The sequence below is a fragment of the Leptospira kmetyi serovar Malaysia str. Bejo-Iso9 genome (genome assembly GCF_000243735.2).
Lineage (GTDB): Bacteria > Spirochaetota > Leptospiria > Leptospirales > Leptospiraceae > Leptospira > Leptospira kmetyi.
On the sequence record NZ_AHMP02000003.1, the window covers coordinates 1,221,215 to 1,336,557 of the forward strand.

Consider the following 115,343-nt stretch of genomic DNA (forward strand, 5'->3'; position numbering starts at 1 on the left):
CCGGTGGACCCCGCAACGGTAACTTCAAAACCGAAAGTGTTTTTGAAAACCAGCTTTAAAGTCGTTTCCAACGGAAACAACATGCCTGTCAACGTTGCATTTCAAAACAACTGGACAAACGCGATCGTTGGAAAAGCAAAAAATATAGGCCTCTTTTCCGAAATCACGAACAACGAATTCGCAACGGACTACGTATTAGATATCGCGTTAGAAGATAACGGAGAAGCAAATCAAGCGTTAGCGATCCTTACTGGATTGACTCTATATCTTTTTCCAAGTACGGCAAGCGATCATTTCAAAATAACCATGACGGTTTATGACGGTAACGGAACAAAGATCGGCACAGTACTTAAGGAAGAAAAGGTCGTATTGTGGCAACAAATCCTCTTAATTTTCGGAATGCCATTTTACTACTTCCCATCCACCGTTAGAGAAACGCAAGACGCGTTGATCACTTCGACTTTTGCGGAAGCATATCACCAAGGATATTTTTCTAAGGCAAAACCTAAGAAAAAATAACGTCTTCGCACAAGAATCCCGTTTTCTAAAAACGGGATTCTTCATTTTGCATATCAAAACGCGTGACTGAAATCCACGAACATCTGCGTATCTTCTCGTGATTTGGCGAAATCGATCAGGATCACGGTCGCTTGATTCCAAATGATTCTGAGGCCGCTTCCCCAAGAATGTTTGTATCCTTGTAAGTTGATTCTTTTTTCGGAATTCCAAACACGGCCTATATCGTAAAAAGGAACAAGACTCAACGTAAAAAGTTCATCACCGATTTTGAATGTAGCAAATCTCCAACGAAGTTCCGCGCTTCCGAAACCGACCATAGGCGCGACAAAACGATCCTGACGATAACCGCGCATCGTCATCAAACCTCCGATCCCGGTCATCGGTCCGTCCAAACTCCACATATATCGTACTTCGGAAAAAGGAGATCCAGAAGAAGTGTAAGCCATCGCACCTCTGGTCGCAAAAACCAATTCCTCGAAAACGCTCGGAAAAAGTTTATAAAAGTATTTCGTCTGAAAGAAGATCTTATTGTAATTAAAATCCGAACCGGTGCGTTTGGAAACGTTTGCTACATTCAATTCTACTAATACACCACGATCCGGATCCGGTTCGAAATCTCTCGTATCGTAAGCGATTCCCGCGCGAAGATAGATGATCTCCCCGCCGTTGTATCCTTTGATCTTTCCGGCCTTGTAGTCTTCCGTAAGTTTAGATTCTCCATTCGGAACGGAAGTTTCCCAAATGCTTCCGGCCAAATACGGATCTTTGGAAGGATTCCAAACTCCGTCCGAATGACCGATGATGTTTTTCGAAATTTCATTCGCGATCACCCATTTGAACGCTTTCCAAAACGTATAATCGATACTGTTGAACAAGGTCGTGGAGTTGAATAGATACTGATTGTAACCCTGATCGCTTACGGTCGGAGTGATCTCGGACGCCGAGCGAGAAGGACGAATGTAAGATTGAGACGTTTCATACGCGTCGAAATTCGCATTTCCAACCTGCCCGACTCCGGGAAGATTTCGCGGACGATACGAAAGAGATTGAAGAGATGATTCTCCGATCCCGAAATACTGCGAATTCGGATTATAATCCAATCCGAGACTGCTTTTAAATCGAAACGCGGTATTTAAGATATAGGGAGAATCGAACTGGATGAAATGATTCTTCACACCTTGATTGGTCTGAAAAAGCTGAACCGTAAGTTTGCTTCGATACGGTTCGTATTCGTAATATAAATCCGTTTTTTTTCCGTTAAAGAAAAGACTGGCCCTGATTCCGCCTCCCTGTCCTCGCACGGGATCGGAGCTCATCAGAGGAACGGCAGTCATATACCAACCTTCCTTCTTTTCGGCGAGTTCTCCCGGTTCCAATCGTTTGCCCTCATCCAAAGGAATACGCGCATCCGGAAGATTCTGAAGCCCTTCTCCCCAAATTGGAAAGAAATTTCCGATCCAAATCGACAATCCGATTCGAATCCAAATTTTAAACGTATACCGCATGATGAACCGAGGCTTCCCTATTCCAAATGGGGAAAACACTCGGATTTGTATAGGCTTATTCTCCTTTGGGACCGAAGCTCAAATTACAATTTTCTCCTCAAAAATCGACAACCGGTCAATCCATCGTCTGATTCTTGATTCATAAAAAGGAGAATTCATTTCGTTTCATTTTCGATTTTTTGAATTCGTTTTTCTAAAGACTCATCTAATGACAATTCTAATTATAAAATGATTAATATTCTTTGATGAACTTTTTCTAGTTCTTTAAAAATTCCGCGCAAACGTTCTTACGTACATTTGCATATCCTTATATTTCCATTCTAAACCTATCGTATTAAGAGAGGAGTTCAATTTTCAGGAACTTGACTGGATTCATACGGATCAGATACCCATTTGCCTGTCAGATTATAACATAAAGAGATAAATACATAGGGTTCATGCTATTCTTACCGATGATTGTCCGTCGCAAAAGAGAAACAGCGACATACGTTGGAGGGTTTCGGTATGCAAAGAATGATAAAAACTATTTTAGCAATTCTGCTCATTGCAGTAAACATAGGGTGCGTGAATGGCAGTAAGACCTCGCTTCCTTTTCTTGCATATTTAGATCTGAGTAATAAATCGAATTCATTTTCGGTTTCTCAAATCACTCCGGGTTCGGGAGTGAGTGGAATTCCGTTGAACACAGCGATTCAAGTGAGTTTTAGCGGATCGGTCGACGCTTCTTCCATAAACGCTTCCACGTTTTATCTTACGCAAGGGACAACTCCGATTCCTTCCACTTTGGCAATTACGGATACGGCTTCGGTTTTAACGCCGAATTCTCCCCTTTCTGCTTCCACAATTTATACGGTAACGATTACAAAAGATATCAAATCCGCAAACGGAACCGCTTTGATCGATAATTTTACTTGGAGTTTTACGACCGCTGCGACGGTGGACTTAATCGCGCCCACCGTTTCTTTAACGACTCCGAATAACGGAACCCCTTCGGTTGCAAATAATTCATCCGTAAGCGTCGCTTTTAGCGAAAGCGTAAATTGTACCACTGTGAATGCGGCAACCTTTACGCTGGACAATGGCGCCGCAGTTCCCGGAACCGTAACCTGCGGAGGAACGGCCGCAACCTTTACACCGACCGCTCCGTTGGCTCAAAACACGACTTATACCGCGAGAATTACGACGGGTGCGAAAGATCTCGCAGGAAATTCCGTTGCAGCTCTTTATGCTTGGAATTTTACGACAGGTGCGGCGCCGGATACGACGCCTCCGAACGTTTCTTTCATCAGCCCTGTAAACGGTTCTACCGGATTCTCCATCAACGGTTCGATCAGTTTCACCTTTGACGAAGCAATGACCTGTGCTTCTATTTCAACTGCAAACGTAACCTTGGACAACGGGGGAACCAACGTGGTCGGAACGATCAGTTGTTCGGGGACTTCCGCAACCTTTACACCGACCGCCCCTTTGAATTACGGAACCACTTATACGGCTACGATTTCCACATCTGTAAAAGATCTCGCGTCGAATTATCTGAGCGCTCCGTTCATCTGGAGTTTTACGACGGGAGCCGGTCCAGATGTGACTCCTCCTACCGTCTCTCTGGTTACTCCCGCAAATGGAATTACGAATGTCGGAGTGAACACAAGCGTAAGCGCTGTTTTCAGCGAACCGATGACCTGCGCGACTTTAACCACGGCTAGTTTCACACTCACCGGCGGGGCCGCAGTTCCCGGAACCGTAACCTGTGCGGGAACGTCAGCGACGTTTACTCCGAGCGCAACTCTTTCGTATAACACAACCTATACGGCGAGAATTACGACCGGAGCAAAAGACCTCGCGGGAAATTCCGTGGCGGCTCTTTATGCATGGAATTTTACAACCGGACTTGCACCGGATACGACGGCGCCTACGATCTCTTTTGTAAGTCCTTCCAATGGATTGACTGGATTTGCGATCAACGGTTCCTTAAGCATTTCATTTAGCGAAGCTGTGAACTGCGCAACGGTAACTTCCACGAGCGTAACCTTGAGCGACGGAAGTGCCATCCCGGGAACCGTGGGTTGTTCCGGAACCAGCGCTACATTCACTCCGACTTCATCCTTGGCGTACGGAACTTCTTACACGGCTACGATCGCAACTACTGTGACTGATCTTGCAGGAAATCCTCTTGCAGTACCTTTCTCTTGGAGCTTTTCCACGGGAGCGGCGCCGGATACGACTGCTCCGTTGGTTTCTTTAGTGACACCGGCCAATTCTCTCTTAGGGGTTGGAGTAAATTCAAGCGTGAGCGCGGTGTTTAGCGAGACGATGAACTGCGCGACGATTACGAACGCAAGTTTCACTTTAACCGGAGGCGCGGCCGTTCCCGGAACCGTAACCTGTGCGGGGACCTCGGCTACGTTTACACCGAGCGCGGCTTTGGCTTATAGCACAAACTATACGGCAAACATTACGACAGCCGCGAAAGATCTCGCAGGAAATTCAGTTGCGGCTCTTTATTCTTGGAGCTTTACAACCGGTGCGGCGCCGGATACGACTGCGCCGACCGTTTCTTTCGTAAGCCCTACCGTCGGTGCGACCAACGTTCCGGTGAATAGCATTCTCAGCATCGCGTTTAGCGAGTCCTTGAACTGTGCGACGATCACAACTACCAGCGTGACCTTAGCCAGCGGCAGTGCGATCGTTGGAACCGTAGGATGTTCCGGAACAACGGCGACGTTCACTCCGTTTGCCAATTTAAGCTACGGAACCACTTATACGGCGACTCTAACCACTGCAATCCAGGATACTGCGGGAAATTCTTTAGCCGCTCCTTATACTTGGACCTTTACGACCGGAGCGACTCCGGATGTGATCCACCCTTCCGTTGCTATGGAATCTCCGATCCAAGGACAAACCGGTGTGGCGCCTAACGCAATCATCACGGTTGCTTTTAGCGAAACGATGGACTGCACGACGTTGACCACCGCTACGTTTACTTTGGGAGCGGCCACAGGAACCGTAAGTTGCAGCGGAACCACGGCTACGTTTACTCCGAGTCCGAACTTAAGCCCCGGGACAAATTACATGGCAACCATCACGGCCGGAGCTAAGGATCTTGCGGGAAATACGGCCGCTCCGTTCAGTTGGTCCTTTTGGACGGGAGCCGCGTTAGACGTAACCCCGCCGACCGTTACGATTCAAAACCTAAAAAATAAAACCGTCCTCGAAAGTGGAATGATCATCGGAACTGCCGCCGACGGCAACTCCGTCGCCGGTGTGGAAATTTCCGTGGATGCGGGAGCTTATTTCGGAGTTTCCGGAACGACCAACTGGTCTTACAAAACTCCGTCCGGTGCGAGCCAATGGAGAATAGGATCCCAACATACCATCAGCGTTCGAAGCAGAGACGGAGCCGGAAATTATTCCGCAGTGAGCACGGTAACAATCCGTCAAGGAACCAATAAGGACATCAACGGAGACGGATATGTCGACACGGTGATAGGTGCGGAGAATGAGAATATGGTTTATATTTTCCATTCTTCCGGAACCGCGGGAATTACAGCCACAAGCGCTCCTGCGGCCAGCCGTTATATCATCGGACCTTCCGGTTCGAACTTCGGTAAAAGCGTGGCCTTAGCGGATGTGAACGGAGACGGATACGCCGACGTATTAGTCGGAGCGCCCTTATACGGAGGTTCTACGGGAAGGGCTTACGTATTTCATTCTTCCGGAACGGCAGGTGTTACCATTTCTTGGTCTACCTTTGCGTCCACAATGATCGTCGGCGCAGCCGCAAACGATCAATTCGGCGCGGCAATTTTAGGAGCTGATACAAACGGCGACGGTTATGGCGAGTTGGTCGTGGGTGCACCCGGCGCTCTTACTTCCCGAGGTAAGGTGTATGTTTTCAATTCCGCAGGGAACGCAGGAATTGTGGACGTAGATACCACAACGGCGTATGCAACCCGTCAAGGAACCGCTTCCAACGATCTGTTCGGTTCCGCACTGGCTTCGGGACAGATCAACAATACCGGAGGCGATACGTATGAAGACATTGTAATCGGTTCCTACGGTTATAGCGCTCAAAGAGGAGCCGTTTACATTTATCACGGAAGCGCTACCGGAATCTTATCTGCGGGAGCCGCTGCCACAACGATTCAAAATGGAACGGGAACCGCCGGAGATAAATTCGGATTCTCCGTCTCCTGTGCCGATATCAGCGGAGATGGACACGCGGACATCGCGGTCGGAATGCCGGGTTACAGTACCATCCGGGGAAGAATTCTCACTTACAGTTCTACGGCAACTGCGGCGGGAATTACGGCCTCTACTGTGGGGGGAGCGATCCTCATCATCAATGGAAGCACCGTGAACAACTCTTACGGATATTTTGTAAAACTGAGAGACTTAGACAGCAACGGAAGTGCAGATATCGTCGTGACTGCGGTGCCACCGGCCCCGGCGCAAGGTTTAGTGTATGTTCATATGAACATTGCATCCGGATTCGTGAGCGAAACCACCGCAACCTTGACGATGACCGGGCCGCTCAGTGATTTGTTCGGTTGGGGATTGGGAGCCGGAGACGTAAACGGGGACGGATACGCAGACCTCTACGTTGGTTCCTGGGGTTACAACGGATTCAATGGAAAGAGCTATATCTTCCATTCTTCTGCGACCGGATTGACCACAAACAATCCGGCCTTGTCGAATACTACAATCCTTGGTAACCAGGTCCCTCCAGCAAGTGGATATTTCGGAGCCGCTCTCTACTGAGAGCGGTTGTATGGACACGTTTCTTGGGAAAAATCTTTCACAAGAACGTGTTCGATCGTCTTGAATTCACTTTAGTTTTTTATTATGTTTTTAAGTAAGAATAGAATTTAGAAATTTAAGAATTCAGAATTACGCACTTAGATTCTTTTAACGAACGCACTGGGCGCCGTCGCGCAAGTCCGAGTAAATCCTTCGCGCGCTTTCTTTTTTCAAAAAATTTTTCACCGCATTTTACTCTCTTTCCCTTTTTAATCCTGCAAAACGAAATCAAAAACATACGAATATTCTAAAATTCTAAATTGATTCCGGAATCACTTCGGGCTAGGCATTTCTAAAACTCAAAATTTCATTTCCACCATGTTATCAACTGAAATGAAAAATAGAATTCTTTTGCGAAAATCTCTCCCGAAATGACGGTTCCAGATGAAGATCCGGCTCAACAAAATAGGAGTGTCCGATGAAAAATCTTCCTTTCCCGATCGACAGACTTGCGTTCATAGAAGCTTACTTTTCCAGTTCGGCGTTCGGACCGATTCAAAGAAACAGCTTTGAGGAACTGAAAAATTCTCTCGAACTCCATTATGCATTGCTCGAATACGATTGGGACGGCGGCATGAAGTTCGTCCGTTGGGTCGCCGAAAGTCCGTTATGCGATCTTGGAACCGCGCTCGTCATTTACTGGAAAATGTGCCCTTCTTTTTATACTCAGTTTCAAAACGAACACGAAGCGAAACTCGAAGGAGAAAACGTAAGGGAGAATTTTATCTTTTTAAAAGAACTGGAAAGCCGGATTCTCGGCAAAGAATTCCAATCCGAAAACATACAATACGATCCGGCAAACGACGAAACGAACGATTGTTTCCTTCACGACGAGGAAACGGGAAAATGGAAAATTCCGGATCTTTTAAAACGACCGAACCAAGGAAAACCGTTTCCTCAGTTTGCGTTTTTCGAAGACGTTTATTCCACGGAGGAATTTCGCGCTCTTTTTCAAAAATACGAAAGCGAAGAACGAAGAATCAACTTTTCGGAGACCACTCTCGTTTGAAGAATTCGGATCGATTCGATCGTTTCCATCGGTTCGACCTGCGACCTCCGCTCGTAAAGAGCGAAAAAATTTGCAGGGACATCGGTTATTCCATCGGATCCAAAGACTAAAAAACCTCTTTGGAGATAGACCGAGGTACATTATGGAATTCTTATATTCCCTTAGCACGGATAGACAAAAAAAGAATTATCTGTTCGGCTATTACAATCGCCCTTTTCTTTGGTTTCAAAGAAGATTTTTGGGTCCGTTATTGCTCGTTTTTGCGGCCATCGAATTTTGGATCGGCACGGATGTTTATACGAGAACCGTGTTCACCTTCTTTTTCGGTTTTATCGGACTTTATTATATTTTGAGACCTTATATTCTTTTAAAAAGAATGAGCTTTAAACCTGCGGACGGAAAGATTCAAATCGAAACCGACACGATCCAAATTTTTGACGAAAAAGGAGAACTTCGCCTTCAAAGAGAGGACGTCCTTGACGCGATCTTCAAAAAGAATTATATTTTTCTAAAGTCCCGGATCAACTCCGTGGTTTTCTTTTTGATCGATCTCGATTCCGTGCAAGGAGATTCCGCCCGATTCGTTACGGCGTTGCGTCGTTTTATGGAAAGTAAAACTTCCTCCAACTGATTTGTTAAGCGAAATGAGTTTTGTAAAGTTTACGATGTTTCTTTGCGGCGAGAGGCGTATAACCGCGGTATATCGATGGAAACGGAAGACGCGAACTCCCGATCGTCGCGGATTTTAAAGAAATATAACTATTTCAGAATATATCACAAGGCTCACGAATGGCTCAGAAGATCTCCGTCCACGACGCGTCTCAGAATGGCGACTTAGAAATGTTAAGATTGCTAATTGAAAAAGGGGAAAATATAAACGCTAAAAATAAGAACGGATTTACTCCTTTACATTTGGCAAAAAATTTAGAAACGGCCAAACTTTTAATTCAAAGCGGCGCCGACGTAAACGCTCGCGACAAGGACTCGGGAAACACGCCTTTCCACGTAAGCATTCAATTCAATCAGACTCTAATCGCAAAATTACTGATCGAAAACGGCGCCGACATCAACGCGAAAAACGATTCTTTGCGAACTCCTATCTTTTTCGCGGACCGGGAATCCACGTTAAAATTTCTTTTAGAATCGGGCGCGGTTTTAGACGATCAAAAAGATGCGTTCGGTAGAGCTCCTTTGTATTATTCGATTCTTCATGAAAGATTGAAGGTTGCAAAACTATTGATTCAATCCGGCGCAGACATCAACGTTCGCGACGAACGAGGAATGACCCCGCTTATCTTCGCGATTCGATCTGAGCTTTTCGAATTTTCAAAACTTTTAATCGAACAAGGAGCCGATCCCAATCTCAAAGACGAAAAAGATGGAAGGACTTCGTTGATGTTTTTGCTCGGAGGAACTTTTTTAAAAAAGAATTTAGATTTGGCGGAATCGATTCTACAAAAAGGGGCCGATATCGACGCTACTTCGAATTCAGGTTCGACCGCTCTGCACTTTGCAACGTTTCACAATGATCTCGAAGCGGTTCGATTTCTCTTAGATAGAGGCGCCCAAACGAATCTTAAAAATCGATTCGATAAAACTCCGCTCAACATCGCGATCGAAAATAATCACGCAGAGATCGTCGCTCTTTTGAAAGAATTTCCCGAATCAAAAAATTCTTGATAAACGGTTGTCGTTTTATCGAGAATTCCGTTGACCGCATCCGTAGAATGCGGGATAGAATATTCAGTCTTTCAAAAATTTTAAAAACAAGGGAAAGAACGCAGATGCCGGAAAGATCCTTTCAACTTCCGTTTAAAACGGTTTCATTCTTATTTTCGCTCCTATTTTTCTTTGGATATTGTTCTTCCGCCGAAAAAAGTCGAAGTTTAAAGGCGGGTTCTGAAAACAACGATCTCTCTTCGATCGAAGATAGAATGATCGTTTATACGGCGGACTTTCAGATCACCGTTAAGGACGTAGAGGAATCGAGAAAGAAAATCAAGACCTTAACCAAGGAATGGAAGGGTTTTGTTACAAAAGACAGTTCCACGGTGTCGATCGTAAGGATTCCGTCCGAAAGTCTTGAAAAATTCATCGTTGCTCTCAGACAAATCGGGGACGTGGAAAACGAAGACATTTCCGGATTGGATATTACGGATTCTTACAAGGACAATCTGATCAAACTGGAAAGTTTTAAAAGAATCAAGACCAAGTATCAGGCCCTCATAGACAAGGCGAATAACGTGCAGGACCTTTTGGCGATCGAAAGGGAATTGGAAAGGGTCAACGTGGAAATCGAAAGATTGGAAGGAAGCAAACGTTCCTCCGAAATGCAGATCAAATATTCCACGGTTTATATAAATCTGAAGCCTAAAAAGATGTTAGGACCTCTGGGTTGGATTTTTTACGGAGTCTATAAAGTGATCGGTTGGCTTTTCGTCTGGGATTAAATCGAATACGTTCGATTGAATCCGATTCGATTTAGTGTTTATAACGTCGTCTGCCTTCGACGAGTCGGACCGAGGTTCTCGACTTGCAATTCTCTTAAAATTTTAAACGAGATCCTTTCGTTTCCATTGTGAAAAAATCAAGATCGGAGGAACCAACAGCTCCGGAGCAAGATAACCAAGCCATAACTCTGCGGGTTCCGGAAGACCGACGATCGAAATCGAAACGAGCCTTCCGATCGCCGCGATCCAAACTCCGATTGCGATCAGATATACGAGAGTTTTTTGAGTTCGAACCGTATAAGCCGCCCAAAAGCAGATCAATCCCATAGAAAAATAAATTCCGGCCATAAATCGATGAACGTTATCAAGACGAGGCGTCGTAGCCGGTTGGCCGAGAACCATTTGTATGGTTCCGCCGAGCAACGCGATGAAGGCAAAGAGGAATAAACAGATTTGAACGACGCGGGTGTTCAGTGGCATAGTAAGATCCGTTCTTTTTAGAATTCGATGATTTTTCAGTTTAAACCGAAGTGTGTCAACGCGAAATCGACCACGATCCATTTTGATCGAACGTCTTATAGAATTCTTTCAACAATGGATGGAGATCGGAAACAGGAAGAAGAACGAGAGAAACGACGATCCGATCGGCTCGAATCGCCTCGAAGATGATTCTCGCTCATTCGATTCTCGCTCATTCGGATCGCATTTGTTTGCGAGTTGATTGAAAATATTCTTTTCCATCTCGCATTCTAAATTCCGGAGGGAATGAGAATCGCTCTCCGATCACGGGACAATGCACGGCACATTCAAAAACGTTAGGATAAAATTTTAGTACCTGGAATTTCCAATACGAATTTGGAACCGAAAACTTTGCCCGGAGTCGTAAATCCCGCTTGGAATTTCCCCTTCTCCACTTTTGCGACGGCAGCGAGTGCGGACTCGATCGTAAATTCGTAACCTTCGGCGCAACGCATACGAATCGAAACCTTTTTCGAACTCGCCTCGGTCCAGGCTTCTCCCCAAAGAAGAACCGAACCTTGTTTTCGTTTTTCTCCGTCGGGTCCGCTTACGGCCAGCTCCACGAGTTTTTGCATTCCTTTGAGAATCAGAGAACTTTTTAAAAAGACGGTCGTCGGTTGCAACAGCCTTAAAATCTTCGCTTGAGAAGCGGGCAAAGATGAGTAAACCGTAATATTCGGAATTCCTGTTGAAATAAAAGCGGTAAAAACGTCTCCCCAAGGAATCGCGAAAAACTCTGCGTAACTTCCGCTGATCTCCACGATCTTTTTCAGACTCAACTGAGGAATCGTTTCGATCTTTCCGTTTCTTCTCACCTTACTTCCGTACGGAAGTTGTGCGAGCGCGCTTTTTAAAGTTCCTCTGGAAATATCCGAAAAACCGGAGAACCCGAGTTCCAGAAAATGCGCCTTGGGAAGTTTTTCCTTCAACATCACGGCGAGACAATCCGTGGGCACGATATCGAAGCCGACGCCGGGAAGAAGCATTACCTTTTTTGCAAGCGCCTTGGAGGACAAAGAATTCAGTTTTTCATAAACCGGAATCTCTCCGGTGATATCCAGATAATGAGTTCCGGATTCTATACAAGCGTTGGCCATGGGAACCGCGGTTTCGATAAACGGACCGGCACAGTGTAAAACCAAAAAACAATCCGCGATTTGATTGCGAACTTCCTCCGGATTCTCCAGAGAAAAAATCCGAAAGGGCAAATTGAGTTCTTCGGCGAGAGGACGAATCTTCGCTTCCGATCTTCCGGCAAGAATCGGTTTTTGTCCCCTTTCGACAGCCTTTCTCGCGATCAGTTCTCCGGTGTAACCGTTTGCTCCGTAAAGAAGCCAGTTCTTTTTCTTAGCTGCCATAAAGACCAGATTTTTCCCAAACGGAAGAATTAGTCAAGTTTTGACGGAAATTTCAAAGTGAAGGAGATTCGATTCGCGAAGAGAATTGACTTCGAAACGTTTTCGCTTTAATTTTTTCGATGTTCTCTTTTTGAATCGTCCGTTAAATCCAATGAATCTCAAACTGGAACCCATCCGAGAATCGCACGCGCCCTCTCTTGCGATCCATGCGAACTCTCCGAACGTATTTGCCGGTTTGAGAGGAAGTTTTCCGTTTCCGTATCAACTTCAAGACGCCCTCGATTATATCCGCGCCTGTTTGAGGGATTCGAGATCCAGAACCTTCGCGATCTTGTTCGAAGAAAACGCGATCGGAATCATCACCTTACTTTTTAAAGAGGACGTGTATCGTTTTAACGGGGAAATCGGTTATTGGATCGGGGAAGAATTCTGGAACCGCGGAATCGTAACGCAAGCGATTCAATCCATTATCAATATTGCATATACCGAACACGGTCTTCACCGGGTTTACGCGGAAGTCTTTTCCAACCGACCCGCTTCGGCGCGGGCCTTGGAAAAAAACGGATTTGTATTGGACGGCACAAACAAGGAAGCGGTCTTTAAAGACGGAGTTTTTTTGGATCAGTGGATCTATTCGAGACTGCGAGACGGCGTTTGAGAATTTTCTCCCCCATTCCTTCGGAAACATACGTCCGTTTTTTAAGAATGAACATCCATTCAAATAGATCCGAATTCTCCCTTAAAAAGAAAACATACGGTTTTGTAATGCGACATCCTACTTTAGGATGAGGAGATTTTTCATAACGTTCGTGATGGAAAAAACCCTTTCGCGAACACCGTTTTTGTTTTTGAATTGACCAAGGAAGAATTGGAAGAATAAACTAAAGTTAGAACTTTTTTGGGCGGCTTTATGGAAATCAATCTTGTCACGATCGCGATTCCGTTCTTCTTTTTGCTGATCTTTTTGGAAATGGGATTTTCCGCGTATCACAAACGTAAACTCTATCGATTGAACGATTCGATCAACGATCTTTCTGCGGGAACCGCGAGCGAAGTGGTGGGTGTTTTTAAGAAAACCGTTACCATGTTCGCTTATATTTTAATCTATGAGAAGTTTCGAATTTTCAATCTCCCTTCTTGGCCGAGCGAAGCTCTTTCCATCGTTCCGGCGGGAACCCTGGGATTAAGTTCTTTAACCTGGGCTTGGATTCTCGTCGTAGGAGTTTGGGTTCTTTGTTTTATCGGTTATGATTTGGCGTATTACTGGAATCATCGTTTGAGTCACGAGATTAATTTTCTTTGGGCGGGTCACGTGGTTCACCATCAAAGCGAAGAATACAATCTCACCGTCGCTCTTCGTCAGGCGAGTTTTCACAGTATTTTCACTTGGGTCTTTTACCTTCCTCTTGCATTGATCGGTTTTTCTCCGATCGTGATGATCTTAAACGGACAACTCAATCTGATCTATCAATTCTGGATTCATACAAAGGCGATCGACAAACTTCCCCGTTGGTTCGAAGCGATCTTCAACACTCCCTCTCACCACAGGGTTCATCACGGAATCAATCCGAAATACATCGATAAGAATCACGGCGGAACCTTGATCGTGTTCGACAAATGGTTCGGAACCTTCGAACCGGAATCCGAAGAACCGGTTTACGGAACCGTAAAACCTCTGCAAAGTTTCAACACGATCTGGGCCAATCTTCACTACTGGTGGGAAATGATCGAACTTGCTTGGCGCTGTCCTCGTTGGTCCGATAAGGTTAAGGTTTTCTTCGCGATGCCGGGCTGGAGACCGGCCGAACTCGGAGGTCAATATCCGATCCCCGAAGTTTCCGCAAAAACATTCAAAAAGTATGATATAGAACTTCCGAAAGGTCTGAGTCTTTATTCGCTGGTTTGGTTCGTCATTACCGTGGCGCTCGCATTCGGTATGCTCGTAAAAGTGAATTCACTTTCCATGTTCAATATCGGAGTGATCAGCGCGGTGACTCTGGTTTCCCTTTTGACGTTGGGCGGAATCCTGGAAAGAAAACGTTGGGCTCTTTTTGCGGAACCGATCCGTATGGCGATTCTCGTAGCGGGCGCGTACGCGCTTTCCGGAGAAGCCAATATCACGTTAGGCACTCTTGCGCTGGGCGCGATTTCCACGGTTTGGTTTTTGTCTTACAGAAATTACTTCGCTTCCGTTCAGGAAATAAATCCGGTTCAGGATATTCTCCGAAGAACCGCTTAAATCCTATGGTGAAACCAAACGTTCGGTTCCACGTATTCTCCTAAGTTTTTTTCCCGGTCGATTTCGACCGGGACCAAACCTCCCGGTATCGCAAACGATCCCGATTCCGGGAATTTCATTCGAGTCCAAGTTTCCCATTCTTCCACGCTTCCGCTCACATACATCGATCGAGGTTCGATCCGGATCTTTTTTCCTCCGGCCTTTTCGTGAACTCGAACCCAAGGATCTTCCGAAAAACCGTCCGGTCTTTTTCGTTCCAAATATTCTTCCATGCTTATAAACGGAAAGTTTTCCTTTTGATTCGGTCGAACACAGGCGAACAAATTAGAAATGTTAAGCGACATCGCGTTTTTTTTCAGTTCGACAAGAATGGAATGGGACAAACCGGTTCCTCTGAATTCTTTTTTGATTTCTATGGACCAGGCGCTCGCCGAATTGCAGACCGTTTTTGTTTTCCGATCTTCTACGCTTTTGAGAATAGCCTCGTCCCAACCCTTAGGCAATCCTTCCCAGGTTCCGTCCCAGTAAAAAGGGAGAATTTTTCCGGTTCCCGCCACCTCGTTTTCCTTCGTGACCGCCAGGCAGTGTAAATTCGAAAATTCTTTTACAATAAAAGCGTAATATTCATTTCCGATCGGATCTTGGTTGAGAAAGGTCGGCCATACGTCGAGTTCGAAATCCGATTCGGAAAAACCGGAGCGTAAGGATTCTTCAAAAGTAATGGTTCGAAACTCCATTCTCCGATTAAAACCGATCATCGAAAAATGTTGAAAGCAAAAAAAAGCCCCCGGATTCTCCGGAGGCTTTTGAAAATCAAAATCAATCTCCGTCTTAAGGAACGGTTGCGAAATTGATCGTAAGCGCGTCGATATACGCTTTTGTCAAAGTATCCCAGCTGGAACCCGCTGGAGTGGTAGTCGCGCTGGATTTTCCCACGGTTCCGACCCGATCATACAACGAATCCACTCTTGTAGATTGAATGAAGTCGGCCGGAATCGCGCTCGCAGCGACTCCTTCCGCGATAAATCCGTTGAAGTTAAAAAGTCCGTACGTCGGCGTGAAGTTTACGAACTGATTGACCGTGTTGTTGCAAGTGATCGCTTGACCCGATGTGATCGCGGTTTGTTCCAAGCCGCCTTTTGCGGTAACGTTCAAACTTCCGTCGAGTTTTTGGCTGTAAGCGAGTTTGTAGTATTCTCTTCCAGCTCCGGGACAAAGTCCGTTGTTGTGAGAATAACCGAGCGCGGTCGTTCCCGCGTTGATCGTCACGAGATCCGTGGTTCCGTTAAAGCTCACAACGGATTTAAAACAGAACACGGTGCGGTTGTCCATCTCTTCGAGGATTACTCTTCCCGTATCCACGTCTTGTCCGAGCGCATCGGATCCGAGCGAACCTTTCCAAGAATACGTTTGAATCAAACCTTGGTTTGCGAATCCGGTCACAACGGGTTGCCTAACGTAACTTTCGATGATCGCGGTCGCTCCGGACCAACGAGTCGGATCGAGTCTGCTCAATTGATATAGAAGAACGGCGCCGTCGCCCGCAACGTCTCTCGGATCATCGTCGAAGAAAAATTGAAGAGCCGCTCCGTTATCGGATGTGGAACGAAGTTCGAAAAAGTTCGTATAAGAAGCCGCGGCGCTGAGCGTCGAAGGTTGATACGAAACGTTTCCCGAATTGAGTTTCAAACGTAGAGTATAAGATTGTCCGTTAAAAAGTTGATTGGAAAGAGTGATGTTCGCCGTGGTTCCGAGTGGAAACGCTTTGCGGATCGCGAAGATCAGATCGTCCATAAAAAGAGAATTTCCTCTCGCCCAAGTCGCGGACTGACGCACAAAACCCCAACTATCCGCGTTCGCGTGTAAAGGTTGAATGAGCTCCAAGCGAACCGGAAACGGTTTGGGAGAATCTTCCCTTACGAAAAAAGAAACCCGATCCGAACGAAAACTAAGTCCCGCTCCGAGAAAAACAAGGACCGCAACAAGAATTAAAACCCATGACTTTTTCATTTTAAAATTCCTCACTGAGCGATTCCTTTGGGAACGATGATAAAAAATCCGGTCTTACTCTGTTCCACGTAAGGTTGAGTCGCCAACAAAAGGAGAAGCACATTGTCGGTATCGTTGTTGTTTTCCTTTTTCTTACAAGCTCCGGTGAACAAAACTCCGAAGACAACGACTGCGAGAATTCCCGCAGAAAGAAAATTACGAAAAATTTTCATAAACATCCTCCCTCACACAACGAGGTCTATACTAGTTTCAACATTCTCTTGAATCGCTTTTTTCAATTCCTTAGAATTTCCCTATTTACAGCGCTCCTAAAAAACCGAAATTTCGTTTACGGAAACGAGGATCGCAGTAAGATAACCCTTCTTTAAAAGAATGGTTCTTAATAAAATATCCGAATGAAAACTGCGGTCAACCAGGATTCTAATCGGCGTTACTTCGAGCGCTTTTCTTTTTATCAGAGTTAAAAATCGAATCCATGAATTCCAAAGAAGCACTCATTCTTTTTTTAAGAAACCCGGTCGCGGGACAAGTGAAAACAAGACTCGCACAAATCTTAGGCAACGAAGCGGCCTTAGCCGTCTACGAACAACTCGTGGAACTGACTCAAAAACAAGTCAACGTTTTGGATTTGCCGATCAGACTATATTTTGATTCGATTCCGGAATTCGTTTCCAACAAATGGGGAAACAAATTCAGCGCTCATCTTCAAACGGGACAGGATCTCGGTTCCAGAATGGCGAACGCGTTTTTAGAAACGTTCGAAACCGGCGCGGAAAAAACGGTCATCATCGGAAGCGATTGTCCCGATCTCGAAACCAAACACATTCGAGAAGCGTTTTCCGCACTCGATCAATCCGACGTCGTCTTAGGCCCGGCCGTGGACGGAGGTTATTATCTCTTAGGTACGAAATCGCATTCTCCGGAACTTTTCGAAGGCATCCCTTGGAGTACGGATCGTGTGTTCGGAATCACATTAGAAAAATTGCAACTATCGCGGAAAAACGTCTGGATTCTTCCCAAACTCAACGACGTGGACGAGGCGTCGGACTTGGATCCGTATCTTCGTTCGGGTAAGATTAATCTTTAGAGTCAATAAAAGGTTTCCATTTCCCGCCGTTCATGGAGAATACGTCCATGCGATTTTTTCGGAACCTGCCGATTCTTTTTTGGATTTATCTTTTTACAAACGGTCCGATCGTTTCCGAATCGATTTCGGATAAACCTTTTTCGGACGAACCGGGTGCGTATCTCAAACTCAAAAACGTCAAGTTCAGACTCGAGGATAAGATCTACTTTACGGTAAAACATCTGACCGTGATCGCGTCTTCGAACCGGAAGAATTCTCTCGTAAACTTCAACGATCCGTCTTCCTTTCATCTCGATCTTTTTCAGGGAGATACGGAGTTCGAAATCTCCGTTCTCGAATATCTATTTAACGAAAACATAAAGTCTTTTCCGAACTTTCCATTACGAAATTTGAAACTATCCACGATCGAAAAAGACGGCAAAAGAAAGATTCGGATTTTGGGAGAATACAAACTCGTTTTTTGGGTCGACGTCGAAATGATCTGCGATCTCGAACTCGTTCCAAATAGTTCTCAGCTGATCTTAAAATCGGAAACGATGAACGCCGCGGGAATTCCGGGCGCGGGAGATCTTCTATCGAGTTTGGGCGTCGGCCTTAAGGAACTTCTTCCGATTCCGGAAGGAAGAGGTCTGCGGATCGTGGATAAAAGTTTTCACATCCAATCCTTTCTTCTTCTACCGCCGCCAAGAATTCGAGGAACGATCGAAGAGATCAAACTTTTGTCCGATCGAATTCTTGTGAAATTCGATACGAAGAAAGATTCTCCATTTCCGAATCTTACGTTTCAGCCCGGTTCTCCGAATCAGATCCGAATCTCCGGCGGAGAAATCCAAGTCGGTTCGGTTTCTTTAAAAAATACGAGTCTTCTTTTGATCGATCAGGACCCGTCCGATCTGCTCGACTTTCATATGAAGAATCTTTTGGTCCAACTTTCTTTCGGAAATTTGAATCTCAACGCGAAGGGAGATCTCAAAGTATTTCTTCCCGATTACGAGGACTTAAAAAAGTAGAATTTTATTTCGTCTCCCCTTTTATAGAAAGATCCAAAAGCGAGGACAAGGCCGGATTTTATTCCGTTGACTTCCGCCTACAGATTAAGAAAGCTGTATGAAGGTTCCGACCGATTCTCCGACGGATTCGGTTTGGCGATCTACACAAACTACAAACAACAGGTATCGTGTTGTGAAAAAAATAATTTCCATCCTTTTTCTTTTTTCCCTCGTATCTCCGTCCTTTCTTTCCGCTCAAACGCAAAACGAAAGTTCCAACCCGCCCGCAACGGAAACGACCGCACCCGCTCCGAGCGAAGAGGCTCCTTCCGCGGAAGAACAAATCACTTCCGCCGTGAAAAAACTCATCGGTTTTATCCGATACAAAAAGAACGATAAGGCGCTCGCCCTTATCCACGTGAAGCAGTTCAGCACCCAACTCTTAAAATCTTCCGGTAAGATCGCCGACGCGGATCGTAAAGAATTCGAAGAAGCGATCTCCGAGTTCATCGTTCACCGCAGTTTTCCGATCGCTCACAAATACTTCGACAAGATCGACATCAATTACGAAAAACCGGTCATCAAAGGAGACAACGCGACTCTCGCTTCCTCCATCATCTGGAACGGTTCCGAAAGAATCACCTTCTCCTGGATTCTGATGAAGATCGACGGCGCTTGGTATATTACGGATTTCTTAAACGAAGGAAAATACGCTTCCGAAACCAACCGAGTCAAATCGGTGGAACCTTCCATCAAAAAGAACGGAATCAAACAAACCATCGCTTTGATCAAAAGAGAAGCAAAGAATTAAACCAGAATGAGACAGCTTCTTTCCAGACTTACAGACTCGATTCTCCTAAACCCGATCCGTTCTTGTAGCGTTCTCGCCGTATTTCTTCTTCTTTCCTTATGGCAGGCATCCAAACTTACGGTAAACAGCAACAACCTCGATCTTCTTCCGAAGGATAACCCTTCCGTCATCAAGACGCAGAAAGTGATCGAGATGATCGGCGGAAACGGATTTTATATTCTCAGCATCAAGTTCAAAGACGAAAAGGGAATGACGGACCATCTCGTTAAGGCTTTTGCCGCAAAGAAAAAAGGCCAAACCGAGATCGTCGAAAACGAGCTGAAAGAAGCCGAAAAGGTAAAACAAAAAAACGTTTCCTATTATAAGGAAAGGGAGAATGCGATCAAGAAGGCTTCGGACGTTTTAAACGAAAGACTTCTGAAGGAAAAGGATTACGTTCAATACATTTCCTATCGTTACAACGTTTCCTTTTTACAGGATCGTCTTCCCCTCTTCTTAAAGACCGAGGACTTGACCGAGGTTCGCAAACGCGTCAAAAGAAAAATCGACGAAGAAGTGGAAAGAGCCAATCCGTTCTTCATCAAACTGAACAACGAAGAATACAATCCCGACTTCAACGATATTCTCGCCAAGTATCAGAAACTTGCAAAAAGGGATATATTCGACGAATATAATATTTCACCGGACAAGGGAATGTTGATCTTTCTCATCAAACCCGCCGGTTCCTTTACGAACATAGAATTCAACATCGCACTCGATAAAAAAATCAAGGAAGTTGTCGCCGAACTCGCTCTCGATAAAAAGGGAATTCAGATCGGTTACACGGGAACGTATCGTCTTCATTTGGACGACTACGAAACCCTGATGGCGGCGTTAAAACCGATCGCGGTCGCATCCTTTATCGGAATCGCGATTCTTCTTCTGTTCTTTTTTAGAAATCCTCTTTTTATCGTGATCCTTCTCGTGTCGCTTCTTTCTGGAATCTTATTCTCCTTCGGTTTGACCACGATCGTAATCGGACAACTCAACTCCGTCACGAGTATCATCGCGTCCATTCTCATGGGACTCGGGATCGACTACGGAATCCAATTCTTGTATCGTTTCCGGGAAGAATTCACCCGCAAACAAGACATGCTTCGTTCCATCAAGGACACGATCTATCATACGGGAATCGCTTCCTTTATTTCCGCGTTAACCACAACCTCAGCGTTCGTGGTTCTCGCCTTTTCCGAGTTCCGAGGTTTCAGCGAGTTCGGTATCATCGCGACTTACGGAATTTTGATCATCGCGGTTTCGATGTACGGAGTGACCGCGCTTCAGATCACGTTGTTGTTCCGTTTGTTCCCTTCTCTCAAGAACAAGTTTTTGTTATCCGCAAAGGAACAGACGACGTCCCCCCTTCTCTATCGTTTTTATAAAAAACCCGGCCTTTTGACGTTAGTCGTCATTGCGATCGTGTTCGTGATTTCCTTTTTCAGTTTCAGTCCGGGAATCCAGTTTAATTACAACGGACGCGATCTGATGGTGGACAACCTGGATTCGGTCAATCTCTACGACGAGATCGGAGATCGTTTCGATATCAGTTCCGATCCGCAGGTCATCGTGGTAGACACTTTGGAAGAATCCGAAGCGGTGTTCGATTATATGACTCCCGTTCCCGACGAGATCGCGGGCTCCGTGGATCAGGTCGTATCTCTTTGGAATTTCGTGCCTCCGAAGGGACAACAAAGGGCCAATTTAAAAGTTCTCAAACAACTGCAAACGGATATGAAACCCGTCAAGGCGGCGTTCTTAAAACCGGAACAAAGAAAATATCTTCCCGTGGTCAAAAGATATTTGAGCGTTAAGGAATACGGACTTCCCGAGGTTCCTGTTTACTTCAGTTCTCAGTTTAAGGAAGTAAAAGGATCCAAAGAAAAAGGACATCTCGTATTTATCTATCCGAAGGTCGCGCTTTGGCACGGACAAAAACTTCTGAAGTTTTTCGACGCCGTGGGAGAATTACATTATCCTAAACTATCCAGAAGGGTTCTCAACACTCTTCTATACGATGCAAACGGAAACGTCGCAAACGATCAGATCAAAAACAAGTGGACTCCGAACGAAGAACGTCTGATCGTAAACGCGTTGAACACATATCCGGCTTCTCGATTTAAGGATCTCGGACTTTTGGAAGGAACCGTTTCCTTTATCTTAAAGACAAGACCTTTCTCGAATCTGGAACAAGCCCGATCCCATAAATACGTTTCGAACACCGCGGGAAGTTTGATTCTTTTTGCCAACCTCATCAAGATCGTTCAAAGAGAAGGAGTCGCGGCGTTTCTCATCACTTTGGTTCTCGTGGTCATCGTGCTGATTCTATTCTTTCGAGGAATCGTTCCGGCGCTCATCTCTTTGATCCCGCTCGTTCTCGGAATTTTCGTGACGCTCGGAATTATGGCGGCGTTTAAAATCCAACTCAACTTTATGAACGTTCTCGTCTTCCCTGTGATCGTAGGCTACGGAATCCAAAACGGAATTTATATCTACTATCGTTTTCGGGAGGATCACGACGTGGTTCGCGCCATGTCCATGGTCGGACCTGCGATCATCGCATCCACGTTAACCACTCTTGTAGGATGGAGTTCCCTTTTGATCGCCGATCAGAAAGGACTCAAGTCCATCGGAGTTGTTGCGAGCATCGGGATCGCGTCCTCTCTCATCATAGCTCTCACTTTGGTTCCCGCGGTATTGGAAATCGTATATCGTTCCAGAAAGGAAGAAGAAAGCGAATCCAAACCGATCGGTTTCAGCGAGGAAGAATCGGATTCTTTCACCGCGTCGGAAAGTTCGGAATTTTCGTCGCAAACCGGAACCGGAGCGCAAACTGCCGTTTCCAAAAAGAAAGCCGCTAAGAAAAAAACGGCTTCGGCTAAAAAGGCGCCCGCCAAAAAGAAAAAAGGATAATTTAGAATGTTACGATATTCTTTTATACTCGTCTCTCTGTTGTTCTCCGTTGCGAACTGTACGGTAAAATACGTAAAGGCCGGACCGGTCTGGGAAAAGGAACTGAACACCTTCAAACGACTGGCGGTTTCCGTTCCAGCGGAAAGCGTAGCCGGGGCTTCCGAAAAAAAGTTAGCCGCAAAGATCGCGGAAAACTATCTTTCCCATCATAAGGAATTTATCATATACCCGTATCGTTCCGGAAACGGAACCTGCGGAGGATCGGATAAAAAGGTCCAAGGAATCTTTCAACTGAAGATTCAGGAAAAGGAAACCGCGGATCGGGTTTCTCTGAGCGCGCTCGCAAAAGTGATCCACTGCGGCAAAGGTGAAATTCTCTGGGAAGGACTGGCCGAAAATTCCTATTCCAAAAACACGGAAGAAAACCAATCCCTCATCAATACGTATACTCAGCTTTACGGAAAGGAAATCGCCGGAAAGGTGAACGCCTACTTCTTTTTACTCCAATCCCTTTTGGATCAACTGGACAGTCCGGTCCTAACCGAAGAGGAAAAAGACGAAAAGATCGAAGTAGAAGCGAGATAAATCCGAAAAAACGGACCAAGCGCGTCTAACGCGACGCGCTTCGATTGTAGCCGAGAGATCGACGATCCGTAAAAATTCTTACTTAGATTACTTAGAGGAAGAAGGAGACGATAAGGTTTCTAGGAACGTATTGTATTCCACACATTCCGGAATCTGATACGTTACGATGGAACCGCAATCCGCGCGTTCCACGCTTTTGATACAAAGCTCGGCGTCCAATTTCAGATTGTTGCTTAGTTTTTTTAATACGATCGGCTCGGACTTATCGTAATCGTAATTGAAGTCGCTGTAACACTGCGCGTTATCGGGATACGTCAAAGCGGCTTCCTTTCTGAGTTTGCCTTCGAGGGAAGCGATATACGGTTCCTTACAACGACTCATCTGAGAACAATACGTTTCGGCGACTTTTTTGTAAACCTCTGCGGACGCGGATTGGGACACGGGACTTTTTTTTCCGCAATCGGACGCAAAGAGTCCGGCGAAAACCAATCCTAAAATTCCGATCCAAATGCCGCGCATATAGAAAGGATAAAGACCGAACTCTCACTGGCAAGTTTTTTCCGAACGCATTCGAGGGATCGAATGCACGAATTCTCCCCCGCGATCCGAGAAAAATCGGACTTCGTTTTAAATCGGGATCTTCAAAAGATGTGCGCTGTTTTCCAGAAACACCTTACGTTTTGTTTCCTTGCTCAGGGAAGAATTCAACAAATTGCAGATCGGATGACTGAGCGCGTACGGAATGTTCGGAAAATCGGAACCGAAATGAACCCGGTCCGGAAAACTTTCCAAAATCTCGAGATAGGGATCGGTTTGTTCGCCGGTCGCCAAAAAATCGACGAAGACCATCGTCGTATCCAGACGAAGTTCGGGATAAATCTTCAGAAGTTCCGCATATTCCCAAACCTCGGAAGCGCCCATGTGCGCGACTACGACCTTCAGTTTCGGATAACGTTCGATAAAGGATTTGAAATATCTAATATTCGTATACGGTCCCGGAAGCGGCGCGTCGCCGGAATGAATCACGAGAGGGATTTCCTTTTTTTCAAGATAGGAAAAAGTCTCCGAAAGTTCGGGACGGGTCAGATCCAAACGCCCCACTTCGCAATGAAGTTTAAAACCGCGAAATCCGAATTCTTCCACGGCTCGTTTCGTATATTCGTAACAACCTTTTTCAGGGAAGAATGTACCGAATAAAACGACTCCGTGTGTGTTCGTGTGATTTTCAAAAACCCAACGATTCAGACCTTCGGCCATATTCTCCTTATGCGCGTAATTCAAAGTGGTGAAGTGAAAGATCCGATTCTTCCTTAAGGTTTCCAACCTCTTCTCTTCGTTTTCCCGATACGCGATTTCCCAATGAACCCCGTCGAACCATTTCCAAATCCGTTTCATCACATACTCGGGAAAAAAATGAGTGTGAATGTCTATGATAAACGGAAGTCCGTATTTTTCCAAAAGAGGAAGATGCGCAGGAGATTCGTCGTCGCGCAGAGGCGGAAGATTCTCCGGGTTCTTCCAAGGAAAGGGAGAAGGTCCCGCATTTCGATTCGAGGAAAGAATATGATGACAACAAGGCAACATTCCTTCAGCTTCGGCCTTTACCGAAGGGAGTCAATCCATTGTCTCTTTTTTCCTTGACTGATCGGATGAAAGAGTTTCAATAACGGAAATTTTTTTAGGAACAACAAGCTAATGAATCCACTGCTACAAGCCGTCAAAATCGGAACCGTATTCTTTTGGATCGTGGTCGGGGCCGACGTTTTCGGCTTTATCCAAATGGGAGAACCGCTCGACTTCTTACTCAAAACCGTGGGATTCGGAACCTTCGTAGTACATCTTGTCGAGATCGCCTACTTCTGGTTAACGTTCAAACACAAGTCGAACAATCCGGTTTTGGATTCCCTTCAGATTCTCGTCTTCGGAGTCTTTCACATGATTCCGCTCAGAAATAAACAGGCATAACGTCGCTTAACGTTTCGATGGATTCCTCGGTTTCCGATTTCGGGAAACCGGGGAGAACGGGTAAGAATTCCCTAAATCCGAACTTCGCTTAACAAAACGAGACGGACTGAAATCGACGAGACAATCGATCGACAACTCGTTCCTTTTTTCGTTTTTTAAGGATTCGTAATCTTCAACACTTCTTCCACGAGAGTTTCACTCGGAGAATCGTATCTCCAAAGAACTTCCAGATAATTCCGCAGATGCGGATTGGAAAGAATTTGAATCGTTTCCGTCCATTCCGAATTTTGAATGTTCTTTTTCAACTCGGGCAAAAACCGATACACGTTTCGAAAACGCGCGCCGCAACGGCTCGGCGAAAGTTCGCAAATCTTCAGTTCGCTTTTTAAAACATCCAAAGAAGGATTCTTTAGAAATTTGGAATATACTTCCCGATCCTCTGATTTCGTTTCCGTTCTCATTCCCTCGTATAGAAAGGTTCCGGTAACGACCTTTCCTCCGTCCGGACAGATTTCGATCGGAGGTTTTTCGGAAGATCGTAAAACAAGACGATAATTCTTTTCAAAAAAAGAATGATTGAGTATTTTAGAATATTCGCAACTCCAAGGAAAATGAACCTCTATAACGTCGGGGCGATTCAATTCCAAATACGATTGAACCGCGGAGGGATTCTTTTTATTTTTCGCAAGAAAACGGTTTCCGAGATAACCCAAATCGAGAATATTAAATTCCTTATAAAAACTCACGGCGCCCAAATCCGCGATGGCGACGTACGGTCGAACAATTTCTTCCTTTTTGGAAACATTCAAAATTTCTAATCTTCTTTGTTCGAAAATTCCGGAGCTACAACAAAGATCGTAGGACTTGAATTTATAATTTTTATACGAGATAAAACCCGCGGCCAGCACGATGGGAAGAATCCAAATTTTTCTCTTTTCGGTCAGCGCGGAGATACGAATCAAAAACAAAACCGTTCCCACACACGCGAGCCAGGTCATCGGTCGCGCCGGATCCAATCGATAATTTCCCAAAACGAACGCGTGCAAAAGACCCGGAAGAGCGAGCGCGACGATCAAGATCGTAAACAAAATTTCCTTAGAGGAAATTCTTTTTAAGAACAGAAGCGCCAAGGATAAGGGAAGAAGCAAAACCAAGTTTTGTTTAAAACCGAACCGAAAAATTTCCCAGTTTTTCAAAAGCGCCGGATTCAAATGGATCAAGTTGTTTACGTTTTCGGAAAGAGAAACTTCCTGAGCCGTGGAAGTGTTCGGAAACAGATTTCCGAAGTATAAAATTCTTCCGAGAAAAAATAAGGCCCAAAGAGCTCCGGCGATCCAAAGAGGAAGCGTTTCTTTCCAGGAAACTCCCTTTCGATAAACGAGAAAAAGAAAAACAAAACTGATTAGAAAAAGATGATATACGCTTTCGATTCTTACGATCGTCGCCGCAAAAAGAATCAAAGCCGCAAAAACGGCGGGAATCGGATTTCCGTTTAATATCTTAAACAGAACGAGCGCATAACTTAAATAAAGAAGATGCACCCAGGAATTCTCCATTCCGGACGCGTGCCATGCGAGAAAGGTAAACGAAACGGAAAGTAAGGCGGACGCGCAAAGAACCAAACCGAGACTGCGGATTTTTTCCTTATCGTAAAACTCTTCGAAGATCGAAAAGACCACGAACCCGAATAGAAAGGTCGTCACCCACCATTGAATCGCGAAGAATACGGAATAATGAAACGTATAAACCGAAGAAAGAACGGAGAAGATCAAAAATTGAAGCGGAGACGAAAAACCCTCCACTCGTTCGCCGCTCGGATTGACTCCGATAAAACCGAAGTCCGTTAAATTTTTGGCGTGACTGAGTGTGATGATTCCGTCGTCCCGATCCAGATAAAAATTCTCGGGAAAAAAACCGAGGACAATCTTAAAAACCAAAACAGTAATCAACCCGGCGATTGCGCCGGGAAGAATCCGATTGCGATCGAGAATCTTTGAAATTTTATCTATCAAAACCATCGGCAACCCGCCCCAAAAATTAAAACTTTATAATATTCTATCAAACTCGGAACGGGCCTGAAATCAACGAGGCAATCGATCGAGAATATCCCGATATTCTTTCGCCATTCCGAGGACGACGTCCTTAGCGGGGATCAAACCCTCGATCTGAGCGACTCCGTGACCCGCGGACCAGATATCCTTCCAACGTTTGTATTCCTGATCGAGGTTCTGCGATTCTCCGCTGTGCGAAAGATCGCCCGCTTTTTCCACGGACTTCTTCAGCCAGTTGGCGGGAATTCCGGAAATCTTTTCCGTATATACGATCTCTTCGGGGCCGGAATCGATCAACATCTGCTTATAACCCTCCGAAGCCATCGCCTCGGGAGTCGCGATCAATCTGGTTCCGATGTAAACCGCATCGGCGCCTAACGCGAGTGAGGCGACCATCTGCGCTCCGCTTGAAATCGCGCCCGCCGCGATGATCGGCAAACCGGTTTCCTTTTGCAGATAGGGATAAAGACTGAACGGAGAAATGTTTCCCGCGTGACCGCCCGCGCCTTGTGCAACGGCGATTAACGCGTCCGCACCGGCCTTTGCTACTATGTTCGCGTGTTTCAACGTGGTCACGTCGCAAAAAACTTTGGAGCCTACGCTCTTCGCTTCGCTGACGACGGTGCGGGGACTTCCCAAACTCGTGATGAGAAGTTCGACCTTCGCGTCCAAAACGACTTCCAACTGCTTCGACCAATTCGGGTTATGCGATTTATGAAGGATTAAATTCACTCCGATCGGCTTCTTCGTTTTGGAACGAATTTCCTGAAGACCGTCTTTGAGTTGTTCCGGAGAACGATAATTAAGAGAAGGAAAACAACCGATCCCGCCCGCTTCCGAAACGGCCACGACCAGATCCGGATACGAGACTAAAAACATAGGAGCCCCGATGATCGGCAGATCGATTCCGAGCATTTCCGTAATTCGAGTATTGATTTTCATTCTGGGAATTCTTTAAATATCGGCGTTTTAAGCAAGGAGGATTTTTCTTCCCAAAACGAAACCGTTCGGAAATTCTGAACTTATGATCGTGATCATGTCCTCTTATAAAGTTCTGGAAGAAAGAATCGAAGATTTCAAAAAGATCAGCCACGAAATGGCGAAAGAATCTCTCGATACCGAAGACGGCGTTCTAAGACTCGACGTTCTTCAAGGCGACGGAGATCCGGGACGATTCGTATTTATGGAAGTGTATAAAAGCGAGGCCGCGAGAAAAAAACATCTCGAGACTCCGCAATTTATTTCCTGGAGAAGAGCCGTTCCCGAGTGGTTCAGCCAAGGAAGCACGTCGATCCAATATCTTCCGGTTCACATCGATCTTCTCGGTTGATAAACGAATTCAGAGATACGGTCAACCCGCTAAGAAGTAAGTCGATACGATTCCTTTTCCTTTGATGTCGACCTCCCCTCTTTTTTCCAATTGAAACAGGGGAGAAGCCGCAAGATAGAATTCTTCCGTTACGTGGATCTTGCCCGGAATTCCGTGCGATTCCATACGCGACGCGAGATTGACCGAATCTCCCCAAAGATCGTAGATGAATTTTTTTCTTCCGATCACTCCGGCGACCACGGGACCGGAATGAATTCCGATTCGAATATTCAAATTTTCGCGTACGAGTTCCTCGTTCGTATTCACTTCTTTTAATATATCCAAAGCGAGATTTCCGATCCTCTGGATATGATCCTCGCAGGGAATCGGAATTCCGGCCGCGGCCATATACGCGTCCCCGATCGTTTTGATCTTTTCCACTCCTCTGTGTTCGGCGAGTTCGTCCAATCTGGAAAAGAATCGATCCAAAAGACCCGCGAGTTCGTCCGGACTTTTTCGAGCCGCAAGAAGGGTAAAACCGACGATGTCCGCAAATAGGATCGAACATTCCGAAAAATATTCGGATATCTGAGAATTTTCGTTCTTCAGTCGATTTGCGATTTCGTCGGGAAGAATATTCCTTAAGAGATGATCGGACTTTTCCTTCTCCATTTCCAAGTCCTTGGTCTGGGTTTCGATCGTCTTTGCCTGAAGAAACAACTTTCGAGTCGTAAGTTCCAAAGTATAACCCGCGATCACCGCGAAAAACTCGGAGAACCATATTAGAAAACTATAAATCATTTTGTTCTGGGAATCCAAAGCCCCGTCCGTCAAAAGCATATATTGATACGCGGCCAGATACGAAGAGGTAGCGATAAATGCGGGAAGAGTTCTGATTCTCAAAACCAAAAAAGCGTAATACGCGATGATGATCAGAATGGTAAGAAGAATCGCGTGTTGATCCCGGATGAAAACAAAACCCACGTAAACCGCGACCAAACCCGCCATCGTATTGCTGAAAATCGAAACCGGAACCATCGCCGAACGAAATCGTTTTAACGTGGAAAAAAATAAACCGAAACCGAAAACGGCGCTTCCCTCCAAAATCCAGAGAACCCTGCGATCCCGGATCAGAAGAATATCGTAAAAAAGAAGAAAGACCGCGATATAACCGAAGACCGCGGACACCGCTCCGATTCTTACGAAGACGGCGACATGATCCCGAAGAAAGGACCTGAATTCTTTTTCCAAGTTCCGATCCAAAAACCGAAGGATATAACTCTGAAACATCGGGGTATTCTTTCCTTTTTCAGAATCGAACGCAAGTATCTTTTGGAAACAAGCTTTGACTTGACACGGATTCTCATCCTCGGTATTCTGTAACCGGACGCTTTACAGATATGACGAGTCGATTTACCGTTGCGATTCACATTCTTTCCTTACTTTCTTTGGGAGAGGGTAAAACCAGAACTTCCGAAGAACTCGCGGAAAGTGTGAACACGAATCCAGTCGTGATTCGTAAAATTCTTTCCCTTTTAAAAAGTCAGGGGATCGTCCGCAATCAAATGGGACCGAACGGCGGTTACGTGCTCGCCAAAGATCCTTCCGAAATCAATCTCAAAGAAATCTACGAAGCGATCGACGAAAAGATCTTTCAGATGCATTCCAAAACGCCGAACAAGAAATGTATCTGCGGTCATTCGATTCAGCCGATTCTTAGCAAGGTTTACGAAAAGGCTCAAAGAGTTTTGGAAGACGAACTCGGTTCCACGAATCTCGATTCGATCACTCGGGAAATTCTCAGCTTTTCAAAAAGATAAACTCCGCGCACGCTCGCGTTTCTTTTTTCACTTCGAAAATTCTTTCCAAATTTTTTATATTTTGTAACTTTATTGGATACAAATAGATTTCGTTCGGTCTAACTGCTACCGGAGGTTTTATGATTCAATGGGTTCAGTCGGATTCTTCGGAATCCAACACAGAGAGACAAGGAAGACCCTCTTCGGAAAACGAAGATCATCTGATGGACGCGTATTCTAAAGCGGTTACGAACGCGGTGGAAACCGTAAGTCCTGCGGTCGTACACTTAAAAGTCGGCGGCAATCGTATGGGCGGCGCGGGTTCCGGTTTTTTAATTTCACCGGACGGCTTTATCGTTACCAATCATCACGTTGTGGAGAATGCAACCGAGATCAACGCAGAGTTTCAAGACGGAAGAAATCTAAAGGCGATGAAAATCGGAGAAGACCCGATGACGGACATCGCGGTTTTGAAAGTGACGAGCGATCAGTTTCCTTATTTAAATTTTTCGAATCCTTCTTCCGTGAAAGTCGGTCAGCTTGCGATCGCGATCGGAAATCCTTTGGGTTATGAATCCACCGTGACCGCGGGCGTCGTAAGCGCCTTGGGAAGAAGTTTACGTTCCCGTTCGGGAAGATTGATCGAAGACGTGATTCAAACGGATGCGGCCTTAAACCCGGGCAACTCGGGTGGACCTTTGGTGAATTCGAGAGGTCAATTGATCGGAATCAACACCGCGATCATTCCTTCCGCGCAAGGAATTTGTTTTGCGGTCGGTTCGGGAACCGCGGAACACGTCATCACCCGTTTGATGAAGGACGGTTTTGTAAAACGAGGTTATCTCGGTATCGCGGGTCAGAATCAAACCGTTCCCAATCGTCTGAAAATTTTCAACAAACTTGATCAGAATTCGGGGGTTCTCGTCGTCGAGATCGAACAATCCTCTCCCGCGGCGGAAAGTCTATTAAGAAAAGGTGATATGATTCTTTCGTTGAACGATCAGGTCATCCATTCTATCGACGACATGCACAGGGCCTTGGACGAATCCACGATCCGCAAAGAACTTCCGATCCGCGTTCTCAGAGAGGGTTCTCTCAGAACGTTTCGGATTCGCAGCGGAGAAATCTAAGCTAAGAAGAGAGAAATCCGCTCCGAAACGGAACGGAACGGATTTCTTTTTAACAAATTTGTTAATACGAATTTTTATGATGGAACCGCGCGGGACCGTCATTCTCCCCATCCGTTTTTTAGAATTTCAAACAGCGCGTTTAGGGTCGCTTCCGGTCGAGCAGAATCGCTCGCTCTGTAAAACGCGTCCAAAATAAAATGTGCGATACATTGAGCTTCCACCTTTCCCAATTCTTTCTTAGCCTCTTTTTGTAGAACCTTTGCGAGAGAATTCTCGTAACGCATCGAGATTTGTCTTTCATACGAAGAAAGCTCGGGCGTGGATCGAATCAGATTTCGAAAATCCCGTACGAGTTTGCGGTTTTCCGGATGAAACGCCGGATTCATCATCCCGAAATCGCGGAGCGCGTCGAGTATGGAAACTCCCTTTTTCCGGGATACGACCGCATCCACAAGACGTTCTTCCCTTTCTTCGTCCTCGTCGAAAACGAGGGATTCCTTGTTGGAAAAGTAATTGAACAAAGTCGGCACCGATACGTTTGCAAGTTTGGCGATTTCCGCCGTCGTGACCTCGTGATACCCGCGCTCGATAAAAAGCCGAGTCGCCATATCCGAGATCGCCTTACGGGTTTGTTTCTTTTTTATTTCTCTGAGTCCCAAAACGAATCTCTCCCACAATTTTTTTTGTTGAAATTTATTCTTACTTAAAAGTTTTATTAACTTAAATATTTTAGTCAATATAATTTTAAGAATCAATACTTTTAAATTCGATCCAAGGAGATACGATATGACTCAATCAAACCACATTTCTATCGCGATCATAGGCGGAGGTTTAGGCGGACTGACTTTGGCCCGCGTCCTTCACGTTCACGGCATTCATGCAACCGTATTCGAAGCGGAATCCTCCGCAAACTCGCGCTTACAAGGAGGAATGCTTGATATTCACGAAAACGACGGACAACTCGCACTCAAAGCCGCGGGACTCTTTGAAGAAAAATTTCCAAAGATCGTCCACGAGGGAGGCCAGGCTTCTCGGGTTTTGGATCGGAAAGGAAACGTTTTATTCGATGAACCGGACGACGGATCAAGCGCGCGCCCCGAAGTGAAACGTGGAGATCTTCGTCGGATTCTTCTGGATTCTCTTCCGGCGGATGCGGTTCGCTGGGGACACAAGGTGAAAACCGTTTCTTCTTTAGGGAACGGAAAACACGAAGTGCTCTTTACGAACGGCTCCACGGTAACGACCGATCTTCTTGTGGGCGCGGATGGAGCTTGGTCCAAGGTTCGCCCTCTTCTTTCTCAGGCAAAACCTTCTTACGTAGGAACCACGTTCGTCGAAACGTATCTGTATGATTGTGATCTGCGTCACAAAGCAAGCGCGGATGCGGTGGGTAGCGGCGCGTTATTCGCGTTGTCGCCCGGCAAAGGAATCGTCGCCCATCGAGAACCGGACGGAGTACTTCACGCTTATATCGCCTTGGAAAAATCGGAGGACTGGATCGCACAGATCGATTTTTCCGATAAGCAAAACGCTTTGGCAAAAGTCGTTCAAGAATTTGAAGGTTGGGCTCCCGAGCTTACGGCTCTCATTACGGAAAGTGATACGTCTCCCATACCTCGTTCTCTTCATTCTTTGCCGCCCGATCATACATGGGATCGAGTTCCCGGAGTCACGTTGCTCGGAGACGCGGCTCATCTCATGGTTCCTTCCGGCGACGGCGCGAATCTTGCGATGTACGACGGAGCCGAACTCGGAAAGGCAATCGCCGCAAATCCGAACGATATCGAAGCCGCGCTCAAAGATTACGAAACGGATCTTTTTTTAAGAAGCGCTTCCGCGGCGAGCGATGCGAAAGAAATTTTCAAAGTGTGTTATGGAAACGACGCTCCGCAAAGTATGGTCGATTTCTTTGTGAACGTATAAGAGGCTCCGATGATTCCGACGCGCTTCAAGATCCTTTCGATCCATTTTTAAACCGAGGTTTTATTCTTATGAAAACTAAATTGGAAGAAAATTCTTCCGCACAAAATCAAGCTCCGTATGACGTGATCGTTTCCGGAGCCGGACCCGTGGGTCTTTTTCTCGCTTGCGAATTGGCTTTAGCGCGATGTTCCGTTTTGATCTTGGAAAAAACGGAACATCCAAATTCTCCACTGAAACAACTTCCTTTCGGAATCCGCGGACTTTCCGCGCCCACGATCGAAGCGCTGGATCGTCGCGGTTTGCTTGAAGAACTTGAGATTCATAAACGTCTTAAAAATCCGCATACGAACTCGGGTCAAGGCGCGAGTCGTCAAGCGGGACATTTCGCGGGCATTCCGTTTCTGGAAGGTGATATCGACGTTTCTCAATGGAAGAATCGCCTTCCGAGTTCCACACCGACGAGTTTGATTTCGGAAATGCAAGAACTTGAATCCGTTCTCGCGCGTCGCGCGGAATCCTTAGGCGTGGAAATCAAACGAGGGTTCGCGTTGACTTCGTTTCAACAAACGGCGCATAACGTGTCCGTTCGATCGGGAGATGATTCGTTTCAAGGAAGATGGCTCGTGGGTTGCGACGGAAGCCGAAGCGTCGTTCGTAAATCGGGCGGTTTTGAGTTTGCGGGCACCGAGCCGGAGTTCACCGGTTACTCCGCTCACGTGGACATCGTCGATCCCGAAAAGTTAAAGCCCGGTCGAAACATGACTTCGAAAGGAATGTATCTTCAATCGCAACCGGGTTACTTAGTGATCCAGGATTTCGACGGAGGAGAATTTCACGGCTCTGAAAAACCGATCACGCTCGAACGCGTACAAGAAGTTCTGCGTCGTATTTCCGAAACCGACGTTACGATCCGAACTTTACATACCGCGACGACATGGACTGATCGCGCGCGACAAACAACGACCTATCGCAACGGAAGAATTCTTTTAGCCGGAGACGCGGCGCATATCCATTCTCCCTTAGGAGGTCAAGGTTTGAATCTTGGACTTGGAGACGCGATGAATTTAGGTTGGAAACTCGCCGCCATCCTTCGGAAGAATGCGCCCGAAGATTTACTCGAAAGTTATCAAACGGAAAGACATCCGATCGGCGCGCAAGTTTTGGATTGGTCCCGAGCTCAAGTTGAAATTATGAAACCCGATCCGCAAACAAAAGCGCTGAACGCGATCGTACGCGATCTGATGAACACTCGCGACGGGGCCACATACTTTGCGGGAAGGGTTTGGGGAATTTTTATGCGTTATGATCTTGAAGGAGATCATCCTCTGATCGGATGCAGTGTTCCGAACTTTGAATTAGAGGACGGTAGAAAAATCGGCGAACTGATGCGAGACGGCAAAGGTCTGCTCCTTGATTTCGATCAAAATGAATCCTTACAAACATTCGCAGAAGAATATGAGGATTCCATTGGATACGTTTCCGGGAACACAATCGAAAGATTGTCCACAAGCGCCTTACTGATTCGTCCCGACGGAATCGTAGCCTGGGCTTGTAACAACGAACCCGATCGTGAAGGACTTCGAAAAGTTACGGAGCGTTGGTTCGTTCCGAATTCGAATATTCAGAATTTAAAGAATTCTAATTCTTGAATGTTCATCGACCGGAGAGCAACAATAGAACGAAACAAAGGACTTGGATCGTAATACAAGAGGAAACGGATTCGAAAACCCAGAGTTTGATCGGCTTTTCCTTCCAGATCACGTCGATGGAGCTCGAAGTGAAAATAAATCCCAACCAGATGATAAACGCGATGAATTGTCCCTGTAGAACATTGAGAACGGTTATATTTCCCAATACGATCCACAAAGAGAACGCAGTTACAATGAAGACAGAAAAATTCAGGAATACTTTGAATCCGACGTTCTGAACGGCTTCCTGTTTGGGAAAATCGAAGTATTTGGAAAGAGCGAAGTAGACCGGTCCGCTAAATACAAACGCGCAGATAAACCCCGCGATTCCGGAAACGATGGGAGCTATAAAACCTTCGTCCATACGAACTCTCCTTTCAAAACGTGCGGCTCTCGAGATGAACGTATCTAAATCGAATGTTCGCCTGAGTCAAGGTTTAATTCCGTAGACGCGGGAACTTCGAACTTAAACAAAATAATTTCATAATTTTATAAAAAAGAATTTGACTATATTTTAATATACTGTTCATTCTTTTTCCATCAAAAAATGGAAATTACTTATTTCTTAAAGGAAAATTCATGAGAAAAGTTACGTTACTGTTACTTCTGCTCGTTGCGGCTTGTGTATTCGGTTGCAAGGGAGAAAAAACCACATCGGAGGATACTCAAACTCTTTTAAACGGAAAGTGGGTATTGGACTACGGTTGCCAACAAGATCCGACTCCGAACCCGGTTGCCTGGCTGATCATCAATAATAATAATGTAATATCTTGCATGCAAGTCACTCAAGGCGCCGTAAAAGGACTCATCGTTAAAATCAGCGAAGGAAATTATAGATTCGATTGGCAGCAAGGGCCGCCTTCCACGGCGTCATACCCTGTGACAGAATGGAATCTTTTAGGCGTAAGTAATCCGTCCGGACAGAACTGTTATTCCAGAGTTCGAAATCCTGCAAACAATCCTCCGGCTTATTGTGGCGGTTGAGAATTCTTAACCGCGAAAACTTCGTTCGTCGCTTAAGGGTTCTCGGTTTTGTTCGAATTCTCCGAATCCTTAAGCGATATTGAACGTTCTTGCTTTTTATCCAAGAGAGAAAATTTGAATATTCATCATTCTTTAAATTCAATTTTCCGAATCAACTTACCGTCTCCGTAGAAATAGGCTTCGTATGAATTTTTATCGAAAGAGTAAACCGCCTCTAGGATAAGAATTTTCGCGTTTAAATCACGCTTGGTATTTAGAAGGTTCGATTGCCGTTCCGGAGTCAAATCCGTGATCGGAACGACCTGTTCGATTTCAAACCCTTCATCCCATGTGAATTCTAAACTAAAACTCGCCTGTTGCCAACCGAGTTTGGCCTCCGCTCCTTTTTGAATCGGGACAAAAGAAACGTCGGCTCGATTCGAGGAAGCAAAACCGATCGCCGATTGAGACAAAAGCAAAACTCCGGAAATCGTCATGGCAAAGTAGCCGATCTTTCTGAATAGAATCTCGTTGATCCAGTTTAAAACTTTTTTCATGCTCCAGGTCGACGCCAATGCGGCAAGAGCCACGATCGATCCGATGAGAATGGTCTTACCGTTGATAAGACCGAATAACGCGTATAAAACCAATTTGATCAGATGCAGAAAAATTTCGTTCGCGGCTCTCGTGGCTACGATCTCTTCTTTCGACATTCCGCTTCGCAAGTAGAATTTGTTGAACAGCAAACCGACCGCGCCGGTAATCCCGGAAACAAAACCGGCTAAAAATCCGATGATCGCCAGATAAAACGTTTTCGGTTTCTGATACTTCTCGGAAGAATTCTCTTTTTTAAAAAGAATCGGAAGATTGCTTATTAAAAAAATGCCGATGAACGCTTCCATAAACAACGGATTGACGTATTGAATCAACCACGCTCCGAGCCAAACTGCGGCGACAGCGGGAGGTAAAAACCATCGAACAATATCGAAACGAATCTTCTGAAAGAAAGCGAACAATCTGGAAGCGGAACTCGCAAACGTGCCGATCGACAATGCGGCGGGAACGAATTGAATCGGAAGAAAAGCTCCCAAGACCGGAATTAAAATCAGACCGGCCCCTCCGCCGCAAATAGCGCTGAGAAGAAAGGAAGCATAAGCCGTAATAAAAAGCGCTATTTCGTTGAAAAACATAAAATTAATTCTATATTCTAAAATTAGAATATTAAAATTTTAGAATCGTTCGTATTCGCTGATAAAGGTAGTCGATTTCACGGAGGTCTGAAAAAATTCGTTTCGAATCTTGAGATATTCTGGATCCGCAAAAAAAGCGTCCCTGCTCTTTCGATCTTGAAAGTAGATCGTAAAAACCCGATTGATCGGATGGCCGCTTTCGTTTTTCAAAACTTCAAGAATCTTAAAGTCGTAACGAAAACCTCCGCCATAGGTCGTAAGTAAGGGCGTCATAGCCGATCGGTAATTTGCGTATAAATGATCGTCGATCACTTCCAGACCGACGACCATTTCGAACGCTTTCGCTTGGGGAGAATGATCCGAGTCGTTTGTCATGCTCGAATCACAAGGGCGTATCGATCGCCAAAAGTTCGGATTCTTCCAAAAACTTCACTTCCAAGTTTCCGTTTACGGGAACTCCGAAACCGTCCCTGGCGGAAAGTGTTTTACCCGCAATCTCCGCAGAACCGGAAATAAGAAAAAAATAAACTCCACCATTTTCATTTTTTGGAATATAATCGATTCTTAAATCTTTTGTTCCGTGTGCGAGCGAAAAAGTCACGTTTTGATTGATCCAAACCGCGCCGTTGTCCTTTTCGGGAGAAACAACCGTTTGAAACTTTCCCTTTCTATCTTCCACGTCGAATTTTTTTTGTTCGTATCTTGGTTCGATACCGAGCTTATCGGGTAAAATCCAAATCTGTAAAAAGTTAACCGGGTCGGTGGGAGATGCGTTGAACTCGGAATGAACGATTCCGGTTCCCGCGGACATGATTTGCACTTCTCCCGATTGAATCACGGAATGATTTCCTTCGCTATCCTGATGTTGCAAACTTCCGGAAAGCGGGATCGAAACGATTTCCATATTCTCGTGAGGATGCGGCGGAAAACCTTTTCCCCCGATCACTATGTCGTCGTTTAACACCCTAAGTTTTCCGAACTGAACCCTGCTGGGATCGAAGTAAGAACTGAAACTAAAGGTATGTCTGCTCTTAAGCCAACCGAAATCGGCTTTCCCTCTGGTTTCTTGCGCATGATAGATGGCTTCCATAAATCTCCTTATGTGTTAGACTCGCAAACGGGATACAAGGTTATCGTTCTAACTTTTATTTCAAATTTTGGAATGTTTTGTCGCGGGCTCGGACCTCAAATAGAAATCCCTTTGTTTACGATCCAATTTTTCGGTCGCGGTTCGAAGAGCGATCCTGGAAAGTTTTTTTGAATGTTTATCCAAGAATGAGAATAACTTATCTTCGTCCTTTTTCCCTGCTTCTCTCATCCAACTTCCGATCGCTTTTTGTATGCCCTCTTCCGGATCTTGGATGAGAATTTCGGATATCTCAAACGTTTCATCCAAATCGTTTCTTTGAATGAAATATTGAGTGCTGACGATGGCCGTTCTTCGTTCCATCGGATCTTTGGATTTCGCCAAACGATACAAGGGTTTTCTGGATTTATCAAAAAGATATTGACAGACGACGTGGGGAGCGGACCGATCCACAAGATCCCAGTTGTTGATTCGATCGTGATGTTTTAGATACAGATCGAATATCTCCTTTCGTTTTTCCTCTTCGGTCTTTTTGTCCCGAGCGATAAAATCCAAAACGCTCACCGCCCCCATTCGAATTTCATAATATTTGTTTTGAAGAAGTTTTACGATTTCCGAAGAGGACAAGTTTTTGTATTTCTTGGCCGTTTCGAAAATTTTTCCCATCGGAATTCCGAGACAAAGATTATCCTTACCCGGGTTGTGGAGAAATTTTTGATTTTTCTCTGCGTTGATCTTTGTCTGAAACGCTCCCAACTCGCGGATGAATTCGTTTGCGGATAAGGCTTTCATTTGGATGCGTTTTTGCGTTTTAGGGCCTTTTTCGCTCGGCTCTTTTTTTTCGGAGCGGTTTTCTTCTTTTTTGCGATCATCGCTTTCTTATTTTGTTCCACACGGAACTTTACGATTCTCGCAATTAATTTTAAAGGAAGCGGTTGTCCGATCGGAAATTGAATCGCGCCCTTCGAGGTTTTGTAAGAATCCAATTCGGATAAGAATGCCTTGATCCCGCTCGAAGTCGGATAAAATCCGATATGATTTTTATAAGCCGCGAAATAAACCAAATTGCCTCCCAACGCGAACGCGGGCATTTGATAACTGATTTTTTCCTCTGCGTCCGGCGCCGCCTTAAGAATTGCCGATCTCAGTTCTTTCAAAACCGTTTGAACGTCTTCGGGGAAACAACGGATGTATTCGTCTATATTCATAAAACTTAATTTTTTATTTTCCATAAAACGCCCCCGACGCGGTTCTCCTCTTCGACTTCGGATTAAATAAAGAATCGAATCAGACCGGTTATACTTCCCAAAAAAAATCCCAAAATACTTCCGTTGATACGAATCGTTTCCAAAACGTTTCTCGTCTTCCATTCTAAGTTTTTTCTGAGATCTTTCGGATCCAGACTTTGAAGTCTTGTGGTGATCTGTCTTCCGATATAACCTGAAACGCCTTCGTCCACTCGTTTTTCCACGAATTCCAAAACGGAACGAAGAGGCGCGTATTCTTGCAGAGTTTTGATCTCGCCGATTTCCTTCAGATGCGTTTGGATCAAGGTTCCCAAAAGTCTGCTCGCTTGAACTTTTAAAAATCCCATCAGGGATCGGACGGCTTTTTCCCTTTGATCCAGATGCAGTTCGTTCCAGGAAGAGATATACGTTTCGGTGGATGCAGCCATCAGGTTGACCAATTTTTCGATGGTCTTTTCGTCCTTGGACTCGATCACAAGGCCTTGTTTGACGTGATTCCCGTATTCTTTCAGCTTTTTTGGGAAGTCGACCACCAAACTCAAAACGACCTGGGCGACTAAATTCATTTTTCCTAATATTTCTTGAAGAAGGGATTTGAACTCTTCCGTGTCCGCGACCTTGATCATGGATTCTCCGATCAAAAGTTTAATCGTGTCCATAATCTCCTTTTGTCGGTTTAATTCTTTTAATAATGCGACATCGGTTCCGCTAAACTGATAGTGAACCACGTATTGAACGATGTCCTCTTCCACCTTGGAGAAAAGCTGGTTTAAAACCTCGTTCGTTTTGTCTTCGTTCCCGAAGGTTTCGAGTAAAAGTTCGTGAACGTCGTCCCTCGTGGACGGATCTTCCAAAACGGTTCGGATTCGGGAACGGATGACTTCGTGATGTAGAAGATCTCCCGCGACCCAGTTTCCGATTTCGGAAGCGAGCGTGGAACTGTCCTCTTCGATCGCCTTATACGTTTTCCAAACGGCGAACCAATCGCAAAGACCTCCGATCAGACCTCCTTCCAAAGCGGAAAGAACGACCTTCGTAATCGAGTCTTCCGAGTTTCCGAAAAACAAGATCGAAAGAATCGCCGCCGAAAACCCGATCAAAAGAGAATTCGAAAAAAGTTGTCTTTTTCGAAAAGGGGTTCGAGTCGACTCGGACGCAAAGAACATCAATTCGAAGATTTCCTTCGCGTTAAAAATGTGGCTCCGAAAAAGGAAAGAGGAAGCAAAAGCTGAATCAAAGTGATCACGTATGATCGAATATCATAAAATACGAATTTACTCTTCGCGCTTCTGGAACAAAAATAAAATTGTCCTTCCAAAGTTCTGTAAATCCTTTCCCCGGAATCGGTTTTCCAAAGCGGAAAAAATCCGGAACGAACGAGAATCGGCGAACACGCGTTTGGTTCCGACTTCGTAACAAGTTCCCAAACGATTTCGGAATCGTTCCAAGACAAAGGATGAATTTCGGAGGAAGAAGAAACCGACTCGGTTTTATCCTTTTTAGAAGAAGGTTTTTTCTTGGATTCCTTTTCGATTTCCTCTTTTTCTTTCGTTTGAAAATAAGAATCGAGCCTGTCGACATCGTACGCGCCCGAAAAGGATTTTTCGTCCTCTTGAAATTCTTCCGGAGACAAAGGAATCAAAGAATTTTTCCATCGAAATTTAGAATCCAAAATCGACTCCGGCAATTCCTCCAAACGGAAACCGGATTTTCTTTGCGGAGAATTCTTCTCGAAAAGAAGCGCGATCGGTTTTTGCGGAAGCAGTTCCAAAAACGGATTGGAAACATTCAATTTCCAGAATGTCCATTCTCCCCTTTTTTCGATCTGCGAAAAAGATCCGGGAGACGCCGCGGCGATTCGATTCAACGCTTCGGATTTGAGAAGAACGTAGGAAACTCCCCTTTCCGATAAAAGTTCCAAGAACAACGCGGATAATTTTTCCCTTTCTTGAACCGGATGTAGATCCGCGTTTTTTATCTTAGGATTCAGTTCGGACCTAGGACCTTGCACCGGAAACAGTTGTATGATTTCATCCGCGGAGGAAGGAAAGGAATTCTTAAAACGATTCTGAAGCGTGATGTTTCGTCTAACGGCTTGTCGAACAAGCACCGATGCCCAACGCGAATCTTCGGATCTCGCTCCTCCCGTGATTTCTTCCGTAGCGATGAGCGCGCCGTACGATGTTTTTTCGAACGTACGAATCCATTCTTCCTTTTGTTTCCATACGGAGGAAGGATTTTCGTTTATACTTTCGATTCCGGTGGACGGTCCCGGAATCGTTATGATGAACCGATACATTCCCAGGATAAAAAGAAGAAGGCCCGTCCAGAGTTTCCATTTTCCGGGAGGAAGATTTTTTAAAAAGAATCTCGCGGTGACGAGCGCGGCGAAGGTCAAGAATACGAGCGAAACGTTGAGCGCTGCGTACCACTTAACGTGCAACCAAGGCAGAATCAAGGACAGCGAAGAATCCGTAGCCATCCAGTAAAACAACAGGGTTCCGAATATTAGAAATCTTGAAATCGGAGGCAATAACTTTCTGATAAAAAGAAGACGGATTCCGATGACGAACAAAATCGGAAACAGAAGATGAATCCAATATTGATCCACGAATATCTGTTTGAATACGTCCAAAACCTTTTCGGGTCTCGAGACGGATTCCGAAAATTCTTCCCCCAGAAGAGATAAAAGACCGTTGATCGGAAACGAAACGGGAGGATTCTGCTGAAAGGAAACATACGCGAAATAATTCCACAACACGGGCGACGCGCAAAGAAACGGTAAAAGAAAAATCAAAAGGATTTCAAGAATCGCAAACTCGTCCTTGTAAAAAAGAAAATAAATTCCGAGAGCGATCACATAAAACAAGGACATCTCGTAGTGCGTATAAAACACGAGGGTTCCCGTGATCAGATTTTTAAAAAAAGAGGAAACCTTTCCGGTATAACGAAACTTCTCGAGATAATAAATCGCAAGTAACGCGAAACCCAATCCAACGACGGATGAAATCGAATTTTGAAAAACACCGACAACACCCGCGCCCACGATCCGATCGCCCGGATATAAAAAGTAAAACATAAGTCCGGTCATCGTTAAGAGAGCGTTACCCGGACTGAGATTGGTTTCCGTAAGCAATAAGAATCCCAATTTCAAAAACGCGTATGAGAATAAAAAAAGCGCGAGTAGAATTCCGAGATTGAACGAAACGCTAAACGGTAAAAAAAACAAAAGAAAGGTGTGAAGAAAGGAAACGAGAAAAAAGAAAAACGGAGACTGAAAATAAAACGTCGGGCTTCCGCCTTGCAAAGAACGATCGTATCCGGAGGAAAGAAAATTCTTAAATAGAACCTGATAGTCCTGCGCAATAAGATATTGATTTTGAAGGGAGACGGAATCGGGAACCCGATCCGAAAATAAAAAACGAAATTGTATCGATAAGAATAAGAAGACTAGGAAAAATACGAGAGGCTTTCGCGCCGCGTGAGGAATTTTCCATTTCCCCTGGATGATTTGCATGGGATGATTCTTACGAAAGCCGATTTCCTGACAAGCAAAACGGGCGATACGAATCGTCTTTCAATTCCGATCCAAGGGATTTGCGCGAACGTTTATTCTTCTTTCGCGTTTTCCTGGACGTATTTTCTAAAGTCCGCTTCGGACATTTTATCCGCATACAGTGGATAAAGGGCCGCGATCAATTCTTCTAAGGTTGGGAATTTTGCTCCGTCCATTTTGAATGCCATATCGGACTCCTTGGGACTTATAAAATTTGGAAACAAACCGATCCGCTTCGAATCGATAGAATCGAGTTCACGCCCTACGCCATCTTTTTCGATAGGCCTTTTCTATAAATCCAAAAACCGCATCTAATCCAAAATCGATCTTTCGATTCCGAGCAAGGTTATATCGTCTTTTTTAAAATCGGGTAAGTTCAAACCGTTTGCCGAATCCAACAATTCTTTGCAAACGCTTCCGATGGGTTGGCCGTTTCTTTGTTTGAGCCACTGTTCCATCGAAAAATTCTCGTGTTCGTCTCCCGAAAAAATAAATCGATCGGGAAGTCCGTCCGTAAACAAAAACAATCGAAATTCCTCGGGCAGATCGCGCGATAACTCCTCGTATGTATAACCGGAAATCATACCAGCATACGGTCCGATCAGATCGAGAGAAACGGTTTCCTCTTTGTTATTCAGGATGCAAGGCGGATTTCCGGCGCTAGATATTAGAATTTTATGATTTTCTAAATCTAAGTCGAGGATCAATCCAGAAAAAAACGGGCTCACGTCCCCGATTCTCGCGCTGAATCGTCCCGAAAGTTTGGTCAAAAGTTGCCCTGGCGATAGTTTGGAATCGAAGATGGAATTGTATTCGCTTTGAATGACCATGGTCATCAGAGAGGCTTGCACCCCGTGACCGATCGCGTCCGCCAAAAAGATTCTTAGCTTTTTGTTTCCGATCGGACGAACGATATAAAAGTCTCCGCCCACTTTGGAGATCGGTTGATAAAAAGAATAGAGTCTGATTCCCGCATTTTTTAATACGACATCCTCCGGAACCTCCAAGAAGTCCGTCTGGATTTTGACGGCCATATCCAAATCCTCTTCGATCGTTCTCAGTGCGAAACGCAATCGATGCGTTCTTTCCTCCACCTTCTTTTCCAAGTTTCTGGATAGATCGAAAAGTCTTTGCATGTTCTTTGAATTTCTCACCGAAAGAGAAACGGACTGGGCCGCCAAAAAGACAAAGGTTCCCAAGGAAGAATAATAACCCGTCTCCAAATAGTAACTCACATACAAAAGGTCGTTGATCATCGCGAGATAGATAAAGACGAAACCCGACAAAAGAATCAAGGAACCTTCCCGTTTTTTGCGGACCGCGCGGATCAGCGTAAAAAGACCGAGACTTCCGGCCATAAACGCGTTCAGATAATAGATCGGAATCGTATGTGTGAAAATTCTCATCGGAAAAAAAAGAACCATCGCCGATGCGACGATCGAAATCCACCAGAGTATGTCCACGAAAACCCTTTTTAGATCGCGGGGATAAAGGGAAAGAATGTAGTTCAAAAAGACGGGCACCGAAAGATAAAACGTCAAATATTCAATTCTGATTATATTCTCGTAATTGATCGCGTCCGTGTATTCCAAAATCAATCGGTTTCCGGGAAACAAACTCCTCGATCCCATCAGAAGACAAAACAATCCGAAATACAAAGAAGGAGTTTCCTTTCTTCGTACGATGTAAAACGAAAGATGCAGAAAGGACATGATCAAAAGTCCTCCCACTAAAAACGCGTCCAATCTAAGGGAACGATTCCATTCGGATCGAAGGGATTCGACTTCTCCGATCACGATCGGAGACCAAAAACCTCCGAGCCGTAAATCTTCATTCGCAATTTGTAATACGATTTGCAGATCGGAACCGGAAGGTTCGAACTCCAAAAACAAGGGTTTGGCCCCCTCGTCCACGGCGTCGAGACTTCCGTCTTTCTTTTTTTGGATTTTTCCGGAGTTCAAAACCTGTCTTCCGTTTAAAAAAAGTTCGTATGAGGAACTCTGATCGGGAAGAATCATCCCTAGTTTTGGAATTTTCTCGGGAAGTTTGACGTCCAGTACGTAGGTTCCGAATCCTTTTCCGTTTCTGGATTCTCCGTTCCAAGCGGAGGGAACATATACGATCTCGGAGGCGCTTTTGAAATTCTCCTCTTCCTTTTCCGAAGAAAGATATTTCCAAGCTCCCCAGTGAAACATCCATTCTCCCCGAAGAGTGAGTTTACCGTTTCTGGAAAAATCCCAAGTCGAAGCCTCCAAGATTCCGGACCTCGCGATCGGAGGTTCTTGCGTTTTGCAAACGTTGAGACAAAAACAAACAAAGAATAGTAAAACGAGTTTTTTCGAGGAAAGTAGAATGTGGTGAAAAACGCGCTCGAACGTTTTTACTTTCCAAAACGAATTCCGATCTTTCCGCGAAAACATAGAGGAAGAATCTTTTCCGAATTCGAATAGGGTTCAAATTCTTTTTATCTTTTAGGTAAGAATTGATTTTATTTCTTTCCCGTTTTTGTCCCCATTCTCGAGCGTAAGCGATTTATAATAAGAGTCCGAGTTTTCAATTGGAAACGTTTTGACCCTGTGCAAGACCGAAAAAGTCCGCAAAGAGACAGAATTTGCTTCTTGTTTCCCAGAATATTGTATAAAAAAGATAGAATATTCTCCTAAATCCCGGAATTATATCCAATATAACGAATTTTTAGTTGACTATAACGAGAAAAGTCTCTTTTTTGGTAAAAAATTTCTAAAAAGGAGGCTTTGGGTGAAAAGCTTTATTACTCAGATAACAACAGGAGCCCTTTTACTCTGTACTTTTACGATTGCCTTGTTCCCTCAGGACACGAAGAAGGAAAAACCAAAAACCGAGTCCGCTCCCATTCTCAACCTAGATCCCCCTTCCGATGTGAAATACGAAGATCAACCGAACGATGGAAAAGGGATTCCGGAAATTCAGCAGGAGCTCGCAAAGGAAGAACCGTATAAAAGTCCCTACAAAGGAAAACTTCCCGGCGAATTTATGAAGTCCATGCTTCTTTCTCCGGACCACCAAGACGCGGTTCGTAAAGTGGATCGTCTTTGGCTCGGCGATATTTTCCGCGTGGGTTTTCAAATCCGTCCCCGTTTTGATTACAGCCACAACGCGGATTTTGATAAGCGAACTCTGGATGATAGGAACTACGCGACTCAGAATTCGCAGGTTTCGTTTATCATAGATCCGAATCAGTATGTGGCCGCAAAGGTTACGATCCAAGACGTTCGCGTTTTCGGGGGTGAACAATCCAGAAAGGACGGACAACTCGGTTACTTGGGTCTTTCCAACTCGGCCGGTGTGGAGCTCAGCGCGGCGCCCACTGCCACGAACTCGGTCAGTATCAAAAACAACACGGATCTTCGGGAAGGTTTTATCCAACTTAAAAACTTCGCGGAAGGTTTCGAAGTGTATCTCGGAAGACAGATCTTCGGTTTCGGCGATAACAGATACATCGGAGGAAGAAACGACGGTCAGACCGGTAACTCTTTCGACGGTGCGAGAGTGAAATACAATTCCAAACATTTCAACTCGGAAGCCTTTACTTCCATTATAGCGGAAGACTCGAACGCCGGTAGCGGTAACAACACCGCGAACGGAGTCAAACGCGGAACCGTAAACGACACTTATCTTTCCGGTTTATACAACACGTTGAAGTTCGAAGACTTCCTTGTGGATCTTTACTACTTTAACATCGACAAAAAATGGGAGCAAGGGCCGACCCCCACTTCCAGTTTGGACAGAACCAGACAAAGAGACGATTTAAACACGGTCGGATTTCGTTTAACAAACAGAACGGATAGCAACCGTTTGCCGAAAACGAAGGCTTGGGACTGGACGCTCGAAGGTTCTTGGCAATACGGCTTTAACGGTCAAAGAGTCAACGCGGGTTGGGACACTTTCAAACAAACCGTGGACGGTAAGTCGACTTCTCAAAGAATTTATACCCAAAACGTGGAATACGACGCGAAGTATTTTATCGCTCAGACGGGTTATACTTTCTTCGATCGTTTTCGCGTAGGTCTTCAATACTCGATCGGTTCCGGAGATCCGAACAGAACGGACAACAAGGTAGCGACTTATGACGCTTCCTTTGCGACAAGATCGGGAGGATTTCCTTACTTCGATTCCGGAAACGGTATCGTAAACGCGACGTTCTGGTCGAACACGAGAACCAAGTCCATCCATTTGATGTATAACTCTCCGAATTACGGAAGATTCATCTTCGTCGCATACGACGTCCAAAAAGCGTCCGTAAACGACGCTTGGTATTCTTCGGGTGGAGCGGCTAACACCGGTTTGACGACCGAGAATAACACCGGTGCGGCTTTCGGCGGTTACAAACTCGGAGAAAGAGGCGGTAAACGTCTTTTCTACGAATTCGATTTGATCTATCAATTCTACCTCAAGGACTACGTTTCGATTTGGACGGGCGGTTCTTATCTTCTCGCCGGAGATTCGGTTAGAAACGCGAGAGTCAATCCTTGGGCTCCGAACGTAAACGACAGATACACGTTGGACAATAAGTCCTACAGCTTCTTTCTTTTCGTTCAGTTCGCAATGTGATTCATAAAATTAGAAGTTAGGAAACCAACACATGAAAACAAAAATTCTGAAAACAACCGCAATCGTCTTTCTTATGACGGTCGCAAACTTGGGGCTTTTCGCAAAAGACGTAAATCTTCTCAACGTATCCTACGATCCGACACGAGAATTATACGCGGAATACAACAAACTTTTCGCAAACTATTGGAAATCCAAAACCGGAGACGACGTAAGGGTCAACCAATCCCACGGCGGTAGCGGTAAACAAGCAAGATCCGTGATCGACGGACTCGAAGCGGACATCGTTACTCTTGCGCTCGCTTACGACATCGACATCATCGCTTCCAAAGGATTGATCGCGAGAGATTGGTTGAAAAGTCTTCCGAACAACAGCACGCCCTACACTTCCACGATCGTATTCGTGGTAAGAAAGGGAAATCCTAAGAACATCAAAGACTGGGACGATCTCGTAAGAAACAAAGTGAGCGTGATTACTCCGAACCCGAAAACTAGCGGGGGCGCGCGTTGGAATTATCTCGCTGCTTGGGCTTTCGCACAAAAGAAGTTCAACAACGATAACGGCAAAGTTCAAGACTTTATAAAAACGTTATATAAGAACGTTCCCGTTCTCGATTCTGGTGCGAGAGGTTCGAGCAACACGTTCGCACAAAACGGAATCGGCGACGTGCTGATCGCTTGGGAAAACGAATCCTTTCTGATTCTCGAAGAATTCGGTAAAGACAAATACGAAGTCGTAATTCCTTCCCTGAGCATTCTCGCGGAACCTCCGGTAGCGATCGTGGAAAAGAACGCGGAAAAACACGGAACATTGGATACCGCAAAGGCGTATCTCAAGTCGCTCTATTCGGACGCGGCTCAAGAGATCATCGCGAAACACGGTTATCGTCCGAGAAATCCTGCGATTCTCAAAAAATACGAAAGTAAGTTTCCGAAGTTGGACCTCATCACGGTGGACGGACATTTCGGCGGATGGCATAAGGCGCAAAAAGATCATTTTGCCGACGGCGCCTCCTTCGACCAACTCTACGTGAAATAAATCGTCGGAAAAGAAGGAAGAAAATCCCGCCGCAACGCGGGATTTTCTTTGATTCTCCCATTTTTAAAGCCGGGATCTTTCCTTGTAAGAGTTCCCACACTCGCCAAAGAATCCGAGGTTTCAGGCCAAAATATCATACAAAATTCTTTACTTATAGACAAAGGCTCAAAATATTGGATCAAATTATCTAATAAATTAGATTTCTGTTCACTTTGTTGTAGGAAAGACCAAAGGAAGAAAACGAATGAAATCCAAATCCACTCGAATTTATATTCTCGCGACCGCCTTGTTTTTAGTTTCGGCTTCCTTGTTCTCGGAAACCAAACTCTTAAACGTTTCTTATGATCCGACAAGAGAATTGTATACCCAGATCAACAAACTCTTCATCGCTCATTGGAAAAAACAAACCGGCGAAGACTTAGTCATCAATCAATCCCACGGCGGTTCCGGCAAACAAGCAAGAGCCGTAATCGACGGACTCGAAGCCGACGTCGTAACACTTGCGCTCGCGCAGGACATCGAAGCGATCGCTGAAAAATCGAAACTCCTTTCCACCGATTGGGAAAAACTTCTTCCGCATCAAAGTTCTCCTTACACGTCCACGATCGTATTTTTGGTTCGTAAAGGAAATCCGAAAGGAATCAAGGACTGGGACGATCTCGTAAAACCGGGCGTGGGAATCATCACTCCGAATCCGAAAACGGGCGGAGGCGCGCGCTGGAATTATCTCGCGGCTTGGGGTTATGCTAAGGAAAAATACGGCTCCGAAGAAAAGGCAAAAGACTTTATAAAAAAATTATATTCAAATGTTCTTGTATTGGATTCAGGAGCGAGAGGCTCTTTGACCACTTTCGTTCAAAGAGAAATCGGAGACGTTTTGATCTCCTGGGAAAACGAAGCTCATCTCGCTTTACAGGAAACGGCCAAGAATCAGAATTCTTCCGTTGAAATCGTTTTTCCTTCGGTCAGCATTTTAGCCGAACCGTCCGTCGCGGTGGTTACTAAAAACGCCGAAAAACACAACACATTGAAAGTATCCGAAAGTTATCTTAAGTTTTTATACACGCCGGAAGGACAGGAAGTAATCGCGAAAAATTACTACCGCCCCACCGATGTGAAAGTCGCGACCAAGTATAAAAGTTTATTCAAGAATTTGAAACTGTTCACGATCCGAGACGTCGCAGGGAACTGGAAGAACGCCCAGGAAAAACATTTCGTGGACGGAGCGATCTTCGATCAGATTTCGGCTAAATAAGAATTCGTTTCACTAAAGAGAAAACCTTGTCTACTTTGAATTTTAGAACCAAACCCTACGGAAAAACCGCTTTCGGAATCACGATCGGCGTCACTGTCACTTACTTAAGTTTGATCGTACTGATTCCGTTAGGCGCTCTTTTTCTGAAAAGTTCCGGAATCGGTTGGGAAGGTTTTTGGAAACTTCTTACCAACGATCGGATTCTTGCGGCTCTTTACTTGAGTTTCGGAGCCGGAGCCGTGGCGGCTCTGATCAATCTTGTGATCGGCTTTTTATTCGCTTGGGTTTTGGTTCGTTATGATTTTCCGGGCAAGTCCCTTCTCGATTCGCTCGTCGATCTTCCGTTTACGCTGCCGACCGCGGTCGCGGGGATCGCACTTACTACGATCTACACACAAAACGGAATTATAGGAAAATTATTCGCACCTTACGACATCAAGATCGCATACACTCCGATCGGAATCGTAATCGCACTCGTTTTTATCGGCTTTCCTTTTGTGGTAAGAACGGTTCAACCCGTTTTGGAAGAATTCCCAAAGGAACTCGAAGAATCCGCGTATTGTTTGGGCGCGAACCGATGGCAGATTTTCAGAAGAATTATTTTTCCGGAACTTCTTCCTCCTTTGATAACCGGCGCGGCGATGGCTTTCGCAAGAGGAATCGGAGAATACGGATCGGTGGTGTTCATTTCGGGAAACCTTCCGGGGAAAACGGAAATTCTTCCCTTATTGATCGTAACCAAACTCGAACAATATCAATACGAGGAGGCGACCGGAATCGCGTTTATCATGCTCGTAATCTCCTTTAGTATATTATTAGGTATTAATATTCTTCAGACGGTTTCTGCAAGGAGAAAGGGATGAGACAGGAATCCTTACTCGTTCGAATCATTCTCATCGGAACCGTGCTTTTATTGACGGCTCTGATTTTGATTCTTCCCATCTATACGGTGTTTCACGAAGCTCTTTCCAAAGGTTGGAGCGCCTATCTCGAGGGAATTCAGGAACCCGACACGATTTCCGCGCTGAAGTTGACTCTTCTCGTGGTTTCGATCGCGGTTCCTTTGAATACGATCTTCGGAATCGTATCCGCGCTTTCGATCACACGTTTCGACTTTCCGGGTAAAAGCTGGCTTTTAACGATCATCGATTCTCCGTTTTCGGTTTCGCCAGTGATCTCCGGTTTGATCTTCATTCTTCTTTTCGGAAGACAAGGTTGGTTCGGTCCTTGGTTGGAACAAGCCGATATCAAAATCGTATTCAACACGCCGGGTTTGATCCTTGCGACCGTATTCATCACGCTTCCCTTTGTGGCGAGAGAATTGATTCCGCTTCTTGAATCGACTGGAATCGAAGAGGAAGAAGCGGGCCTCTTACTCGGCGCGTCCCCGATGAAGGTATTTTTTAAGATCGTAGCGCCCGGAATCAAATACGGATTGTTATACGGAATCATTCTTTGTAACGCAAGGGCGATGGGAGAATTCGGGGCCGTCTCCGTTTTATCCGGACATATCCGGGGACAAACGAACACTCTTCCCTTGCAGATCGAAGTTCTTTACAACGAATACAATTCCGTGGCCGCATTTTCCGCGGCGTCTCTGCTCGTTTTCTTATCGTTAATCACGCTCGTTGCGAAACAGATTCTGGAAAGAAAAATCAAAATCACTAAAAAAGAAGAATTGCTCCAAGAGGAGGCGTAGTCATGGCAATAGAAGTTAAGAATATTATAAAACGCTTTGGTAGTTTCACCGCCATCGACAATCTTTCTTTGGAAGTTCCGGCGGGGGAATTGGTCGCGCTTTTGGGTCCTTCCGGTTCCGGTAAAACGACCCTGCTTAGAATCATCGCCGGACTCGAAGACGCGGACGAGGGTCAGGTGATCTTCGAAGGCCAAGAAGTCGGAAAGAAAAACGCAAAGGACCGCGGAGTCGGATTCGTTTTTCAACACTACGCCCTTTTCAGACACATGACGATTTTTGAAAACATCGCCTTCGGTCTCGAAGTGAGAAAAAAATCCGAAAGACCGAGCAAGCAAGCGATTCGAGACAAAGTGATGAGTCTTTTAAAACTCGTTCAACTCGAGAATTTTCACAACCGATATCCTTCCGAACTTTCCGGCGGACAAAGACAAAGGATCGCACTCGCAAGAGCGCTCGCCATCGAACCTCGTTTTTTACTGTTAGACGAACCCTTCGGAGCCTTGGACGCAAAGGTAAGAAAGGAACTAAGAAATTGGCTGAGAAGACTTCACGACGAAATTCATATCACAAGCGTGTTCGTAACGCACGATCAAGAAGAAGCTCTCGAAGTTTCGGACAAGGTAGTCATTCTTAAATCCGGAAAAATCGAACAGGTCGGAACTCCGGACGAGGTTTACAATCATCCGAAAAATTCTTTCGTGTTTCACTTTCTCGGAGACGTGAATCTTTTTCACGGAAGAGTTCAAGGCGGACAAACACAACTCGGCGAAATCAAAGTGGACGCGCCCGAACACGCGGAAGTTGAGAACGCAAACGCGGTCGGTTATGTTCGACCTTACGACGTTGAAATTTTAAGAGCGCCGATCGAGGCGCAAACGATTCCCGCGGAGATTCAGTATATTCATTCCACGGGAAGAACGGTGAAGATCGATCTCAAACGTTTGGATACGGGCGCCATTCTGGAATCGCAATTAAACTCCTCCGAGTTTCAAGCCTTGAATCTGCTTCCGGGTGAAACGGTTCACATTCGTTTTAAAAAAGTGAAAGTTTACGTGGAAGATTATACGATCTGATTCAAGAAGAATTTCGATTCGATATTCGTTTGTCGGAACAAATATCGACTGCTTTTTCAAGATGACAGGACGATCTACTTTTTAACCGAAGAATCTTTCGTCTTGTTCGCTTTCTCTTTATCGTTTCGAGCGGGTTTCGTGACTCCGTTTTCGATCAAAATACAATCCGCTTCAAAGTAAGAATGATCGGCTTGATCGTGCGAAACCACGACCACGGGGACCTGAAAGAGCCTTTGGATCTTTTTCAATTCCGATTTCATCTTATCCTTCAACTCCGAGTTCAGAGCCGCAAACGGTTCGTCGAGTAACAAAAGTTCCGGTTTCCGAATCAAGGCCCTTGCCAAAGCGACTCTTTGTTTTTGCCCCCCCGAAAGATTTTTCGGATACGCATCCGATACGTTTTGTATTTCAAAGATTTCTAATATTTCATCCACCAAAGCGCGATCCGATTCCGACAAACGAAAGGAAAACGTTCCCTTAAGCGGAAATTCCAAATTCTTACGAACGTTCAAATGGGGAAAAAGTGAATAGTTTTGAGGAAGATAACCTACGTTTCTTTTTTGAGGAGGAAAATCGATTCCGCTGTCGGAATCAAAAAAAACCTCGTCGCCGAGAACGATTCTCCCGTGATCGGGTTGGATCAACCCCGAGATCGTTTTCAGAGTTAAGGTTTTTCCCGCGCCGGAAGGTCCGTAGATAAACAAAAAATCCCGAATCGATCGAAAATCAAGATCGAGAAAAAATCTTCTTTTACGATCGATTAAGGTTTTTTGAATATGAACGAAGAGGGACACTAAGGTTTTCCGAAATGATACTGTTCGAAAATTTTCTTCGCCGTAGGAGAGGACAAAAATTCCAAAAACAACTTCGCTTCGGATAAATTCGCGCTCTGTGCGACCGCGATCGCGGGATACAAAATCGGTTTCGTTTTTAGATCGGAGATCGCGATTTTCACCTTGTCCTTAAAAAGAATCGCGTCCGTTTTATATACGAAGCCCGCGTCCACTTCTCCTCGCGAAACGTAATCCAAAACCTGTCTTACGTTCTCGGCGGGGATCCATTTTTTCTCCAAGGTCTCGTCCCAACCTTCCGTATCCAACGCTTCTCTCGCGTATTTTCCGGCAGGAACCGTCGCCGGATTTCCGAAAGAAATCTTCTGAACCGTTTCCTTTTTCAAATCGGAGATTTTTTTCAGATCCGATTTCGAATCGATCGGAACGATCAAAACCAAAACGTTCTTTACGAAATTCTTTCTTGTGGAAACGTCGAAAAGATTTTTTTCCAAACCCTTATCCACGCTTTCCTGATCGGCGGACGCGAACACGTCCGCGGGAGCTCCGTTTGCGATCTGCTGTAAAAGAATGCCCGAAGCGGCAAAGTTAAAAACTACCTTTACGGAATGTTTCTTTTCGAATTCCTTTCCGATCTCGTCGAAGGCCTGCGTCAAACTAGACGCCGCCGAAACTAAAATTTGTTTTTCCCCTCCGAAAAGCGGAGAAAGGCAAAACATCAGAACCAAAATTGCAGCGATTCGAAGTCGTTTCATAATATTCTATTTTCCTTATATACCAATCACCAATGCGATTTTTTTAACACGCCGTTCGACACCGTCAAAATCAAAACGGACAATACCGATGTTAAAATTACCAAATAAAACGCGATCGAATCGTTTCCGGATTGTACACTATCGTATATCGCAAGCGAAAGTGTTTGTGTTCTTTTGGGAATATTTCCGGCGATCATCAGAGTCGCTCCGAATTCTCCCATTCCTCTTGCGAAAGCAAGCATGGCCCCCGCGAGAATTCCCCTCCAGGATAAGGGCAATAACACTTCCCAAAAAATTCCGATATTCCCTTTTCCTAATGTTTTTGCTGTGTCCTCGTAATCCGCGTCCAAGTCCTCGAAGGATGCGAGCGCGGATTTATAAACCAACGGAAAGGAAACGACGATCGAAGCGATGACCGCCCCGGACCAATGAAATAAAAAACTGAAACGAAACGTTTCCAATAGAAAGGAACCGAAAATTCCGCGTCTTCCCAATAACACCAAAAGATAATATCCGAGAACTGTGGGAGGCAATACGAGCGGCAGGGTAAGAATCGAATCGAGAATTCCCTTCCCGAAAAATTTCCATCGAGAGATAAAATAAGCCGCGAGCACTCCGAACACGATAGCGATCAAAGTGGAAAACGCGCTCACGATCAAAGTAAGCAGAATCGGATGGCGCATCGTTTCCCAATCGAGTTCGGTCATGCACGGATATTAATCCGAAAATCGTTTCGAGGTCAAGAAGAGAAGAAGATCCTCGGAGCTAATTCGGAGAAAGATATTGCCTATTCCTCGATTCACAAACGGATTTTAAAAAGAATACAACGAAATAAAATTCTTCTTTTACTTTCAGGGCTTCCGTGTTTTTTGAAATCAATCGATATGAATTCAAAAATCGCGGACATCAGAACAAGTTATACTCTATCCTCTTTGGACATCGAAGACACGGGAAACGATCCGATCGTATTCTTTCAAAAATGGTTTCAAGAAGCGGTCTTGTCCGAAGTTTTCGAAGTCAACGCGATGACTCTTGCCACCGCCACAAAGGACGGAATCCCCGACGCAAGAACCGTTCTTCTCAAAGGTATTACGAACGATTCTTTTCTTTTTTATACGAACTACGAAAGTAGAAAGGGAAAGGAGTTGGAGGAGAATCCGAAGGCTTGTCTCGTTTTCTTTTGGTCCGAACTCGAAAGACAAATTCGAATCGAAGGAAACGTCACCAAGGTTTCCAAGGAAGAATCGGAAGAATATTTTCATTCTAGACCGAGAGAGTCGCAGATCGGTGCGGTCGCTTCTCCTCAGAGTCAAAAAATTCCCGATCGAAAATTTTTAGAGGAACGTTTCGCGAAACTTTCGAAAGAATTCGAAGGAAAAGAAGTGGAGTTACCGAATCACTGGGGCGGTTACGCGGTCCAACCGATTCGTATCGAGTTTTGGCAAGGACGTTCGAGCCGCTTGCACGATCGCATCGTCTTCGAAAAGAAATCGGATTCTTCTTGGGATAAATTCAGAGTCGCTCCCTAATTCGCGATCCATAGAGAGCGAATTAGCCATTGGTAGCGAAGCGTTCAACCAATGGTTCCAAACGAAGTTTGGAAAATCTTCAGTTCGAAGAAAGAATCAGTTTCAAGGATTCAATCCTTTTTTGATCGATTGTTTGTCGGACCAATTTCGATAAAATACTCGCTTTTTTAGGACGTTCCTGCCGTAATCCCCGTTCTTTAAATCCAAAAGGAACGTTTTTAGGGATAAAACAGGTCCATCCAAATGTTAGAATTTCACGAAGAATATCTGTCGGGAGATTTCGTTTTGAAAAAGTTAATTCCATTCATTCTCACCTTGTCGTTGTTATTCGCTCTGGGCTGCGGTAAAAAAAGCGACGCGCCTAAAGACGCAAACGCGTCCGGAGAAGTAGCATCCAGATCCGTATCCGGAATGACCGATCAATTGGCAAAAGGCGCGCCGATGCCGGAAGCCGAAAAAAAATCCGCAGCGGACGAAGACGTTTATAAAGAGGCGCCGTCGCAAGATAAAGCGGAGAATCAGCTCGGTAAGGTTTTTACGCCGATCGCTACAAACAACGAAAGACTTCTGGAATACAACATTCAACTTTCCTACGAATGCACTGATCTTATTAAAACGAGAAAAGAACTTTTGGATTTTATTTCCAAATACGGTTATCTGGAAACCAGTTCCGCGACAAACTCCGTCTCCCCGTATATGAGCGCGAAGGTTCATGTTCGTTCGGCGAAACTCTACGAAGCTTTATTAGAACTTGATAAATTGGGAATTCTTCTTTCCGAAGAAATTTCCACCGTCGATCATACGGAAGGTATGGTTTGGCAAAAAAGAAAATTGACCCGTGAAAAAATCAGACTTTCCAGAAGAAACAATGCGAACAGTCAGATCGGCGCGGGCGCAAAAAACTGGGAAGCGATCGAAGAATCGATTTCCACCAGCGAAGATGAACTCGATCTCGCGGAACAGGAAACTTGGAGAATCAAGGACAGGGTCGCTTGGGCGACGATTTCTGTCGGTTTTAGTTTGCCAACTCCTCCGGACAAAATCCAAGTTCCTCAGTATAAAAACGCGCTCGTTGGAATCGCCAACGCGTTCCTTCAACTTACGTATTATCTGCTTTGGTGGTTGCCTTTCCTGATTTTAGGCGGCGTTGCCGTGTATTACGGCGGCGTGGCGTATCGAACGCTTAAGAAGAAATTCGGAAAGTAAAAAGAGTAGAAAGCGAAAGCAACGACGAAACTTTCAAGGTTTGTAGGAATTCCGACAAGTTTGAAAGTTTCGGATTGAGTTTGACTTCGGAAGGTTTTTCTGTTATAGGGAACGCGCGCTCCCACAATATAAACTCAGCGCCTCGCTCTCTATGGATCGCTCGTCATCATCACCCTGAGTTGCGACCCATAGGAAGCAACTCGCTGAGTTGTTGCGCGGCGACGAGGCCGTCTTCTTTTACGATAAAGTCGTCGGAACCACGACAAAACTCGGGATTAGGATTCGGCCTCAGCCGAGACCGAGCATATGACCCAGTTTGAGTTTTTTGGTCATGAGATAGTTGTGATTGTCGGAACCCGGTTGAATCTCGATCGGAATCCTTTCCACAACTTCCAAACCGTAACCGTCCAAACCGACGATCTTACGCGGATTGTTGGTAAGAATTTTCATCTTACCGACGCCGATTTCTCTTAAAATCTGAGCGCCGATCCCGTAGTCCCGAAGATCGGGAGCAAAGCCTAATTTTTCGTTGGCTTCCACGGTATCATATCCTTTATCTTGAATATTATAAGCCTTTAATTTATTGATCAGACCGATTCCTCTTCCTTCCTGTCTCATATAAAGAAGAACTCCCTTTCCTTCCTTGGAAATCATTTCCAAAGCGGAATGAAGTTGAGGACCGCAGTCGCAACGATTGCTCGAAAAAATATCACCGGTTAGACATTCGCTGTGAACGCGAACCATAACCGTATCTTCTTTTTTGATTTCGCCTTTGATCAAAGCGACGTGAATCTTATCGTCGATCATCGTGGAATACGCGCGGATGGTAAAGTCGCCGTATTCGGTCGGAAGTTTGGATTCCACTTCGAGACGAATGAGATTCTCCTTCGCTCTTCGATAACGAATCAGATCTTCGATCGTATAAATATTGAGTCCGTGTTTTTGTGCGAATTTTTCCAGATCCGGAAGACGGGCCATGGTTCCGTCGTCGTTCATGATTTCGCAAATGACACCCGCAGGATATAAATTGGAAAGTTTGGATAAATCCACAGCCGCTTCCGTATGACCGGCCCGACGCAGAACCCCACCCGGAACCGCTTGGAGCGGGAATAAATGTCCGGGACGCATCAAATCTCCCGACACCGTTTTTTCGTCTAAAAGGGCTTGTACGGTGATCGCACGGTCTTGGGCGGAAATCCCTGTGGAAGTTCCGTGTTTTGCGTCGACGGAAACGGTAAACGCGGTTCCGTGTTTATCACCGAGCGAATAATCGTCCACCATCCGATTGAGACCGAGCTTTTTGAGACGCTCGGCTTCCATTGGCATACAAATCAAACCGCGGCCGAACGTGGCCATAAAGTTGATTTTTTCCTTATCCGCAAACTCTGCCGCGACTACGAGGTCTCCCTCGTTTTCACGATCTTCCGAATCCACAAGAATGATCATTCTTCCGGATTTGATTTCTTCGATTGCATTCTCAATGGGTTGGATCATAGCTCTTTTCTTACCATCTCTTCTATTGGACTGAAATTTGGCTACAGAAACTTAATTCTTTGGAATCAAATACAAGTTTCCGAACAATTAGTTCGAATTCTTAACTATTCCTTGGACTTAAGAAGCTGTTCCAAATACCGCGCCACCAAATCGATTTCCAAGTTGAGAATCGTGTCGGAATTCCAGGACTTCGCATTCGTCTTTTTGAGAGTTTCCGGAATCAAAACCAGGTCGAATTCTTTCGGTCTCGAATCGACCACCGTCAAAGAAATCCCGTCGACGGTGATACTTCCTCTCGGAGCGATATATCGGGAAAGGGAAGGATCGTTTTGGACCGTATAACAGATCACGGCTCCTCCCTCTCTTTCTTCTTTGCTGAGAATTTTTCCCGTTCCGTCCACGTGGCCGCTGACCAGATGTCCTCCGAGTCGTGTTGTCGGAAGAGCGCTTCTTTCCAAGTTCACTTCCTCTCCGACCTTGAGAAATTTGAAGTTCGTGAGTTCGAGAGTTTTAAAACTCGCATAAAAACGAAAGCGACTTCCTTCGTTCGTAAACTCGGTGACGGTTTGACAACATCCGTTAACCGAAATCGAATCGCCGAGTTTTAGATCGGGTTGAACCCATTTTGTTTCGACGAGAAATCCCCTGCCCTCGTTCGTTTCCTGTATCTCTAAAATTTTTCCGGTCGTTTCCACTAAGCCCGTAAACATCCGTGCGCCTCCCAAATGTCGTCTCCCACGTTCGATTTCCAACGTAAGGTTTTCGCGTTCGTTTCAAACGCGGGTTCTATTCCTTGGACTATGGAACGAGGAGTTCTTATTTTTAGAATGAGATCGTTTTCCTTCATTTTGGAGGAAAAGGTTTTATAAACCAGATTCCCGCCCTCGGCGAGAAACAGATTGATCCCGAGTTCGGAAAAGAATTCGAAACATTCTTCCGCGAGTCGGGAAGACTCGAACGTGCGGATTTCTTTTTCCGTAAGGGATAAAAGAATTTCCTTCGTCGATCGCTCGAGAACCGCCTCCTTGGCGATTAAAAAAACGCATTTTTTAGAACCGTATGTTTCGTTGATTCGTTTCTGTTTGGAAATCCATTCTTCCGTTATATTTCGTTCTTCGAATATAATAAAAATTCGATACGGTTGATACGAGGCGGCCCGTTCCTTGTGAATTTTTCGGATTTCCGGATCGTTTGCGTATTTCAGAATATTCTTTACTAAAGCGGAAAAACCGGTTTCGGTTTCTTCGGCCAAAGATTCTTTTTCAAGGGAGAATTTTACAGCTTCCGAAATTTCCATCGAGTCCAGTCTAAAATCCAATCCGGGCCGATCGTGATAAAGAGTTCCGGGCCCAACAAGAACAGCGTCGCATTTTGCCCGCAAAATCGCCGTTAGACGAGACGATTCCGCTCCGGATAATTGAATCTGCGTTTTGTTCTCGGCCGCAAAAAAACCTTCTTTGGAAACCGCGACCTTTATTACCATAGAAGGTCTTTTGGTTTCGATTCGAGAAGTAAAACCGAACAAACTTTCGGCCGCGATTTGTGCGAGCGAGGAATCCTGCACGATCGAAATCCCCTTTCGTTTCGCTTCTTCCAAACCTTGTTTGGCGCTGACCAATGGATTCGGATCCTTCCAACCGTAGTATAAGGTTTTGGGTTTGTGCTCGAGAATCAAATCCATACAAGGCGGTGTTTTTCCGTGATGGGTGCAGGGTTCCAGAGTAACCCATACGTTATGCGCCGTTCCGACCAATCCTTTTTTGACGAATTGATCGTATGCGTTTCTCTCCGCGTGCGGTCCGCCCGCGGGAGACGTTCTTCCGTAAGATAGAATTTCTTGATTTTGTATGTCCGTGATCAGACAGGAAACGGGCGGATTCGGAGAGGTTTCGCCCGTCGATAAGAAGGAAAGTTTACGCATTTCCTCCCGAAACGTTTCCGGGAGGAGAATCATCAGCTGCGGACCCGCCGCATGATATGATCGTAAATATCCACAAGGGGGGCCGCGATAAAGATCGAAGAATACGTTCCTATGATAATCCCGAAGGTCAGCACGTAAGCGAAATCGAAAAGTTCGGTCGCGCCTCCGATGATGATCGCTACGATTGAAATCAAGGTCGCAAAAGAAGTGTTAAACGTTCTTCCGAGAGTTTGATTGATCGCGGAGTTGATCGTTTGTCCGAAAGTTTCGTTCAGATTTCCAGCCGCATTTTCGCGGATTCTATCGAAGACCACGATCGTATCGTTGATCGAATATCCGAGAAGCGTCAAAAGCGCCGCGATGATCGGAACGCTCGGTTTGATCTGAAAAAATCCGATGAATGCTACGGTCAAAATCAAGTCGTGAGTCAACGCAACAATGGCGCCTAACGCGAACTTGAATTGAAAACGAAAACTGATATACGCGAGAATGATGACCATCGTCAAACCGAGAAGCGTGGTTCCCGTTGAGGAAAGTTCTCCTCCCACGACCGCGCCCACTTGGTTCGCGCTTAGAACCTTGCTTTTGTCGATTCCGAAGTCCGCGATCAGAATCGAAATCAAAGCGTCGATTCCGGATACGTCGACCTTGTCTTCGGGTTTTAAGGAATTCTTCTGTTTGTATTTCCCGAGAATCGCGTCCACGGAACCGAGACCGATATCGATCTGGTAGTGATTCTTATCCTTATCCAATAAAAGAAGAACCGCTTCGATATTGTTATCGGTGAAATAAGTTTCGAGCTTTTTGCGATCCACCGATTTGTCGAATTCGATTACGGTTCTCAGACCTCCGTTGAAGTCCAGGGAATTGGCGAATCCCTTGTGAACCACAAACGTATAAGTAAATCCGAATATGATCAGGGCGAGTGAAACGCCGATGGAAACGTATTTATATTTTATAAAATCGAACATTTTGATTAAGACTCCAATTTTTTAAAGCCGATCTGGAGTTTTTGAACTCCCAGCTTATTGACCAAAAGATCCATCACCATTCGGCTGAGGAACAAGGACGTAAAAAGAGAAGTGACGATACCCCAACAAAGTGTGATCGCAAACCCTTTGATCGGACCGTTTCCGAGACGGATCATCAGAATTCCGGAGATCAACGTGGTCACGTTACTGTCTATGATCGTCCAGAACGCGTTATCAAACCCCTGCGCCACCGCAACGGAAGCGGATTTACCCGCTTGCAATTCTTCCTTGATTCTTTCGTAGATGATCACGTTCGCATCGACGGCCATACCGACGGTCAAGATGATCCCCGCAAAACCCGGAAGAGTCAGAGTAAATCCCATGAGAGAAAGAAGCGCGCTTAAGATGATGATGTTCGCGAATAACGCGATGTTTGCGACCATTCCCGAAAGTCTATAGATGAGCAACATATAGAACATCACGAGAACGAATCCGATCAACACGGCTTTCATACCGACTTCGATCGATTCTATCCCGAGAGTGGGTCCGATAAATCTCATCTCAAGAACTCGCAGAGGAATCGGAAGAGCGCCTTCGCTGATTACGTTCGCAAGATCCACCGCTTCTTCTTTTGCAAAAGAACCGTCGATCTGAGCCACGCCGCCCGCGATCGCGCCGCGAATGGTCGGCGCGGAAACGACTTTGTCTCCCCAAACGATCGCGAGATTTCTTCCCTTGTTCTGGGAAGTGATTTCGAAAAATTTCTCCGCGCCCGCGCTCGTTAACGTAAACGATACGATATAACCGAAGGAATTGTTTTCAAAAGAAGGCCTTGCGTCGCGCATATCGCGTCCGTCGAGAGCGATCGCTTTTTCGAGAACGATAAATCTTCTCGGAAGCAAAGGAGAATTCTGATTGTTCCCTCTCGCCCAATATGCAAAAACTCTAAATTTATCTTTCGGAATTTTGTATTTGTCTTCCAGGGATTGAAGAAACTTATCCTGTTCCGCTTTCCCTAATTTTTGTTTTACGATGTTCTGATATTTAACGATGTCGGTTTCTTCGCGTTTACCGCTTTCCAGAAGTCTGTTTTCTTCCTGCTGGATGATCGCCGCGTACGTCAGACCTGGACCCGCCGAGTTTTCGGATTCTTCCAAACGGTATTCCACGGTTTCGGTGTTCTGGATGATTTCCAAAATCTGGGAAGAATTGGTCACGCCGGGAAGAGAAACCTCGATCGAATCCTGATCCTTTTGAATTCTCACCTGAGGTTCGGTAAGGTTCTGGCTTGTAAGACGATTGTCGATGATGAGTTTCGCCTTTTCGAGTTCGAGAAGTTTACGGCTCGGAGAAAGTTCGAAATAACTTTCGATTTCTTCCAGACGATCCTTCGCCTTCTTTTTTTCCTTCGCGTCCACGGAAGGATCGGCGACGGTTTTGTTTAAGGTTTCAATTTCTTTAATATAACTTTCGCGGAGTTTGGAAGCGTAGTCTTCGAAATCCCCTTTCATCGCGACTCTCATCCCGCCTTGTAAGTCGAGACCGAGTTTGATCGTAAGAGGACGTCCTTTTGTGATCCATTCTTCCACGATCGTAGGGCGAAGTTTGTTCTTCGCTTCAAGAATCAGTTCGGGATTTTCCTGGGAAATCTGATTGATCTTTGCGGAAGTGATGAATCTTCCTTTTACCAAAAGAAAAGGTTCTTCTTTGAGAGAGGTAGGCGCCGGAGAAATCGTCCAATCGGATTGTTTGTATTCGTGATTCCAACGTTCTTCGAATTTGGTAAGAATCGCTTTTTTCTGATCTTCGGGAAGTAAAACGAATTCTTTTCTTACCGCAATTTCCAACTCTCTGGTTGCGAAGTTGGGGTAAAGTATAACCGTCGCCGCTAAAATAATAACGAGCGGCAGGAAAATCCATGTCGCAGATTTCAAGGTGAAACTCCTAGTCTCTTCTCATTTTATTGATGGTAACCGGGGATCTACGGCCGGAACTGCCGCGGGATTTACCGGCTTTCAGTCTGTACAAAGCGAATAATAATATAAAGACGATGATGATGATGGCTTTTTTATATTCGGAAAGAAATCCGAAGAAGGAGCCGGACTTCTGCCCTTCCTGAACCTTCTTTTTTTCTTCTTCTTTCTTCTTGTCTTCGCCTAACTTGAGTATGTCGGCAAGACGGTTTTGAAAGGAAGGCCCCTGCTCGCTCTTTGCCGGTTCGGCGGAAACGGTATAACCAGGAAGATTGTTCGGGCGGATTCTCATTTCTTCGTTCACCCAATACGGTTTCTGAAGATTCCCCGAGTCCGCGTTAGACGCGCTTGCGAGTTGTTGTTCTTCCTGATTTTTCGAAGAGGAAGCGTTTCCGTTGTTCGAAGAATTGGAGGAGTTCGAAGCGTTCGTGTTGTTCGAATTGTTTTGAGAATGATTGTTCGACGAAGAATTGGAAGATTCTTCCCCGCCGTTCGGTTCCACGTTCTTTTTGGTTCCTTCCGGATTGGAAGGAGAAGTGGAGGAAGACTTCTTCTTTTTCTTTTTGGATTTTTTCTTTTCCTTCTTCTTGGAGGATTTCGTGGAAGAAGACGAAGAGGATCCGGAAGATTTTTTGCTGGCGGTCTTTTTGGGTTCCGCAACCTTTTCGAGGAAGTCGATTTCTTCCCCGTCTTGGGAAAACAGAATCGAATTCCCAAGAAATAAAAAGATAAGAATGGAGACCGCCGCTTTTTTCATTTGTCTGCTTGTTTCTTTTTTACAACGGTGCTTGCCGTAAAGGAAACGTTCGTGTCCTTTGCGATGTTCAGAACCACAACTTCGTTGTTGTCCTTGATCTCCACGACCTTACCGTGGATTCCGGAAGACGTTACGACCTCGTCGCCCTTTTTGAGGTTGTCGATCATCTCTTTGCGTTTTTTCTCTTCGCTTCTTTGAGGACGGATCACGAGAAAATACATAATCACGAGCATGATCGGGATCAGAAGCAGAGTTGAAAAAGGAGACTTATCGCCTTCTCCTGCGGCCTGAGCCAGTTGTAATAGGATGATTGAATTCAGAGTCATTTCTTATTCCATGTATAGATTGAATCGAGGATTCTAACCAGTATTTTTCCAGTTTACTCTTTGGAAATTAAATCTTCGAAATACTTCTTTGTTTTTCCCGAAAGTAACGCGTTCAAGGCGATTTTGCTTCCTTCTTCGATGCTCGCGGCCTTTCCCATGACGAAAAGTCCCGCGCCGGCATTCAAAGCGACCGCGTGCGAACCTGCGATCTCTTCTCCCTTTAAAACTCTGCGAGCCAAAGCCTCTGCGTGATCGGAAGAAGAAGCGTAAACCTCTTCTTTCTTTAATGTCGGCAGGTTTAGAGAAGAAGGATCAAAAGAATGACGACTGATGACCCCATTCTCCAATAAAGAATAATCCGTAACCGCAAAGATCGAAAACTCGTCCAGTCCGTCCCGAGAATGGCAAACCATCGCTTTTTTGAGTCCCAAAGCTTGTAGAACCTTGATAAACAGTTCCATCAACTCGGGTTCGTAAACCCCGATGATTTGAAATTGAGGAGAGAACGGATTCGATAAAGGTCCGATCATGTTGAATACGGTTCTAAACCCGAGTTCCTTACGAACCGGGCCCGCGTATTTCATGGAAGGATGCCACATCGGCGCAAATAAAAAGGTAAACCCTTGGGAAACGAGATGAGCCTCGACTTCTTCCTGGGTCTTTTCGGTTTTATAACCGAGTCTCGTAAGAATATCACTCGATCCGGTATGAGAAGAAACCGATCTGTTTCCGTGTTTGGCGACCTTGATCCCCATCGACGCGAGTGTAATCGCGGAAAGAGTACTGATATTGATCGTTCCTTGTCCGTCTCCTCCGGTTCCGCATGTGTCCAACAAGTCGAACGGGAACACGGTTTTTGGTCTGAGAGCGTTTTTACGAAGCGCAAGGGTACAACCTAACACCTCTTCGACGGATTCTCCGTTGGCGCGCATCGCGGTTAAGAATGCGGAAAGAAGAATTTCGGAAACTTCGCCTCGCATCACCTGGCCCATAAAAGCTTCCGCTTCCTCGGTGCTCAAATGTTTACGTTCGATCAGTTTGAGAATGGCTGTTCTAGGCTCCACGTTTCTGAAACATCCTTTTGATATTAGAAGGCGCTAAAACCTTGCTGTTCGTTACGAAATATCGAATTCCGGAAATTACGGTGATCGCAGTGGTGATCAACATTCCCCAGTACGGAACGAACGCTCCCAAACCGAAGATGATATCCCCGATACCGTTGTATTTGTCCGGGTTTTGGAAAAAGTAAATCGCGTTCCCGGTTGCGATCTCGAACACCGTAAGACCCGATTCTTTACCGGAAGCATAGGCTTCGTTGATGAGAATTCTTTTCTTGCTGGATACGAGTACGAAAAAAACGAGAATGAGAACGATGGCTCCCATCTGAAACACGGTCTTTACCTTTCCGAGCATGGAAGTTCGGATCGATTGTCCCTGACGGATCGCAAGATAACGAAGACTCGTGATGAGCATGTCCCTTCCGATGATGAGACAAACCATCCAGAACTCGATCTGTTCCTGTAAAAAGATAAACGTGATAAAACAACCCGTAACGATGATCTTATCCGCCAGAGGATCGAGAAACTTTCCGAACTCGGTTTCCTGATTCCATTTTCTCGCGAGATAACCGTCGATCAGATCGGTAAGCGAAGCGCCGATAAAAAGAACCAAGGCCGCTATATGAAATTCGATTTCCTTCTGAAAAAGAAACCATACGAAAAACGGAACCGCCGCGACGCGGAGCATGGTAAGAATATTAGGAATATTGAAAATAGCTTTGTTCATCGGGAAACCCAGGTTCCGTTCATGTCATACTCGTAAAAAGAATCGATCTTCACCTTTCCGATCGTTCCCGGAATCAGGGAAGAATCGTCCACATACACGACCTCGTCCATTTCCGGAGCGTCCTGCAGCCTGCGAACGACCGCTTGACCGTCTTCGATCGCGTCCACGATCGCGTCGTAGGTTTTGCCGATCCGAGATTCGTGAATCTCTTCGAGGATCGCAAGATGTGCGTCTCGAATCATGTTGATTCGTTTCGATTTTTCCTTTTCGGAAACGGTTTGTTTAAACTCCGCTCCTTTGGTTCCTTCCTGCGGAGAATAGGAAAACAGATTCACCTTTTCCGGTCTTGTCTCTTCGATGAATTTTAAAATCTGATCCACGTCGTCCGCGTCTTCGCCCGGATAACCGATGATAAACGAAGTACGGATTTCAAGACCCGGCTTTACTTCTCTGGCAAGGGAGAATAGATCCTTAAACGCGGAACTTTCTCCGGCGCGGTTCATGCTCTTTAGAATTTTCGAAGAAACGTGTTGCAAAGGAGACTCGAGATAAGGAGCGATCTTCGGCGTTTGACCCATGAGGCGAATCAACTTTTCCGTTTTTTTATCCGGATATAGATACAAAAGTCTTAATATTTCCAACGAGTCGATCTCGGAAACCTTGCGGACCATATCGAGTAAAACTTCGGAATCCCTTCCGTAGTAAACGGTGTCTTGAGAAACGAGACAGATTTCCTTTGCGCCCGCGCGGATCGCACGATTCGCGTCCCGGAGAATATCCTCCACCGGAGATTCCCTGAACTTTCCGCGAAAGGAAGGAATGATACAAAAAGAACAACCGCGATTGCAACCGTCCGAAACCTTCACATACGCGTACGGTTTGGAATAGTTTTCGATTCCCGAAGACAGTTTCAATCTTTCCAATAGATCGTCGTTGAACTCGAGTTTCGGCGGAGCCATGTCCGGAAATTTTTCTCTGAGAATTTTTCCTGCCTGCGCATATCTTCCAGTTCCGAAAAACAGATCCACTTCGGGAATTTCAGCGCTGATATTGTCCGGATAACGTTCCGCAAAACAACCCACAACCACGAGTTTTTGGTGGTTTTGTTTTTTCACCTGAGCCGCGGAAAGAATCGTCTGAATCGTTTCTTCCGTCGCGGATTGGATGAACGTGCAGGTGTTGATAAAATGAAAATCGGATTCTTCCGGAAGAGAAGCAGGCGTAAAACCCTCTTCCAGAAGAGAATGGTGCATGCTCATGGAATCCGCAGTGTTCTTCGGACAACCGAGCGTGGTGATGTAGAACTTCTTCTCCAAAAAATCCTACTCTCCCAACTCCTTGATGATGGACTGAGTGCTATCATAAGGGTTCTGCGTTTTTACGAAAATCTTTTTAACCAATTTGCCGGGACGTCCCAAAGTGATCTTCGGTTTTCCGTTCTGGATCATCTCCACCGCGGAACCGTCGCCCACTTTCAGCTCGAGACGATCCTTCGCTTCGAGGCTTCTGGTTTCACCGGCTTGAACGAGACCTCTGAATCCCATCTGACCGTCGATGATGAATTCGGCGTAACTCGCCTTGTTGAAGAACAACGTGACTTGGATCGGAACGTCGCCTAACGTCTTCGTGTTGTCGACGGCGCTGTTGTTTTCCTGTTTTTGTTCCTCTTCGCTCAACGTTACGAGAACCTTCGCGGAATTTTCGGTAACTGCTTGTGCGATGATTCTCACGTTGCGTCTGAGGCTCGAGATTTCTGGAATCGTATAACTCAGTACCTTCTCCTGACCTTCGCTCAAACGGAACTTATACACGGTCAGTTCCGGATAAACGTTGAACGCGAGAACCGCGGTGTTCAACGCGCCGCCTTTTTCAACGGAGTCGATGAACAACTTACACTGTTGATTGCTTACTGAAAAACTAACTCCTTTGTCCGGAGTGAGAATGAAGGATTCGCTTCTGTTGTCCGGGATCGATCTGGATAAGAAGTCTATGTTTTCGGGGATATCCAGTTTTTTACCGGATTCTTCAACGCCGTCGTCTCCGGAAGAAGAACCCATAAAAAGATCCACGAGAAGATAAGCCGAAACGAGAATGACAAGAACGGAAACGATGGTGAAGATTTTATTCTTATCCACGTTGATCTTCGTATAATACGAAGTAGTCGGACGGGTCAGTTCCTCGAGAGGGGCTTGGGATTCTTCGATCTTTTCTCCCCTGTAAAGGTTGATGAGTTGTCCGGTGTCGAGTTTGAGATAACTTCCGTAATTCTTCAAGAAACCCATGGTGAAGGTTTCACCCGGAAACTGGGAATAGTCTTCCGTTTCCAACGCGAGAATGTATTTCACGGAGATGTTCGTTTCCTTCGCGACATCCTTAACGCTGAGTTTTTTTTCTTCTCTCGCCTCGCGGAGAATCTGCCCTACTCTTTTCTGATTCAAAGTTTCGCTCCTTCCGGGACTCAAAATTATTGTTCCGACACAAGCGGGTTGTTTACGATCTTTGCGTTTCCGCTGATGTGAAAGTTGAATTGTCCGTCTTCCAAATCGGGATTCGTTTCTATATTCAAAAATTCGATTGTAGTTTCCTTACCTCTTCCGTCGCTCGCGACCGCTTTTTGGATGAAGTAAGATTGTGCGTCCACGTAGAGAAGCATGGTTTCGAAACCGCCCACCTTCTCCCTTTGTTCCAAATTTAATACGAAATACTTGCGTCCGTCTTTCGGAGAAACCTGAGGTTGTTCAATGGAATCGAACTTATAATGATACTTTCTAAAAATTCTCGAGAGACCTTCGTCCGTAAAACTGGAAAAGATCGGTCCGGATTTATTCGATTTATTTAATGTAAGATCCTGTTTGCCGACCGCGTTCAAACGGGCGATGTAGATATAGAGCGTTTTACCGTCGGATACGATTTCGTCTCCGGAAGGATCGCTGAACTGATAACGGATTCTTCCGCCTTTTTTATAAAGACAGACTCCTCTCATGTTCTTGCTCTTCTTATTGGAAACGGTTTGGATCTGAAAATCGGCCTTGTATGCGTTCAGTTCGCTGAACTTCTTCTTCACCTGCTTAACGACTTCGGATGGAGAATTCCAATTATGCGAAGGTTGAGCCAGGAGAGAAGATTCTAAGCCTAGGAATAAGATAAAAAAAGAGAGAATGATTGTTTTTTTCATGAGAAAAACCGGATCTCCCGGGATTTTTTTACTACCATCGGACGCCTCGGGAACCTTGTCACTTTCTAAAATTTTGGAAGACGGGTTTTGCCTCGCCCCGTCGGATTTCCTACAAACTTCCGTAAGAGACACGCGCCCCGGCCCTGCGGAACGACCCATAGAAAGTGACGCGCAGAGTTTTTTGGGTGGTGGAGGCGGACCGGTGGGAAGGCGTTCGACGCAATTTCCGGGGTCACGGATCGGCGCCTTTTGCAAATGAAAATTCTCCCCTGCGCGTTTGTCGGAACTCCGACAAACCGACCTCAACCCGCTCTTAAAATTTCTCTTCCTTTGGAACCGATCTGGGCGCTGACGTAACCCCGCTCTTCCATAAGTTCCATAAGACGCGCGGCCTTGTTGTAGCCGATTCTCATTCTTCTTTGAAGATAACTCGCGGAAGCCTTTCGGTCGGTTCGAACGATTTCCCAAGCCTGTTCGAAAAGTTCCTCGTCTTCTTCGTCCACTTGGGAAGAATCCGGCTCCTCATCCAAATCAAATTCCACGTAGGATGGTTTGCCGTATTTGCGGGCCTCTTCCACGATCTTTTCGATTTCCTCTTCGGAAACGTAAGGGGATTGGATTCTCACCAGGTCGGCCGCGGTCGGAGATTTGTAGAGAAAATCCCCTTTGCCCAAAAGAGATTCCGCTCCGTTCTGATCCAGGATGATTTTGGAATCGGTTTTCTGCGCGACGTGAAAGGCCATTCTCGCGGGACAGTTCGCTTTAATCAAACCGGTGATTACGTCGACGGAAGGACGTTGAGTCGCCATGATAAGATGGATTCCGACCGCTCTCGATTTCTGAGTGATCCGAGTGATTCCGTCTTCCAAATCCTTTCCAGAAACCATCATCAAATCCGCGAGCTCGTCGATGAAGATCACGATATATGGCATTTTCTTATATCCTTCCCGATGCGCGCCTTGTTCTACCTTTTCGTTATACGTTTTGAAGTCGCGGCACTTGAGTTTGGAAACGGAATGATAACGCGCTTCCATCTCTTGAATCGCCCAAGCAAGAGCGCGGGTCGCCTTCTTTGGATCGGTGATGACCGGCATCAAAAGATGAGGAATATCTTCGTACAAAGTGAGTTCCACCATCTTCGGATCGATCATGATAAACCGAACTTCTTCCGGAGAAAGATGAACGACCAGAGATGAAATCATGGAATTCAAACAAACCGACTTACCGGAACCGGTGGTTCCCGCAACGAGCAAGTGTGGAAGTTTGTTGAGGTCGATGCTGACCAACTTACCGGAAATATCTTTTCCGATGAGAATCGAAAGATCCTTCTTAGGACGCAGACTTAAATTCTGATGGAGAATATCTCCCAAGAAAACGTCCTCGCGCAAACTGTTCGGAACCTCGATCCCGATCGTGGACTTGCCCGGAATCGGCGCGACGATACGAATGTTTTTTACCGCGAGATACAAACGAAGTTCGTCCGCGAGAGAAGTGATTCTTCCGAGTTTCACGCCGGGAGGCGGAGTCAATTCGTAACGAGTGATGATCGGTCCGCGTTCCATCGAAACGACTTGGGATTCGTAACCGTATTGACGGATGATTTCTTCGATCTTACGAGCGACCTTATCGGCCTCGATCTTAAACAACGGATCTTGAATCTTTGTGGTGGTCGTTTTTAAACTCTTCAAAGGAACGTGATAGATGGAACGTTTGGATTTCACTTCCGGAATTAAAGTCACGGGAGGAAACGGAAGAGTTTGTTCCGATTTCATTTCTTTTCTTTCGGGAACAAAGGACGCGGCTGGAGCTTGTAAAGAATCCTGAGTTTTAACAACGGTAGGAACGACGTCGATTACCTCCGCGTTCACGGAAAAATTTTCGTTCGTTTCCTCTTCTTCCAAGGAAGAATCGTTCCAATCCGCAGACTCTTCTTCGGATGAGAATTCGTTTGTTTCTTCCGATTCTTCAAACTCTTCCGGCTCGTCTTGTTCGTATTCTTCCTCGGCGGAAGGAACGACGAACGTGGTCGAGGACGAACGCGTTTCGACCGCGGTTTCCGCGGCGGATGCGGCTTCGCGACGATACAGAATATTCGAAGATTCTGATGTTCTAAAGTCTACGATTTCCCAATTCGAGGAACTTTCCTGAAACGTTTTTTCGTCCCGGATCTTTTCGGAAAGAGAGGAGGAAACCGATTGAAAACGGAAAACCTTTCCTTGTTCTTCGAAGTTTCCGGTAAACGCTCCGTGGTTTTGAAAACGAATCCGAGAACTTTCGGGACTTACCAAAGAACTCGTATCGACTTTGGAAAGAAGATCGGAAAGTCTTCCTTCTTTTCCGAAAGTGGAATGAAGCGCGTTATGCAAAGCCGAAGGTTGATTGGATTTTTGAGCGTGTTTGGAAACGCGCATTTGTTGATAGAGTTCTTCCGGAGAATGAGTTCCGCTCGAATGCGACGAAAACCAAGGAGGAATAGAATCCTTTTTTTGAAATCGATCCACGGCCGATTGAAAAAGAGAACTTAAGGTTTCTCCATTCTTACCGAATCCCGATTGAAAACCTTCCTTATATTTGGCTCCGGCGGTTCCGAGAATTCTCCCCAAAAAATGAAGGGGCGATTCATTTAACAAAAGTATTAATCCGTAGAAGTAGAACACAAGATGAATCAGAGTTTTTCCGGTGGAACCGAAGATGAACTCGAGTCCGCTCGAAAGAAGTTGTCCGATAAAACCGCCTTGGGACGCGAACGGGATCGTGGAAACGTGTCCGGTGATTTGAAGCGTTACCGTAAAACAGAATAAGAACACGGGAAGGGAAAAAAGACGGTTGGTGAGTTCGAATCCTTCCTTAACAAGTCGGAGAGATCCGAGCCCGATCGCAAAAAGTCCGGGCAAAAACGAAGCCGCTCCGAACATAAAAAACATTCCGTACGAAAGATAGAATCCGAGCCTTCCGAAAAAGTTGTGCTGGATTCCCTGTTCCCCCGCATCGAAGGAACCCAAGGACAGGGTCAAAATGATCCCGGAAAAGAGTAAGACATACGGAAGAATCATCTTCCCGTTTTGCAAATTCCAGGCTGGTTTGAGGTCTTTGGATTCCATGCTATTTGTATCGGAATGAGCCCGGAAAAAGAAAAGAGACTTAATTTCCGTTTTTTGGAAGGAGAAAATCGAGGCAAAATTCGATCGCTCCAAGGGCGGAGTTCCGACCTTTGTGTTTGTAAGCCGTTTCGGACTTTCAGAGAACCAAACGGACTCGGACCGTCGGCCGGAGTTCCGACCTTTTCTGTTCTTGAATCCGCAGAAATTTCCTTAAACCGCGACGGGTTTCAGCTCGAACACTTCGGCCAAAAGTTGGTAAGAACGGAGCCGATCCTCGAAATCGTGACAGATCGTAGTTACGACCACTTCGTCGACGTCGTATTCGTTCGCGAGAGCGACAATGTCCTCCTTGACTTTGTCCGGAGTTCCGACCACCATTCTCCCCCGATTTTGAGAAATGACCGCTTTTTCAAATTCCGAATAAGAATGACGAGCCACCTCTTCGTACGGAAGAATTCCCTCGCTGATCCCCTTTCCGATATTCAAAAGTTGTCGGTCCATCACGACCTGAAGTTCCGCGGCCTTACTTTCGGACTCGGCGCAAAGAACAAAAATCCCGACGCTGGCCTGAGGGAAACCCAAAGTATCCGACGCACGAAACTTTTCTTTGTAGGCCTTCACCGCATTCGGTCCGCCGAACGGATTGATGAAGTGCGCGAAAGAAAGCGCGAGACCGAAATGAGCCGCCAGCAAACCGCTTTCCCCGCTCGAGGTCAAAATCCAAAGTTCGGGAACCGTGTCCGCTTTCGGAATCGCTTTGACCTTTGTTTGGATGGAATCTTCTTCGGCCGTGTCGGTCAGAAAACACTGCAAGTCAAGAAGTTGTTGACCGAAGTCGTTTCGAACGAACTGAGCGCCCGGATTTAAGATCGACGCGGTGAGACGATCGCTTCCGGAAGCGCGGCCCAGACCGAGATCGATTCTCCCCGGAAACAAAGTTTCCAACATTCTAAAATTCTCGGCCACCTTCAGGGAACTGTGATTGGGAAGCATCACACCACCTGCTCCGACTCGGATCGCTTGCGTTTCACCCGCGAGATGAGAAATCAAAACCTCGGGAGTGGAACCTGCAAGTCCTTGAATATTATGATGTTCTGATACCCAATACCGAGTATAACCGAGACGATCCGTAAGTTTTGCAAGTTCGATCGTTTCCAAGATCGCTTGTCTCGCGCTTCCGCCCTTTCGAATCGGAGATTGATCGAGAACGCTTAACTTCATCTTAGAATGCGGACTTAACCACTCCGCCGTCCACTCGTAAGGCCGCGCCGTTGGTTCCCGAAGACAAAGGACTGGAAAGATACGTTACAAGATTCGCGACTTCTTCCACGCTCGCAAATCTTTGAAGAAGAGAAGTGGGACGCGCCGTTTTGAAGAATTCTTTTTCGATCACGTCCACGGAAACTTTTTTGTTCGAAGCGAGATTTTCCAGAAAGCCGCCGACTCCGTCCGAGCGGGTCGGTCCGGGAAGAACGGAATTCACGGTCACGTTAGTCCCCTTTGTAAGTTCGGCGAGTCCTCTCGCTAAGGAAATCTGCGCGCTTTTCGTTACTCCATAGTGGATCATTTCTTCCGGGATCTGAATCCCGGATTCGCTGGAGATAAAAAGAATTCTTCCCCAATTTTGTTTGAGCATTTGAGGCAGATAGAATCTGGATAAACGAACTCCGCTTAACAGATTCACTTCGAAGAATCGAAACCAATCCTCGTCCGGGATTTCGGTAAAGTCCTTCGGTTCGAAAATTCCGACGTTGTTGATGAGAATGTCCACGTTCGGGATTTTGGAACGGATCTCGTCTACTTCTTCCCTTTTTGAAAAGTCGGCGACAACCCCGTGAACCTTCGCGTTAGGCACCGCTTTGAGAAGAAGTTTTATAGAACTCGCGACCCGCTCCGGGGTTCTTCCGTTGATCCAAACCGTCGCGCCTTCCTGAAGAAGTTGTCTTGCGATTTCAAAACCGATTCCTACCGTCGAACCTGTGACGAGCGCAACCTTTCCTTTTAAATGCGTATCCATGAATTCTTGAATGACTCCGGTATTCTTTTACAAGTTAGACTCGAAAGATAATATCTTGCGATCAAAAACGAAGAATCTTCCCGGCTTAGAGTCGACTCTAAGCCGTAAAAAAAACGGCGGGAAAGAATCGTCCATTCGGCTTTAGGAATCCGGATTTACCAGCAAAGGCTCCGGCTCGGAATCATCGTCCCCGGCCCAAATCAAAAGAACCGCGATACAACCGTGGATCAAGGTCCAAACAAAACAAGCAAGCCGGATCGAAAGGACGTTCGAATCGTAGAATCTCGAATCCTCTTCCTTTTTGAGGCGAAGAAAGTCCAAGATTCCCCGAGGCCATTCCGCGGTTTCAAAAAAAACGGAAACGGCCAAAAGCCCGGAGATCAAAGCGATAAAAAGTATATAATGAAATTTTAATTTTATATGAGTCGCATATTCAATGATTTTGATCTGTGTAAAAGAGGAAAGAGCAAGAATCAGAAAGAATCGAAAAAAATCCAGAAAGGCACTGTTTCGCGGGAGGAAGTCCGAATCGACTTCGTAGAAACGAGATCCAATGAGATGGTTCGAAATCGCGAAGAGAAAAACGGAAAGTAAAAATAAAAGATTCGTAAGAACACAAAATGAAACGAATAGAAAACGGGAGTCCGGTATCCGCTTCAAAATGAAATAAAAGACGAAAGAAAAACCGATGCCCGGAAGCGGAAATGTCGCGTAATAAAAAATCGGATGAAGAAGCTTATCTAAGTCAGGATAGGTCCAAACGATTCCCGAAAAAAATCCGGAAGCGAAAAGATATTGAAGAGTTTTTAACCATTCAAGAATTCCGAATTCTTCCTTGGATGTTTCCGATTTTTCCAATGACGTTTTCCGTTTCGAATCCGATCCCGTCTTGTCCGGAGATACAACGTTCTCCTTGAAAAGAAGAATCGAATTCGTTTAACAAAATAACATCCGATTCGGAAAAAATTCCGTCCTTTTTAGAACGTCGATCTCAATGCCCCGTGGAACCGAAACCGCCCGCCCCTCTTTCCGTTTGATCCTTAAATTCGGAAACCAATTCCCAATCCGCATACCAAGTTTCGCGTATGAGAAGCTGTGCGATTCTCATACCGTGCTCCACGACAAAGGGAGAATCTCCCAAGTTCAAAAGTGGAATCATCAATTCGCCGCGATAGTCGCTATCGATCGTTCCCGGTGAATTCGGTATGAGAATCTTATTCTTTGTGGAAAATCCGGAACGAGGTCTGATTTCGAAATGATATTTTTCCGGCAACGCAAACGAAAGTCCGGTGGGAACGAGCTGAACCTTGCCGGGTTCCAAGGTTAGGTTTTGGTCCAAACAAGCGTGAACGTCGTATCCCGCGGCGTGTTTCGTTTGGAGAACGGGAAGTTCCGCGTTGGGTTTTAATTTTTTGACTGCGATTTTCATAGGTGTTATGATTTCCTTTTTTGTTACGGTTCGGAAGAAAAGATGTGAATCCATCATTTTTGTTCGAACTTGCGGAACAATCTTTTTAAAGGTTTGGATTTTCGAGACGATGGGATGCGCTTCGTGTACGCGGTGTGGGAAAAAGTTTTCGCGTTTTGATTTGTGAGGAAGAATGGCGCTCTGCGTTGTAAAGGAAATTTGAAATTGGAACGTTCAGTACGGGCAGTGAAAGGAAAAGCATAGGCGGATTTATACGCACTTCGTCAAAGCCTGGTGCTGATGGCGTTTATACGAACTTCGCCAAAATGCAAGTCCATCAAAAAGAAATTGATATTTCACGAATCATTTTTTCGTTGCGACGTTTGCAAGTCGCCGCTATAAAGACAAATTCAAAAAGGTGAAAACAAAATGATCAAATTCAATCAAGTTATGCTCTATGTGAACGATCAAAAAAGAATCGCGGATTTTTGGGTAAACCACTTCGGCTACAAGGTGGAAGGAAGAGAAGAATACGGCGAAACCTTCGCGATCATCTTATCCGACGGAAGACCCAACTCGACCAAATTGGTTCTGCAAAACAAAGCGGCCGTCGCCGCAGCCAATCCGGACATGAACCTGGGAACGCCGTCCATTCTTTTATCCACGGACGAAAACATCGACGCTCTTTACAAAAGGCTCAAAGAAGAAAAGATCGCGGTGGGCGATATGGTGAATTTTCCGAACGGAAAAAAGGTGTTTAACTTTCCCGATTTCGAAGGAAACTATTTCGCGATCATCGAAGATTAATCGAATTCAAAAAGCGGTTCTTACAAAGAGAAAATTCTCTGAACCGCTTTTTCCTCTTTCAGACCGAGATTGCCTAACGCGGAAAGATGAAATTTCGGAATTCCGAAAACGGAACGGGCAAAATCGTTCAGATCGTTCAAGGTGATCGAATAAATCTCCTTAACCCTTTCTTCGTAAGAATAATTCCTGCCGTAATAAAGTTCCATCAACGCGATCGTATTCATCCGAGACTCGGTTTGTTCGTAGCTGATGGAAAGAGTTCCTTCGTGATTGGACTGCGCGTCTCGAAGTTCCTTTTCGGAAATACCGCGATCTAAAATCGATTTGATTTCGTCCCCGATGGTTTCCATACAAGTGATGAATTTATCCTTCGAAGTGGAACAAACGATACTGTTGATTCCGACGTCCGCATACGAAGAAGGATACGCCGTGATTTGATAACAAAGTCCTTTTTCTTCGCGCACTTTTTGAAAAAGCCTGGAAGAAGTTCCTCCGCCGAGAATATGAGTGAACAAACTCGCCTTGGACGCGTTGTGAAATTCCCGTGCAAACCCTTCTCCGCCGAGAATAAAATAAACCTGTTCCAGTTTTTTCTTCTTGGGAAAGTAACCCCATTTCTTTTTGGGTAAGGAAAGCGCGTTCCCATCCTTCTTTTTTTTTCTGGGTTTGTTGAAGTATTTTCCCACGATCGAAAAAATCTCTTCGGGTTCGAAGTTACCCGAAATCGAAAGAAACATATTCTCCGTATGATAATACGTATCATAAAAATCTAATAGTTTCTTGTGATTGACTCCGGAGACGGATTCTCTCGTTCCGATGATGTCCCGACCCAGGGAATTCTTCGGAAAAAAATTCTGATAATAAAAATCGTGAATATAATCTTCTGGAGAATCTTCGTAACCCTGCAATTCTTCCAAAATCACCCCGGCCTCGTTTTCGATATCGGATTGTTTGAGCAGAGGTTCGTAAATCATTTCGGCTAACAGCTCTAAGCCGAGACCGATATGTTTGCCCGCGACCGTTACGTGAAAGTACGTATATTCTCGGGAAGTCGCTGCGTTGGTAAAACCGCCGACCCTTTCGATGTCTTCGGCTTGTTCTTTGGCGGAACGTTTGGCCGTATCCTTAAAGAGCATGTGTTCGAGAAAATGACAATAACCCGCGTTTTTTGCGGACTCGTGTCTGGAACCCGTGCGGACAAAAACTCCGGCGGAAACGCTGACGGTATGAGGGGCTTGTTGAAAGAGAACGGTGATTCCCCCGGGCAGAACCTTTCTATGAACTAACTGTGAAATGTCCTGCGCCAAGAGAATATTAGAAAATTCTTATGCCTGTTGTTCTTCTTCGAGTGCGTCTTTTCTGGAAAGATCGATTTTTCCGGTCTTGTCCACGTTTAAAACTTTAACGCGGATGATATCGCCTTCTTTTACGATGTCTTTCACCGAGTTCACTCGTTTGAAGTCGATCTTGGAGATGTGACAAAGACCTTCTTTTCCGGGAAGAATTTCGACAAACGCGCCGAAGTCGGCGATTCGTTTTACTTTTCCTTCGTAGATTTTTCCGACTTCCACTTCGGTAAAGAATCCGTCGACCATCTTAGCCGCTTTTTCCGCGGACTCTTGGTTCGAACCGGAAATCGTCACTCTACCGTCGTCTTCGATATAAAGTTCCGCGCCGGTAAGTTCACTGATACCGCGAACGTTTTTACCGCCCGGTCCGATCAACTCGCCGATTCTATCCTTAGGAATATTTCTTACGATGATTCTCGGAGCGGTTCCGGCTAACGTCTCGGACGCCTTGGAGATATGTTTCTCCATAATATCGAGAATATGGAATCTTCCCTTTTGAGCCTGAGCGAAAACGCTTTCGAGAACGTCGAAACTCACTCCGGTCACTTTCAAGTCCATTTGGAACGCGGTGATTCCTTTTCTGGTTCCGGCGATCTTGCAATCCATATCTCCGAAGTGGTCTTCCAGACCCGCGATATCGGAAAGAACCGCGAACTTACCGGAAGAATCGGAGAAAAGACCCATCGCGATTCCGGAAACGCTTCCCTTAATCGGAACGCCCGCCGCCATCAGCGCAAGAGAACCGGAACAAACGGAAGCCATGGAGCTGGAACCGTTCGATTCTAAGATTTCAGAAACGACTCGGATCACGTAAGGAAATTCGTCCGCACTCGGCAGAACGAGCTTTAACGCGCGTTCTGCGAGATTACCGTGGCCGATTTCTCTTCTTCCCGGACCGGAAGATCTGCGAACCTCGCCCACGGAAAACGCGGGAAAGTTATAATGAAGCATAAAGGACTTTTCTTTTTGTCCTTCGAGGGTTTCGTATCTTTGATTGTCCGAACCCGTTCCAAGAGTTACGACTCCCAAAGACTGGGTTTGACCTCTTGTAAAAACGGAAGAACCGTGAGGACCCGGAAGAGGATTTACTTCCACGGAGATCGGACGGATTTCGTCTAACTTTCTTCCGTCGAAACGAGTTCCTTGAGTCAAAACCTGTTCGCGAACGATTTCGTATTCCAATTCGTGAAGATATGCTTTGATGTCCTTGATCTTATCCGATTCTTCAACGGTTTGTTTGAAGTATTCTACGACTTCTTTGTTTACGTTGGAGATTTCCTTATTACGGGAAGTTTTATCCGGAGTTTGATTGGCCGCGGTCAATTTTGCGAAAGCGTATTCTTTCACCTTTGCAAGAAGTTCCGCGTCGCGTGTTCTCAGTTTTACTTCTCTTTTGACTACGCCGATTTTTTTTGCGTATTCTTCCTGAAGAGTTACGAACTCCGCGATGTATTTTTGAGCGAAACGAAGAGCCGCGAGCATTTCCTCGTTGGAAAGTTCTTTCGCTTCTCCCTCGATCATTACGATATGAGTTTTTGTTCCGGCAACCACGAGGTCCAAATCGGAATTTACGATTTCTTTCGTGGTCGGGTTGAGGATCAATTCTCCGTTGATTCTTCCGATCCTTGCGCCCGCGATCGGACCGTTGAACGGAATATCAGAAACCGCTAATGCGGCGCTCGCCGCATTCAACGCATGACCCGCAACGGAAACGTCTCCGTCCGCAGAAAGAACCTGCACTTGAAGTTGAACTTCACAGAAATATCCTTCCGGAAACAAAGGACGGATCGGTCTGTCTATGATTCTGGAAATGAGAATTTCGTGCTCGGGAGGTTTGGCTTCTCTCTTGAAGTAACCGCCGGGAAAACGACCGACGGAATAAAGTTTCTCGGTATATTCGCAAGTAAGAGGGAAAAAGTCCTGACCCTCTTTCGCGTCGTCAGCCGCACAAACCGTAGCAAGCAGAACTAAATTTCCGGATTTATAAACGACGGCACCGTGCGCTTGTTTCGCCCAGTTGCCGGTTTCTAAAACGATAGTATCGCGGCCGAACTGGCCGGAGATTGTATGTGTCATGATGGACTCGCTTACTTACGAAGTCCGAGAGTTTCGATCAGCTTTTTATAACGGTCAAGTTCGGTTCTTTTGAGATAATCCAGAAGTTTCTTTCTTTTGCTTACGAGTCTTAAAAGACCGGTCTTAGAATGAAAATCCTTCTTGTGGGACTTGAAATGTTCATTGAGTTCTTTGATTCTCGCATCAATCAGAGCGACTTGCACTTCGGTAGAACCGGTGTCTCCCGCTTTGCGGGCAAAATTACTGATAATTTGTTTTTTCTGTTCAGTAGCTATCATATCGTGAATATACCTTTTTACCATTTTTCAGGCGATGGGGAGCGCTTTAAAGCTAATTTTTAGGAAAGACTCTTAAATATTTATAATCTAACTCGTGAATCCCGTGTTCTTCCTTTTTACACCAAGCGAGAATCTCTCCTTCCGGCGAAACCAAAAGAAACTCGGTTCCGGGAATCCATTCCAACTTCGTTTTTCTTCCATTTAAAACGCCGCGAACTTCCGTACCCGGAATTTCCACGGTCGGGAATTCCAAAATCGACTCGGGAGGATGAATCGTAACCTTTCCCTCCAAAAGATTCTCGTATGAATCGGCTTGGCTCAGATTCAACTTTCCGATGCTCGTGCGGACCAATCGTTCCAGACGAAGAGGAAAGCCGGCGCGATCGGATATATCCATTACGATCTTTCGGATATACGTTCCCGCGGAAACTCGGATCTTAAAGAAGATCGATTCGGGGGAGAATTCTCCCAATTCATATTGATATACTTTGATTTTTCGAACCGCAGGAACAAGCGCGACCCCTTCTCGAAAAAGATCCGATCTTCTTCTTCCGTTTACCTTGAGCGCGGAAATGTCCGGGGCTTCCTGAGAATCCCAAGTAGGAACCTCTTGAAACAGGTCCTTTAGTTTTTTCTGATGTTGTGCGAACCACGTTTCCGTTTGTTCTTTGGGAAGAGATTCTAAAATCTCCCCTTCTTTATCGCCGGAATCCGTGGATTCTCCCGGTTTTACCCAAGCCTCGTAGGATTTTTCTTTTTCCAAGAATACGCTGGAAAAGCTCGTACAACTTCCCACGGGAAGAATCATAAGCCCGCTCGCGGCCCGATCCAAGGTCCCGGTATGTCCGATCTTTTTGAATCTGAGTTTTTTACGGGCGGTGACCACAAGATCCGAAGAGGTCATTCCTTCCGGTTTGTGGATCAGTAAGAATCCGGACTCAGTCCGGATTTGTGGGTTTTCTGGTAAGCCTGAGTGATTCATCCAAACTCTGAATATATTCCTCATCCCAGAGGAATTGCATTCTAGGTGTGATTCTAAGTCCCAACTTTCCGGACAACGTCGTCTGGAATAAACCCGACGCGCTGTTGAGTCCGGACAATACTTTTAATTTCTTTTTATCCGTGCAGATCGCGGTTACGAATACCCTCATATTCTTTCCGTCGTCCGATATTTCGGCGCGATGAACGGAAACCATATGAACTCTCGGATCCTTTACCTTTCCCGATAGGATCATCATCGCAACGGTGCGAACCGCTTCCGCTTCGATTTTTCTTCTTCGGATCGGATTCACGTCCGGTCTTTCCTACTCAAGTTTCCGCTTAATTACGGTTACGTTGTAAGCTTCGATGATATCGCCGACTTTGAAATCGTTGAATCCGTCCACTTGAATACCGCATTCGAAACCGGAAACCACATCGTTGACGTCGTCTTTGACCCGTTTGAGGGATTTCAGTTTCCCGTCGAACTTCGTGACTCCGTCGCTGATTACGCGGACATTCGCGGACTTCTGAATTCTTCCCGAAGTAACCATACAACCGGCGATGTTTCCGACCTTGGATACTTTGAAGATTTCGCGGATCTCCGCGCTTCCGATAACTTCTTCGATCTTTTCAGGTTCGAGAAGTCCTTCCATCGCGAGTTTGATCTCGTCCACGACTTGATAGATGATATTGTAATACTTGATCTGAACCTGTTCTTTTTCCGCAAGAGCGATCGTCTTCGGATTCGCACGAACGTGGAAACCGATGATGAGCGCGTTCGAAGCCGAAGCGAGCATAACGTCCATATCCACGATGGCGCCCGCGCCGGATTGGATTACGTTCAGCTTCACTTCCGGTGTGGAAAGTTTTTCGAGAGATTCTTTGATCGCTTCCGCAGAACCGCGAACGTCCGCCTTGATGATGACCTTGAGTTCCTTCAAAGCTCCTTGTTTGATGAACTCGTTCATGTTTTCAAGGGTTACTTTGGAAGAAGTTCCGGCCGCGGCTCCCGCGTTTCCGATTCTTTCAAACTCGATTCTGTGTTGAGAAATATTTCTGGCTTCTTTTTCATCCGCCATCGCGTCGAACGGCGCGCCCGCATCGGGAACTCCGTCGATACCGGTCACCTGAGCCGGGAACGCAGGTCCCGCTTCTTCGATCAGTTGTCCAAGATCGTTGTACATCGCCCTTACGCGGCCGGAGAAAACTCCCGCAACGAACGGATCTCCCACACGAAGGGTTCCGTTTTGGATCAGAACGGTAGCCACCGAACCGCGACCCGGATCCAGTTTCGCTTCGATGATGGTTCCTTTCGCTCTTCTATGCGGATTGGATTTGAGATCCATCACTTCCGCTTGGAGGAGAATCATTTCCAAAAGTTTATCAATTCCGATATTTTCACGCGCGGAGATCTTTACATACATGGTCTGCCCGCCCCATTCTTCCGATTGAAGACCGTGGTTTGCGAGTTCCTGCATGATCTTATCCGGATTCGCGGTAGGAAGATCGATCTTGTTGATCGCAACGATGATCGGAACTTCCGCCGCTTTCGCGTGGCTGATCGCTTCGAGAGTTTGAGGCATTACGCCGTCGTCCGCCGCAACCACGAGAATTACGATATCCGTAACTTTCGCTCCGCGGGCTCTCATCGAAGTAAACGCTTCGTGACCCGGGGTATCCAAGAAGGTAATCAGACCGCGAGCGGTTCTTACCTGATACGCACCGATATGCTGTGTGATTCCGCCCGATTCCGTATCGATTACGGAACTTCTACGAATCGTATCGAGAAGTTTCGTTTTACCGTGGTCGACGTGACCCATGATCGTAACGACGGGAGGACGAGTGATATAATCTTCTTCGTTGTCCTTTTCCTCTTCGATGATGGTTTCTTCGTAGAGGGAAACGACTTTTACCTTACAACCGTATTCGTCCGCAAGAAGCGCCGCGGTTTCCGCGTCGATGATGTTGTTGATCGTCACCATCATTCCCATCTTCATGAGTTTTCCGATGACGTCCCCCGGCTTGAGGTTCATCTTTTTGGCGAGTTCGCCCACTTGCACGTTTTCTAATACGGTAATTTCTTTCGGAACGGAGATTCCGGAAACTCCGGCGACCTTCGTCTTCTTGAATCTTTGTTTGAAAAATTTCGTGTTTTCCGCGCCGGAAAAATCCCTCTTATCGGAGGATGTTTTTTCCTTGTCGTGGCCTTTCTTTTTGCTCGCGCCCGCCGCGCCTCTCGCTTGAGAAAGTTCGACTTCCGCAGAAGTAATCGGCATAGGACGTCCGCCCGGTCCACCGGGACGACTTCCCGGACCGCCGCCGAAACGGTTTCCACCAGGAGCACCTTGTCCTGGTCCGCGATTGCCTTGGTAACCGCCGCCACCTTGTCCCGGTCCACGATTGCCTTGATAACCGCCGCCGCCTTGTCCCGGTCCACGATTGCCTTGATAACCGCCGCCGCCTTGTCCCGGTCCGCGATTGCCTTGGTAACCGCCGCCGCCTTGACCCGGTCCACGATTGCCTTGATAACCACTGCTTTGGCCGGGAGGTCTTTGGGTCGGTCTCGATACGATGATATTAGAATCTTCTTTTTGAAACGGAGAACGAGAAGCCGGATAGGAAGAATCTCCGCCTTGTCCTTGTGAATCTCTGTCTCTTGGAGGTCTGTTCGTCGAACCGCCAGGAGGAGAATCCTGTCTTCTTTGCGGTTCTTCCTTTTTCACTTCCCTTTGTGCGGAAGGAGCTGGACGGACGATCGGCGACTGACCGGAATCGCCTCTTGGAGGCAAAGGGGTAACCGGTTTTGCAGGAGCAGAATCGGCGGCCGCTTCTTTTTTAGGAGATGCAGAGGGAGAAGGAGACGGAGTTTCGTCCCCTTTCTTCTTAATGATCAGCTTTTTGCGTTTTCCCGCATCAGCCGCGCCCTGGAGCGTTTCCTTGATCGTCTTATTTTTATCTTCCATAATTGATACCCTGACTTTCCGAAGTTACTAAAAACCCCGGCTCTGAAAAAACCCGTTCGGGTTTTCTCAGTTATCCTCCACCCATTCCACGGATTCTCGGAGTAATTTGAGAATCTGTCCGGCGGTCGTATGTCCGATTCCTTGCAGTTTTGCCAGATCGTCTTGGCTGTATTCGATCAGGGTTTCCAGATCTTTGATTCCTTCGCTCTTCAGAATTCCCACGATACGGGCTGAGAGACCGGGAAGATCCTCGAGAGGAGTCAATCCTTCGTCCTCTTCTTCTTGTTCAACCTGAACCTTAGCTTCTTCGGAAGGAGTATAGAAAAGTCTTTCGAGTCTTTCTCTCGCTTCCGGCGACGCAAGTTCGGCGTTGTACTGTGCTACGGTTTTAATATCGATTTTGTAACCCGCCAACTGCGAGGCGAGTTTTACGTTGGAGCCGTTGATTCCGATCGCAAGAGAAAGTTGATCGTCCGGAACGACTACCATAGCCTCTCTCCCCGAGCCGTCCACTTTGACTTCCACGGGTTTCGCGGGAGAAATCGCGTTTGCGATAAATTCCGCCGCGTCGTCGGACGCTTCCACGATGTCGATTCTCTCGTTGCCGAGTTCCCTCACGATGGATTGAATCCGAACGCCTTTCATACCGACACAGGCGCCTACGGGATCGATGTCTCCGCGGGTCGCGCGCACCACAACTTTCGTTCTGATGGAAGGTTGTCTGGCTACGTTTATGATTTCTACAAGACCGTCGTAGATTTCCGGAATTTCCATTTCGAAAAGTTTACGAACGAAGTCTGCGGAAGCTCTGGAGAGTGTGATCACTGGGATCGGTTCTCTCGGACGAAGTTCCACTCTTTGAATGATTGCTTTGAGTCTGTCCCCGCTGTGATATTTTTCACCCGGGTTCTGTTCGCGGCGAGGCATGATGCCTTCCACTTTTCCAAGGTCGATGCTCATCGCGTCTTTTTTCCATCTTTGGAAATAGCCGTGTGTGAGTTCTCCTTCTTTCGCCTTATACTCGTTATAGAGAAGTTCCTTCTCCATGTCTTTCAGCCTTTGAAAGACCATCTGCTTCGCTTGGCTGGAGATGATTCTCGAAAGTTCCACGGGTTTTTCGCGGAACGAAACGACCGAACCCACTTCCGCGGAAGCGTCGATCGCTTTAGCATCTTCTAAACTGATTTCGAGAGCGGAGGAAGGAGTTCCATCCACCACTTTTTTTGCAATTGCTATAACTACGCTGTCTTTACCAGACGCAAACTCTACGGTAACCGGAGAAGATGTTTCCGATTCTAAAGATTCTTCCAAACCTTCCAGGCCGGACTTCTTTTTGTACGCGGTTATGAGAGAATCACGAATGACTCCCATAACGGCTTCCCGATCGAGGGACTTGTCCGCGCAAAATTGTTGGATCGCTTCCAACAGATTTCCTTCCGATTGTGTCTTCTTAACTGCCATATCAAATACTTACGTAGAGATTCCCTTTCAGTATATCCTTGAGGTTCAGGGTCGTCTGCTTTTTTCCGGCAGATTTTTTACCCTTCTGGAATTTTTCCAGAATCACCTGATCCCCTTCCCGTCCCACTATCCGAAAAATTCCTTCCTGGGGATTCTCTGATCCTTCGGATAGAAAAATCAGACGAACCGGTATTCCCCGGAAACGCTCCAGGTCACCCGGAAGGTCAAGTTTCCTTTCCGCACCTGCGGAGGAAACTTTAAGAGTATAATCCAGATCCGGTGAGATCCGTTCTAACTCTTCTTTCAGTTTTCTGGAAACATGCTCACATTCCAGAAGGCTGACTGAACCATACGAATGTTCAAGATTGTCCAAGACGATCTCGATCAACGAGTGGTTAGGCCTTTGGTTGACCTTTAATGAGTACAGCTTAACAGGCAATTGCAGGACGCCTTCCAGAATAACACTGATTTCTTCCCTGCTTACTGTCAAACCCCGGCCTTAGAGTGAAAACTCAAAAATGAATGAATTTTTCCTGATATCCTAATCAAACTATTCAAATTTAGCTACGGTGTAAAGTAAAAAAACCCTGGTATTCCCTGGCCTTTGGAAATCCCCGGATTATTGCTTGTTTTCCAATCAATGTGTTGGAATGGTATCGTTACATTCTTAGATCCAATCAGGCTTTCATGAGAAATCTTCATCAAAATTCCAGCATTTACTCCGGTAAAAACATCCGGTCTCGAAATCTTTTCTTAGGAATCGTTTTTATCGGCGTTTCGATTCTAAGTTGCACGCGCTTTAAGGTCGATAACTACAATTCTTATCTGTACGGGAGAATCAAGTTAGGCAATACGCTCGCGGACGTTCAGGCTAAAATCTTGAACGGAGTTCCGACCAACCTTCCCCAAACGATGCCGGTCGTTTCGAGTAAGATCTACGTTCCGGATTTCGAACAATCGCTTCTCAAAGTTTTTTCCACCGACGGAGAATTGAAATTCATCTTAGGAAGCATCAAAGAAAAAGTCGGCGACAAATACAAATTGATCGCGGCTAAGATCGGAAAGATCGGGCTCGTGGCGGTCAACGGCGACGAAGAGATTTATCTTCAATCCAGAGCCGGTAAAGAAGAACAGCCGAAAGTCGATCCGACCACGGAAGATATTTTTTTAAAGAAAAGCGGAACCTTCGATACGGAATATAGGGAAGCGACTCCGTCCACCATTCTCCATTTTTCGGACGCGGGAAAACTTTTGAACACGATCTACGTGGAAGGAATTTCGGGAAACACTCCTTTCGGTTATATAGAAAGAATGGAAACCGGAGAAGACGATCTTTTGTTCGTGTTTCACAGACAAAACGGAGACATGAAACTTTCCGTTTACGACAACGGAGCTTTGCAAAGATCGATAAGCGCGTCCACGTTTTCGGAAGTGATCTCCGATACGGAAACTTCCCAAGTTAGATTGGAAACCATTCTTCCCCATCTCGAAGGAAAATACGCGGTCGCGTCTTTCAGCGTTTTTGATAAGAAGAATTCCAGATTCAAATCGCGCAGGATTTTCAAATACGATTTCGAAACCAAAACCGCTACGCTTTTGAAGGAGATCCAGGATCCTTCCGAATCCTTGTATTGGATATTAAAAGATAATAATTTCTTTATATGGGAAACCGAGACCGAAGAGGAAAGTTCGATCCGTCTTCAGGTGCACGACGACGAAGGAAACCACGTAAACAACATCCGTCTGAACTATCTTCCGCCGAGAGGACTCTGGCGCGAAACCTGGATGGATCTGAACGACGAAATTTATTCCGCAAGAATCAAATCGGGCTACCTGGAAATCCATAAATGGAAATAAGGTTTTTCGAATATTCAGAATCCCTGTTTGACGATCAGGAAAGCGGGGTTCTGGATCGAAAAACGATTTCAAACTCGGGAATCTCCGGTTCCCACTTCATGGGCTTTGCGGCCCATTCGATTTATCAAAAATACAGAAAAAAAATTCTTACCTACGACCGCGTCTACATTCTTTGCGGAAACGGAAACAACGGAGGGGACGGACTCGCCCTCGCCTTTTTTTTGATTCAGGAAGGAATTCGTCCCTTGGTTTATCTCAAAGAAGGAACCTTGTCGAAAGAATCGGAAACGTATAAAAAGGCGTTTTTAAATTGCGGAGGAGAAATTCTTCCCTTGGAGAATTTTTTGACGAGCGAACCTCCTCTCGAAAACGAAAGAATCTTTTGTGTGGACGCGCTACTCGGAACCGGTTTTCGTTTTCCGCTTCGAAGTCCTTTGGATAAAATTCTTTCCAAAATCAAATCGAGCCGAGAAAAAAATCCGAAGAAGGTTTTTGTTCTTAGTTTGGACGTCGTCTCCGGTTTTCAGGAAGATTCGGAATCTCCCTTTCCGGTCGACGCGTTAGCCGAAATCGGAATGAGAAAGTGGAAAAACCGTTTTCTTCCGAGCAAAACCAAGATCAGTTTTCATAGGATCGGATTTCCGACCTCGTCCACGAACAAAACTCTGTGGAAAAAAATTCCGCAATCGATTCTTTCCAAGACGTTGACGCGAAAGGAAGATTCTCACAAATACAAAAACGGTTCTCTCGTGATCGTGGGCGGTTCGCAGGGAATGACGGGCGCGGCGCTTTCGTCCTTACTCGCCTTTCACGAGTTAGGCGGCGGGATCTCCCTTCTTTTGACCCCGTCCGAAAAAACGGTTCGATCCGTTTTAAAAAAGGATCCGTCCTTGATGGTGAACTCGATCCCGGATTCTTCCCAAATTCTTTCGATTCCTTTCGCGCAAAAAACGTCCGGTTTTCTTTTGGGTCCCGGTTTAAAAACGGAAGAATGTCCGGTTTTTTCTTTGCCCGAAGATAAGTTTTGTGTGATCGACGCCGGTGCGATTTCCGCTTATAAGAATCTTGTTCTTCATGAAAACGTTTTAATGACTCCCCATACGGGAGAATTGGAAGTCCTTTTAAATTCTAAGATTCGATCCGTCGATCAAGGACTTTCGCTCGCAAAAGAATATTCAAAAAACTTTAAGTTAAACCTTCTCTGGAAAAGACATTCCTCTTTTCTAATCAATCCGAGCGGAAACGTTTTTCTTTGGAATCGACCCGAGCCGAAACTCGCCGTGATGGGAACCGGCGATCTTTTGGCGGGAATCGTTTCCTTTTTTCTTTCCAGACGTTTTACGATTTCGCAAGCGGTTCAACTTTCGTTTTCCTTACTGACAGAAGCGGCAAAAAAATCAAAAGGCTTTCCAACTGCTTCGGAAATCCGTAAACTATTGACAAAGGGAGGAAATTGATATGGGCGGTGGTTATCATTCCCGTTCTCCGGAAGAATTCAAAAAGTTTTTAGCGGAAAGCAGAAAACAATCCGGCGGCGGTAAATTTTCAAGAATTCGTTTGGTCTTTATTCTAAACCTGGTGTTGGTCGTGCTCGTGATCGGAATGGTTGCAAGAACCATGAACCCGAGCGCGTTTACCGTTCAATCTTCTTCTTCCAAAGTGAGAATGAAAGACACAACTTTATACGTTAAATCAAGCCGAGACGGCAAGGACGGTTTTCCGACCTTCTTTCTTTTTATGAAGAATGAAACCTACGCCGAAATCCGTTTTCCCGATCCGACTTGGAAGTTTACGATTTTATTAAGCGGTAAAGACGGTTTAAATTGTCTCGATACAAGCTGGGATGTTCCCGAAAGAACCCTTTGGCCTGGTAAGATAGAGTTCGCAAGATTTCGTGCGAGCGATGACACGATCGCTTCCCTTCCTCCGGATTGTAAAGCGAAGTCTTCGGATGGTTTTATCGAAAGAATTTTTAGAAGAACGAGTTCTCAGAGCGGTTTAAAGTTGGAAGTCAGAGTTTCCCGTAAGGAAGAGAGCCAGATTTTGACGATCGAGAATTTGTGAGAAAACAAATGTGCATAATTTTATTTTCCGCTTCTTCGCTCTTTTCACAGGATACTCCTACCTAAAAGAAGACGTTCCTCAAAATAATATCGATTTTCGGACGACTATTTTAAAGAAAGAATGAAAGCAAACTTAACAAAAATAAAAAACTATTGGAGCTCCAAGAACGTTTTCTTCGTATCGCTCATCGTGATCGTATTGGTTTCGACGTTGCCTGCCTATATAGGAAACAAGCCTTTTGCAAAACACCTGAAAGAAATTTGCCTTACCTTAGGCCTTGTCTTTTTCTTGTTTCTTTATTACGGACTATTTCACGGTTATCGATGGTTAGAAGAATCCATCCAAGTAGAATACAAGACGATCGATTTGGATCTCAGTGGAATCAACATTTCGAATATCGATATTCCCGATTTTGATATAGGCCCGCTCGGTTTTATTCTCACCCTTCTATCCTGGCTCTTTTTTTCGGTTTTTATCATCGTAGCTTGTATTTATTTTATATCTTTTCTTTGGATCGCCTTCGTTTTTACGATCTCAATTCTCAACTGGATATTTTACAGAGGATTACGGATTATCTTCATCAATGCGAAACGATGTCGCGGAAATCACTTCCAGAGCCTTTTGATATCCGCAAAGTTTACGATCGGTTACTTAGGCTGGGTCGTTCTTTTAGTTTTTACCTATGATTTTTTAAAATATTAAATCGATCTCAACATTCAATTCTCGGAATATTCTACAAACTCGAAAAAATCTGATTGAATCTATAAACGAACCGAAAAGAATCACCCAACCCAGATTCTTTCCGAGGAAATTATCAATGCAACTCAAGAATTCATTCCTCGGTCTCTCCGTTTCCATTCTGTTTTTTACAGCCTGCCAAACCCCGCAAAAACAAACTCAAAATCCGAACAGCGCAGTTCTTCCCGGTTTCAAATTGAATACGGATAAAAACGTTTCCGTCGTATCCGATCTGGACGGCAAAATCCAATCGATTCAAAAAAACGAAAACGGACAATACGACGTATCCGTACAAACTTCAAGACAATCCTACTTAAACAATCGGATCGAGACGAACGCATATGAAATGGTATACGGAAATCTTTCCAAGATAGAATCAACGTTAATCTTGGAACAGGAAGTCCAAAGGGGAACACCGATCGGAACCGGAACACCCGATTCGTATGTGACCGCGAGAAGCAAGACCCTATTGCCGTTTATGGTTCGTCTTTCGGAGAGACAACCCGTAAAACAAAACGACTTTTGGTATTTTTCTCCCGATTGGATGTTTTCTCATAAAACCGACTTTTTATCATTCAGACCGGTTCCATCTTTTGAGGACGCTCTCAAGGATTTTTATCATCGTTGGGAAGTCGAGAAAGAGGAAAAGAAAGGATTTACCATCCACCATCATCCCGATTTGGATAGAATCCGGTTTTCCGTAAAGCTGAATCAATATCCGAAAACGTTAACCGAAACGTTTTCTTTAACTTTCACGGAAAAACAATTCTACGGAAAAGAGAATCTCTTCGTATTCGAAAACAAACTGGATGAATTTAAAATTTCGGGATATACACCGGTGATCTATTGGCAAAGCGGATTCGATAAACACTTAAAGGAAGAATATATTCTCAAAAACACGTTGTATGTTTACGCGAGTATCTACACGATCGATCATGAGAAAAAGCTAATATTGATCTGCGCGCGCGACTTTGCGCTCTCGCCCGACGAAAAGGTGATCGGCGATCGGATCAATTCCCTTCTTAAACCTCAGTAAAACAGTGGAATTCCGATTCAAGGTTCCTTTGCCGATAATCTTAATCGTAAAGGAGAAACAAGAGATACATGTTTTAATCCCGGTTGTCTTTCCGTATGGAAAGATACGGATTGAGAATGATCCACTCCGGGTTTCCTATATTTTTCTCCGAATACTACGTTGATTCGGAGGATTGAATTTCGATTTCCTGCGAGCCGACGGAAGGGTCAGACTCGGTCAATCCGTTCGATGTGAGCGACGATCCTGAATTCAAAAGGAACAACGAAGCGGAGTTGTCGCTTCCCTTTTTTCTCCACGGTAGCTCAACAAGAACAATACAAACGGAGCGATTGTTTTGATTGCGGTTTTATCTAAGAATTCTTTCATTACGATCTCCTAAAAAATGCTCGGACGCTTTTTCTAACATCCAAGAAACGAACGATTTTGCATTTCGCAGAGAAAGTAAGGAACTTAAGTTATCCCCTGACGACAATTTCCGAAGAAAATAAAAACAGAGCGGCAATCAATTTTTGATAAACGCGAGAATTTCACGAGAACGACAAAGATTCAATTGCTTCAACGCCGTATCACAAAGGATCCATCCCCCGTTCGACCTTACAACATCGCCTTGCACTTTTTCTTCCAAGTCCGCTCTTGTTCATTCAAATAATCGAATACAATCGAATCGGAATATTTCCCGTCGAGAAAATTCAGTAAAAAGCGATCTCCTACCAGCAATTCTATGGCGGGACGATCGGATCTGAACTCATACGCACCGGCTCTGTATTCGAAACCGTTCGGATATTCTTCTCGTAACATACGAATCAGTTTGAGAGAAAAGAAAAGACTGTGAAACTTCTCCGGTTTTTTCAAAAGGATCTGATAACCTCCGCAGATCGTATCCTTATGTTTATGAAAGGTCGGAATGAACTTCAAAGGCCGCAAGGTCACGCATCCCTTTTGAGATTCTTCCAGGGCTTTGCGGATTCTTTCGTTTTGTTCGTCGATATAAGGCGCGCCGAAAGTTTCAAAAGGTCTTGTGGTTCCCCTTCCTTCGGAAAGATTCGTTCCTTCCAAAAGACATTGACCCGAATACACAAAACAAGTCGAACGAAACGGAATGTTCGGAGAAGGAGGAATCCAAAGAAATTCGGAATCCTCTTTTTGATACCAATTCTTTCGTTCGATTCGGATCTTTACGTTTAAGGAAAATTCTTTTTGATAATACGAAAGTAATTCTCCGGGGGTCAATCCGTGACGATGTAAAACCGTTCTGACCCCTACAAAGGATTCGAATTCTTTCCCGAGCGGAGAACCTTCGATCTTTTTTCCCGCCGGATTGGGAGAATCGAAAACCACCACGGAAATTTCTTTTTTACCGGAGGAATTCCATTTACTAATCTCCTCCAAAAAATAATACGCGGTCGTCAGAAACGTATAATAACGCGCGCCCACGTCCCGTATATCGACGACTACGACGTCCAATCCGTCCAAAGAAACCGAATCGGGAACCAGACTCGATTCGTGATCCCCGTAGAGATTTACGAACTCCACGTTATCCAGATTATATTTCAGATTCGAACCCGAAACCTGATCCTGAAGTTCCGCGAAAAGTCCATGTTCGGGAAGAAAGATTTTTTTAAGATCATAACGTTTGTGAACGGATTGAAAGTGATATTCTCCGTTCGGCCCGAAAGCGCTTTGATTGGTGACCATTCCGATTCTGGAAACGCGGAGTAACTTCTCGATTTTATTCATTCTTCCCGTATGGTTTTCAGGAGGCATAAGGAGTCAAGTTTAACGAGAATCGATCCGAATTCCTTGAGAACGATTCTGTTTTTTCCGAGTTTCTTCGAACTGCGTGATCCTCGATGGTCGGTTTTTTAACTCTCTCTCTAAAAAAAGTGTTTTCTCTATGAATAAGAAATAGTTTCTTTTTCATTTAACCCTCGATAATCTAATTATGGCATTTGATCCCTCAGTTCCACAACAACAAGCCCAAGCTCCCGCAGGAACTTTATTGTTTCCCGAAGGTTCTCCCGCAAATACTCTAAACGTGCTTCACAGTGGAACGGTTCGTTATTTAACGGACGTCCCGGGCGGAAGAAAGCTCGAACTTTTTAAATTGAACGGAGCGAATTTGACTCCGGGTTCCGTGGCGCTTTTTACGAGCGGAAGATATCCGTTTCATCTGCAAGCGGAAGAAGCCTGCGTCATTTCCACATACGCGATGAATCGCGAAACCATCGGTAAAAGCGTGGGCTCCCGAGTTTCACTCGGATTGATGGTAGCAAGAACTCTTCTTCGAGAAATCACCGAACTTTTTAAAAAATCCAATCAGATCCGAAAGATCACGTCGGACATCGAAAAGGTAAACGACAACCTTTCGATTCTTTATTATCAATTCAATCCGAACGTGTTTCCGGACATCAAACCCGGTTCTCCGATCCCGGAAGTTTCCGCGGAAGTCGTCGATCCCGTTATGCGTTTGTGCAGGGAGAATCTGAAATTATTTTTTGACAACGGTGGTCTTCTTCCCGATCGACCGAGCCCTCAATTTTTGGAAGAGGAACACGAGTCTCAACTCACCCGATTGTATCCCGAAGAGATCGACTTTCAGGACGGAGAATTCAATTTTATCCGAAAACTCGTGATGCAGGATCCAAAAATTCTCAACGCGTTATTCACCGCGGATCCTTCCATGCTTTCCTATGTTTGTTCCAAACTCGCGAACGTATTGGATCAAATCTCGGGAATTCTCAAAACCTGTCTGACCGATTTGGACGAGGCGTTCCGAATCTTCTTCGCGGGGGAGAATAGCCTCGTAGAAAAATTCTATCTTATCCTCGATATCACGTCCTCCGGTTACGGAACCGCGCCTGCGGAATACGTAGTACCCGTGTTAGGCGCCGTCGCCACAAAGATCGAAAAATACAAACAAGGACATCAGGCTCTTTTCGGAGTTCCCGTTTCCGGTCTTTCTCCGAACGCACAAGCGTTTCAATCCAAAGCGGGCGCGCTCGCAAAGAAGATGGAAGAAACCGCTCCGAAGGTCCAAGCTCCTTCCGCGTCCACGGTCGCTGCGGGTGTGGACGTCGCCGCGATTCGAAAGGAACTCGACAACTCGGCTTCCGTTATCATTCAATTCTCCGGTTTGGAAGCGGAGAAGGTAAAAGAATTCTCGGCCTTGATGGTCAAGGTTAAGAGTTTGAAGAACCCTCTCGATCCCGAAGGCGATAACAGAAAGATCCGGAGAACTCTCGGAAGACATTACTGGGATATGTATCAGGAATGTTTTTCAAAATATTTGAGAGCGAACCGCAACGTTCCGAAAGCCGTGGATCTTATGTTGAAATACGGCTTCTTCGACGAGACGATGGTGGACGATTCTCAGATCGCGTTTATGTACACGCAGAAGGATCCGATCTACGCGGGTTCGGACATTCCGATTTCACTCGGAACGGAATGGCTGGAAAGAATTTATAAACGGGAAATCCCCACTTCTCTCGACGAGATGGGTCAGAACTTTTTCGAAAAGGTGAAGATGGAAAACAGAACCATCAACATCAAAAAGGAATCCGATATTCCTCCCGAACTCGACAATCCGGAAACGAGACTTAAGTTCGAGTTCGCTTCTCTGTACGAAGCGAACGTTAGACTCACTTCCGGAAGTCCGGCGACTCACTTTCCGATCCTGACTAAGTTTCACAGTCAGATGGCGATCGATAAGTCCTACGTTTCCAAAAAAATTCTCGAAGACGTGGTTCACGAACTTTTGGCCGTCGACTACTCCATCTTCCATCGAGAAGTGATCTACAATAACAACGAGCTCGGCATTACAAAAGAATTTATTCAGAAAGCTGTTGTCCCCGATTTTATCCTCGTTCCATCGATCGGAACAAAAGTGATGATGTGGCAGGATCTTTCGATTCACAGAGGGGCTGGTTCCAAGGAAAGTCCGGGAAGAATCGTTCTTCCGATTTTCGCACAAGGCGATTTAAAGACGATGGTTTCGGACGCGTTAGCCGCCTTTCGTTGGGAACTTACCAAGTCGATTCTCGGCGCGGAATGGAACAACGTCGGTAACCCTTCGATCACCGCGGATTACACGGACTACATTCAGTTTTTTAAGAAGAACAAGGATCTTTCGATCGAAATCAAGGAGAAGTTGGCGGGCGACTTCAAACGTTTCCGGAACGACCGGGACATTTTCGCAAACGACTATCAGCTTTGGATGAAATACGAATCCGACGGGGTTCAACGTCTCAACAAGGTCGTTCGAGGAATCTTTTACAGACATATTCCTTTCAGTAAACCGGTTCGGGACAAGGTCGCCAAAACTCCGGCTTTCTCGGAAATCCACAACCGTTTCATCAATATTAGAAATCGTAAATATACGGAATTGGAAAACCGTTATAAGAAATATATCAACGCGCTCGGAAGTCTTCCCGATCCGTTGCGTGATAACTTAGAATTCTACAAGGTTTAAAACGGGCCGCGGAACAAAGTCGATTCTCCGGCTTATAAGCGCCTCTTTCCGAAACGAAAAAATCAAAAAGAAACCGGCGTCGCAACGTAACACCGGACCGCTTACGAAGTAAAACCGAAGGCGGTCCTTTGATTTCCTCTTACTCTTAGATTTCTTCCAAAAGATAAGGTCGAGTGTATTCTCGAATGATCTCTACCACAAAACGTCCCCAACTCTTCGGATCGTGCTGGGAAATTTCCACCTGTTTGATCTTCGGAAAATACGGGGTCGGTTTAAAAAGGCTGTGAGAAAGTTCGATCGCACGCAGATAATTATCCACACGTTTCACTCGAACGAAATTCAACAGTTCGGATTGAACCTGACTCTGAGGAATATAACCGATGATAATCAGTTTCGGAAATAAGGACTTTTTTAAGAGATTGATGAACTCGCCGAAGCTGTCCACACGATCGATAAATCCTTCGTAGGCCCCGCCCCCGAGGTTCATGATCTGAGTTACTATATCCATCGTAAAGGAAACCCCTTCCGCGGAGGTCATATCGGAGATGATGACGATTCCCTCGTCGGGTTGGAACGTCTTGAACATCTGAGAGCCTTTGAACTGTCTACGGAGAAGTTTCGCGGCCGAGATGTCGATTTCCGCGGCTTTGGCGAGAATCGGTTTTCCAACGGAATCGAGGATCGGTTCTCTCGTAATGATGTATCTTTTTTTAGCCGCGTTCTGGTTCATCACTCGGAACGCTTTGACTTTTTCCTCGATTTCGTCCAAAGAACAATAACCGATTTTTAATACGTTTTCCCTCGATCTTTTTTCTAACTCTGTGTCTTCCATTTGAAGTTTTAAGGACGGTACGACTCGAATGATCGAAATCCGAACTGGTTTCCCTTATCCCGTTTTATCATAACATTTAATTTATTTTGAACAACTCACTTCTCGATAAGCGAGAAACAAGATTAAAACACTTGCGCCTTATTTCCAGTTTTTCTGAATGGAATCATGCATCCGGAAACGGAAAAATTTTCCCGATTTCGCTTCTTTTTACGGATTGCGAAGATTCTTTCGGTACTGATTCTACTTTCCACTCTTTTTTCTTGCGAGTCCGTAGAATTTATACCGGAAACCGTTTTGAGAGAAGAATTCGGTTTTTCTCATAAAAGCTCCTGGAACGAAATCGAAATCCGAAATTCTTCTCCTCCCAAGCCCTACCGCACTTATGGTAAAATTATAATCCGCTCCTTTGCAGACGGAAGAATTCCGGAGTATCTGATTGTCGATCTCAAGAAAGAATTGTATTCCAACCATATGGACGGAGTTATTTTTACGGGAAAGGGAATCGTGAGCGTTCCTCCGACCCTCGTTCAATCCGGAAACGGAGACGGAAACACGGTTGCGATCGGTTTTGTGAACAACGAAATGGGAGTGATCGAAGGCGTGGCGTATCGTTATAAGGACAACCAGCGATGAAGAATTCTTCGGACGTTCAGAGCTCTTCTCATTCTCCCCGTAAATTCAACAGCGAGATCTTCGTGGACGCCGAAGATCGTTGGATTTTCAGAGGAAATCGAATCGATCAAAAGGAAGTTCTCTCCTACTTCCGTCAAAACCTAAAGGAAGACGATCTCGGAATTTTTATAGACAATCGTTTCGGAGAATTGACGGAGAACGGTTATCTCGAATTGGAAGGTTATCCGATTCATCTGATCGCGTGCCGGGAAATCGAAGACACGTTAGTCTTCCTTTCGGAGTCCGAAACCTCGTATTCTTTGGGGGAACTGCTCTTCGCTTTGGACGCGGACGGTTGTCTTTTTGCAAAAACGAAATATTATAAAAAACTAAAGTTCAGACCGGATCGAAATTGTCTTTCCGATCTGAGTCCTTATTTGGAGGAAACGGAGAATGGAACCGAAATCCGGTTTCGCGGCGAAACGATTGCGATTCCGGAATCCGGAGAATCTCCGAAAGTTCCTTTGCCGATCGAGTTTCGCGCGGTTCCTTCTCAAGGAGATTAGTTTGTCGAGAATTTTCGTCCTCCGAAATTCGTAGGAGTTCCCACAAAACTGAAAAGGAATTCTTCCTGCGTCTATGCTGTTTTTCCGATAAAGAAAAATTGGCCAAAGGTTCCCACAAGTGTAACTCAAGCGTTTTGCTCTCTATGGATCGCTCATCATCTCCAGCATCCTGTGAAGAGAACGCCCCTTAGGAAGCGACACATTGAGTTTTTGGGGTTGGGGGCCGCTTTGTATTACGGAAGATTTGTCGGAACTTCTATAAAATCCCGACAACGATCAAATCGCAGATCCCAATTCTTCTTTGAGCTTCCTCGCTTCCTCGAAATCCGGCTTAATCAAAATCGCACGATGCAGATATTGAAGCGATCTTTCGGGACGATTCCAGATTTTGTAAAGAGTCGCAAGATTGTAGAGGGAGATATGAGGCGCGTCGTTGAGTTCGCAACGAAGGGATTTTTTTAGCCAATAAACGGCTTCGGTTTCCTTACCGGCTCTTAAAAGAATGATTCCGATTTCGTTGCAAGGGTTTCCGTAGTTCGGATTGACTTCCACGGATTTGTAGAATTGCATCAGACCCTTTTCAGGATTTCCTTTCTGATTTTCCATCAAGCCCAAAAAGAAATAGGCTTCGTGACTTTCCTCGTTTTCCAGAGAAAGTTTAAACAGATATTCGGCTCTGTCCGAATCGCCCGTTTTGTAAAAATATTTCGCCGCTTCTAGAAAATCCGAAGGAGTAAAGTTTTCCAATTCCATAACCCGTTTTTACTTTGATTTTCGGTTTGGAACCTTCAAGGCTTGATTAAGTTTTTTTTCAAAGCGTCGGCCACGTGTTCGGCGATCGAAGGCGCGTCCAGTTTGTAAGCTAGGAAAATTTCCTTTCTTTCTCCGTGGTGAATCGGCTCGGGAGGAAACCCGAACGTTTTGACGTATTTCGATAAATTCTCCGGTGAAATCCGATTGAGAAGATAACCGGAAGCTCCCGCGTCGACATAACTTTCGTCGAGAATCGCAAAATGTCTGACATGAGACAATTCTTCGTTGAGCGCTTCCGCTCCGAGAGGTCTCAACCAAACGAGATCGATGAGAGTGACTCCGAAACCGCTCGCCTCGAGAATTTCCGCGGCCTTCTTCGCTTCGTCGAGCATAGAACCGATCGATAAAAGCGCGATGTCGGTTCCTTTTTTGAGAACGCGAAACGTTCCGGGTTGCGGTTTTGATTCTTTTTGAAAGTCGAGAGTTTTCAGATCCACGCTCGCCTTCGGAAATCGAATCGCAATCGGAGCCTTATCGTAAGTTTCCATCCATCGCAAAGAATCGATCATATCCTGACCGTTCGACGGAACGAAAACGTCCATATTGGGAAGTCCTAAAAGATAACTCAGATCGAACAAACCTTGGTGCGTTTCTCCGTCCGGTCCCACACAACCCGCGCGGTCGATCACGAATCGAACCGGAAGATTCATCAAAGAAACGTCCTCCACGAGTTGATCCATTCCTCTCGTCAAGAACGTGGAATAAATACACATATAAGGAACGATATTTCCGTTCGTCATCGCTCCCGCAAACGCGACGGAATGTTGTTCCGCGATTCCAACGTCGAAAAGATGTTCCGGAAATTTTTCGGCGTATTCTTTCAGTCCGCTTCCTTCGATCATCGCGGGCGTGATCGCCGCGATCTTCGGATTTTTTTCGGTGAGAATGGACAACATCTTTCCTACGATCTTACTGTAAGCGATCTTGGAAGAATCTCCGCTGTCCATCGCTCCGTCTTCTTTTCGAAACGGAGTCACTCCGTGATATTTGATCGGGTCTCTTTCTGCGGGATCGTATCCTTTTCCTTTTTGCGTGATCAAATGAAGGAGGATCGGTCCTTTCATCTTCTTCACTTTTTCGAGCATCTTGACAAGACGGATCACGTCGTGTCCGTCCTCCGGCCCGATATATCCGAAACCCAAGTCTTCGAAAAGTCCGCCCGGAGTCAGCACGTCCTTAAAACCCTTTTCCACTCGTTTGAAAAATCTTTCCGTCGCCGGTCCGATGATCGGCAACCACTTTAGAAACGTATAAAAGATCCGTTTCCAGTGATTGTAGAAATGGGATGTGATGATGTTGTTGAGATAATTCGAGATCGAACCCACGTTCTTGGAGATGGACATGAAGTTATCGTTTAAGATCACGATCATGTCCTTCTTCAAATGCCCTGCGTGGTTCATCGCTTCCAGCGCCATTCCGGTTGCGATCGACGCGTCTCCGATGATGGCCACAACGTTGTAGTTTTGTTTGGTAAGATCGCGGGCCGCGGCTTCACCGAGCGCTTGAGAGATCGAGGTTCCCGCGTGACCGGTGTTGTAAAGATCGTACGGAGATTCTTCCCGTTTCGGGAATCCGGAAAGTCCGTTGAACTTTCGGACGGTCTTGAGTTTATCTTTTCTTCCGGTGAGAATTTTATGAGGATACGTTTGATGACCCACGTCCCAAACCAGCCGGTCTTTCGGCGTATCGAAAACGTAGTGAAGTGCGACCGTGAGTTCTACCACTCCCAGATTGCTCGCAAAATGTCCGCCCACTCCCGAAAGAGTGTCGATGATGTAATTTCGAACCTCTTCGCATACCTTCGGAAGTTTTTCCAAAGGTATGTTCCTGAGATCGGCCGGATAATGGATGTTATCCAGCAGAGTTGGTTCCTGTTGCATGAAAACTTTCTATTCTAATTTTATAAGTCTTTAGTTCGCCTGCAAAGGTTTTCTTAAGAGTTTGAGGTCATCCTCGTTCACTAAATCCAATAATTCGTAAATGCGAACGGGCTGAGTTTTTCCCTTCACTTTAATCAAGTCCAGTTCTCTTGCGACGACCCTGTCCTTTACCTTTTCGTAGGTGTACTCGGAGATAATGATATGGGTTCCGTATTCCTTATTCGTTCCTTCCAATCTGGATCCAAGGTTGATGGTGTCTCCCATACAGGTATAATCCATCCTGTGGGAACTCCCCATGTTTCCGACGACGGCAGGACCGGAGTTGAGTCCGATTCCTATATCCATTTGGGGGAGATCCAAGCTCTTCCATTCTTCCTTAAGGGTGGCGAGTCTTCTCATTTGAGCGAGTCCGGCCGCACATCCATAATAAGCGTGATCTTCCAGAGGCACGGGCGCCCCCCAAAATGCCATGATCGCATCGCCCATGTATTTATCAATCGTTCCCTTAAATTCAATGATGATCTCGGTCATCTCGGAAAGGTATTGGTTCAAGAATTGAACCAGCTCTTCCGGTCCCATTTTTTCGGACATCGTAGTAAATCCGCGGATATCCGAGAAGAAGATGGTGATATCTCGTTTGGAACCGCCGAGGTTTAAGTTGTCCGGATTTTTCAAAAGTTCGTCCACGACGTCTTTGGAAACGAATTTCGAGAACGTGCTGCGGATGTATTTTACGTTTTCTTCCTCGGTTAAGATTCTAAATCCGATAAGTCCGATGAAAATAAACAACTGCTCGAGAATCACGGTCGGATACAAATGCACCAAGTTGAGTTCCGAGAAGTTTACGAGCGTAATCACGGAATACAAAAACGCCGTCGCTAAGAAGAAGATAAACGCGAGCCAGGTTTTGAGTCGGGGTTGAATGATTCCCGCCAAAATACCCACGATGATCAGAATCAAGAATTCTCCCCAAAGCGGAAGTTCGAAAAGAAAGTCCTGGTTGAGAATGGTATTGATCGCCGCGGCGTGGTGTTCGATCCCCGACATATCTCCGAAAGGAGATAAGTGCGTATCTTTTGCGGCTCCGGCCCCGGTCGCGTAATACATCGCCACGAGAAAGATCGTGTTCTGAAACTGGGACGCGGTTTCTTCGTTCCATTCGGTGGCCGCTTCGAAAATTTCATGAGCGCGGAAAGAATAAAGTCCGCCCGGAAAGTTGATCTGCATCTGTCCGTCGTCGTCGATCGGGATCGTGATCTCGCGCGTATCGTTCGGACGATTCATGATGTCCTTGGTTTCCATCTTCAAGGTTTTGCGGTTGAAGTTGGTCAGCGTCTTTTGCGGGATATTCTTGATCTTAACGTGTTTTCCCATCACGACATGAACGTCCCTTTTTACGTCCACTCCGAGATAGTTACAAGCGATGATCAAGTCGATGGAAGGATAATATTCCGTTTCTCTTAAAGGTCCCGCGTTGAGAAGTTTTGCGACGAGAGGCATACGGCGGTTCAAACCGCTTTCATCTTTTTTAATATTCGCAAATCCTAATCCGGATGCCTTGTCGGCGACGGGTTCGATCGGAGGCTGAGGGAATTTCAACCAGGATCTCCCCGTGTCGCCCGGATCTTCCACGTTTTCCAGTTTGAATTTCCGAAGAACTTCGATTCTTTTTTCCAAATTGAGAATCGAACTTTTCGATTCCAAACTCGTTTCCATCGGGTAGTCAAACATGACCTGCGGATTTTTTGCAAGAGCCTCGGACATTTCTTCCATCTGTCCGGGTTTGTAATCCACGAAGAAAATATCGAACATCAACTGGTTGGAGGTATTCTTAAAAATGTCTATGATGTTTGCGTAATATTTCCAAGGAAGAGGCCATCGTCCCTGAAGTTTTTCCAAAGAAGTGGTCGTGATCCCGATGATTTGAATGTCCTGTCTCGCACCGGGTGGAGGATTGTAACGAGTGTATTCGATCGTTCCTTCGTCGGATTCCTTTTCGCTCTTGTTGACTCCGGCTCTTAAGAGAGTGAATCTCCAAGAAACCGAAGATTCTTCCAACTCGGAAAGAGGAGTGAAGATCTGATACAGAAAAAACATCACGAGCGAAACGACAACGGCGAGCCAGACGCTTCCCGACTTCTGTTTATCCAAAGTGTTTGCTTCGATAAACTTGTAGATCGGATACGAACTGATAACGAGCAAACCGAATCCGCTCAGTAAGAATTCCGTGTTGAGAGAGAAGTTGGGAAAAAAGGCGGTAAAGGAAATGAGAACGATACCCAATAGTCCCAAAATTAAAGAGACGATATGGATGGGAGTGATTTTCAGTTTGGTTTCGCTCATGCGCTCCTCCGGATTAGATCGGGGAACAGTATCCAATCCGTCGGAGTTTCGTCAATATTTTACGGGTTCGCCCGGAAATTATCTCATGGAAGAACGCACGGACGTAGCGTAGGAAAATAATTTTTGAACACAGGTTTCCCGATCGGAGCCGTGTTCCTCGATGATTCTCTGAACCGCCGATCCGATGATCACTCCGTCGGCGTATGCGGAAATTTCTTTCGCCTGATCGGCGGTGGAAATTCCGAAACCGGCGCAGACCGGAAGGGAAACTAATTTTTTTACGAGTTTGATTCTTTCCTGAAGTCCGTTTGCGATCGCGGTTCTTTCTCCCGTAACTCCGTACGAGGTCACGTAGTAGATAAAACCGGACGCGAGAGAACGCATGGACTTGATTCTTTCCTCGGTGGTCGCGGGCGTTACAAGATGGATGAAATCGATTTTTCTTTTTTCGAGCTGAGTGAAGAATTCTTCCGCTTCCGGGGTATCGTACGGAAGATCGGGAATGATCAATCCTTGAATGCCGGAATTTTTCGCGATCTCCGCGAAGGTTTCCAATCCCATAGAATAGAGAGGATTGAAATACGTAAGATACACAAGCGGAGTTTGCGGATGCAGTTTGTGAATTTCCGAAGTGATCTCCAGAATTTTTTTCATGGAGAACGGATGCGCAAGCGCGCGTTTGAACGCCTTCTGAATCACCGGCCCGTCCGCGGTCGGATCGGTAAACGGAATTCCGAGTTCCAAAATTCCGGCGCCGCCTCGAATGAGCGCGTCCGCCCAGGCAACGCAGGATTCGTAGTCGGGATCACCGAGAGAAATATACGGAATAAAAACGCTTTTCTCTTGCGAGAATACGGAAGCGATCGCGCTCAAACAAATTCTCCTTTGCGAAGTCTCGCAACTTCGGCGACGTCCTTGTCCCCTCTTCCGGAAAGACAGATTAAGATATCTTCTTTTTTTCCCATCGTCTTTGCGAGGTCCTTCGCATAACGAAACGCATGCGCGGTTTCCAACGCAGGGATAATTCCTTCGATCCGACAAACCTCGAGAAAGGCGTCTAACGCGCCTTCGTCGTCCACGTTCGCGTATGTCACTCTTCCGCTTTTATGAAAGTGTGCGTGTTCCGGTCCGACTCCGGGATAATCGAGTCCCGCGGAAACGGAATGCGCGGGAACGATTTGACCCGATTCGTCTTGGATCACGAGCGTTTTGGTTCCGTGTAAGAATCCGGTTTTTCCGAATTGGATCGTCGCCGAGTTTTCTCCGGGTTTTGGAGAATACCCGCCCGCTTCCACTCCGTAGAGTTTTACTTTTTTATCTTTGATGAATCCGTAAAACATTCCGATCGCGTTCGATCCTCCGCCCACGCAGGCGATGACCGCGTTCGGAAGTTTGCCGTTCGTTTTTTTGAATTGTTTTCTGGATTCGATTCCGATCACGGATTGAAAATCGCGAACGATCGTAGGAAACGGATGCGGTCCGATCGAAGAACCCACGATATAATGTGTATTAGAAACGTTTAATGCCCAGTCGCGCATCGCTTCGCTCGTCGCGTCTTTGAGGGTCGCGGTTCCGCTGGAAACTCCCACAACCTTCGCGCCCATCATTCTCATGCGAATCGCGTTGAGTTCCTGACGACGAAGATCCTCGTCTCCCATATAGACAACGGTTTCCATTTGGAACATCGCGCCCACGGTCGCGGTCGCAACCCCGTGTTGTCCCGCTCCGGTTTCGGCGATGATTCTCGTTTTGCCCATCGCCTTTGCGATCAACACCTGACCGATCGTATTATTGATCTTATGCGCTCCGGTATGATTTAAGTCTTCGCGCTTGAGCCAGATTCTCGCTCCCCCCCAAGCCTTGGAAAGACGTTCGGCGTGCGTAAGCGGAGAAGGTCGTCCGATATAATTTTTGCGGTAATACTCGAGTTCTTTTTTGAAGTGTTTGCTCTTCTTCAGTTTTTTATACGTGGCTTCGAGTTCCACGAGAGCGTCGTGAAGAATTTCGGGAGAATAACGTCCGCCGAATTCTCCGAAGTAACCTTCCTTTGGCGAATGATGTTCTTTTCCCATAACTACTCCAATTCTCCGAAGAGTTCCTGACGAAGCGCTTCGACTCTTGCGACAAGATCCTCGAATCCGGTGAACGCAAAAGATTCTTCCTTGTCCGCTTTGCGGTTGTAGATCGAGATCTCTCCGTTTTCGAAAAACTTTTTACCGATCGTAACTCGGATCGGAAATCCGATCAGTTCGGAGTCCTTGAGTTTGAATCCCGGCCCCACGTCGCGGTCGTCCCAGAAAATTTCTATATTTTCGTTCTTTAGTACATTATAAAATTCTTCCGCTTTGGAATACTGTTCCTCGCCCTTTGTGATGCTCACGAGCGCGACTTCGAAAGGAGCGATGCTGATCGGCCAGAAGATTCCCTTCTCGTCGTTGCATTGTTCGATGACGGTGGCCATCGTACGATTGACCCCGATTCCGTAACAACCCATCGTAAGGGTTCTGGATTTTCCGTTTTGATCGAGAACTTGAATTCCGAAGGCTTTTGTGTATTTCTCGCCGAGTTTAAAGATATGACCGACTTCGATTCCTTTTTCGGCCTTGAGAGGGGTTCCGCAGTTCGGACAAAGATCCCCTTCTCTTGCTAATGCGACATCCGCGAACTCAGGGAGTCCGGAAATTTCCTTTTCGAGAATAAAACCGGAAATGTGAAAGTCTTCTTTGTTCGCGCCGACCACATACGGATAATCCTTTTGCAAGGAACGATCGTACAACACCTTCACCTTATCGTTCGGTGCGATGGGTGCGATAAAACCGGGAACCAGTCCGAGTTCGCGGATCTCGGCGTCGGTCATCGGTTCTGAGTCTACGATTCTCAGCAGAGAATGCAGTTTGTGAAGATTGAGTTCGAGATCCCCTCGCAGATAAACGAGAATCTTTTTCTTTTCCGATTTGAGCGCGACCGCCTTGATCGTTTCTGCTTCGGTGATTCCCAAAAGCGAACTGACTTCCGCGATCGTTTTTTTACCCGGAGTTGCGATCTCTTTTTTCTCGGAAAGTTTTGCGGGAGCTATATTCTCTTTTTTGAATATAAACGGGGTCTTTTCGCTGTTCGAACTATAACCGCAAGAATTACATAAAAGTAATGTTTCTTCTCCGATCGGAGAAACGACCATAAATTCTTCCGAAGCGGAACCGCCCATACTTCCGGAATCCGCTTGGACCGGAATCGTTTTCAATCCGCAACGATCGAAAATTTTTCTGTAAGCGACCCGCATCGCCTGATACGTTTCGTCGAGAGAAGCTTCGTCGATATGAAAGGAATACGCGTCCTTCATCACGAATTCTCTAGAACGAATCACACCGAATCTTGGACGAATCTCGTCTCGGAATTTTGTTTGGATCTGATATACGTTGATCGGAAGATCCTTGTATGATTTCAACAAAGGTTTTACGAGAGAGCTGAAGGATTCTTCGTGTGTGGGTCCGAGCGCGTAAGAAAGATCGTGTCTGTCCTGGATGCGGAACATTTCCTTTCCCATCGCGTTCCATCTTCCGCTTTGTTCCCAAAGTTCGGAAGGAGTTAAAATCGGAAGGTCGAATTCAAGAGCGCCGGTCGCGTTCATTTCTTCTCGGACGATCTGTTTGATCTTTTGAAGAATTTTCAAACCGAGAGGAAGATAAAAATACAAACCGGCGGAAGACTTGCGAGCAAGTCCCGCGCGGATCATAAGTCGATGGGACGCGACTACCGCGTCCGCAGGATTTTCTTTTTCTGTGGGAAGAATATATTTCGATGCTTTCATGCGTTTTAGAAAATTCGCATTACATCGTTGAAGGTGACGTAGAGTCCGAGCCCGAGTAAGAATAAAAATCCGATTCGAAAGATGGACTCGATCACTTTGCCCGGAAGAGGTCTTCCGGTGATCGCTTCATACGCATACAATACGATATGTCCACCGTCCGCCATCGGAATGGGAAGTAAATTCATTATCATCAGAGCGATCGAGATCCTTGCGACAAACTCGAGATAAGTTTCCCAGCCGATCTCCAAACTGATTCCGGCGTACGAAACGATTCCCACCGGTCCGGACAAACTGTCCTTTACGGAAAGAATTCCCGAAAACAACATTCCGATTCCCTTGAGGGTGGTTTCCACGTTCTCGTAAACGTCTTTTCCCGCGACTGCAAAGGATTCGAAAAATCCAAGCTCTCGTTCCATAGGCTCGGGGTTGAACTTCATGTTCGGTCTGAATCCGAGAAGTCCGATCGGACGGATCTTCGGTTCCGCCTCGAGTTTGAGATTTCCCATATCGACTACGATCGTTTCTCCGTTTTTGCTTTTGACGTACGCGAGAAGTTCCTCGAAACTCGGGAACGTTTTTCCGTCCACGGCCAGGTTCAGAAGTTTTTGACCGAGTTCGGGATCGTAACTTGCGAACTGATACGATTCGAGTTTCAGCTCGGGATATTTTTGATCTCTTAAATTCTTAAATTCTAATATGTTCGCTCCGAGAACGGGCACTTCCACGGTCACGTTTTCCGTGGACCAAGGATTGACCAAAGGATAGGTTTTGCGATCGATCACGATGCTGACCTTTTCGTTTTGATGTTCCCCGAGAATTTTCTGAAGTTCCCCCACGGTCGAAATCGTTTTTCCGTTGATGGTTTGGATCACGTCCCCGTCGTTTAAGTAACTGAGCGCGCGGGAACGAAGAAGATTTTCCTTTTCTTCCTTTTCTTTTTCCAGAAGAACTTCCGCGGGAATGTCCCGGCCTTCCACGGCTTTTTTCAGACGTTCTTGATAATAATTCTCGGCCTCGTGCGTTTTATCGAGTTTGGAAGAAAGCCAGTGTTGAAACTGTTCCGTATAACTGAACGTCGCGACCACTCTTCTTTCTCCGAACGGTTCCACGCCGATCGTGGGAATTCCGGAAGAACGTTTCGGATTGTATACGATACGAGGAGTTACGCTCCATTCCAGCGGCTTGCCTTCCCGTTCGCCCCGGATCTTAAGAGCGCTTCCGGAGGACAAACCCACGTTAGTCACGATGTCTTCGAACTTTTCGGTTTTGTTTCCGTCGATGGAAAGAATTCTATCCCCCGTTCTCAGACCGCTTTGATACGCGGCGGAGAATTCCTGATCGGCGGGATCGATAAAGATTCTGTTTCCCGGAGGATTGTGTCCGAGAAAATTCAAAACTAATAATATTCCAAAACCTAAGAATAGGTTGAACAGAGGTCCGCCGAGCACGGGAATCATTCTTTTGAGAGGCGGCGTGGAAAGAAGTTCGCCGGGTTCTCCCTTTACTTCTCCGCCGTAGTCGTCTCCCTTAAAAAGAACGTAACCGCCGACGGGGATCGCGGTGATCTGATACGTCGTTTCACCGACCTTCTTTTTCCAAACGCCTCTTCCGTAACCGATCGAAAAAATTCTCGCCTTAACGCCGACGAGCATTCCGCAAAGAAGATGACCCAACTCGTGGATAAAAATAGAAATCGCCAACATAAATACGGCGCCTAATACCATGATTAACATGCGGATACTGCCTTCCTTGCTTTCAGATTTCTGACGGTTTCACGAGCGATTCGATCGACTTCCTCGTATTCTTCGAGAGAATCGGGGAAGTCGATCGGAATTTCGTCTAACGCGGCCCGAATGTAATCGGGAATTTCCGCAAAACGAATTCCGTCCTTTAAGAACAATTCCACGGCCGCTTCGTTGGCCGCGTTAAAAATACACGGGGCCGTTCCACCCGCCTTTCCCGCCTCGAAGGCGAGCGCCAAACCCGGATATCGTTTGGAATCGGGTTCCCTGAATTCGAGTTTACCCCAGTCCTTTGCGGGATGAGACCGAAGAACTTTCGGGACCGGTTCCGGATGAAAGAGAGAATGTGCGATCGGAAAGATCATATCGGGATAAGAAGCGTAGACAAACGAAGCCCCGTCCTTGAGTTCGATGATTCCGTGCGCGATGCTCTGCGGATGAACGACAACTCCGATCTTTTCGTAAGGAACTCCGAATAGAAAATGCGCTTCGATGACTTCGAGACCCTTGTTGATCATTCCGTTGGAATCGACGGTGATCTTCGGTCCCATGTTCCAAGTCGGATGATGTAAGGCTTGTTCCTTCGTGACGTGCGCGATCTGTTCGATCGGTAAGTCTCGAAACGAACCGCCCGAAGCGGTGAGAATGATTCTTTCCAGAGCGTTTTTGTTCACCGATTCGAGAAGTTGAAAAAGAGCGTTGTGTTCCGAGTCGACCGGAACGACCTTTGTGTTGTGTTTTGCGATCAAGGAATTGATGAGAGGTCCCGATGTGACTAACGTTTCCTTATTAGCGATTCCTAATCTTTTCCCGGCGGTGATCGCGGCGATGGTCGGACGCAAACCCACCGAACCGACGATCGCTGTGATCACGATCTCCACGGCGGGTTCTTTTACGAGGTCGGATAAGGAAGATTCTCCGTAAAGGATCTGTGTTTTGCCGATTTTGTTTCCGAGTACGGATCGGTCCGCGCGGTTGTCGCTAACGCAGATAAAGTCGGGGGAGAATTCCTTCTGAATCTCTTTCGCTTTTTCGAGATTGGAATGAACGCTGAAAGAATGAAGTCTGAATTCTTCCGGGTAAGCGCGCAGTACCTTAAGAGTGGATTCTCCTACGGAACCCGACGCACCCAGAAGACAGACGGAGGTTGTCATACCGATTAGACTTGGAATCCAAGATTCCCCTTGATTTGGAGATAATAATACAACACCGGAATCGTGATCAAAAGAGCGTCCGCGAGATCGAGCATTCCGCCGTGACCCGGAATCAAAGAACCCGAATCCTTGATCTTTGCGTCCCGTTTCATAGCCGATTCCAGTAAGTCGCCGATCACACTCACGAGAGAAATGATAACCGAAATCAAAAATACTTCCACTCCGGAAATCGCCGAAGCGACGTGCGTGGAATTTTCCCAAATCGCGTTGAAGATAAAAACCGAACCGATCGCTGTAACGATTCCGGTCGCATAACCTTCCCAGGTTTTTTTAGGAGAAATCGCAAGACCGGCCGGATGTCTTCCGAACCATCTTCCGCCGAAGTATGCGCCCGCGTCCGTCAAAAACGTGATCACGGACACGAGAATGATGTAGTAAATCCCCTGCCCCATTCCGAGCAAAAGCATCAGATGTCCGAGAGGAACCGCCGTGTAAAACACTCCGAGAAACGTGGAAGAAACCGAAAAGATCGCGCCGTCTAACGGGCGTCTGGTGATCTGAAGCGTAAACGTTATGATAAACAGCAAAAGCAAAGCCGCCGGAACCGGATCGAAAGGCGGGATGAAATATTTGATATGCAGTAAAAAGAAAAGAGGCGGCTCGAACTTGTTTTGAGATCCCATAAAACGGAAATAATAAAACGTAAGAATGAGAAGCATGAAGAAGGTTCCCGTTCCACGAAACGGTTTTCCGTCGTCGCCTCGATCCGCGAGATTGTAGAATTCCTTGATCCCTATATAACCGCCCACAAGGAGAATCAAATACGTCTGCAGGTAATAAAAACCCGCATAGAATATCATAAAAAGATAAAGTACTACGAGCACCGCCGCAGAAGCGAGTCTTTTGGACGTTTCACCCATTCTCCAATCCTCCGAATTTTCGGGTTCTGGTTTCGTACCATTTCAGGGAATCCACCAGAGATTTTTTGTCAAAGTCCGGCCAGAGAGTATCGGTAAAATACAATTCCGCGTAAGCGGATTGCCATAATAAAAAGTTCGAGAGCCTTTGCTCCCCCGCCGTTCTGATCAGTAAATCTACGGGAGGAAGGGTGGACGTATATAAAAATTTTTCGAGTTCCTTTTCTTTCACGGGCTTTTCAAAGGAAACTTTCAGCCGTTTTCTTTCCAAAAACAGCTCCTGAGAAGCTCTCAAAAGCTCGTCCCGTGAACCGTAGTTCAAACAAAAGTTTACGGTGAGGTTTTTGTTCTTTTTGGTTTTGTCGATTGCGAAGTCGATCTTATCCAAAACCCCGCGTGTCAGTTTTTTTCGGCTTCCGGAATGATGGATTCGAATTCCCCGTTCGTGAATCGTATCCAAACGGGTTTCGATAAATTCGATGAGAAGCCCGAAGATCGAACGGATTTCTGTGATCGGACGTTTCCAATTCTCGGTCGAGAAGGCGTATAAGGAAATATTTTTTAGACCCAGTTCGAGACTTGCGTCCATCAAACGGTCGATCGCGTTCGCACCTTCCCGATGACCTTCCGATCTGGATTTTCCTCGGGCGGTGGCCCATCTGCCGTTGCCGTCCATGATGACGGCGATATGTTTGGGGAGATTGGACTCGAACAAGCCCACGTCAGATCGTAGTGATTTCCTTTTCCTTCTCTGCGGTCAGAGCGGAAATTTTATCCACATAAGAATCAGTGATCTTTTGAATCTGATCTTGAACGGTTTGGATCTCGTCTTTAGACATACCTTCCGTATGTTTTTTCAGATCTTCCATCGCGTCTCTGCGGATGTTACGGATCGCCACCTTCTTTTCCTCGGACTTGGACTTCACGACTTTTGCAAGTTCTTTGCGTCGTTCTCCGGTCAACTCGGGAATGATGATTCGAATCACCACGCCGTCGTTAGACGGTTGCAGGCCGAGACCGGAAACCTGGATCGCTTTTTCGATGTCCTTCATGATCCCCTTATCGTAAGGAGAAATCACGAGAATTCTCGGTTCCGGAACGGAGATGTTTCCGAGCTGATTGATCGGAGTCAAAGTTCCGTAGTAATCCACGCGGATATCTTCGACAAGAGAAGGATTCGCGCGGCCCGTGCGAACGGTTCCGAAATCCTTTTTAACCAGGTCGATGGTTTTATCCATCTTGGTTTTCATGCTGGAGATAATTTCTTCACTTGCCATCGATTTGAATGTCCTCCGAGTTAGAGATCAGGGTTCCGATGTTGTTTCCGGTAATCAGGTCCTTGAGATTGCCTCGTTTGAAAATATCGAAAACGATAATGGACATATTGTTTTCCATACACAAACTGAGAGCGGTGGAATCCATCACCTTGAGTCTTCGGTTGATCGATTCCATAAATGAAATTTGAGAATAACGTTGTGCGCTCGCGTCTTTTTTCGGATCGGCGGTATAAACCCCGTCGACTTTCGTCGCTTTGAGAATCACGTCGCAGCCCACTTCCACGGCTCTAAGACTTGCGGTCGTATCGGTTGTGAAGTAAGGGTTACCGGTTCCTCCGGCAAAGATCACGATTCTTCTTTTTTCAAGGTGACGAACGGCGCGTCTGCGAATGTAACTTTCCGCGATGGAATTGATTTCGATCGCAGATTGAACTCTTGTATAAAGTCCTTTTTTTTCGCAGGCGTCCTGCAGAGCGAGTGCGTTCTGAATGGTCGCCAACATTCCCATGTAGTCGGCTGTGGCGCGGTCGATTCCGGCCTTCGCGAGATTGGTTCCGCGAATGATGTTTCCGCCCCCGACCACGAGAGCGATTTCCACTCCGAGGTCGTGAACTTCTTTGATTTCTTCCGCGAGAGAATGGGCCTTATTGGTATCGATCCCGAATTCTCCCTCTCCGGCGAGCGCCTCTCCGGAGAGCTTGATTAGAATTCTCTTATACTTCGCTTCCGTTCCCAAAACTTAGAGACCGCCTACTTGAAAGCGGACAAAACGAGCGATCAGGATATTCTCGCCGAATTTTGAGATCGCTTCCTTTACGAGGTCGTCGATGGTTTTGGAATCGTCTTTGAAGAATGTTTGGTTTACAAGACACGCTTCGGAAACGTATTTTTTGATCTTTCCAGGAAGAATCTTTTCGATTTGCTCCGGCTTTTTGCCTTCGGCTTCGAGCTGAGCTTTCATGATTCCTTTTTCTCTTTCGAGATCTTCCGCAGGAATGGATTCCTCGTTAAGATACAGAGGATTCATCGCCGCGATCTGCATGCAGATTTCTTTTCCGAGAGCTTCGAAGTCTTCGTTTTTGGAAACGAAGTCGGTTTCGGAGTTCAGTTCTACCAGAACTCCGATTTTTCCGTTACCGTGGATGTAGGAAACCACACGGCCTTCTTTGGTTTCTCTTCCCGCTTTTTTAGCGGCTTTAGCGATTCCTTTTTCACGAAGCCAAGTGATCGCCTTTTCGATATCCGCGTTGTTTTCTTCGAGAGCCTTTTTGCAGTCCATCATCCCTGCGCTGGTTCTCTCTCTGAGTTCTCTGATTAAGTCTGTGGTTACTGCCATTGCAAAAAATCCCTTATTCTTTTTTATCCACTTCTACAGTGGTGCTGGCCGCCGCCGCTTCTTCCGCAGCTGCTTTGGCTTTTTTAGCGTCCGCGTCTTCGTCCATAATGAACTTACCGCTTTCGTCATACTCGCCTTGGTATTCGAGAGCCAGAGCTTCGGAATCGAGATCCTCGCTGAATCTTGGTTGTTCCACGACTCCGCCGGTTCCTTCGATCACCGCGTTGGACATGGTTTCGAGGAAGAGGGAGATCGCGCGGATCGCGTCGTCGTTACCCGGAATCGGATAGTCGATCAACTCAGGATCGCAGTTGGTATCAACGACCGCAAAGATGGTAAGGCCGAGTTTGCGAGCTTCTTTCACCGCGATCTCTTCCTTTTTAGGATCGATCACGAACATGATTTCGGGAATGGTAGCCATGTCCTTGATTCCGCCGAGAGTTTTGCGGAGTTTTTCCAACTCTCTTCTCAGGGTAAGAACTTCTTTTTTTGTTTTTACTTCTTTCTCGAAGCTGTTATCGGCTTCCATCGCTTCGAGTTTTTTCAGACGTGCGATACTCTTCTTCACCGTGTTCCAGTTTGTAAGAAGACCGCCCGGCCAACGGTTATTGATAAAGAACATATTGGAGCGGATCGCTTCTCTTTCGATCGCGCCTCTCGCTTGTTTCTTTGTTCCGACAAAGAGAACTTTCTTTCCGTCGGAAGTTTGCTTCTTCAGAGCGTCGTAAGCTTCTTTCGCTTTTTGAACGGTCTTTTGAAGATCGATGATGTGAATCCCGTTTCTTGCCGTAAAAACATACGGCGCCATTTTGGGATTCCATTTGCGAGTCTGGTGTCCGAAGTGTACCCCGGTTTCCAGAAGGTTTTTCATTGAAATCACTGACATTGTTTACCCCTTTTTTAGTACGAAATACAACGTCGCTACGAGTCCCATAAGACTAGCAGGGGTAAATTGTATCTCGACCTTGATTACGTAGAGTTCTAATTTGATTGCTTCTCGGAGCAGGTAGGAAGAGAAAAAAGAAACGCCGGTAAGGCGATCGAGAATGACTCCCGTCACGGCTCCTGCGAAAAAACCGAGGAGCAGAATGAGGGCTATTTTGCCTATCTCAGCCCTGTCCGTAGGCTTTTTCGGGTTAGCAGATACCACTTTTTACTGGTAAGAGAGTGGGTCAATCTTTATTGGGCTGGATCATCTCACAGTTCCCGTCAAAGATCACTCCGTCTGCAATTTGTAATTTGGAAGTTTTGATATTTCCGTTTACCTTTCCGGTCGAAAGCATTTCCAGCTTTTGCGTCGCGATTACGTTTCCGGTAATCTCTCCGCCGACGATCACGGTTCCCGCTTTGATGTTCGCGCGGACCTTGGCGCCCTCGCTTACGAGAAGGAATCCTTCGGATTCGATTTCTCCCTGAAACTCTCCCGAGATTTCAAGGGGTTTTTGGAAGTTGAGAATTCCCGAAAAAGAAGTTTCTCTTCCGAGAACGGTGGAAATGGCTCCGTATTCCGTGATGGGACGAGCGGTTCTGGTTGCTGGTTTTTTGGACATGATTCTCTTATTTCGTTTTCATTTCAAAAACTCCGTCCCAGTCTTCGGGAGGAGGAGTCGCAATGAATGCCTGGCATCGGCCGATGTATTTTTTGGAAGGACCGTCGTCCGGAGTCAACTCGGTCGCCTTTTTGAATTTCTCTAAGGCTTCCGTAAACTTTCTGATTTTATATAAACTCAAACCTTCGTTGTAAAACTGAATGGTCTGTTTCATTGTTTCCGAGATCATCGTTCACTCCTTATAAAGCACCACGACTGCGGTCGAATAGTTCTCAGCGTGACTGATCGAAACCGAACAACCGCTGTAACCTTTGGTAAGAAACAATTCTTTGGATTTTCCATGGAGTACCAATTCTTTTTTTCCGAATTCCTTTCCGAAAAGTTCGATTTCCCTCATGTCGAGAATGACCTTGTCTCCCGGTTCGATCGCCTTGATGAACGCTTCCTTAACGCAGAACCTTCCGCTCAAATGAGGAATCGGATCTTTTCGATTGTAACAATATTCCCGTTCGGATTCGGAAAAAACCCGTTTCAAAAAACGATCCCCGTGTTTTTCCAAAAGATCCCGGATTCTTGAATTTTCTACGATGTCGTTGCCTACGGAAATTTTCATTCTTCCTCGATCAGTTCCGGATTGGAATCCGGTTCGATCGTATTCTCCTCGTCTCCCGTATCCGATTCTTCCCCGTTCCCGGACTTGTTCTGATCGGGTTTGATCTTATAAAGAATGGAAATCCGATCCGGAAAAACTCCGAGGATGTCCACCGCTTTCAAGGACGGAGCCTTGTTTAGACGAATCTTCGCAAAGGCGGGTTTGTTATCGGGAAGAATCTTTTTCGTC

Annotated in this window: 107 protein-coding genes and 1 pseudogene (2 of these 108 running past the window's edge); 37 read left to right on the forward strand and 71 right to left on the reverse strand. The window is 45.9% G+C overall.

Translation table 11 applies throughout. From position 1 onward, the window contains the following. Positions 1–519: the 3' portion of a hypothetical protein gene (locus tag LEP1GSC052_RS08070; RefSeq protein WP_010575292.1), read on the forward strand. 99 nt of this gene lie to the left of the window's left edge; only the last 519 of its 618 coding nucleotides appear in the window; its start codon lies off the left edge, out of view; it ends in the stop codon at positions 517–519. A 53-nt stretch (positions 520–572) separates the two neighbouring features. On the opposite strand, the gene omp85 is transcribed toward LEP1GSC052_RS08070, so the two are convergent. Then, entirely contained in the window at positions 573–2,024 is a 1,452-nt protein-coding gene (gene omp85, locus LEP1GSC052_RS08075; RefSeq protein WP_010575293.1) for an Omp85 family outer membrane protein, read from the reverse strand. Between the two features lie 564 nt (positions 2,025–2,588). Here omp85 and LEP1GSC052_RS08080 point away from each other — a divergent pair. The 5 genes from LEP1GSC052_RS08080 (at position 2,589) to LEP1GSC052_RS08100 (ending at position 10,280) form a co-directional block, all read left to right on the forward strand. After that, the gene (locus tag LEP1GSC052_RS08080; protein WP_051185363.1) at positions 2,589–6,782 is read left to right on the forward strand and encodes an Ig-like domain-containing protein; all 4,194 of its coding nucleotides are present in this window, start codon (positions 2,589–2,591) and stop codon (positions 6,780–6,782) included. Between the two features lie 457 nt (positions 6,783–7,239). Then, positions 7,240–7,830, forward strand: coding sequence for a DUF4274 domain-containing protein (locus LEP1GSC052_RS08085; protein ID WP_010575294.1), 591 nt, complete (start codon positions 7,240–7,242; stop codon positions 7,828–7,830). A 142-nt stretch (positions 7,831–7,972) separates the two neighbouring features. Beyond that, complete coding sequence (locus tag LEP1GSC052_RS08090; RefSeq protein WP_010575295.1) at positions 7,973–8,461, forward strand: hypothetical protein; 489 nt, start codon at positions 7,973–7,975, stop codon at positions 8,459–8,461. A gap of 158 nt (positions 8,462–8,619) precedes the next feature. Beyond that, a complete protein-coding gene (locus LEP1GSC052_RS08095) occupies positions 8,620–9,510 on the forward strand; it encodes an ankyrin repeat domain-containing protein (protein WP_010575296.1) in 891 nt (296 codons plus the stop codon). A 104-nt stretch (positions 9,511–9,614) separates the two neighbouring features. Then, on the forward strand, positions 9,615–10,280 hold the full coding sequence (locus LEP1GSC052_RS08100) for a DUF4349 domain-containing protein (protein ID WP_010575297.1): 666 nt from the start codon (positions 9,615–9,617) through the stop codon (positions 10,278–10,280). Between the two features lie 102 nt (positions 10,281–10,382). On the opposite strand, the gene LEP1GSC052_RS08105 is transcribed toward LEP1GSC052_RS08100, so the two are convergent. Both LEP1GSC052_RS08105 and LEP1GSC052_RS08110 read right to left on the reverse strand, forming a co-directional pair. Next, complete coding sequence (locus LEP1GSC052_RS08105) at positions 10,383–10,760, reverse strand: DUF4345 family protein (protein ID WP_040913389.1); 378 nt, start codon at positions 10,758–10,760, stop codon at positions 10,383–10,385. A 335-nt stretch (positions 10,761–11,095) separates the two neighbouring features. Next, complete coding sequence (locus LEP1GSC052_RS08110; RefSeq protein ID WP_010575299.1) at positions 11,096–12,157, reverse strand: saccharopine dehydrogenase family protein; 1,062 nt, start codon at positions 12,155–12,157, stop codon at positions 11,096–11,098. A 151-nt stretch (positions 12,158–12,308) separates the two neighbouring features. Between LEP1GSC052_RS08110 and LEP1GSC052_RS08115 the strand changes: the two genes are divergently transcribed. Beyond that, the gene (locus LEP1GSC052_RS08115) at positions 12,309–12,815 is read left to right on the forward strand and encodes a GNAT family N-acetyltransferase (RefSeq protein ID WP_020986680.1); all 507 of its coding nucleotides are present in this window, start codon (positions 12,309–12,311) and stop codon (positions 12,813–12,815) included. A gap of 252 nt (positions 12,816–13,067) precedes the next feature. Next, entirely contained in the window at positions 13,068–14,396 is a 1,329-nt protein-coding gene (locus LEP1GSC052_RS08120; protein WP_010575301.1) for a sterol desaturase family protein, read from the forward strand. On the opposite strand, the gene LEP1GSC052_RS08125 is transcribed toward LEP1GSC052_RS08120, so the two are convergent. The 3 genes from LEP1GSC052_RS08125 to LEP1GSC052_RS08135 form a co-directional block, all read right to left on the reverse strand. Further along, positions 14,393–15,133, reverse strand: a complete 741-nt coding sequence (locus LEP1GSC052_RS08125) for a hypothetical protein (RefSeq protein ID WP_040913391.1) — start codon at positions 15,131–15,133, stop codon at positions 14,393–14,395. The two genes, LEP1GSC052_RS08120 and LEP1GSC052_RS08125, sit on opposite strands and share 4 nt — an antisense overlap. A 94-nt stretch (positions 15,134–15,227) precedes the next feature. Further along, positions 15,228–16,406: an LIC_12337 family protein gene (locus tag LEP1GSC052_RS08130; protein WP_010575304.1), complete on the reverse strand. Its 1,179-nt coding sequence runs from the start codon at positions 16,404–16,406 to the stop codon at positions 15,228–15,230. Between the two features lie 11 nt (positions 16,407–16,417). Next, positions 16,418–16,618: an LIC12338 family lipoprotein gene (locus LEP1GSC052_RS08135; protein ID WP_010575305.1), complete on the reverse strand. Its 201-nt coding sequence runs from the start codon at positions 16,616–16,618 to the stop codon at positions 16,418–16,420. A 263-nt stretch (positions 16,619–16,881) separates the two neighbouring features. Here LEP1GSC052_RS08135 and LEP1GSC052_RS08145 point away from each other — a divergent pair, with 263 nt between their 5' ends. The 5 genes from LEP1GSC052_RS08145 to LEP1GSC052_RS08165 all read left to right on the forward strand — a co-directional run bounded on the left by LEP1GSC052_RS08145 (position 16,882) and on the right by LEP1GSC052_RS08165 (position 22,824). Continuing rightward, on the forward strand, positions 16,882–17,493 hold the full coding sequence (locus LEP1GSC052_RS08145) for a TIGR04282 family arsenosugar biosynthesis glycosyltransferase (protein ID WP_020985937.1): 612 nt from the start codon (positions 16,882–16,884) through the stop codon (positions 17,491–17,493). A gap of 47 nt (positions 17,494–17,540) precedes the next feature. Then, positions 17,541–18,503, forward strand: coding sequence for a hypothetical protein (locus LEP1GSC052_RS08150; protein WP_010575309.1), 963 nt, complete (start codon positions 17,541–17,543; stop codon positions 18,501–18,503). 172 nt (positions 18,504–18,675) lie between these two features. After that, the gene (locus LEP1GSC052_RS08155; RefSeq protein WP_040913392.1) at positions 18,676–19,293 is read left to right on the forward strand and encodes an ABC transporter substrate-binding protein; all 618 of its coding nucleotides are present in this window, start codon (positions 18,676–18,678) and stop codon (positions 19,291–19,293) included. Between the two features lie 6 nt (positions 19,294–19,299). Further along, positions 19,300–22,239, forward strand: coding sequence for an efflux RND transporter permease subunit (locus LEP1GSC052_RS08160; RefSeq protein ID WP_010575311.1), 2,940 nt, complete (start codon positions 19,300–19,302; stop codon positions 22,237–22,239). 6 nt (positions 22,240–22,245) lie between these two features. After that, positions 22,246–22,824: an MXAN_6521/LA_1396 family lipoprotein gene (locus LEP1GSC052_RS08165; protein WP_020986395.1), complete on the forward strand. Its 579-nt coding sequence runs from the start codon at positions 22,246–22,248 to the stop codon at positions 22,822–22,824. An 87-nt stretch (positions 22,825–22,911) separates the two neighbouring features. On the opposite strand, the gene LEP1GSC052_RS08170 is transcribed toward LEP1GSC052_RS08165, so the two are convergent. Both LEP1GSC052_RS08170 and LEP1GSC052_RS08175 read right to left on the reverse strand, forming a co-directional pair. After that, positions 22,912–23,343, reverse strand: coding sequence for an LA_2478/LA_2722/LA_4182 family protein (locus LEP1GSC052_RS08170; RefSeq protein ID WP_020986033.1), 432 nt, complete (start codon positions 23,341–23,343; stop codon positions 22,912–22,914). 108 nt (positions 23,344–23,451) lie between these two features. Further along, positions 23,452–24,408, reverse strand: coding sequence for an amidohydrolase family protein (locus LEP1GSC052_RS08175; protein ID WP_010575314.1), 957 nt, complete (start codon positions 24,406–24,408; stop codon positions 23,452–23,454). Between the two features lie 111 nt (positions 24,409–24,519). Here LEP1GSC052_RS08175 and LEP1GSC052_RS08180 point away from each other — a divergent pair, with 111 nt between their 5' ends. Continuing rightward, positions 24,520–24,789 (forward strand): DUF1145 domain-containing protein, encoded by a 270-nt coding sequence (locus LEP1GSC052_RS08180; RefSeq protein WP_010575315.1) that lies wholly within the window; start codon positions 24,520–24,522, stop codon positions 24,787–24,789. 155 nt (positions 24,790–24,944) lie between these two features. On the opposite strand, the gene LEP1GSC052_RS08185 is transcribed toward LEP1GSC052_RS08180, so the two are convergent. Together LEP1GSC052_RS08185 and LEP1GSC052_RS08190 are read right to left on the reverse strand one after the other, a co-directional pair. Next, positions 24,945–26,807 carry a hypothetical protein gene (locus LEP1GSC052_RS08185; protein WP_010575316.1) on the reverse strand — a complete coding sequence of 621 codons (1,863 nt, stop codon included), beginning with the start codon at positions 26,805–26,807 and terminating at the stop codon, positions 24,945–24,947. Positions 26,808–26,870: 63 nt separating this feature from the next. Further along, the gene (locus LEP1GSC052_RS08190) at positions 26,871–27,782 is read right to left on the reverse strand and encodes an NAD(P)H-dependent flavin oxidoreductase (RefSeq protein WP_010575317.1); all 912 of its coding nucleotides are present in this window, start codon (positions 27,780–27,782) and stop codon (positions 26,871–26,873) included. 82 nt (positions 27,783–27,864) lie between these two features. On the opposite strand from LEP1GSC052_RS08190, the gene LEP1GSC052_RS08195 reads away from it, so the two are divergent. Further along, positions 27,865–28,170 (forward strand): putative quinol monooxygenase, encoded by a 306-nt coding sequence (locus tag LEP1GSC052_RS08195; RefSeq protein ID WP_010575318.1) that lies wholly within the window; start codon positions 27,865–27,867, stop codon positions 28,168–28,170. On the opposite strand, the pseudogene LEP1GSC052_RS20695 reads toward LEP1GSC052_RS08195, so the two are convergent. Continuing rightward, positions 28,112–29,439: pseudogene (locus LEP1GSC052_RS20695) on the reverse strand (adenylate/guanylate cyclase domain-containing protein). The gene LEP1GSC052_RS08195 and the pseudogene LEP1GSC052_RS20695 overlap by 59 nt on opposite strands. A 110-nt stretch (positions 29,440–29,549) precedes the next feature. Here LEP1GSC052_RS20695 and LEP1GSC052_RS08205 point away from each other — a divergent pair. Next, the gene (locus LEP1GSC052_RS08205) at positions 29,550–29,969 is read left to right on the forward strand and encodes an Rrf2 family transcriptional regulator (protein ID WP_010575321.1); all 420 of its coding nucleotides are present in this window, start codon (positions 29,550–29,552) and stop codon (positions 29,967–29,969) included. 119 nt (positions 29,970–30,088) lie between these two features. Next, positions 30,089–31,078, forward strand: coding sequence for a S1C family serine protease (locus tag LEP1GSC052_RS08210; protein WP_010575322.1), 990 nt, complete (start codon positions 30,089–30,091; stop codon positions 31,076–31,078). Positions 31,079–31,176: 98 nt separating this feature from the next. Here LEP1GSC052_RS08210 and LEP1GSC052_RS08215 read toward each other — a convergent pair whose 3' ends face one another. Beyond that, positions 31,177–31,737, reverse strand: coding sequence for a TetR/AcrR family transcriptional regulator (locus tag LEP1GSC052_RS08215; protein ID WP_020986715.1), 561 nt, complete (start codon positions 31,735–31,737; stop codon positions 31,177–31,179). A 127-nt stretch (positions 31,738–31,864) separates the two neighbouring features. Between LEP1GSC052_RS08215 and LEP1GSC052_RS08220 the strand changes: the two genes are divergently transcribed. Both LEP1GSC052_RS08220 and LEP1GSC052_RS08225 read left to right on the forward strand, forming a co-directional pair. After that, on the forward strand, positions 31,865–33,001 hold the full coding sequence (locus LEP1GSC052_RS08220; RefSeq protein ID WP_010575324.1) for an FAD-dependent oxidoreductase: 1,137 nt from the start codon (positions 31,865–31,867) through the stop codon (positions 32,999–33,001). A gap of 68 nt (positions 33,002–33,069) precedes the next feature. After that, positions 33,070–34,650 (forward strand): FAD-dependent monooxygenase, encoded by a 1,581-nt coding sequence (locus LEP1GSC052_RS08225; RefSeq protein WP_010575325.1) that lies wholly within the window; start codon positions 33,070–33,072, stop codon positions 34,648–34,650. Positions 34,651–34,654: 4 nt separating this feature from the next. Here the strand turns inward: LEP1GSC052_RS08225 and LEP1GSC052_RS08230 are convergent, their stop codons facing one another. Continuing rightward, positions 34,655–35,053: a DUF1761 family protein gene (locus tag LEP1GSC052_RS08230; RefSeq protein WP_010575326.1), complete on the reverse strand. Its 399-nt coding sequence runs from the start codon at positions 35,051–35,053 to the stop codon at positions 34,655–34,657. Positions 35,054–35,268: 215 nt separating this feature from the next. Here LEP1GSC052_RS08230 and LEP1GSC052_RS08235 point away from each other — a divergent pair, with 215 nt between their 5' ends. Next, complete coding sequence (locus LEP1GSC052_RS08235; protein ID WP_010575327.1) at positions 35,269–35,673, forward strand: hypothetical protein; 405 nt, start codon at positions 35,269–35,271, stop codon at positions 35,671–35,673. A gap of 125 nt (positions 35,674–35,798) precedes the next feature. Here the strand turns inward: LEP1GSC052_RS08235 and LEP1GSC052_RS08240 are convergent, their stop codons facing one another. The 9 genes from LEP1GSC052_RS08240 to LEP1GSC052_RS08275 all read right to left on the reverse strand — a co-directional run bounded on the left by LEP1GSC052_RS08240 (position 35,799) and on the right by LEP1GSC052_RS08275 (position 45,152). After that, positions 35,799–36,842: a sulfite exporter TauE/SafE family protein gene (locus tag LEP1GSC052_RS08240; RefSeq protein WP_010575328.1), complete on the reverse strand. Its 1,044-nt coding sequence runs from the start codon at positions 36,840–36,842 to the stop codon at positions 35,799–35,801. Between the two features lie 39 nt (positions 36,843–36,881). Next, positions 36,882–37,217 carry a DUF1330 domain-containing protein gene (locus tag LEP1GSC052_RS08245; RefSeq protein ID WP_020986429.1) on the reverse strand — a complete coding sequence of 112 codons (336 nt, stop codon included), beginning with the start codon at positions 37,215–37,217 and terminating at the stop codon, positions 36,882–36,884. A gap of 7 nt (positions 37,218–37,224) precedes the next feature. Then, complete coding sequence (locus LEP1GSC052_RS08250) at positions 37,225–37,932, reverse strand: pirin family protein (protein WP_020986145.1); 708 nt, start codon at positions 37,930–37,932, stop codon at positions 37,225–37,227. Positions 37,933–37,992: 60 nt separating this feature from the next. Next, complete coding sequence (locus LEP1GSC052_RS08255) at positions 37,993–38,721, reverse strand: DNA alkylation repair protein (RefSeq protein WP_010575332.1); 729 nt, start codon at positions 38,719–38,721, stop codon at positions 37,993–37,995. Continuing rightward, entirely contained in the window at positions 38,718–39,161 is a 444-nt protein-coding gene (locus tag LEP1GSC052_RS08260) for an iron chaperone (RefSeq protein ID WP_020986646.1), read from the reverse strand. The genes LEP1GSC052_RS08255 and LEP1GSC052_RS08260 overlap by 4 nt, the downstream gene beginning before the upstream one ends. 38 nt (positions 39,162–39,199) lie before the next feature. Next, positions 39,200–40,342, reverse strand: a complete 1,143-nt coding sequence (locus tag LEP1GSC052_RS08265; protein WP_020986647.1) for a DUF445 family protein — start codon at positions 40,340–40,342, stop codon at positions 39,200–39,202. Continuing rightward, the gene (locus tag LEP1GSC052_RS08270; RefSeq protein WP_020986275.1) at positions 40,342–42,693 is read right to left on the reverse strand and encodes a membrane protein; all 2,352 of its coding nucleotides are present in this window, start codon (positions 42,691–42,693) and stop codon (positions 40,342–40,344) included. Before LEP1GSC052_RS08270 ends, LEP1GSC052_RS08265 begins: the two co-directional genes overlap by 1 nt. Before the next feature lie 92 nt (positions 42,694–42,785). Further along, complete coding sequence (locus LEP1GSC052_RS21730; RefSeq protein ID WP_010575334.1) at positions 42,786–42,920, reverse strand: hypothetical protein; 135 nt, start codon at positions 42,918–42,920, stop codon at positions 42,786–42,788. Positions 42,921–43,043: 123 nt separating this feature from the next. Continuing rightward, the gene (locus tag LEP1GSC052_RS08275; protein ID WP_020986709.1) at positions 43,044–45,152 is read right to left on the reverse strand and encodes a PP2C family protein-serine/threonine phosphatase; all 2,109 of its coding nucleotides are present in this window, start codon (positions 45,150–45,152) and stop codon (positions 43,044–43,046) included. Positions 45,153–45,510: 358 nt separating this feature from the next. Here LEP1GSC052_RS08275 and LEP1GSC052_RS08280 point away from each other — a divergent pair, with 358 nt between their 5' ends. The 6 genes from LEP1GSC052_RS08280 (at position 45,511) to LEP1GSC052_RS08305 (ending at position 52,385) form a co-directional block, all read left to right on the forward strand. Next, on the forward strand, positions 45,511–47,322 hold the full coding sequence (locus tag LEP1GSC052_RS08280; RefSeq protein ID WP_051185391.1) for an alginate export family protein: 1,812 nt from the start codon (positions 45,511–45,513) through the stop codon (positions 47,320–47,322). Positions 47,323–47,353: 31 nt separating this feature from the next. Further along, positions 47,354–48,358 carry a sulfate ABC transporter substrate-binding protein gene (locus tag LEP1GSC052_RS08285; RefSeq protein ID WP_010575338.1) on the forward strand — a complete coding sequence of 335 codons (1,005 nt, stop codon included), beginning with the start codon at positions 47,354–47,356 and terminating at the stop codon, positions 48,356–48,358. 244 nt (positions 48,359–48,602) lie between these two features. Then, positions 48,603–49,613: a sulfate ABC transporter substrate-binding protein gene (locus LEP1GSC052_RS08290; RefSeq protein WP_020986062.1), complete on the forward strand. Its 1,011-nt coding sequence runs from the start codon at positions 48,603–48,605 to the stop codon at positions 49,611–49,613. A 26-nt stretch (positions 49,614–49,639) separates the two neighbouring features. Continuing rightward, the gene (gene cysT, locus LEP1GSC052_RS08295; protein WP_040912908.1) at positions 49,640–50,476 is read left to right on the forward strand and encodes a sulfate ABC transporter permease subunit CysT; all 837 of its coding nucleotides are present in this window, start codon (positions 49,640–49,642) and stop codon (positions 50,474–50,476) included. After that, positions 50,473–51,312 (forward strand): sulfate ABC transporter permease subunit CysW, encoded by an 840-nt coding sequence (gene cysW, locus LEP1GSC052_RS08300; RefSeq protein WP_010575340.1) that lies wholly within the window; start codon positions 50,473–50,475, stop codon positions 51,310–51,312. Before cysT ends, cysW begins: the two co-directional genes overlap by 4 nt. Positions 51,313–51,314: 2 nt before the next feature. Further along, on the forward strand, positions 51,315–52,385 hold the full coding sequence (locus LEP1GSC052_RS08305; RefSeq protein WP_020986459.1) for a sulfate/molybdate ABC transporter ATP-binding protein: 1,071 nt from the start codon (positions 51,315–51,317) through the stop codon (positions 52,383–52,385). Between the two features lie 74 nt (positions 52,386–52,459). Here LEP1GSC052_RS08305 and LEP1GSC052_RS08310 read toward each other — a convergent pair whose 3' ends face one another. Genes LEP1GSC052_RS08310 through modB form a run of 3 tightly spaced genes read right to left on the reverse strand, consistent with a single transcriptional unit; the run spans position 52,460 to position 54,638 of the window. Next, complete coding sequence (locus LEP1GSC052_RS08310; RefSeq protein ID WP_020985890.1) at positions 52,460–53,179, reverse strand: ATP-binding cassette domain-containing protein; 720 nt, start codon at positions 53,177–53,179, stop codon at positions 52,460–52,462. Beyond that, complete coding sequence (modA, locus tag LEP1GSC052_RS08315; protein ID WP_010575343.1) at positions 53,179–53,931, reverse strand: molybdate ABC transporter substrate-binding protein; 753 nt, start codon at positions 53,929–53,931, stop codon at positions 53,179–53,181. The genes LEP1GSC052_RS08310 and modA overlap by 1 nt, the downstream gene beginning before the upstream one ends. Before the next feature lie 26 nt (positions 53,932–53,957). Further along, complete coding sequence (modB, locus tag LEP1GSC052_RS08320) at positions 53,958–54,638, reverse strand: molybdate ABC transporter permease subunit (RefSeq protein WP_010575344.1); 681 nt, start codon at positions 54,636–54,638, stop codon at positions 53,958–53,960. Between the two features lie 177 nt (positions 54,639–54,815). On the opposite strand from modB, the gene pdxH reads away from it, so the two are divergent. Beyond that, complete coding sequence (pdxH, locus tag LEP1GSC052_RS08325) at positions 54,816–55,460, forward strand: pyridoxamine 5'-phosphate oxidase (protein ID WP_010575345.1); 645 nt, start codon at positions 54,816–54,818, stop codon at positions 55,458–55,460. Between the two features lie 285 nt (positions 55,461–55,745). Continuing rightward, the gene (locus tag LEP1GSC052_RS08330; protein ID WP_240631027.1) at positions 55,746–56,666 is read left to right on the forward strand and encodes a DUF4349 domain-containing protein; all 921 of its coding nucleotides are present in this window, start codon (positions 55,746–55,748) and stop codon (positions 56,664–56,666) included. Between the two features lie 288 nt (positions 56,667–56,954). Here LEP1GSC052_RS08330 and LEP1GSC052_RS08335 read toward each other — a convergent pair whose 3' ends face one another. The 17 genes from LEP1GSC052_RS08335 to dut all read right to left on the reverse strand — a co-directional run bounded on the left by LEP1GSC052_RS08335 (position 56,955) and on the right by dut (position 75,615). Continuing rightward, positions 56,955–58,160 carry a bifunctional 3,4-dihydroxy-2-butanone-4-phosphate synthase/GTP cyclohydrolase II gene (locus LEP1GSC052_RS08335; RefSeq protein WP_010575347.1) on the reverse strand — a complete coding sequence of 402 codons (1,206 nt, stop codon included), beginning with the start codon at positions 58,158–58,160 and terminating at the stop codon, positions 56,955–56,957. 104 nt (positions 58,161–58,264) lie between these two features. Continuing rightward, positions 58,265–58,870 (reverse strand): riboflavin synthase, encoded by a 606-nt coding sequence (locus LEP1GSC052_RS08340; protein WP_010575348.1) that lies wholly within the window; start codon positions 58,868–58,870, stop codon positions 58,265–58,267. Continuing rightward, positions 58,855–60,114, reverse strand: a complete 1,260-nt coding sequence (locus LEP1GSC052_RS08345) for a bifunctional diaminohydroxyphosphoribosylaminopyrimidine deaminase/5-amino-6-(5-phosphoribosylamino)uracil reductase RibD (protein ID WP_010575349.1) — start codon at positions 60,112–60,114, stop codon at positions 58,855–58,857. Before LEP1GSC052_RS08345 ends, LEP1GSC052_RS08340 begins: the two co-directional genes overlap by 16 nt. Continuing rightward, entirely contained in the window at positions 60,114–61,052 is a 939-nt protein-coding gene (gene secF / locus LEP1GSC052_RS08350; protein ID WP_020986035.1) for a protein translocase subunit SecF, read from the reverse strand. Before secF ends, LEP1GSC052_RS08345 begins: the two co-directional genes overlap by 1 nt. A gap of 5 nt (positions 61,053–61,057) precedes the next feature. Next, the gene (gene secD, locus LEP1GSC052_RS08355) at positions 61,058–62,986 is read right to left on the reverse strand and encodes a protein translocase subunit SecD (protein ID WP_010575351.1); all 1,929 of its coding nucleotides are present in this window, start codon (positions 62,984–62,986) and stop codon (positions 61,058–61,060) included. A gap of 10 nt (positions 62,987–62,996) precedes the next feature. Next, entirely contained in the window at positions 62,997–63,782 is a 786-nt protein-coding gene (locus LEP1GSC052_RS08360; RefSeq protein WP_010575352.1) for an SRP-less Sec system protein, read from the reverse strand. Continuing rightward, entirely contained in the window at positions 63,779–64,102 is a 324-nt protein-coding gene (yajC, locus tag LEP1GSC052_RS08365; protein WP_205872857.1) for a preprotein translocase subunit YajC, read from the reverse strand. Before yajC ends, LEP1GSC052_RS08360 begins: the two co-directional genes overlap by 4 nt. A 59-nt stretch (positions 64,103–64,161) precedes the next feature. After that, a complete protein-coding gene (gene trpD / locus LEP1GSC052_RS08370; RefSeq protein ID WP_010575354.1) occupies positions 64,162–65,172 on the reverse strand; it encodes an anthranilate phosphoribosyltransferase in 1,011 nt (336 codons plus the stop codon). Then, a complete protein-coding gene (gene pgsA, locus LEP1GSC052_RS08375; protein WP_010575355.1) occupies positions 65,162–65,893 on the reverse strand; it encodes a CDP-diacylglycerol--glycerol-3-phosphate 3-phosphatidyltransferase in 732 nt (243 codons plus the stop codon). The genes trpD and pgsA overlap by 11 nt, the downstream gene beginning before the upstream one ends. After that, complete coding sequence (gene rimO / locus LEP1GSC052_RS08380) at positions 65,890–67,209, reverse strand: 30S ribosomal protein S12 methylthiotransferase RimO (RefSeq protein WP_010575356.1); 1,320 nt, start codon at positions 67,207–67,209, stop codon at positions 65,890–65,892. Before rimO ends, pgsA begins: the two co-directional genes overlap by 4 nt. A 6-nt stretch (positions 67,210–67,215) precedes the next feature. Next, a complete protein-coding gene (locus tag LEP1GSC052_RS08385) occupies positions 67,216–68,331 on the reverse strand; it encodes a helix-turn-helix domain-containing protein (RefSeq protein ID WP_010575357.1) in 1,116 nt (371 codons plus the stop codon). A gap of 26 nt (positions 68,332–68,357) precedes the next feature. Then, positions 68,358–69,068, reverse strand: a complete 711-nt coding sequence (locus LEP1GSC052_RS08390; protein WP_100754628.1) for a LolA family protein — start codon at positions 69,066–69,068, stop codon at positions 68,358–68,360. A 302-nt stretch (positions 69,069–69,370) separates the two neighbouring features. Continuing rightward, positions 69,371–72,169 (reverse strand): DNA translocase FtsK, encoded by a 2,799-nt coding sequence (locus tag LEP1GSC052_RS08395; protein WP_020986178.1) that lies wholly within the window; start codon positions 72,167–72,169, stop codon positions 69,371–69,373. Between the two features lie 210 nt (positions 72,170–72,379). After that, complete coding sequence (locus LEP1GSC052_RS08400) at positions 72,380–73,390, reverse strand: LLM class flavin-dependent oxidoreductase (protein ID WP_010575360.1); 1,011 nt, start codon at positions 73,388–73,390, stop codon at positions 72,380–72,382. 1 nt (position 73,391) lies between these two features. Next, positions 73,392–74,186, reverse strand: coding sequence for an SDR family NAD(P)-dependent oxidoreductase (locus LEP1GSC052_RS08405; protein WP_010575361.1), 795 nt, complete (start codon positions 74,184–74,186; stop codon positions 73,392–73,394). A gap of 141 nt (positions 74,187–74,327) precedes the next feature. Next, on the reverse strand, positions 74,328–75,044 hold the full coding sequence (locus LEP1GSC052_RS08410; protein WP_020986340.1) for a hypothetical protein: 717 nt from the start codon (positions 75,042–75,044) through the stop codon (positions 74,328–74,330). 133 nt (positions 75,045–75,177) lie between these two features. Further along, positions 75,178–75,615 carry a dUTP diphosphatase gene (dut, locus tag LEP1GSC052_RS08415; RefSeq protein ID WP_010575363.1) on the reverse strand — a complete coding sequence of 146 codons (438 nt, stop codon included), beginning with the start codon at positions 75,613–75,615 and terminating at the stop codon, positions 75,178–75,180. A 408-nt stretch (positions 75,616–76,023) separates the two neighbouring features. On the opposite strand from dut, the gene LEP1GSC052_RS08420 reads away from it, so the two are divergent. Beyond that, positions 76,024–76,401 carry a VOC family protein gene (locus LEP1GSC052_RS08420; RefSeq protein WP_010575364.1) on the forward strand — a complete coding sequence of 126 codons (378 nt, stop codon included), beginning with the start codon at positions 76,024–76,026 and terminating at the stop codon, positions 76,399–76,401. Positions 76,402–76,421: 20 nt separating this feature from the next. Here the strand turns inward: LEP1GSC052_RS08420 and LEP1GSC052_RS08425 are convergent, their stop codons facing one another. The 8 genes from LEP1GSC052_RS08425 to rimP form a co-directional block, all read right to left on the reverse strand. Next, positions 76,422–77,708 carry a M16 family metallopeptidase gene (locus tag LEP1GSC052_RS08425; protein WP_020986337.1) on the reverse strand — a complete coding sequence of 429 codons (1,287 nt, stop codon included), beginning with the start codon at positions 77,706–77,708 and terminating at the stop codon, positions 76,422–76,424. Between the two features lie 18 nt (positions 77,709–77,726). Beyond that, the gene (gene pnp, locus LEP1GSC052_RS08430; RefSeq protein ID WP_010575365.1) at positions 77,727–79,826 is read right to left on the reverse strand and encodes a polyribonucleotide nucleotidyltransferase; all 2,100 of its coding nucleotides are present in this window, start codon (positions 79,824–79,826) and stop codon (positions 77,727–77,729) included. Between the two features lie 11 nt (positions 79,827–79,837). Continuing rightward, positions 79,838–80,104: a 30S ribosomal protein S15 gene (rpsO, locus tag LEP1GSC052_RS08435; RefSeq protein WP_010575366.1), complete on the reverse strand. Its 267-nt coding sequence runs from the start codon at positions 80,102–80,104 to the stop codon at positions 79,838–79,840. 52 nt (positions 80,105–80,156) lie between these two features. Next, positions 80,157–81,086: a tRNA pseudouridine(55) synthase TruB gene (truB, locus tag LEP1GSC052_RS08440; RefSeq protein WP_040912909.1), complete on the reverse strand. Its 930-nt coding sequence runs from the start codon at positions 81,084–81,086 to the stop codon at positions 80,157–80,159. Further along, positions 81,043–81,396, reverse strand: coding sequence for a 30S ribosome-binding factor RbfA (gene rbfA, locus LEP1GSC052_RS08445; protein ID WP_010575368.1), 354 nt, complete (start codon positions 81,394–81,396; stop codon positions 81,043–81,045). Before rbfA ends, truB begins: the two co-directional genes overlap by 44 nt. A gap of 12 nt (positions 81,397–81,408) precedes the next feature. Continuing rightward, positions 81,409–84,048 carry a translation initiation factor IF-2 gene (gene infB / locus LEP1GSC052_RS08450; RefSeq protein ID WP_020985738.1) on the reverse strand — a complete coding sequence of 880 codons (2,640 nt, stop codon included), beginning with the start codon at positions 84,046–84,048 and terminating at the stop codon, positions 81,409–81,411. 66 nt (positions 84,049–84,114) lie between these two features. Next, positions 84,115–85,509 (reverse strand): transcription termination factor NusA, encoded by a 1,395-nt coding sequence (gene nusA, locus LEP1GSC052_RS08455; protein ID WP_010575370.1) that lies wholly within the window; start codon positions 85,507–85,509, stop codon positions 84,115–84,117. Position 85,510: 1 nt separating this feature from the next. After that, positions 85,511–85,999, reverse strand: coding sequence for a ribosome maturation factor RimP (rimP, locus tag LEP1GSC052_RS08460; protein WP_010575371.1), 489 nt, complete (start codon positions 85,997–85,999; stop codon positions 85,511–85,513). Positions 86,000–86,196: 197 nt separating this feature from the next. Between rimP and LEP1GSC052_RS08465 the strand changes: the two genes are divergently transcribed. From LEP1GSC052_RS08465 to LEP1GSC052_RS08485, 5 genes are all read left to right on the forward strand, one after another. Further along, positions 86,197–87,366: an LIC_12708 family protein gene (locus LEP1GSC052_RS08465; RefSeq protein ID WP_040913405.1), complete on the forward strand. Its 1,170-nt coding sequence runs from the start codon at positions 86,197–86,199 to the stop codon at positions 87,364–87,366. Then, positions 87,357–88,823: a bifunctional ADP-dependent NAD(P)H-hydrate dehydratase/NAD(P)H-hydrate epimerase gene (locus tag LEP1GSC052_RS08470; RefSeq protein ID WP_020986468.1), complete on the forward strand. Its 1,467-nt coding sequence runs from the start codon at positions 87,357–87,359 to the stop codon at positions 88,821–88,823. The genes LEP1GSC052_RS08465 and LEP1GSC052_RS08470 overlap by 10 nt, the downstream gene beginning before the upstream one ends. A 1-nt stretch (position 88,824) precedes the next feature. After that, complete coding sequence (locus LEP1GSC052_RS08475) at positions 88,825–89,430, forward strand: hypothetical protein (protein ID WP_010575373.1); 606 nt, start codon at positions 88,825–88,827, stop codon at positions 89,428–89,430. 120 nt (positions 89,431–89,550) lie between these two features. After that, positions 89,551–90,132: a hypothetical protein gene (locus tag LEP1GSC052_RS08480; RefSeq protein ID WP_010575374.1), complete on the forward strand. Its 582-nt coding sequence runs from the start codon at positions 89,551–89,553 to the stop codon at positions 90,130–90,132. A gap of 115 nt (positions 90,133–90,247) precedes the next feature. Continuing rightward, complete coding sequence (locus LEP1GSC052_RS08485; RefSeq protein WP_010575375.1) at positions 90,248–91,204, forward strand: hypothetical protein; 957 nt, start codon at positions 90,248–90,250, stop codon at positions 91,202–91,204. Between the two features lie 594 nt (positions 91,205–91,798). On the opposite strand, the gene LEP1GSC052_RS08490 is transcribed toward LEP1GSC052_RS08485, so the two are convergent. Next, the gene (locus tag LEP1GSC052_RS08490) at positions 91,799–92,968 is read right to left on the reverse strand and encodes a DUF1343 domain-containing protein (RefSeq protein ID WP_020985993.1); all 1,170 of its coding nucleotides are present in this window, start codon (positions 92,966–92,968) and stop codon (positions 91,799–91,801) included. Positions 92,969–93,146: 178 nt separating this feature from the next. Between LEP1GSC052_RS08490 and LEP1GSC052_RS08495 the strand changes: the two genes are divergently transcribed. Further along, on the forward strand, positions 93,147–95,672 hold the full coding sequence (locus LEP1GSC052_RS08495) for a cyclic nucleotide-binding domain-containing protein (RefSeq protein ID WP_040912910.1): 2,526 nt from the start codon (positions 93,147–93,149) through the stop codon (positions 95,670–95,672). A 145-nt stretch (positions 95,673–95,817) separates the two neighbouring features. On the opposite strand, the gene LEP1GSC052_RS08500 is transcribed toward LEP1GSC052_RS08495, so the two are convergent. Beyond that, on the reverse strand, positions 95,818–96,504 hold the full coding sequence (locus LEP1GSC052_RS08500; protein ID WP_010575378.1) for a hypothetical protein: 687 nt from the start codon (positions 96,502–96,504) through the stop codon (positions 95,818–95,820). 165 nt (positions 96,505–96,669) lie between these two features. Here LEP1GSC052_RS08500 and LEP1GSC052_RS08505 point away from each other — a divergent pair, with 165 nt between their 5' ends. Both LEP1GSC052_RS08505 and LEP1GSC052_RS08510 read left to right on the forward strand, forming a co-directional pair. Continuing rightward, a complete protein-coding gene (locus LEP1GSC052_RS08505; protein WP_010575379.1) occupies positions 96,670–97,137 on the forward strand; it encodes a hypothetical protein in 468 nt (155 codons plus the stop codon). After that, positions 97,134–97,682 (forward strand): hypothetical protein, encoded by a 549-nt coding sequence (locus tag LEP1GSC052_RS08510; protein ID WP_010575380.1) that lies wholly within the window; start codon positions 97,134–97,136, stop codon positions 97,680–97,682. The genes LEP1GSC052_RS08505 and LEP1GSC052_RS08510 overlap by 4 nt, the downstream gene beginning before the upstream one ends. Before the next feature lie 276 nt (positions 97,683–97,958). On the opposite strand, the gene LEP1GSC052_RS08515 is transcribed toward LEP1GSC052_RS08510, so the two are convergent. From LEP1GSC052_RS08515 to LEP1GSC052_RS08605, 19 genes are all read right to left on the reverse strand, one after another. Next, positions 97,959–98,435 (reverse strand): tetratricopeptide repeat protein, encoded by a 477-nt coding sequence (locus LEP1GSC052_RS08515; protein ID WP_010575381.1) that lies wholly within the window; start codon positions 98,433–98,435, stop codon positions 97,959–97,961. Between the two features lie 35 nt (positions 98,436–98,470). Next, positions 98,471–100,375: a 1-deoxy-D-xylulose-5-phosphate synthase gene (gene dxs / locus LEP1GSC052_RS08520; RefSeq protein WP_020986400.1), complete on the reverse strand. Its 1,905-nt coding sequence runs from the start codon at positions 100,373–100,375 to the stop codon at positions 98,471–98,473. A gap of 30 nt (positions 100,376–100,405) precedes the next feature. Further along, complete coding sequence (locus tag LEP1GSC052_RS08525; protein ID WP_010575383.1) at positions 100,406–102,718, reverse strand: adenylate/guanylate cyclase domain-containing protein; 2,313 nt, start codon at positions 102,716–102,718, stop codon at positions 100,406–100,408. A 78-nt stretch (positions 102,719–102,796) separates the two neighbouring features. Beyond that, entirely contained in the window at positions 102,797–103,591 is a 795-nt protein-coding gene (gene trpA, locus LEP1GSC052_RS08530) for a tryptophan synthase subunit alpha (protein WP_020985807.1), read from the reverse strand. After that, positions 103,588–104,790, reverse strand: coding sequence for a tryptophan synthase subunit beta (trpB, locus tag LEP1GSC052_RS08535; RefSeq protein ID WP_010575384.1), 1,203 nt, complete (start codon positions 104,788–104,790; stop codon positions 103,588–103,590). Before trpB ends, trpA begins: the two co-directional genes overlap by 4 nt. Positions 104,791–104,792: 2 nt before the next feature. After that, a complete protein-coding gene (locus LEP1GSC052_RS08540; protein WP_010575385.1) occupies positions 104,793–106,526 on the reverse strand; it encodes a proline--tRNA ligase in 1,734 nt (577 codons plus the stop codon). Between the two features lie 5 nt (positions 106,527–106,531). Continuing rightward, complete coding sequence (locus tag LEP1GSC052_RS08545; protein ID WP_010575386.1) at positions 106,532–108,259, reverse strand: site-2 protease family protein; 1,728 nt, start codon at positions 108,257–108,259, stop codon at positions 106,532–106,534. Next, complete coding sequence (dxr, locus tag LEP1GSC052_RS08550; RefSeq protein ID WP_010575387.1) at positions 108,253–109,422, reverse strand: 1-deoxy-D-xylulose-5-phosphate reductoisomerase; 1,170 nt, start codon at positions 109,420–109,422, stop codon at positions 108,253–108,255. Before dxr ends, LEP1GSC052_RS08545 begins: the two co-directional genes overlap by 7 nt. Before the next feature lie 5 nt (positions 109,423–109,427). After that, complete coding sequence (locus LEP1GSC052_RS08555) at positions 109,428–110,342, reverse strand: phosphatidate cytidylyltransferase (protein ID WP_010575388.1); 915 nt, start codon at positions 110,340–110,342, stop codon at positions 109,428–109,430. Continuing rightward, positions 110,335–111,015, reverse strand: a complete 681-nt coding sequence (locus LEP1GSC052_RS08560; protein ID WP_051185393.1) for an isoprenyl transferase — start codon at positions 111,013–111,015, stop codon at positions 110,335–110,337. The genes LEP1GSC052_RS08555 and LEP1GSC052_RS08560 overlap by 8 nt, the downstream gene beginning before the upstream one ends. A gap of 46 nt (positions 111,016–111,061) precedes the next feature. Beyond that, positions 111,062–111,616: a ribosome recycling factor gene (frr, locus tag LEP1GSC052_RS08565; protein WP_010575390.1), complete on the reverse strand. Its 555-nt coding sequence runs from the start codon at positions 111,614–111,616 to the stop codon at positions 111,062–111,064. Beyond that, complete coding sequence (gene pyrH, locus LEP1GSC052_RS08570) at positions 111,606–112,352, reverse strand: UMP kinase (RefSeq protein WP_020985747.1); 747 nt, start codon at positions 112,350–112,352, stop codon at positions 111,606–111,608. The genes frr and pyrH overlap by 11 nt, the downstream gene beginning before the upstream one ends. A gap of 3 nt (positions 112,353–112,355) precedes the next feature. Next, complete coding sequence (gene tsf, locus LEP1GSC052_RS08575) at positions 112,356–112,952, reverse strand: translation elongation factor Ts (RefSeq protein WP_040912911.1); 597 nt, start codon at positions 112,950–112,952, stop codon at positions 112,356–112,358. A 13-nt stretch (positions 112,953–112,965) separates the two neighbouring features. Beyond that, positions 112,966–113,838, reverse strand: coding sequence for a 30S ribosomal protein S2 (gene rpsB, locus LEP1GSC052_RS08580; protein WP_040912912.1), 873 nt, complete (start codon positions 113,836–113,838; stop codon positions 112,966–112,968). 3 nt (positions 113,839–113,841) lie between these two features. Further along, positions 113,842–114,102 (reverse strand): hypothetical protein, encoded by a 261-nt coding sequence (locus LEP1GSC052_RS08585; RefSeq protein WP_010575393.1) that lies wholly within the window; start codon positions 114,100–114,102, stop codon positions 113,842–113,844. A gap of 22 nt (positions 114,103–114,124) precedes the next feature. Then, positions 114,125–114,502 (reverse strand): bactofilin family protein, encoded by a 378-nt coding sequence (locus LEP1GSC052_RS08590; RefSeq protein WP_020985911.1) that lies wholly within the window; start codon positions 114,500–114,502, stop codon positions 114,125–114,127. Positions 114,503–114,509: 7 nt separating this feature from the next. Further along, positions 114,510–114,731: a tetratricopeptide repeat protein gene (locus tag LEP1GSC052_RS08595; RefSeq protein ID WP_010575394.1), complete on the reverse strand. Its 222-nt coding sequence runs from the start codon at positions 114,729–114,731 to the stop codon at positions 114,510–114,512. Positions 114,732–114,734: 3 nt separating this feature from the next. After that, complete coding sequence (gene acpS, locus LEP1GSC052_RS08600; RefSeq protein WP_010575395.1) at positions 114,735–115,115, reverse strand: holo-ACP synthase; 381 nt, start codon at positions 115,113–115,115, stop codon at positions 114,735–114,737. Next, a protein-coding gene (locus LEP1GSC052_RS08605) for a CdaR family protein (RefSeq protein WP_100736671.1) crosses the window boundary here: on the reverse strand, positions 115,112–115,343 show its final stretch. 824 nt of this gene lie beyond the right edge of the window; the window shows 232 of its 1,056 coding nt (coding positions 825–1,056); its start codon lies beyond the right edge, outside the window; it ends in the stop codon at positions 115,112–115,114. Before LEP1GSC052_RS08605 ends, acpS begins: the two co-directional genes overlap by 4 nt.

What these genes read in the sequence shown, in the direction of transcription:
- LEP1GSC052_RS08125 (WP_040913391.1), bottom strand. Translation starts at nt 15,133, where the DNA reads ATGGAGTTTCGAACCATTACTTTTGAAGAATCCTTACGCTCCGGTTTT.
- LEP1GSC052_RS08525 (WP_010575383.1), bottom strand. Translation starts at nt 102,718, where the DNA reads ATGAGCGAAACCAAACTGAAAATCACTCCCATCCATATCGTCTCTTTA.
- LEP1GSC052_RS08595 (WP_010575394.1), bottom strand. Translation starts at nt 114,731, where the DNA reads ATGATCTCGGAAACAATGAAACAGACCATTCAGTTTTACAACGAAGGT.
- LEP1GSC052_RS08345 (WP_010575349.1), bottom strand. Translation starts at nt 60,114, where the DNA reads ATGATTCTCCTCCCGGAAACGTTTCGGGAGGAAATGCGTAAACTTTCC.
- rpsO (WP_010575366.1), bottom strand. Translation starts at nt 80,104, where the DNA reads ATGATAGCTACTGAACAGAAAAAACAAATTATCAGTAATTTTGCCCGC.
- LEP1GSC052_RS08340 (WP_010575348.1), bottom strand. Translation starts at nt 58,870, where the DNA reads ATGTTTACGGGCTTAGTGGAAACGACCGGAAAAATTTTAGAGATACAG.
- LEP1GSC052_RS08405 (WP_010575361.1), bottom strand. Translation starts at nt 74,186, where the DNA reads ATGGATACGCATTTAAAAGGAAAGGTTGCGCTCGTCACAGGTTCGACG.
- LEP1GSC052_RS08085 (WP_010575294.1), top strand. Translation starts at nt 7,240, where the DNA reads ATGAAAAATCTTCCTTTCCCGATCGACAGACTTGCGTTCATAGAAGCT.
- LEP1GSC052_RS08130 (WP_010575304.1), bottom strand. Translation starts at nt 16,406, where the DNA reads ATGAAAAAGTCATGGGTTTTAATTCTTGTTGCGGTCCTTGTTTTTCTC.
- modA (WP_010575343.1), bottom strand. Translation starts at nt 53,931, where the DNA reads ATGAAACGACTTCGAATCGCTGCAATTTTGGTTCTGATGTTTTGCCTT.
- pnp (WP_010575365.1), bottom strand. Translation starts at nt 79,826, where the DNA reads ATGACACATACAATCTCCGGCCAGTTCGGCCGCGATACTATCGTTTTA.
- LEP1GSC052_RS08285 (WP_010575338.1), top strand. Translation starts at nt 47,354, where the DNA reads ATGAAAACAAAAATTCTGAAAACAACCGCAATCGTCTTTCTTATGACG.
- LEP1GSC052_RS08470 (WP_020986468.1), top strand. Translation starts at nt 87,357, where the DNA reads ATGGAAATAAGGTTTTTCGAATATTCAGAATCCCTGTTTGACGATCAG.
- LEP1GSC052_RS08105 (WP_040913389.1), bottom strand. Translation starts at nt 10,760, where the DNA reads ATGCCACTGAACACCCGCGTCGTTCAAATCTGTTTATTCCTCTTTGCC.
- LEP1GSC052_RS08185 (WP_010575316.1), bottom strand. Translation starts at nt 26,807, where the DNA reads ATGGTTTTGATAGATAAAATTTCAAAGATTCTCGATCGCAATCGGATT.
- trpB (WP_010575384.1), bottom strand. Translation starts at nt 104,790, where the DNA reads ATGGGAAAAGAACATCATTCGCCAAAGGAAGGTTACTTCGGAGAATTC.
- LEP1GSC052_RS08495 (WP_040912910.1), top strand. Translation starts at nt 93,147, where the DNA reads ATGGCATTTGATCCCTCAGTTCCACAACAACAAGCCCAAGCTCCCGCA.
- LEP1GSC052_RS08245 (WP_020986429.1), bottom strand. Translation starts at nt 37,217, where the DNA reads ATGACAAACGACTCGGATCATTCTCCCCAAGCGAAAGCGTTCGAAATG.
- LEP1GSC052_RS08095 (WP_010575296.1), top strand. Translation starts at nt 8,620, where the DNA reads ATGGCTCAGAAGATCTCCGTCCACGACGCGTCTCAGAATGGCGACTTA.
- LEP1GSC052_RS08260 (WP_020986646.1), bottom strand. Translation starts at nt 39,161, where the DNA reads ATGGAAAATAAAAAATTAAGTTTTATGAATATAGACGAATACATCCGT.
- LEP1GSC052_RS08240 (WP_010575328.1), bottom strand. Translation starts at nt 36,842, where the DNA reads ATGTTTTTCAACGAAATAGCGCTTTTTATTACGGCTTATGCTTCCTTT.
- LEP1GSC052_RS08545 (WP_010575386.1), bottom strand. Translation starts at nt 108,259, where the DNA reads ATGTTAATCATGGTATTAGGCGCCGTATTTATGTTGGCGATTTCTATT.
- LEP1GSC052_RS08100 (WP_010575297.1), top strand. Translation starts at nt 9,615, where the DNA reads ATGCCGGAAAGATCCTTTCAACTTCCGTTTAAAACGGTTTCATTCTTA.
- LEP1GSC052_RS08180 (WP_010575315.1), top strand. Translation starts at nt 24,520, where the DNA reads ATGAATCCACTGCTACAAGCCGTCAAAATCGGAACCGTATTCTTTTGG.
- LEP1GSC052_RS08515 (WP_010575381.1), bottom strand. Translation starts at nt 98,435, where the DNA reads ATGGAATTGGAAAACTTTACTCCTTCGGATTTTCTAGAAGCGGCGAAA.
- LEP1GSC052_RS08120 (WP_010575301.1), top strand. Translation starts at nt 13,068, where the DNA reads ATGGAAATCAATCTTGTCACGATCGCGATTCCGTTCTTCTTTTTGCTG.
- cysW (WP_010575340.1), top strand. Translation starts at nt 50,473, where the DNA reads ATGAGACAGGAATCCTTACTCGTTCGAATCATTCTCATCGGAACCGTG.
- LEP1GSC052_RS08465 (WP_040913405.1), top strand. Translation starts at nt 86,197, where the DNA reads ATGAGAAATCTTCATCAAAATTCCAGCATTTACTCCGGTAAAAACATC.
- LEP1GSC052_RS08560 (WP_051185393.1), bottom strand. Translation starts at nt 111,015, where the DNA reads ATGGACGGCAACGGCAGATGGGCCACCGCCCGAGGAAAATCCAGATCG.
- LEP1GSC052_RS08490 (WP_020985993.1), bottom strand. Translation starts at nt 92,968, where the DNA reads ATGCCTCCTGAAAACCATACGGGAAGAATGAATAAAATCGAGAAGTTA.
- modB (WP_010575344.1), bottom strand. Translation starts at nt 54,638, where the DNA reads ATGACCGAACTCGATTGGGAAACGATGCGCCATCCGATTCTGCTTACT.
- LEP1GSC052_RS08170 (WP_020986033.1), bottom strand. Translation starts at nt 23,343, where the DNA reads ATGCGCGGCATTTGGATCGGAATTTTAGGATTGGTTTTCGCCGGACTC.
- LEP1GSC052_RS08505 (WP_010575379.1), top strand. Translation starts at nt 96,670, where the DNA reads ATGCATCCGGAAACGGAAAAATTTTCCCGATTTCGCTTCTTTTTACGG.
- LEP1GSC052_RS08145 (WP_020985937.1), top strand. Translation starts at nt 16,882, where the DNA reads ATGAATTCCAAAGAAGCACTCATTCTTTTTTTAAGAAACCCGGTCGCG.
- secF (WP_020986035.1), bottom strand. Translation starts at nt 61,052, where the DNA reads ATGTTCGATTTTATAAAATATAAATACGTTTCCATCGGCGTTTCACTC.
- LEP1GSC052_RS08510 (WP_010575380.1), top strand. Translation starts at nt 97,134, where the DNA reads ATGAAGAATTCTTCGGACGTTCAGAGCTCTTCTCATTCTCCCCGTAAA.
- LEP1GSC052_RS08400 (WP_010575360.1), bottom strand. Translation starts at nt 73,390, where the DNA reads ATGAAGTTAAGCGTTCTCGATCAATCTCCGATTCGAAAGGGCGGAAGC.
- LEP1GSC052_RS08150 (WP_010575309.1), top strand. Translation starts at nt 17,541, where the DNA reads ATGCGATTTTTTCGGAACCTGCCGATTCTTTTTTGGATTTATCTTTTT.
- acpS (WP_010575395.1), bottom strand. Translation starts at nt 115,115, where the DNA reads ATGAAAATTTCCGTAGGCAACGACATCGTAGAAAATTCAAGAATCCGG.
- LEP1GSC052_RS08540 (WP_010575385.1), bottom strand. Translation starts at nt 106,526, where the DNA reads ATGAAAGCATCGAAATATATTCTTCCCACAGAAAAAGAAAATCCTGCG.
- omp85 (WP_010575293.1), bottom strand. Translation starts at nt 2,024, where the DNA reads ATGCGGTATACGTTTAAAATTTGGATTCGAATCGGATTGTCGATTTGG.
- LEP1GSC052_RS08290 (WP_020986062.1), top strand. Translation starts at nt 48,603, where the DNA reads ATGAAATCCAAATCCACTCGAATTTATATTCTCGCGACCGCCTTGTTT.
- LEP1GSC052_RS08480 (WP_010575374.1), top strand. Translation starts at nt 89,551, where the DNA reads ATGAAAGCAAACTTAACAAAAATAAAAAACTATTGGAGCTCCAAGAAC.
- LEP1GSC052_RS08115 (WP_020986680.1), top strand. Translation starts at nt 12,309, where the DNA reads ATGAATCTCAAACTGGAACCCATCCGAGAATCGCACGCGCCCTCTCTT.
- LEP1GSC052_RS08270 (WP_020986275.1), bottom strand. Translation starts at nt 42,693, where the DNA reads ATGCAAATCATCCAGGGGAAATGGAAAATTCCTCACGCGGCGCGAAAG.
- LEP1GSC052_RS21730 (WP_010575334.1), bottom strand. Translation starts at nt 42,920, where the DNA reads ATGGCATTCAAAATGGACGGAGCAAAATTCCCAACCTTAGAAGAATTG.
- LEP1GSC052_RS08360 (WP_010575352.1), bottom strand. Translation starts at nt 63,782, where the DNA reads ATGAAAAAAGCGGCGGTCTCCATTCTTATCTTTTTATTTCTTGGGAAT.
- LEP1GSC052_RS08265 (WP_020986647.1), bottom strand. Translation starts at nt 40,342, where the DNA reads ATGTTCTTTGCGTCCGAGTCGACTCGAACCCCTTTTCGAAAAAGACAA.
- LEP1GSC052_RS08195 (WP_010575318.1), top strand. Translation starts at nt 27,865, where the DNA reads ATGATCGTGATCATGTCCTCTTATAAAGTTCTGGAAGAAAGAATCGAA.
- LEP1GSC052_RS08230 (WP_010575326.1), bottom strand. Translation starts at nt 35,053, where the DNA reads ATGGACGAAGGTTTTATAGCTCCCATCGTTTCCGGAATCGCGGGGTTT.
- infB (WP_020985738.1), bottom strand. Translation starts at nt 84,048, where the DNA reads ATGGAAGATAAAAATAAGACGATCAAGGAAACGCTCCAGGGCGCGGCT.
- LEP1GSC052_RS08090 (WP_010575295.1), top strand. Translation starts at nt 7,973, where the DNA reads ATGGAATTCTTATATTCCCTTAGCACGGATAGACAAAAAAAGAATTAT.
- LEP1GSC052_RS08160 (WP_010575311.1), top strand. Translation starts at nt 19,300, where the DNA reads ATGAGACAGCTTCTTTCCAGACTTACAGACTCGATTCTCCTAAACCCG.
- dxs (WP_020986400.1), bottom strand. Translation starts at nt 100,375, where the DNA reads ATGCAACAGGAACCAACTCTGCTGGATAACATCCATTATCCGGCCGAT.
- dut (WP_010575363.1), bottom strand. Translation starts at nt 75,615, where the DNA reads ATGAAAATCGCAGTCAAAAAATTAAAACCCAACGCGGAACTTCCCGTT.
- LEP1GSC052_RS08165 (WP_020986395.1), top strand. Translation starts at nt 22,246, where the DNA reads ATGTTACGATATTCTTTTATACTCGTCTCTCTGTTGTTCTCCGTTGCG.
- LEP1GSC052_RS08205 (WP_010575321.1), top strand. Translation starts at nt 29,550, where the DNA reads ATGACGAGTCGATTTACCGTTGCGATTCACATTCTTTCCTTACTTTCT.
- LEP1GSC052_RS08420 (WP_010575364.1), top strand. Translation starts at nt 76,024, where the DNA reads ATGATCAAATTCAATCAAGTTATGCTCTATGTGAACGATCAAAAAAGA.
- LEP1GSC052_RS08135 (WP_010575305.1), bottom strand. Translation starts at nt 16,618, where the DNA reads ATGAAAATTTTTCGTAATTTTCTTTCTGCGGGAATTCTCGCAGTCGTT.
- truB (WP_040912909.1), bottom strand. Translation starts at nt 81,086, where the DNA reads ATGAATCACTCAGGCTTACCAGAAAACCCACAAATCCGGACTGAGTCC.
- frr (WP_010575390.1), bottom strand. Translation starts at nt 111,616, where the DNA reads ATGGCAAGTGAAGAAATTATCTCCAGCATGAAAACCAAGATGGATAAA.
- LEP1GSC052_RS08210 (WP_010575322.1), top strand. Translation starts at nt 30,089, where the DNA reads ATGATTCAATGGGTTCAGTCGGATTCTTCGGAATCCAACACAGAGAGA.
- LEP1GSC052_RS08395 (WP_020986178.1), bottom strand. Translation starts at nt 72,169, where the DNA reads ATGGAATCCAAAGACCTCAAACCAGCCTGGAATTTGCAAAACGGGAAG.
- rpsB (WP_040912912.1), bottom strand. Translation starts at nt 113,838, where the DNA reads ATGTCAGTGATTTCAATGAAAAACCTTCTGGAAACCGGGGTACACTTC.
- LEP1GSC052_RS08475 (WP_010575373.1), top strand. Translation starts at nt 88,825, where the DNA reads ATGGGCGGTGGTTATCATTCCCGTTCTCCGGAAGAATTCAAAAAGTTT.
- LEP1GSC052_RS08250 (WP_020986145.1), bottom strand. Translation starts at nt 37,932, where the DNA reads ATGGAAGCCATCTATCATGCGCAAGAAACCAGAGGGAAAGCCGATTTC.
- LEP1GSC052_RS08275 (WP_020986709.1), bottom strand. Translation starts at nt 45,152, where the DNA reads ATGTTTTCGCGGAAAGATCGGAATTCGTTTTGGAAAGTAAAAACGTTC.
- LEP1GSC052_RS08225 (WP_010575325.1), top strand. Translation starts at nt 33,070, where the DNA reads ATGAAAACTAAATTGGAAGAAAATTCTTCCGCACAAAATCAAGCTCCG.
- LEP1GSC052_RS08220 (WP_010575324.1), top strand. Translation starts at nt 31,865, where the DNA reads ATGACTCAATCAAACCACATTTCTATCGCGATCATAGGCGGAGGTTTA.
- LEP1GSC052_RS08390 (WP_100754628.1), bottom strand. Translation starts at nt 69,068, where the DNA reads ATGAAAAAAACAATCATTCTCTCTTTTTTTATCTTATTCCTAGGCTTA.
- LEP1GSC052_RS08485 (WP_010575375.1), top strand. Translation starts at nt 90,248, where the DNA reads ATGCAACTCAAGAATTCATTCCTCGGTCTCTCCGTTTCCATTCTGTTT.
- LEP1GSC052_RS08235 (WP_010575327.1), top strand. Translation starts at nt 35,269, where the DNA reads ATGAGAAAAGTTACGTTACTGTTACTTCTGCTCGTTGCGGCTTGTGTA.
- LEP1GSC052_RS08335 (WP_010575347.1), bottom strand. Translation starts at nt 58,160, where the DNA reads ATGATCCAACCCATTGAGAATGCAATCGAAGAAATCAAATCCGGAAGA.
- nusA (WP_010575370.1), bottom strand. Translation starts at nt 85,509, where the DNA reads ATGGCAGTTAAGAAGACACAATCGGAAGGAAATCTGTTGGAAGCGATC.
- tsf (WP_040912911.1), bottom strand. Translation starts at nt 112,952, where the DNA reads ATGGCAGTAACCACAGACTTAATCAGAGAACTCAGAGAGAGAACCAGC.
- LEP1GSC052_RS08555 (WP_010575388.1), bottom strand. Translation starts at nt 110,342, where the DNA reads ATGGGTGAAACGTCCAAAAGACTCGCTTCTGCGGCGGTGCTCGTAGTA.
- LEP1GSC052_RS08175 (WP_010575314.1), bottom strand. Translation starts at nt 24,408, where the DNA reads ATGTTGCCTTGTTGTCATCATATTCTTTCCTCGAATCGAAATGCGGGA.
- LEP1GSC052_RS08110 (WP_010575299.1), bottom strand. Translation starts at nt 12,157, where the DNA reads ATGGCAGCTAAGAAAAAGAACTGGCTTCTTTACGGAGCAAACGGTTAC.
- pdxH (WP_010575345.1), top strand. Translation starts at nt 54,816, where the DNA reads ATGAATTCAAAAATCGCGGACATCAGAACAAGTTATACTCTATCCTCT.
- LEP1GSC052_RS08255 (WP_010575332.1), bottom strand. Translation starts at nt 38,721, where the DNA reads ATGAAAGCCTTATCCGCAAACGAATTCATCCGCGAGTTGGGAGCGTTT.
- pgsA (WP_010575355.1), bottom strand. Translation starts at nt 65,893, where the DNA reads ATGAACAAAGCTATTTTCAATATTCCTAATATTCTTACCATGCTCCGC.
- LEP1GSC052_RS08500 (WP_010575378.1), bottom strand. Translation starts at nt 96,504, where the DNA reads ATGGAAGACACAGAGTTAGAAAAAAGATCGAGGGAAAACGTATTAAAA.
- LEP1GSC052_RS08190 (WP_010575317.1), bottom strand. Translation starts at nt 27,782, where the DNA reads ATGAAAATCAATACTCGAATTACGGAAATGCTCGGAATCGATCTGCCG.
- dxr (WP_010575387.1), bottom strand. Translation starts at nt 109,422, where the DNA reads ATGACAACCTCCGTCTGTCTTCTGGGTGCGTCGGGTTCCGTAGGAGAA.
- LEP1GSC052_RS08590 (WP_020985911.1), bottom strand. Translation starts at nt 114,502, where the DNA reads ATGTCCAAAAAACCAGCAACCAGAACCGCTCGTCCCATCACGGAATAC.
- LEP1GSC052_RS08305 (WP_020986459.1), top strand. Translation starts at nt 51,315, where the DNA reads ATGGCAATAGAAGTTAAGAATATTATAAAACGCTTTGGTAGTTTCACC.